Raw genomic sequence first — 115,343 nt, forward strand, 5'->3', positions numbered from 1 at the left:
TGGGGAAGAAAGGTTCAAGACGCGCCATCTGCGCATCCGTCAGCCAGAAAAGATCAGACATGGTCACCACTCGATTTTCAAACCGTGAATCACGCAGACAAACGGAAATCAATGGGTCCTGACCCTAAGAAACGTATCACCGTTATCCATTTGAACTAAGAGAGCAAGGAATGTTCGGGTCGTTCCATCACCAAGTGTCACCGTGATGTTGGCGCCTGTCGTCATGTCTGGAGCGGTAGTAACTGTTCCAGCTCCAAGATCATATGATGCTGGTTCACCCGGTAGACCAAGTTCACTATCGCCATAGCCGCCGTTGCTATTCGTATCCGTTTGATTCATGGCTACAATCTGCAAAATAGAGCCATCAATTGGGGTCGTTGGAAATACGCCGAGGTTTTCGGCGTCCCGATCAGATTCATTGGTATCGGAATCTGCGTAATTTCCGATGAAAAGATAGTTTTCCATAGTTAAATCTTTCTTCTGACCCGCCTGCTCTAAACAGTACGGTGCATTCAAAAATGAATGCCGCCTCCTCCAGCCGTAGCGCCTTATTTGGTCTCACGACATTCTCTGTTCGCTCATAAAAGTAGCGCAACTTTGTATTGCGGGCAGAGACAGTTCCAACAAGGAATAGCCTGCAAAAACCACGCTTTGGGATACTGATTGCAAAATGTGACGCAGAGAGGGGCGCCGGTAGTGCCTTGAAGGTTTTCATACCGCTGTAATCCGGCCCCGATCGCACATGGGTCGGCGTTAAGATTGTCACTCAGACCGCCAATTGCGCTGCATAACCCGCCCACAAGTCGAAAACATCGTTTCTCGCGTGGGGGTATACTTTGGCGGATAGGCGGAGTGGCAAAATCACAAGCTCGTCAACAACTTGGTGCGGCTACTTCAGGAACGGTTGGCCACGCAGTGAGAGAGGCTGCGCTGGACGCCGCGTATTCTCCAAACACGGAGACTGCAAAGGAAGCCGAAATCTACGGGTTGGTGAATTGTATCGGCAGGCTTTCAAAAGCTTAATTTCGCTCTTCCAAGCATCATCGGGATCCCTCCACGACATCAACACTCGCCAGCGGCTAAGTATCTGCTGGCGATGTTAACCGCCTCGCCCAACTCGCCCTCTAAGGGTTTACTGAAGACCTCAGATGGTTCAGACAGAGCAAGGACTGCTAGTCCGTGAGCGGGTCGTGGCGCTGCTGAGAGAGATTGCTGAGGCGGATGGTCAGTAGTGTCCATGACTGAGCGCTTACCGCCTCCGTGGCTTCAGGACAGGTCAAAAGATTGGGAAGTAATCCGAAATGCAGGATAGGTACGCAGGCGATATCGGCGACTTCATCAAGCTTGGCCTACTCAGAGCATTGTCGCCTGATAGGAAGCTAGGAGTGGTTTGGTATCGCTTTCCTGATGAAAGTCACAACGGTGATGGACGTCACATCGGATATCTGGATCAGGCTGATAGATATGCTGAGCTTGATCCGTCACTCTTTGATCATCTTAAAAGAGTTGTGGCCACCGAACGGTCGATAGCCTCTCTTCTCCCTGCTCTTGATGGTGCTGTTTCGTTTGATGACAGCATTGATCAGTCGCACCTGTATCATGGCCTCAGACGTCAGGGGAGGGCTGACTGGATGTCCAGAGCGTTGCTTGCGGTGGCTGACTGCGACCTTGTGTTTGCGGACCCGGATAATGGCATAGTTGACGATGATGAACGTCGGAAGGGGCGGGCAAAGTTCGGCAAGCACATTCCCTTGAGAGAGGCCAGAGCTCTAGCAGAGGGGCGCTGCGCAGTGATCTATCATCATAATACGAGGCGTAAGGGCGGGCATGATGCTGAAGTCGAGCACTGGTTGGCTGAGATACAAAGCCCAACTCTAGCAGTCCGAGCCAAAGCCTACAGCCCTCGGACGTTCTTTATAGTCAATCCAGATGAAGAGGTGAAAGCGCGTACGGAAGAGTTCTGTAAGCGCTGGCGGTGCCTTCAGGTCCATCTTCATCGGTAGGGCATCAAAGACAGGCAAAAGTGCCCCAGTAAGTGCCCCAGTTTTTGAGTTGGTTCAGGAAAGCCGATGCGTTTCATCGAGACGCAAGGCTTCCTACCACCCCAGCCATAAATCCAGACATCAGTGTTTATTGGCTTCAGCGGATCTCCCAGCGTCAAAAATGCCCCTGCTTTCGGCTCCGTCTGAGTAAAGTCAGCAAGGTAGGCGTAGTAACTATTGCCACAGTCTACTGGCTATCCAAGCTGCGCTGAACTAAAGCGTGGTTAGCCCGACCTTAAGGGAAGCTCCCTTATGTTGCTGGTACGGCGAAACACATTGACCATTTGCCCAAAAATGGTTGGATAGTTTGCAGCTCGTTGGCGTGGAAGAGTGGTTACTATGAAATCAAGCTTTTTCAGTTCTTGGAAAGACATTCTGGAAATCCAGAACGCGTTTCTCAAACAGGCGCAGTCCAACCTACCTGTGGAAGACCTGCTAAAGAGCCTCACGGATCGGCTGGACGCGCTCCATGATCGTCACGCAGTAAGTGTGATGCTCAAAGGAGAGGGGGAAACGCTGATTTTTGCGGCAGGCTCTCGCCTGAGCAGCGACTATATTGATCAGATCAATCCACTACCGTACGGACCAAATGTAGGATCCTGTGGCACCGCCGCGTTCGAGAAGAAGCAAGTCATTGTCGATAATATGCTCACCCATCCGCTTTGGGCAGATTTTCGACACCTACAACCTGCGTGTGGTTACATGGCCTGCTGGTCACAACCCATGCTTTCCAAAGACAACAGCTTACTTGGTACTTTCGCGGTGTATTTCAAAGAACCCCGAGCACCAAGCGAAATGGAAACCGATATCATTGAATCGCTTGGCAATACTGTGGGCTTCATTTTGGAGCGCAAAAAGTACGAAGACACTTTGAAAACCACAAATGCTTCTCTTGCCAAGAAGGTTGCGGTCCGAACCGCCGAGCTTAAGTTACAAAAGGAAAAAGCCGAAGAAGCGAACACACTGAAAACGCGATTTTTGGCTGCAATGAGCCATGAACTCAGAACGCCACTCAACGGAATTATTGGCGCAGGACACCTGCTTTCAAATTCAAAATTGAACAAGGAACAGCGTGAACTCAACGAGATGTCTGTCAATTCTGCACAGCTCTTGTTGACACTGGTGAATGACCTATTGGATCTCTCCACAATCGAAAGTGGTGAATTCAAACTGAACTTGGAACCGGGAAATCTGCGCCACAACCTGGAAGAAATCTGCGCACTTTTTCATGTTTCCGGCAAGGCGCAACAAGTCCCGATCAACCTGTCGATTTCAGAAAACGTTTCAGCCAAGTACGCGCTTGACTACATGCGTATTAAGCAAATTATCTTCAATCTAGTCGGTAACGCCGTGAAATTCACATCCGATGGCAGTGTGGAAGTCCGTGTGAGCGAGACACCTGCGGACACTACGCCTACTTCGCTTCGGTTTGAGGTCGAGGATAACGGCATCGGGATTTCCAAAGACCATCACCAGACGATTTTTCAGCTGTTTAGACAAGCAGATGCTTCAACCACACGCAAGTATGGCGGCACAGGACTGGGCCTCGCAATCTGTAAGAAGCTCATTGAAGGCATGGGAGGTCAAATCGGCGTTGAAAGCCAATTGGGAGAAGGCGCCCGATTTTGGTTTGAAATTCCTGCAACCACTTGCAATGCCAGTGAGCAAGAAAACGCATCGAATACGCTTGAGGTGGCTGGCATCACCGCCACCGCGCGGAGACAGGTGCTTTTGGTCGAGGACTCCGCTGTGAACCGCACCATTGCAACCAAGTTTCTTGAAACTTTGAATTGCGAAGTGGACACAGCCCAAAATGGCAAAGAGAGCTTGGACCTCATAGAAGGTAAAACCTACGATCTGGTGTTCATGGACTGCATGATGCCTGAAATGGATGGCTATGCTGCCACCAAGATCATTCGAGAACGCGAAAAGACAAGCTCAGCCCCGACAGCCTTACCGATCGTGGCCCTCACTGCGAATGCAATGCATGGCGACGAAGAAAAGTGTTTGAGCGCAGGTATGACAGACTATCTGACGAAGCCGTTTGATGCCAAATCGCTCGAGGCAATGTTAAGCAAGCACATATAGCCGAGTCTCCAACCTAGCTTTGATGAACATAAATCAAGGAGGTCTATGCGCATTGATGGCCATTGTGAAACGGCCAATACCCAAAGCTGCCTGAGCCTGATGGAGCACGATATCCACACGGCTACAAATGCTTCCCCTGCCTACTGAAACACGCAACTTCCAGACAGGTGCTGTTTCTTTGGTGATTTTCGTCAGACTACCGACAATCATTGAACATGTCGGGACACCCCTCCCGAAAGGGCATGCTCAGGTAATACGTTTATATGCTAGTTTTCTGGTTGCTCAGCGGCGCGTATAGACAAGCTCTTTTGCCAATGGCCGATGGTGTCGATTAGCAATTGTTTACGAACGGGCTTGGATAAGAAATCATCCATTCCCGCTGCACGGCAGGCTTCTGCGTCAACGCTTTGCGCGTTGGCTGTCAACGCGATAATTGCTGCTTCTGACACCCCATTGGATCTCTCATATTGGCGGATCAAACGCGTTGCCTCCAAGCCATTCATGACCGGCATCGACATGTCCATCAGGATAATCTCAAATGATAACTCTTTGAATAACTCGACCGCCTCAAGACCATTTTCGGCGCAATGAATCTCTGCCCCTGTGCCTTCAAGCATTTTTCGTACGACCAATCGATTAGTTGCGTTATCTTCCGCCAACAAAACGCGGCTTGGTATTACTTCTCCGTCCCCTTCAGGCACGGCACGATGCCCAGGGCTCTTGGTGACGTTACTCTGGCGCATGATGGCATCCACCAGAGCTCCTGCCATCTTGGCCGACCTCGCAGGCTTCATCAGATAACCAGAGAAACCAATATCCTGCAGGTCTTCAATCGGTATTTCCGGGCGGCTAGACGAGTAAAGAATGGCGGGCGGCACCCAATCCCCATGTACTTCCCTTAACGTTTGCTGCAACTCGATCCCCGACATACCCGGCATATTCATGTCCAAAATCATGACATCAAAGCGATCAATATTGCCTACACTCTTCAAAAAGGCCGTCGGGCTGTCAAACACCGTCGCCAGCGCCCCCCATGTCGACAACCTGCGACTAAGAACCAACCTGTTGATTTCCAAATCATCAACGACGGCAATCATTTTCCCCTCAAGCACTGCAAAGTCCGGTGCCACGCTTGGTTCCGGGACCTCTTCAGGCAATTGCAAACTCAAACTGACTGTAAAGGTCGATCCCCGTCCAAGTTGGGAGTGTGCACGGATCTCCCCTCCCATTTTTCGAGCGAGGCTGCGAGAAATCGCCAAGCCCAAACCCGTCCCTTCGGTTTCTCGCGTCGATGCGCTATCCACCTGTTCAAAAGCTGAGAACACCGTGGAGAGTTGTTCTTCCGGGATCCCAATGCCAGTGTCAGTAACCGATATACTCAACGCTCCTGGGGTGTCGGTGCTATGCGCAACCGTCACGCCCACATCCCCGCTTTGCGTGAATTTCACGGCATTACCCATCAGATTCAACAAAATCTGCCGGACTCGACTTTCGTCGCCAACAAAAAACTCAGGCAACTCCAAAGGATAGTCGATCCAAAGTTCGATGAGTCCCTCTTTCGCCTGAGTTTGCAGTAAAATGGTCACGTCATGAATAAGGCTGCGGAGCGAAAACACATCCGCTTTCAGGGGCAGCTTATCTGCAGAGAGCTTCGAAAAATCCAAAATGTCGTTGATGATATGCAGCAATGCAGAGGCAGAACCTTCGATGGTCTCTGCAAACAACCTCTGTTCGTCCGTCAATTGCGTCTCATTCAGCAACTCGGCCATACCCAGGATACCATTCATGGGTGTTCTGATTTCGTGACTCATATTGGCCAGAAATCGCTCTTTCGCCTGCGCAGCTTCAAGCGCATCATTTCTCGCCTCACGCGCGTCCCGTGCAGCACTCTCTGCCTGTTGTTTGGCTTCGCTTAAGGTCTCCGCCTGCTCCTGGAGCCTTTGCTGCTGTTGGCGAAACTCCGTGATGTCAGATCGCAGCCCAACAAGGTTATCATTCTCTGTAATGACATCCTGGATCAGCAAAAATCGGTTGCCAGGCAATTCCCTTTCAATTGGCCGTGCCTGTCGGCTCTGACGATTGAGGCGCTCTGCAAGCCAGTCCGCTTCCCGCCCGTGCGCCTCCGGATACTGACCATTCTCAAGCCCGTACCGCATAATACTTTCCCAAGTCACCCCTCTATGGATCGCGGGCGCAGAATGAGCATAGAGCTCTTTGAATTTACTGTTGAAAACGACAAGCTTGTCATCAGGGTCAAGCATGACAAAGCCTTGTGGGAGCGCCTCGACCGCCTCCTCTAGCTGATGCCTTGCCCGCTCCGCCCCCTCACGTGCGGCTTCCAACTCTGCATGGTTGGTGAGGATGCCGGTGATGTCACGCTGAAAACCAACACAAAACCTACTAGGCAATGTCGCGCCCATGACAGGTCGCACTTCAAGATCAACCCAAATCATTGAGCCGTCTTTGCATTTGTACTGAATGTGCCGATGAAAATTTCGAGCGCTTTCCAACGCATTCTGCATAGGCTGTGTCACGTCGACAATATGAGTGTCACAAATCAGAGCAAGTGGCGATTGACCAATCAGAGAATCCCGAGTCTGACCGCTCAACTGCACCAAAGCGTCATTGCACCATACAATCGTTAGATCGCACCAAGAACCATCACAAGTTTCTGCAATATAAATGGCATCCCGCGAAAGCTCGGAAACTTGGGAAACAACACTCTGCAAATCCAACGCCTGTACCCTTCAATTGTTTCTGGCAGATGCAAAAAAACTCAAAGTCAGCCTCTCAAACGGATGCAGGATCAGTGTAGCTACAAAAGTATAAAAAATGACAACCACCCAAGGTTTCAGCTAAATTTCGTACCCCTATGGCAGAGTTTGCAGCAAAGCAGCATGTCTTGGCTCTTAGTAAGATCAGAAACGTGCATCGCTTGCAATCACCCTACCCTCTGAAAAGAAATAACAATTTCGAGAAAACATGAGCGCGGGTGACAACCACACATTCTTAGTGCGCCCCTCTACCCATTGATTGCAGGATCACCCCACAACTTCGCCAACAAACATCACGACCAGCCCCGATACAATTAACGCAGTTCCGATCAGGCGCGTCACACTCAGAGGCTCTCCAAGAAAAGCGAAGCTCAATACAGCCACAAAGATGAAGCTCAGCGCCACAAAAGGATACGCCACCGACAGATCAAGTGCCTTGAGGGCAAAGAGCCAGAAAACCGTGCCCAGCGCATAGAGGCTCAAGCCCGCCAAAACATATGGTGAAAAAACGAGGGACGCCGCCTTGCCCCAAAAAGACATTTGCGGTGCAAACGAAATTTGCGACACGCCAAGTTTGAAAAGCGTCTGGGCGACAGCAGAAAGCGCAACGCTGAATGTCATCAATAGCAGCAGCCAGAGGTTCATAGGAGCACCGTGTCTAAGTGAAGATATTTTGCCAGAAAAATGGCAACAACAACCATAAGCAGCACAATCCTGCTGATGGGATCTTTCACGGCGAATGCAACTGGATCATCTCCAACCTTGCCGCGTGCGGCATATAGCCAACTGCGATTGAGCCAGAACATCAGCAAGGGAATGCTCAACCAAAGCAAATCGGGCGCACCATAGGCTCCCGCGACCTGCACGCTGCCAATGTATTGCGCAAGTGTCAGCAAACACAGCCCGGCATTTACGATGCCAAAACTGAACATCAACATGTCCTCCCCCCCCCAGTAGTTTCGAGAGGGGAGTTTTTCACCGTCTTCGGCAACGTCCAGAACCTCGATGAACCGCTTCATATAGGCCAAGCTGACAAAGAAGAAGAAACAGAAAGTCACCAGCCATGGGCTTACGGAGATTCCGGTCGCAGCGGCCCCTGCCCCCACGCGCAGCGTGTAAAGGAACGCGAGGGTTAGAACATCAACGGTCGAATAGGCCTTCAGATACAGCGTGTAGCCTGTCGTCATCACCAAATAGAGCAATAGCATCAAAGCAAAACCACTGCTGACCCCGAACGCGCCAATCGCAAAAGCCACAACGAGCAACAAAACAGCCGTCACCACGCCCGTGATAGGGGGCACTCTGCCAGCGGCAAAGGGACGATTGCACTTTCTGGGATGCTGTCGATCCGCAACAAGGTCAGAGAGATCATTGAGCAGATAGACCGCAGAAGCCACAAAAGAGAAGGCGAAAAATGCGAGCAGCGCGGCGATTGTTGCAGCAGCATCCGCATAGGCATGCGCAAAAAGCAATGGAAGAAAGATCAACAGGTTTTTGGCCCATTGATGCGGGCGCATCGCCCGCGTCAAATCCGCAAATGAGCGTGTCTGATCGATGAACAAAGATATCTTGTGCCGCCACCGCTGCTTCCAGATGTTTGCCATTTTCCCAGAAGCAATGATACCGACCCGATCCGCAGCATCCCAGATTGGGACATCCGCCTGACTGTCACCGATGTATTCAAACCCACGCCCCTGACAGTCCTGCACAATGGCTTTGAGCTTTCTCTCACCTTTCAGGTTCACTCCGTCCTCAGACGCCAAAACGCGATCAAAGATCCCCAGGTGTGCGGCCACAGCCTCTGCAGTGACCTTGTCAGCGGCAGTGGCTAGAACAACAGCCCTCCCCTGTGCACGCACATCTTCGATATACTGCAGCATGTCCTCGCAATAGGGAAGTAAATCAGCGCGGAACGCGGCATGTTGGCTAGCCGCCGATTTGATCGCAGGAATATCCCGTTTCAAAGCCGCACGGAGCAACGTCCCAACGCCACGCCCGTTAAACACACAATCTAGAATTTGCTCCTGCGCTGTATCTGTCGGCGTCACCGTGCCATCCAAATCAACATAGAGAATAAGATCGTCCAACAAAGTGTCAGAAGCTGCTTTCACGGCAAGAGCGTCTTCCGTCGCAACATCACTCGAATTTTTCTCAATCATTGCCTAATCTTCACCATAGTTGCTTGAAATACCGCAACCCGCGTTCCGCCGGAAATAAGCTCACTCTCTATGACACCATTATTTTGACAAGCATATGCAAAGATTTCTACTGCTCCTACTTTTCTTAGCCGCATTTTTGCCAAGGGCACTTGGCGCAGACGTGGGATACTTTTTCGGCGATGAACGAATAAACGACGCAGCCAAGGTGCTGACAGGCCAACTTGTGCCCGGTCAACACTTCTATCCCCCGCTTCTGAATTATTTGAATGCAATCGCATTTGCCGCAATGTATGTGATCGGCTTGCCGCTCGGCTGGTGGGAAGGCCTCTCCGATTTCCGCGCCCAGTATTTCTCTGACCCCACAGTATTTTACGTCACTGCACGGCTGGTTGTTGCGGCCCTCGGCGCAACCCTCGCCCCCATTGCCTATCTGCTTGCGCGGCGTTTTGGGCTCAGCACGCTTCATTCCGTGAGTGTTGGCGCGATCGCCGCCCTCTTCCCGCTTGCCGTTCACTTGTCGCATTTTGCCAAAGGCGACATTCCCTTGGGTGCGGCAACAGCCCTTTGCTTTCTCGCAGTGGCGTATCGTGTGACGCCCGGAAACGGTCAAAAAGAATGGCAGCAAGACGCTGCGGTGGGGCTGAGCTTCGCGCTCGCCATGAGCTTTAAACAATCCGCGATTTTCGGACTCCTGCCATTGTCCATCGGTATGTTCGTTTTGCTTTTCCAGCGCCAAAGCAGCAAAATCGCACTCAAGTCTTACGGACGCGCGGTCTTAATATTCGTCCCGGCTTGGAGCATTCTGAATATTGGAATCCTTCTGGATTTTCAGAGATTTTTGGAATTTCAAGGTATTCAATCGGCCATGTCGATCAGCCAGAAAGGCGGTACTTGGGCCGGGATATCACAGATGCTCGGCACGCTGCTTGCGCCGCAATATGGCATTGGTTGGATCCTCGGCATTGCGGCCATACTGGGAGGAATATTAGTACGCCTTGAAGCCTGTCAGATCAAAGACAAACCTCTGTGGCGCATCCTCTGGATATCCTCCGCTATTGGGGCCGTCACGATTGCCGCATTGACCGGCACACGCCAACCGACGCAGCTCTTCCTCGCACCATTCGGAGAACTCCTGATATTGGGGGCCATTCTTTTGGCCGGGTTTGCGCAATCCGCCACGCGGCAAGCGGCCCTCCTTGGCAAGGTCAGTCTGGCGGCTACTTTACTCGTTTTCGCAATCTATATGGTGCACCCAATCGCCCAAGCCATGCGCACACCTCTCGCGGATACCATCGATGTTTATTTGGCTCAAACCCATGCTGACGACCGCGTGGTCACAATGATGCGCACAAAAGCCAAACAATCACCCGCCGCGCGTGACTGGGAAGATGCGCGCCTGCATCGCCTTGCCGCAAAGTACAACGTCGCGCTCCCAGAAGTTGCGCCGGAATCCCGCGCCGCAGGTACTTCGGAGCAAGCCATGTTTTGGGTGCCGCTGCCGCAAGCCATGTATGGCCTCGAAGATGTGACAGAAGGGGAAGAAACCTACTCCGTTCAGGCGCACACTTGGCCCCTCCAGCCTGAAGAGTGGCAATTGCAATACTGGACACAACAGGGCTTCACCGTGTTTGTCCTCAGCGATGTCGCCTATCATCTGGCACAACGCCCGTCAGAGGTGGTGAGCCAGTTCTTTGAAGAGATTATCACGTCTTGTCAGATAGAGCGCAGTTTTTCCCCCGCCAAACCCATGTACCTGGAATATCTGACCGAGATCTATGTTTGCACCTAACCGGCCGCGCCTGATGGGCGTGTCGTGAGATGCAAACCAATATATCTATAGCGTTTCGGGCTTAACTTTAGACACGAATACCCTGCTGTGCCCACGGTATTCTCGAAACATTTTTGTCGCGATATGAGACAGGTAAAACCCAAACGCTTTAGAGCTCAAAATCGTCGAGATTGTCCAAAGCCGTTTTCAGCGCGGCGCTCCACCCGTGACGTATTTTTAAGAAAAACGGATCATCTTCTTCAATCCGGCCTTCCCGCCCCTTCCGGAGGCTATCTGTCTCGTAGAGATGAAAGTCAAACGGCGCGCCCACTGTGAGGTTTGCCTTCAGCGTACTGTCAAAACTCACCAGAAGGAGCTTCATGGCCTCGTCAAACTTCATTTGACGGTCATAAGCGCGCACCAGTATGGGGCGACCATATTTCATTTCACCGATCTGAAAAAAGGCTGTGTCCTGCCCCGCTTCGATGAAGTTCCCTTCGGGATAGATCAGGAACAGACGTGGCGGACCGCCCGCGATCTGGCCACCTAAAATGATCGTGGCGTTAAACGCACTGTCGGCCCGCTGCCCCTCATCCCCCTGTCGTGCAATGACTTCACGCAATGTCTCTGCCACAAGCCGCGCCGCCTGAAACATGGAGGGCGCTTCAAGCAGGGTGGGCGCACGCTCATCCGGGGCCTTGGTGCGTTCATCCAGCAGGCTGATCACAGACTGGGTGGTCGCAAGGTTGCCAGCCGTCATCACAGTCAGCACCCGATCTCCCGGCGTCTCCCAAGTGGTCATCTTGGTGAACGTCGAAATATTATCGAGACCCGCGTTTGTGCGCGTGTCCGACATGAAGGCGATGCCTTGATCCAGCATCATGCCAACACAATACGTCATGGGAGTCCCTTACTGCTGTGCCACTTCGATCTGGACAGCCAGCGCTTCGCCTGCGCCACCAATCCGCGTCCCAGTTACAGGTGCAGCCCCTTCATAGTCCAGCCCCGTAGCCACGCGCACATAGCGCGTATCAGGCGAAATCCCATTGGCAGGGTCAAAACCAACCCAGCCCAATCCCTCCACATGCACCTCCGCCCAAGCATGCATGGCATCCTGCTCTGTACGATCATCCAACATCAGATACCCGGAGACATATCGGGCGGGCAGCCCCATATGGCGCGCCGCCGACAGAAACACATGCGCATGATCCTGACAAACCCCGGCCCCATGTGACAGCGCATCCTCCGCAGCCCAGCCGGGATCGGAAACGCCGACCTCATATTTCACCGCCTGATGCACCGCCCCCATAAGCCCATGCAGCCGGTCAAGCTCCCCGGAGCCGGTCACCTCCCGGATCAAAGCCTTAACGCCCGCGCCCGGCTGCGTGCGCGCGGTTTGGCGCAGGTAGAGCCAAAGCGGCGCAGGCCCCGTATGACGCCCAACCACACCGTGATTTTCTGAAAGTTCCACATCCCCTTCACTGGTCACGACTAGTTCGGTGGCCTCCCGGTGAAAGCTCAGCAGTTCGACAATATTGTGATGGTGATCCTCAAACTGCACCTCTTTCTGGCCACCTTCGATCTTTGTGGACCAGTTCAGCACCCATTGCTGATGTCCCGTCTTGGGCGTTTTGCGCAATTGCTGAAGACCATAGGCCACAGGCGCATCAAAGTGATAGCGGGTGGAATGACGAATTTTCAGGCGCATGTCTTACTCATAGAACCGATAGTCATGTTCGATCTGCTGCCCCAGATCAGCCAGCAGCGTGAGCACCTTCTGAATGAACTCATGCAGACCGAAGTCAAAGACCGCATCAATATCATGTGACAGATAGGTGCGTTCCAGATGCCCAACCTTGGCCATAGATGGCATCCGGCTCCCATAAGACGAGGCCAGATATCCCAGATTGTCACGCAGTTTCCGGGTACAAAACGCAAGGCTGCGCGGCATACGCTTGTCCAGTATCAGAAATTGCGAAATATCACGCGGATCAGCAATTGGGCCGTATTCCATGCGAAACCCGCCCCGCCCGGAAACCGCCGACAGGATTGTTTCCCACTGCACATTGTCCACGGTAGAGCCCACAGCACTCAGTGATGGCAGCAGCACGTAATACTTCACATCAAGAATACGCGCCGTGTTGTCCGCCCGTTCCAGAAAGGTGCCGATGCGCGCAAAATCATAAATGTCGTTGCGCATCATCGTGCCATGGGTTGCTCCGCGCACCAGAGCCGTGCCTTGACGGATCGCCCCCAAAGTCGCGGGAAGATCGCGCTCGCTCACTTTGCGCTGTGTGAGAGACTGCGCTCGCATATAAACGCCGTTGAGCGCCTCCCAGACCTCTTCTGTCAGCGCAGCCCGTACCATACGCGCATTTTGTCGCGCGGCCGAAATATCGGACATCACCGAGGCCGGATTGTCCTTGTCACGCAACATCCAGTTGATTGCTGCATCTTTGGTCAATCGCTCGTGCGCCGCATCATACCCGTCGGCCATGCCGCCGGTTTGCAGGATTGACCGCCATTCTTCATCAGAACTGCCCAACCGGGTCAAAGCGATCCTCTGCCCGGTCTCAATCAGACGCGCTGCATTCTCTGCCCGTTCCAGATAGCGAAACATCCAGTAGAGGCCATTTGCCGTTTTGCCCAGCATCACGCCTCCAATACCCAAGTGTCTTTGGTACCGCCGCCCTGCGATGAATTCACCACAAGCGAACCTTTCTTCAGCGCCACACGGGTTAAGCCCCCCGGTGTGATTTGCACCCCATCCGGACTGACCAGAACGAAGGGGCGTAAATCCACATGGCGGGGTGCCAGACCAGAGCGCGCAAAAATCGGTACTGTCGACAGGCTCAAAGTCGGTTGTGCAATGTAGTTGCCTGGGCGCGCCTTGAGTTTCTTACGGAACGCAGCAATCTCACGCTTGGTGGCCGTGGGGCCAATCAGCATCCCGTAGCCGCCAGACCCATGCACCTCTTTGACCACCAGCTCTTCCAAATTATCGAGCACATAGGCCAAGCTGTCAGGCTCCGCACAGCGCCAGGTCGGCACATTTTCAAGCAGCGGGCGTTCACCCGTGTAGAACTCAACGATTTCGGGCATATAGCTATATATCGCCTTATCATCCGCAATGCCTGTACCCGGCGCATTGGCGATGGTGATCCGCCCCGCACGGTACACATCCATGATCCCCGGCACACCCAGCTGGCTTTCAGGATTGAAATTGAGCGGATCAAGAAACTCGTCGTCCACCCGCCGATAGAGCACATCAATTGGCTGGTACCCTTGGGTGGTGCGCATCGCGACCCGGCCATCCACCACGCGCAGGTCGTGCCCCTCAACAAGCTCAACCCCCATCTCATCAGCCAGAAAAGCATGCTCAAAATAGGCTGAATTAAATATTCCCGGCGTCAGAACCCCAACGGTTGGTTTGCGCCCCAGCACACTGGGAGCGCAGGCCTGCAAAGACCGCAGCAGCTGTGCCGGATATTGCTGTACAGGCTGCACGCGGTTCTTGGAGAACAGCTCCGGAAACATCTGCAACATGGTTTCGCGGTTTTCTAACATATAGCTCACACCAGACGGCGTGCGCGCATTGTCTTCCAACACATAGAATTGATCCGGCCCGGTCCGCACCAGATCAATACCAACGATATGCGTGTAAATGTTGCCCGGTGGCGTCAACCCGATCATACAGGGTTCAAATGCGCTGTTCTTAGCGATCATCTCCTGCGGAATGCGGCCAGCCTTTATGATTTCCTGCCCATGATAAATGTCATGCAGGAAAGCATTGATGGCGCGCACACGCTGCTCAATTCCTCGGCTCAGCCGCACCCACTCCGCGCCCGAAATAATGCGGGGAATGATATCAAAGGGAATAAGCCGCTCTTCCGCTTCCGCGCGCCCGTAGACATTGAAGGTGATGCCTGTGAGACGGAAAAGCTCTTCTGCCTCACGTTGCTTCGCTCGCAATCGTTTGGGATCTTCGTCCGCGATCCATTGATCAAATTGTTGATAAGGGCCACGCACCGTCTGATCGTGACCAAGCATTTCGTCAAAAATAGTGTCATTGCTCATGCCCTCAGTTTTGAGACGGCACTCAGAAGGTCTATGACCTTGCTCATTTTGTCGACGCCTTGACAGGATCGGTGCCTGACCTGCCCCTTTTTTACGCAGCTTGGCGTTGCAAATGGGCAAGTGTTAAAAACCGCTTAACGCGAATAGCCGCGTTTTCCATCGCGCCCTCCGCACCAGCACCACCTGTTCTTTCCTCTCCCGCACGGCATATTTTTAATTGACAGAATTTTTCACCCTTTCTATGACGCCCCCACTCTTCCCTTGAGGAAGCCGCAATGGAGTGTGCGCGGATGAAATGGCTTCATTTCCGAAAAGCAGGACAGATTGAACCCGCCTGACAGCGGGTCGCACGCTCACACGCTTTCTTCCCTTTTTTGACATCTTAAATCTCGCATGAGGCTTGTTCCGGTGACACAAGAACAGTCTATCTCCGCATCCGTGTACGGCATTGACCGCTGGGGCAAAGGTCTGGTGACCACGCTGCCAAACGGTGACGTTGCGCTCTGCGACCCAGCGCATCCCTGCACCGCGCCCTTCAGCCTGCCCACGATCCTGCAAGATCTGCAACAACGCGGCATTGCAAGCCCGATGGTCCTGCGCATCAAGAGCTTTCTGGAAGCCGAAATCCAGACCCTGAATGAAAGCTTTGCACGGGCCATTGCAAGCACCGGATATCAGGCCCCCTACCGCGGCGTGTTTCCGATCAAAGTGAACCAGCAGGCACAGGTGGTGGACCGCATCGTCGAATATGGCCGTCAGTACGACTATGGGCTGGAAGCAGGCTCCAAACCCGAACTGGTGATTGCTCTGGCGCATCGTCTGGCCAAAGACGCGCTGATCGTCTGCAACGGCGTCAAAGATGCTGAGTTCATCCGCCTTGCCATCCTGTCGCGCCGTATTGGCTTCAACACTGTGATCGTGCTGGAAAGCCCCAAAGAGGCCGAAATCGTCATCGATGTGGCCCGCGAATTGGGGATGGAGCCGCTGCTGGGCGTACGCGTCAAACTCACCAACCAAATCAGCGGTAAATGGCAAAGCAGCTCTGGGGACCGTTCTGCCTTTGGCATGAACACCGATCAGCTGATCCGCGTGGTCGACCGGCTGCGCGACGCGGGGCTGGTGCATTGTCTGAAACTCCAGCACTCCCATCTGGGCAGTCAGGTGCCTGACGTGAACGACGTGCGCCGCGCCGCAACCGAGGCCTGCCGCTATTTTACCGAACTTACCGCACAGGGCGTGCCTCTCACCCATCTGGATCTAGGGGGCGGTCTTGGCGTGGACTACACCGGCGAAAAACGCGCCTCTGAAAACTCCATCAACTACTCTATCGCTGAATATGCCACAGCTGTGGTGGAAACCGTGGCGTACGCCATGGATGAAGCCAAAGTGGCCCATCCGGTACTGGTGACAGAAAGCGGCCGCGCAGTCTCGGCCACCTCTTCCATGCTGATCTTTGATGTCCTGGAAAGCACGCTCTATGACGCGCCAGATGCCCCAGATGTTCAGCCAGACGATCACCATCTGGTCTCAGATCTGGCCGCCGTCTCCGGCTATTTGGTTGCTGATCGCGTGCAGGAATGCTGGAACGACGCGCGATTTTATCGTGATGAACTACGGGCCCTGTTCCGTCGCGGCCATGTCGACCTGCGCCAGATGGCGCGGGCCGAACGTATCTATCTTAATCTGATGGCCCGCATCAAAGACATCGCTCGCAGCTCAGAGGCCAATGGCGATCTCGACAAGGAACTGCAGAAAATTGCCGATGTCTACCACTGCAACTTCTCTGTGTTTCAATCCTTGCCAGATGTCTGGGCCATTGATCAGCTGCACCCGATTGTACCCCTGCAAATGCTTGATCAGGTACCTGATCGCCGCGCGGTTCTCTCCGACATCACCTGTGACAGCGATGGCAAACTTGATCAGTTCATTCTGGACGGCGAAATTGCCCCCTCTCTGCCGGTGCATTCGCTGCCAGAAAATCAGCCCTATTATCTCGGGGTGTTTTTTGTCGGCGCCTATCAGGAAACACTGGGCGATCTGCATAACCTCTTTGGCGACACCAATGTGGTGACCATCGAGCTGCGCGCGGATGGCGGGTTTGACCTCCTGCATGAACAGGAAGGCGACACCATCGCCGAAGTGCTGTCTTATGTGGAATATGACCCCGCCGACTGCCTCGCCGCCTTCCGCAAAATGGTGGATGAGGCCATCTCACAGGGCCATCTCGCCAGCAGTGCACGCAAAACCCTCATCAGCGCTTACCGCGACTCGATGAATGGCTATACTTACTTCGAATAACCCTCTTCAGTCAGGAGACGATCATGGGAAAGACACTTGTAGTCGGAGCGGGCGGCGTCAGCCACGCGGCGGTCCACAAAATGGCCATGAATGCCGAGATCTTCACGGAGATCACACTGGCCAGCCGCACCAAATCCAAATGCGATGCCATCGCTGCCAGCGTCAAGGAACGCGTTGGCGTAGAGATCAAGACCGCGCAGCTGGATGCCATGGATGTGTCCGCAACCGTGGCGCTGATCAAAGAGACCGGCGCGGAAATTCTTGTGAACCTCGCGCTGCCTTATCAGGATCTGAAACTGATGGACGCCTGCCTTGAGGCAGGGTGCCACTATCTTGATACGGCAAATTATGAGCCCGAGGATGAGGCGAAGTTTGAATATCACTGGCAGTGGGCCTATCAGGACAAATTCAAAGAGGCCGGCCTGACAGCCATTCTGGGCTCCGGCTTTGATCCGGGCGTGACATCTGTCTTTGCCACATGGCTGAAGAAGCACAAGCTTGACACCATCCGTCAGATCGACGTGCTGGATGCCAATGGCGGCTCCAACGATCAGGCCTTTGCCACCAACTTCAACCCAGAAATCAACCTGCGCGAAGTCTTGCAGGAAGCCCGTCATTGGGAAGGCGGCGACTGGCAGACCACACCCGCCATGACACATAAAGTCGAATTCGACTTCCCCGGCATTGGCCCCAAAAACATGTACCTCATGTATCATGAGGAGCTGGAAAGCCTCTCCACCCACTTCCCAGAAATTGAGCGCGCCCGCTTCTGGATGACCTTTGGCGATGCCTATATCATGCACGCAAAAGTGCTCGAAAACGTGGGCATGACCCGCATTGATCCGGTGATGCACAACGGTCAGGAAATCATCCCGATCCAGTTCCTGAAAACCCTGCTGCCCGATCCCGGCGATCTGGGGGAACAGACCAAAGGCAAAGCCTGCATCGGCGACATCGCCACAGGTCAGGCCAAAGATGGCTCCGGTGAGAAAACCTACTACATCTACAACATCTGCGACCATGAGGAATGCTTTGCCGAGGTCGGCTCACAGGCCGTATCCTACACCACCGGCGTGCCTGCCATGATCGGTGCGGCGCAGGTTCTGAAAGGCAATTGGGTGAAACCCGGCGTCTGGAATATGGAGCAACTGGATCCCGATAATTTCATGGACATGCTCAATGACCACGGCCTGCCTTGGCAGGTGCATGAACTCGACGGTCCCGTCAGCTTCTAAACCTACGGCCTTCATTTGGCCAAAAATATCCCGGGGGTCCGGGGGCAGCGCCCCCGGCTCTCCTCTTTCGGAGCCTCCAATGTCTGACATGATGCAAACTCAAGCGGGAGACGCCGGTGCCTTTCGCCATTTTGATCTCAGCCGCGTGCCCTCCCCCTGTTTTGTGGTGGACGCTGCCGCTATCGAACAAAACCTGCGTATACTAAAATCCGTTTCGGATCAGTCGGGGGCCCATATCCTGTCGGCTCTGAAAGCCTTCTCCATGTTCTCACTGGCCCCTCTGGTGCGCCAATATCTTGGCGGCACCTGCGCCAGTGGTGTGTTTGAAGCCCGCCTAGGACGCGAGGAATATGGCGGAGAGGTCGCCACCTTTTGTGCCGGCTACAAAGACAGCGACATTGACGAAATTCTGGCGCTGTCTGATCACATCATTTTCAACAGCCCCGCCCAGAAAGACCGTTTCCTTACCAAAGCCAAAGCCGCAAACGTCTCCGTCGGGCTGCGTATCAACCCGGAACATTCTGAGGGCGAAATCCCCAAATATGATCCCTGTGCCCCCTGCTCCCGTCTCGGCACACCGGTGCGCCACCTCACCCCCGAAGTTCTCGAAGGTGTGGATGGTCTGCACATGCACACTTTGTGTGAACAGGGCTTTGACCCGCTGGCGCGCACATGGGCGGCAGTGGAGCCCAAACTGCGCCCCTATCTTGCAAATCTCAAATGGCTCAACTTCGGCGGCGGCCACCACATCACGCGGGCGGATTATGACCGCGAGGCTCTGATATCCTTCATCCAAGAGATCCGCAGCACCTATGATGTGGAGGTCTATCTGGAGCCAGGCGAAGCGGTGGCGCTGGATGCGGGCATTCTGGTCGGCGAAATCCTCGATCTGCCCCGTAACGGCGTGAATCTGGCGATCACCGATATCTCCGCCACCTGCCACATGCCAGATGTGATCGAAGCGCCTTATCGCCCTGCCCTGCTGGATGAGGCAGGCGCGGGGCACAGCTATCGCCTCGGCGGCCCCTCCTGCCTCGCAGGCGACGTGATTGGCGACTATACATGGGAGGCACCACTTGCGATCGGGCAGCGCTTTGCCTTCCTCGATCAGGCGCATTATTCCATGGTGAAAACCAACACTTTCAACGGTGTACCCCTGCCCGCCATCGCGCTGTGGAACAGCGAAACCGACGCGCTCACCTTGGTGCGCGAATTTGACTACACCGATTTTAAGGAGCGCCTGTCATGAGCGTTTTTCTGGACAGTGAACTGACCGAGGCTGAGCGCAGCGAAGAGGCGCATTTTCACATTCTGCCAATGCCGCTGGAACGCACTGTTTCCTATGGGGCTGGCACAGGCGCAGGCCCTGCGGCCATTCTTGCAGCCTCCAATGAATTGGAACGGCTCTGCAACGGGACAGAACCCTGTGCACAGGGCATTTATACTCACCCCGCACTCCCCTGTGAGGGGCCACTGCCCGATGTCATGGAACACCTTGCCAGCAAAACCGAAGCCATCGTGAAGGCCGGAAAAATCCCCGTCACTTTGGGCGGGGAACATTCCCTCAGCTATGGTGCGGTGATGGGCGTCGCACGCGCCTTGGGACAACCCATCGGGATTGTGCAGATTGACGCTCATGCCGATCTGCGCATTGCCTATCAGAATGAAAAACACTCCCACGCCTCTGTCATGCATCTGCTGGCCGAAGAAGGGGTACGGCTGGCCCAATTCGGGGTGCGAGCGCTTTGCGCTCAGGAAGCAGAAAGCCGCGCCCGCAATGCCGTCTTTCATGTCGATGCCGAAGAGCTGGTCACCGGCAATATCCATGCGATTGATCTGCCAGAGGATTTCCCGGAGCTGATCTATGTGAGCTTTGATGTGGACGGGCTGGACCCAAGCCAGATGCCCGCCACAGGCACGCCAGTGCCCGGCGGGTTGAGCTATTATCAGGCGCTGCATCTGGTGGAACACGCCCTCAAAGGGCGACGCTGCGTTGGCATGGATGTGGTGGAGCTGGCCCCCAACGGAGATGAAACCTGGGATTTCACCGCCGCACAGATTGTCTATCGACTGATGGCGGCGACTCTGTCCTGATGGCGTTGGCCCTCATAGGGCCAGCAAGGCACCCGTGGCTTTGTGATCACTTGGTGATACCCCAAACTTACGGGAGTATTCCCGACTGAACTGTGTGGGGCTTTCATAGCCCACATCATAGGCGGCGGCCGCCACCGAACGCTGGCCAGCCGCCAGAAGACGCCGCGCCTCCATCAGGCGCAGCTCCTTTTGGTACTGTAGCGGTGTGGTGGATGTCACCGCCTTAAAATGCTCGTGAAAGGCCGAAAGGCTCATCCCGGATTCCGCGGCCAAATCGGCCACAGGAATCTGGCATGTGTAATTTGCGCGGATGTAGGCAATGGTCTTGGAGATTCGGCTCGCGGCACTTTCATGGCGCAACAATTGCCGCAGCATACACCCATGGCGCGCACGCAAGAGCCTGAAATGAATTTCCTTCATCACCAAAGGAGCCAACGCCCGTGCCTCCACAGGATCCTGTGACAGTTGATACAGCCGCATCACGGCATCGACCAACGCAGCGTCCCCCTTTTCCACGCGCATGGAGTGTAAGTCTTTCGCAGGCGCGCCAATCCCGCCGATCTCATCATAGAGGCTCCGCGCCAGCGCCAAATCCAATTTAAGGGCAAGCGCCACATAAGGCGCCTGCGCGCTTGCCTGTATCACAGCGGACTCCACGTGCACCGCGTGGCTCACCAAAAGTGTATCTCCTGCAGAATACCGCAACACGCGCCCGCCAATCTGTGCCTCTTTGGTGCCCTGAAGCACCAGACACATCACCGGCTCATAAAACCCTGCTTTGCACGCACTCACCTCAGGATCCGCAAAGGCAAACAACCCATCCACGCCCGTCTGACAACCAACGCCCAAAGCGTCTTCTGAAGCGACCAGATCAAAAACACTCTGCACAATATCTTTGGCAATCATCAGCGTCTCCTTTGCCCCAGAAATATAGGCCCCCAAGGCAAGAAGAGAATAGTCAAATCCCGGCACCCCGGAGGAATAGGCAGATCATTTGGAGAAAAAGGCAAGGGGCCCAGGCATCTCTGTGCTATTTTTAACAGGCAACAGGGCGGCAATTGCCGTGCACAGGAAACAGAAATCATCGCTCATTGCTGCCGGGTATACCGCGTTCAGCCAAAACGGAAGCGCATGATAAGGGGAGATTTTCACATCCGTTGCCCACAGCGCGCCGTATCCTCGAAGAGACTCCGTTGTGCATACAGGGCACCGACGGGATCTCGGACACTTTTTGCCGCCCGACATGCCGCCTGATCTTTGAGTCAAATCAAAGTTCAAGGAAGACCAACTAAAAACTGAGCCAGAGGGAGACCTGATAGCTATGGCAATCTCACTGAAATTGAACGGCAAGACCCATGAGGTCGAGGCCGAACCGGGCACCCCGCTGCTGTGGGTGATCCGCGATGAGCTGAAACTGACCGGCACCAAGTTTGGCTGCGGCGTGGCCTCCTGCGGCGCCTGCACCGTGCATCTGAACGGCGCGCCTGTGCGCTCCTGCCAGACCTACATCGAAGATGTGGAAGACGCCGAAATCACCACCATCGAAAAGATGGAAGAAGACAACGTTGGCGCGGCTGTGCAGCAGGCATGGCTGGAGCTTGACGTTGTGCAATGCGGCTACTGCCAGTCCGGCCAGATCATGAACGCCGTGGGCCTTCTGCGTGAAAACGCCAAGCCCACCGCCGAAGAAATCGACGACTACATGTATGGCAACGCCTGCCGCTGTGCCACCTATCAACGCATCCGCGCCGGTGTGCAGCGTGCAGCCGAAATTCTGGAGGCATAAGACAATGACTGTTAATCTTTCTCGTCGCGGCTTTCTGAAGTCCGCCGCCGCTGCCGCAGGTGCCGCGCTTTATATCGGGGCCAACGCCAAAGGCGTTATGGCCGCTTCTAGCTCTGCGGACGCAGCGCTCAACCCATTTGTAAAAATCGGCGCAGATGGCCGCGCAATCGCACTCATCAAACATGTCGAATTTGGCCAAGGCCCGGCCACCGGTCTGACTACTCTGATCGCCGAAGAGCTTGGCGTGACCATGGATCAGATCACCTATGAATTCGCGCCCTCTGATCCGCAGGTCTATAACAACCTGTTCTTTGGCCCCTTTCAGGGCACCGGCGGCTCCACCGCCATGGCCAATTCGTGGATGCAGTACCGCACTGCCGGTGCCGCTGCGCGCGAAATGCTGATCTACGCCGCCGCCAAAGAATGGGGGGTGGATGCCGCCTCTCTGGACATCGTGGATGGCATAGTGACTGGTGCCGGCAAGTCCGCCTCCATAGGCGATTTTGTGGCCACTGCTGCAGAGATGGACGTACCAACAGAGCCACGCCTGCGCGACGCCTCTGAGTGGAAGCTCATCGGCAATGACGCCACCCGCCGTCTGGACAGCCCGATCAAGGTCAACGGTCAGGCCAAATTCGCAATGGATGTGCATTTGGACAACCAGATGGTTGTGATGATCAAACGCACCCCGCAAAGAGGCGGTGTTGTCGCCAGCTTTGATGATAGTGCAGCCAAAGACGTCAAAGGCTTCATCATGGCACAGGCTCTGCCCACCAAACACGGTGTCGCGGTCTATGCCGAAAACACCTGGGCAGCCATGCAAGCCCGCAACGCCATCGAGGTGGAGTGGGACAATTCCGCCGCCGAGAGCCGCTCCTCTGCGGAAATCAAAGACGAGATCATGGCGGCGCTGGATGCGGAACCAACCTACAACGTCAACAAAGCAGATCGTGCGGCTGTGAAGGCGGCGGTCGATGGTGCCGCAACGGTGCTGGAAAAAACTTTCTACTTCCCGCTTCTGGCACATGCGCCAATGGAACCGCTGAACTGCACCATCGAGCAGACCGCTGAGGGCAAAATCGTGCTGCATGACGGTGCGCAGATGCCAACGGGCCCACATATGGCCTACCAGCAGATCTTTGAACTTCCCGCCGACAAAATCGAGATCAACAGCATGCTGGCCGGTGGTTCCTTTGGCCGTCGCGCAACCCCTGATGCCGACTACCAGGTCGAAGCTGGCCTGGCCTTCATCATGACCGATCGCTCCCGCCCCGTGAAACTGGTCTGGGACCGCGAAGACGACATCCGCAGCGGCTACTACCGTCCGGCTGTAGGCCACAAAGTGCGGGTCGGTCTGGATGAAAACGGCACAATCATTGGCTGGGATCATCAGGTCGCCGGCCAGTCGATCATGAAAGGCACCGCTTTTGAGGCGATGGCTGTACATGAGGGCATCGACCACTCCACAGTCGAGGGCATTGCCGACAGCCCTTACACGATCCCAGGCCAATCACTGGGTCTCACTGACACAAAGAAGGCAACCAGCGTTCTGTGGTGGCGCTCTGTCGGCCACACCCATACGGCTTATGTGATGGAAGTGATGATGGATCTGGCAGCGAAAGCCGCCGGTCAGGATCCGGTCGACTTCCGCCTGTCCTATCTAACCGGCGGTGGCGAGGCAGACCGCAAAGCCGCTGTGCTGAAACTGGCTGCGGAAAAAGCGGGCTGGGGTAACGCGCCCGCCGGTCACACCCAAGGCATCGCCGTGCACAAATCCTTCGGCTCCTACGTGGCAGAAGTGGTGGAAATTTCGGGCAACAACGACGACGGCATCGTGATTGAGAAAGTCACCGCTGCTGTGGATTGCGGCATCGCCGTCAACCCGGACACCGTGCGTGCGCAGATCGAAGGCGGCATCGGCTACGGCATCGGCCACGCCATGCGCGACCAGATCACGCTGGACGGTGGTGCGGTGGAGCAATCCAACTTCCCGGATTACGAGCCCCTGCGGATTTCCGACATCAAAGCGATTGAGACCCACATCATCGCCTCGGCCGAAGCCCCCACCGGCATTGGTGAGCCCGGCACGCCGCCATCCGCACCAGCGCTGGCCAACGCGATTGCGGCACTCACCGATGACAGCCAGTTGATCGCAGAGCTGCCGATGGCAGAAGCTGGCGTTTACTTCGCATAAAGCTTTGCCGCACCCGGAAGTTTCTACGGGTGCGGCACATCTTCTCCGTCCCTTTCACGCCCACTTCAACTCACGCGAACCACCTTTCGCAACGTGCATCCCAATCCATAGATTTGTGAATAGTTTTGCCAACCTCGCCAAATTCGCGAGTTGTCTGGTGCCTCGAACTGACATAAACAATATACAGTCGAGCGCAAAAACTATTTCCAAATCAACAACAAACATATGGGTTCGTGGGTCGCATGTCCGAAAACACTCTGGTGGCACAAACCATCTGCACCCGCGAAGGCCACGACTTCGCAAAGATCTTCAAATTTCAATTTGTCCTGAGCAAAACGCCTCCTAAAACATCCGAGAGCTGGCGCGCCTACAAAGTGTCCGACTGGACATTGCAGGCCTGCCCGTCGCTGCGCGTCACCCCCGTCCTCGACAGCGTCGGTGACCTTGTTGGCTGGTTTCTCGGGATCGGCATCACGGCCGCAGGCGACGCAATCACCCAAAGCCTCCCCCTGCCTGCGCAACAGAACGCCGACGATTTTTTTGACAAGGCGCAGGATGTCATTCACGGCATCGCCGGGCGGTTCGCAATCATTTTGGCAACATCTGACAAACAGCGCATGTACTTTGATGCCGCGCTGGATCAGTCCGTGGTTTATAATGCAGACGCCGGACTTATCGCCTCTTCAGCCACTCTGGCAGCTTTCGGCGAGCCGCAGACCAATCCGTTGTTTGATCGCGATGCCATTCTCAATGGGCACAACTACTATGCCTTTGAACACACCAGCGATCCACGCGTAGAACGCGCTTTCCCAAATCATTACCTTGATCTGAAAACCTTCGCGCTCCCCCGTGTCTGGCCCTTGGCAGAAACGCCTTTTGACATTATGCGCGCCCGGCGCAACGGGCTAATCTCCCGGATGGAGCGGCGCCTGCGGCAGATCATGCATGGGCTGTTGCGCAATTTTGACTGCTGTCTGCCCATCTCTGGCGGCCATGACAGCCGCTTGTTGCTGAGTTACGGCAAAGGCGAGTTACACAACCTCAGCACAGCCTTTTCCCACGCCACCAATCACAACACGCTTGTTGACAGTTTGATTGCCGCCAACATCTGCAAAATCTTTGATGTCCCGCATCAGGTGATCAACGTCTTTGGCGAAGAGCACAAAAAGCAATTGGAGCGCCGCAAAAACATGCGCCGCTTCAATGAATTTGCCCTCCGCACCGGCTTTGAGGGGGGCACACGCGACCGGCGCGCAGGCCTGGCAAATGCACTTGCTCCGAAACATGAGGTGCTGATCCGCGGCAATCTCGTCGGCATTCTCAGCGCGCAGCAATACGGTCGCCACTTGCTGGATGCGCCATTCAATCTCAACTTCGCCCTCGCCCGCCTGCGCATTCAGGACAACTGGTCAGAAGAAGATCTCAACCGATGGAGCGCAAGATATCTGCGCTGGCTCAACACCCTGCCCAAAGCGGCGCATAGCCGCACCTATGACCTTGCCTTCCTCGAATTAGTACAGCCACACGCTTTGGGCGCTTTGCTGAATGGCTCCACCAATGCCTATCACGTCAATCCGTTCAATGATCGCACGCTCCTGCACGGCTCCATGCGCCTACGTCCGCGCTATCGCCTGTCCCGCAAAGCCATCGACACCATGCAACAAAACGCAGCACCGGAACTGTCTGTGGTGCCCTTCACGTCAGACACCAAACATGTCGTGATGAAAGCGCTTGGGAAATCCCCGCCGTGGGAAGATCTGAAAGACCTCGACATATTGCAGCAGAGTTAGCCACCACCTGCGCCCCAAATGGCACAACAAGCCACGAAAGACCGCCATGAGCACCGATCAAAAACCGATTTTTATCCACATCGGCACGCAAAAAACCGGCTCCACCTCCATTCAGGCCTTCCTTTGGGGCAAGCATAAAGAATTGCATGCCAATGGTGTGCACTATGTCAAAGCCGGCCGCAAACGCGCGGCCCACAATCACCTTGCGATTGTTGAGCGCAACGGTGATGTGACCCCTCTGATGGAAAACCTCGTGGCCGAAATCGAGGCGCACCCGGACCACACCCATGTCATTTCCTCTGAGATGTTCTTTCGCAGTTCCGTCTCCGAGATGTTGGCGCAATACCTGCCGACTGAGATGAAGCCTCGGGTGCGGCTGATTGCCTATCTGCGCCGTCAGGACAAATTTCTTGAGTCCATGTTCAAACAGGCGCTCAAAAACGGGCGCTTCCGGGGCACCCCTCAAGCCTATTGGGCCAAACGTGGCAATGCAGTGCGCTACAGTGAGGTTCTGGATAAGTTTGCCAGCGACTTTGGCAAAGAGGCTTTGATCGTGCGCCCCTTTGAACGCGGTGCCTTTCCTGAGGGCGACATTGTCAAAGACTTTGCACAGCACATTGGCGTAGATGCCGACATGACCAACATGCCGGATCAGGCCCCCTCCAATCTGACCCTCTCACATGAGGTTTCTCATCTTCTCGGCATGCTCAATCGCACCACCGATGTGAACACCCGTGTCCTGATCCGAGAAATTTCGCGGCATAACACGCGCGGAGCCGTACGCTCCAGTGATTGTTATCTGCCCTCCGAGCGGCGCGAAATCATGCAGACCTGTGCCAATGACAACGCCTATGTGCACCAAACCTACTGCCCAGAGTTGCCGCAGCTTTTTGACGTCAGCGATCTAGCCGATGACGTCGCCGACGTGCCCGCTACGGATGCCGAACGCCTGCAACACCTGCAGGAAGGGATCTATGCCGTGCTGCGCGCGATTGGAAAAACCCACAAGACCACGCCGCGCTGACAACGCGCACGCGACCTTTGCCTGCTGATGGAGAAAATCTGATGGCCGATCAAACAACAGGCACAACACTCGCCTTCCACTGCATCGTGGAAGGTGCGGTACAGGGTGTGGGATACCGCAACTGGGCGCGCAAAACCGCTCTTGCACTTGGGATTGGCGGCTGGGTCCGCAACAGCTCCAACCATGTCGAATTGATGTACGCAGCCTCTGCCCAACAGGCAGAAGACTTTGCTCTTGCACTCGCGTCTGGCCCGCGTGGCGCGGAAGTGACGGCTGTCAAACCCCGCAATGTCCGCCCACGCCGCTTTCGCACGTTCAAAATACTGGACAGCAAACACGCGCAGCCGCCTGTTGCCACGCCTCAGACATCTGCACCGCTCGCAAAACCCACGCCAGATCTTCACTATGATCCGGCCTATCGCGCCTTGTGCCAAAAACTCTACGACGCGCTGCCATCTGACCTGAAAACCCACAATCGGGGGCAGTCCATTCCAAAAGATTGGGGATTCAGTCAATTTGAAACCGCCGCTGCAGATGCGGGCTGCGTCGTCAGTCGCATCGATGCAGGCGCGCCCCGGCAATATCTGATGGAACACGCCGCGGGCCGCCTTGGCATGAGCAGCACCCGGCTCAGCACAGCCTCATATCTGGACACGCTGGTGGCCAATGACAAAACGCTGACCATGGCCGTTTTGCAGCAGGCAGGTCTGCCAACCCCCCAGAGCCATGTGGCTGATAACATCGATACAGCCTTGGCCCGCCTCTCCACGGCCAAGGGACCGCTGGTGCTCAAACCCAGTCATGGCTCCAACTCCGAAGGTGTCACCACAAACGTGACCACCCAACCCGCCCTGCACAGCGCGTTTTCTAAAGCGCAGGCTGCCGCACCGGATGGCCGTGTGGTTATCGAAGACTATGTCCGTGGTGTGGATTTGCGCATGCTGCTGGCAGGAGATCATTTCGTCGTTGCCTACCTGCGCCTGCCAGCCAATGTGATTGGCAACGGCACAGACACCATTGCGCAGCTGATGGCCGCAAAGAACGCAGACCGCGCAACGTTGCCCGGTATCGGGGCAGAGAATCCGATACCTCAAAATAGACTGACAGACGATCTGCTCGCTGCGCAGGACTTCACATATGAAAGCGTGCCGCCCAGTGGTCACTTCGTGCAACTTGGCCTGCGTCCCAACACCTCAGATGGGGCAGATCAGATCACCGTCACCGACCTGCTGCACCCGACCATCAAAGAGGCCTGCGCAGACGCCACCAAAATCTTGGGGTCTGAAAGCCTCTGGGGATTTGACGTGCTGTCCGAAGATTATACGCAACCTGTGGGCACAACACGCACGGTGTTCTGTGAGGCCAACAACCGTCCCTTTGGCGGCGTATTCCGCCATGCCACGCACGGTGCTTACGTGAACTTTTTTGAGCCTGTGATGGCCAAATTGTCTCCACCTCCAACCACACAGGCGTGGACAACTGCCCAATGGTATCTGCAGATCTCCGGGCCTCTCTCCAACAGCGAAACAGACGCGCTCAAATCACTAAATTTGGCTGATGCCATGTTGTCTGATGGCACGGTAGCATTGGGAGATATGACGCGCGATCAGGCGCTCAAACTCTACTTCAAGGCCAGTCGACATCCCACACTGCTGGGGCGTTTGGCCCTGCACAATAACGCCGTCCCTGACGTAGTAGTCCCAAGTGACGACATTATCGGTCCGTCGGAAGCGTCTGCCCCGATCGAAGTGGCAGAAACACTCACCGAAGCCATTGCCCAAGCCTACAACAACACGCAGGGGACAGCCGCAGCTGCTTGGCGCGACAACGTGCTGCGCTTCCATCACGATGACCGATTGACCCTATGGGACACTCAGGCCCCAACCAGCCTCGCCGCTTACCTGTTCCGCCCGGCCCGACAGATGTCGCTACGCACTGTTTTGGGCAGCGCCGGCCTGCCAATGACAGAAATACATGTGATCCCGTCAGCCAATGCACTGCTGCAATTGCAAAATTCACCTCCTGTCGCCGGGCAATTGCATCTGTCACGCAAATGGCACAAACGCACGACAGTTGCGGTGTCGTCAGATACAAACTTTGCAAGGCTTGCCACGCGCATCCCTGCAAACTGTTATCCACTGCGGCTCGATGCCTGGGAAACTGAGGATCACCTTAACGTGATCATGCTGGGCCAAACGCCAATCGCTGCTGGCCTGCACACCGCACAGGGTCTGCACAGTTTGCCAGAGATCCCATCAACACTGGCCCGATTGTCTGCGCAAATCGCAACGGCCATTCCTGGCTTTGGCCGCGCACGCCTTACGTTCCGACAATCCCAGAACGCAAGTTCATACTGGCGATTACAAGCCATTAGCAGCGACTTGACCCATTCAGATTTTGCAGCACCTGCCTCGGGACCGGCCATCGACATTGCCGCGCACATCGCGGCATCCCTGACCGAGACAGGAAGCAAGCAGCTTCCCGCGGCACAAAGCTGAGACATAAACACCGCCGCATGCAATCGCGACAATTGTCGCGGTTTTGCCAAAGCAACATGGCAATTTTCAGAGTCCGTCAACTTCTTTTCCTTACTCGAATAGGCACTAAAGTGATGGAGTCGAACATTGGACCAACGCGTATCTGCCGAAACCGCCGAAGATATTTTTGCCCTGATCAGAACAACCTCTTCTGAAGATGAAACCGGTCCAGTGGCGGAACTCCTGCGAAACGGGGATATCTCTGAATTGATGATTTCCGTCGCCACAGGTGATTTTGACGCCGTCAGAGACACCGCGCGTGTCGGCAGCGGCGTCAATTTTCAAGGCGCCTACGGCACCAGCCCCCTGCTCTTTGCCGCCGCGCTGGAACGCGCAGATGTGTTCAACTTCCTGCTCGAAAATGGCGCGCGCATCGACCTGAACATCGCCCCAGAAGCCTCTGCTGTCACATGGGCAGCGCGCTACGGCACAGTTGAGACCATGGCGATGGTGATACGGGCGGCTTTGCAAAAAGAAGAGCGCACCCATCAGATTTTCTTTCAAGCGCTTGAGGGCGCTGTACGCGCTGACAACCCAGCCCAGAAACTGGATCGTTTGGTCGGCTTTGGCTTCAATTTCGCCCTGCCCAACACGCAAAAACTGACGCCGATGCATGTTGCCGCACGTGCTGGCAATGTGGACGCGATCACCAAACTCGCAGCTTTTGGCCTCGATATAGAAGCCCCCGGTGATAGCGCCACTACGCCAATGCATCTGGCCGTCATGGCGGGACATATGCATGCGGTGGAGGCACTTTTGGCAGCCGGCGCGGATCTGGAAACACCGGATAGCCGTGGCGAGACGCCGCTGTTTTACGTCTCCTCGCGGGATGGCGGACAGGTATTTGACCATCTGGTGAAACTCGGTTCGAAAGCGGACACGCGACGCAAAGACGGGGGTACCATCCTACACAAAGCCGCTGCCTTGGGCGATGTGCGTCTCTTTGATCGCCTTGTGGCTTTGGGTATTGGCCTCGAGGATCAAGACAACAAGGGCAACACCGCCCTGCATGCCGCCTCTGCCGCAAGTCAGCTGGTCGCCATGCGCAAACTACACGGCATGGGGGCCAACATTGAGGCCCTTAACGGACGTGGCGAAACCCCAATCTTCCTCACCATCAATGCCGACAATCCGGCCGCTTTCCGTGCCCTTGAAAAACTGGGGGCCGATCTGGCCAAACATCGCACCTATGGTGCCTCTCTCCTGCACGATGCCGCCCGTTGGGGCCGCATGGAAATCCTGCAAACTCTGCTGGAAAACGGCGGCAATGTGGATTGCGTCAATGATTTTGACGAAACACCCATGCACTTCGCGGCCAAATTCGGCCACACCGATGTGATCAAAAAACTGCATGAATTTGGTGCCAATCTGGAGAAAGAAAACAAACAGGGCGAAACCCCGATCAACTCCACCATGGAGGCTCTGGGCCGGAAATCCTTTGCCACGCTCTCCCAGCTTGGCGCCAATACCAAGACGCTCAACCGTTTTGGCGAAGGCCTGATCCATTCTTCTGCGCGTTGCTCCGATCTGGAAATCTTTGAGAAGGTGATTGAGGAAGGCGTTGATGTAAACGCAACCTCCGAAATTGGTGAAGGGGCTTTCCACTACGCGGCACGCTCCCCCATTGCCGCAAAGAAGTTCGAAATCCTCTCCCTGCTTGGCGCTGAAATCGAGGCCGAAGATGATCGCGGCCGTACCGCGATGCACTCCGCTTGCGAAGCCAAGAACATGCCCGGCATTCTCGCGCTTTATGACATGGGGCTCAGCCCCGAAGCCAAAGACCGCGCAGGCGTGACCCCACTGCATCTTGCTGCCGCATCCAGCCGGGCCGATGGCGCACAAAGCTTCAAGACACTTGTTAAAATGGGTGCCGAGGTCAATGAAATGGATAGCGCCGGGCTCACGCCACTGCATTACGCTGCCATGTCCGGACACGCCTCCCACATCCGTGCGCTTGTGAAACTGGGTGCAAAAATCAACGCCACCGATCCAGACGGAAACACAGCGCTGCATCTTGCCGCCAAGGCCGAAAAGAAAGAGGCCATGGCGGAACTTTGTGATCTGGGCGCAGAGCGCGATGCCCGCAACAAAGACAACCACAATGCGCTGCATGTGGCTGCCATGGGAAAAACCCGCCGCATGGCCTCCATTGAAACGCTGCTCTCCAAGGGCTGTGACATCAACTGGCGCACCGGACTGGGCGAGACCGTCGCGCATCTCATCGCTGAAGATAATGATCTGAAACCGGTTGTTTTGATCCGCCACATGGAAGAACTGGCCGATTTGGGCGTGGATTTCTTCTTTCGCAACCGCAAAGGCCTCGGCGCCCTGCAGATCGCGCAGGAACATGTGGAAAGCCACGGCGCGGAATGGGAACGAAAAAAGATTGCTCAGCTACGCAAAAAACGGGGGCGCAACAGCAAGTAACCCACTTTCAAAATCTGTATATGACAGACCGGGCGTCACGATCGTGGCGCCCTTATTTGTATCAGCTTCCAGCAGCCGGAAGTTGAATTCTCCCAAAAACTCACGAACCACTCACGCTGAGCGACCTTGCGTTAACTTTTTCTTACGCTTGTATTTCAAGCCAAACTTAGAACGACAAAACCACGTTCAAATATCTGTTTTTATACGCAATAACCCAGCTCCAACCAAACGCACTGGTCACCTTAGAAACACTCAAGATCACCCAGATGAACGCCCAAGAGACAAATCCTAGGGCAATTCATACTTCTGACCCGCGCGTGATTCGCCTATCTTGGATGACATTGAAACGCACAGCTCCCACGCAATTTCTTTCGGGAGCGCAGTTACAAAAATTAAAAATTTAAGGAGCTGAGATGGCTAAGAAACCAGCCTCAGGACCGTCGGAGGAGTCTGCGGACGCCACCGACGGCACCGATCGCAATACGACCGCCGCATCGCCCCCTCCGGAGATACAGCTTACTTGGGCGAAAATCATTTCAAACGCCGCGCAGGATCCTGACTATGCTCAACGCGCTTTTGCGGATTTGGCCACTGCCTTTGCCGAATGTGGCGTGGCGGAGCTTGCTGACCTCGATCCGGAGCAGGACCTCGTGCCTGCCCTCTCGGACGCGCAACGCATGGTGAGCGGCGCTTTGAGCCTCAAAGCACAGGAACAGGCCGCCTCGGGCCTGCCCCCACAGGGCTACACACAAGGCTACAGCTGGGCGTGTTTTGCCTCCGCCCCACCTGCGCCGGATGCCCCCCCTGCCGAGACACCGGACACCGACAATTCTGACCAAAGCAATTCTGAAGGAGGAGAGACTGTGAACATGGATACATCAGCAACAAATGCCCCCATGATGGGCGGCTGCGTCGGCACATTCGGCACAGCTGGATCGCTCGGCACCGTGGGAGGCACCGCAGGCTCTGCTGCCACTGTCGGCTCTTATGGCAGCGCCGGAATGGTAGATCCTGAACGGCCCGCCGCTTCGCTTGTGACCCAACCCACCATGGCCACCAATTTCTCACAGGCCAGCAAACCCACCGTTGGCACAATCCGCCCGACAGAAGCCTGCGTCATGAGCCAACCTTGCACGCCAACCCAGCCCTGCGTGCCCACGCAACCGACACAGCCCACAGTGGCCACAATCAAAACGCAACCCACTGTTGCGAGCATCAAAACCCAACCCACGGTCGCCTCGATCAAGACGCAACCCACCGTGGCTTCGATCAAACCCACCACCGGTTCCATCCTGAGCCAACCGGCTCCGGTCTCCTCCACACGCCTCTCAGGGGCAAGCTACGCGGATCCCATGATGGGCGGATGCTGGGGCAGCGCAGGCACAATCGGCAGCGCGGGCACATTTGGCGGCTGTGCCGGGACAGTGGGCACTGGTGGCTGTTACGGCTGTGCCGGAGGAGATGAGGCCAAATTGACGCCGATGGACCCCTGCATGGCGTCACTCATGACCCAGCAAACCACCGCCTCCATCAAGCCAACGGTTTTGACACAGCCCCCGCGTCTGACTCAACCGGCCACAGAACTCACGCAGGCCACGATCAAACCCACCGTCGCCAGCCTCAAAACGGTCGGCTCCGTCCTCAGCCAACCCGCGCCGCTCTCCGCCGACCCCATGACGGGTGGCTGCAACGGCACCTTTGGCACGGTCGGCTGTCTGGGCTCTGTTGGCGGCACAGCGGGCAGCGCAGGCACGGTTGGCACCTACGGCTCAGCCGGCATTGTGAATGAGCTACAACCCTTGGAGCGTAGCAAAATCGCTACGCTGACGCCCTGCGTCAGTCCCTGTCAGATGACGCAACAGACCACAGCCACCATACATGGCAGCTTTGCCAAAGCACCTATGGCGGATCTGAGGTCCACCCGTCTCTCTGGTGCCTCAATGGGCTCCTTTGCCACCTATTGTGGTTGTGTCGCTGATGGCGCAGCAGCACAGGATCCCATGATGGGCGGATGCTGGGGCAGCGCAGGCACCATCGGCAGCGCAGGTTCCTTTGGCGGATGTGCTGGCACCGTTGGCACCGCAGCATGCTACGGCAGCGCCGGTGACAGCGTGGTGATGGAAACCGCAACCCTGCGCAATCCAACCCTCACACCTGTGATGCCAAAGGCCTCCCTTTCCACACTGCGCCCCCGTCAAATGACCCCATTGCGTGGCGAATTTGAGGACTTCGGCAGCTATTGGGATTTCGAAGGCATGGCCGCCAGCTATGGCTGTATGGCTTCGGCCTGCGCCGCCTCCATGGCTCAGCCTCTAAGCGGTGAATTCTACGACGACTGACACTCCCGGCAGGCGGTCCCCCATACCGCCATAGCCCCCGCATCGCCCGCCTGTCCCGCGGGCGATGCACCCTATGATTTCAAGCCAATGCCATTTGAATATTCGACGAGGTCTCCCATGCTGTTTCGCCCTATCTTAAAGGAAAACTATCAAGCCTATGCTGTTTATGGCGAAGGCCATGTGCTTCTGTCAGATGCGGACAGCTTCGCGTTGGAAGGTCACATTCTCAGCCACCTCTTGCCGCTGCTGAATGGCGAAAACAGCCGCGATGACATCGTCGCTCTGCTCAGTGCCATCGCCAGCGCCGAAGAAGTCTATGCGGCGCTGGATTATCTCACACACGCAGGCCACCTTCGCGAGGCCGATCCAGATGCCACAGCAGATGAGGCGCTCTTCTGGTCTTCCTTGGGGATCAACAGTCAGGCCGCCCGCGCCCAGCTGGCACAATGCCCTGTCACCGTTCTGGCACCAAATGCGCAGGAACAGGCCACGGCACTGGCGTGGGCCCAATCCGCTGGTCTGAGCATTGATCAGGAAAACGGCTGTATCAAACTTGTGATCGTCGAAGACTATCTGGACGAAAACCTGCGCGCTCTGAATGCCGAACTGACAGCATCGGGTGATCCCTGGCTGCTGGTGCGCCCATGGGGTCTGACACCGCTGGTTGGTCCGTTGTTCATTCCCGGCACCACCGGGTGTTGGGAATGTCTGGAAACACGCCTGCTTGAAAACCGTGATGTCGAAGTCATGTTGGCCGGGCGAATGGCCATCAAAGGCGCGCCTCCGCGCCCTGTTGTGCAGTCTGATGCCTTTTATGCGCAGGCACTGGCCACCGCGACAACACAGCTCATGCGCTACATCGTGGCCGGAGCCAATCCCGAGATCACGGGCGTGATCAACCAATTAATGCCCCTTACTCTGGAGCGCAAACAACACAGCCTGCTGCACCGTCCCCAATGCGCCTGTTGCGGCGATCCCCAAAAGGGGTTGATTGGTGGCGCACCCAAGGATTTTGAGGTCCGCCAATCCGCGCAGGGCGTCGAAAACGGCGAGCGCAGCATGACCGCCGCAGAAACCTACGCGCGATACGCCGCGCATGTCAGCCCGCTGACCGGCGTCATAAAGGATCTGACGCCCTCTCCCTACAACGGTGTCACCCCTCTGCGCACCTACTCGGCAGGAAATAATCTTGCGGTCAAACCAGCGGGCCTCTGGGGGCTTAAGCAAAACCTGCGCTCTGTGTCCTCTGGCAAGGGGCGCACCGATACACAGGCCCGCACCTCTGCCCTCTGTGAGGCGCTTGAGCGCTATTCCGGCAAGTTCCGTGGCGAAGAAATCCGCATTCCCGCATCACTGGACATGCTGGGTGACAGCGCTCTGCATCCCAATGAACTGATGCTCTATTCCGATCAGCAATACGCCGATCGCGAGGCATGGAACGCGCGCGGCAGCCAGTTTCAGATCGTGCCTGAAAATCAAACCCATGACGAGATCGTGGAATGGACACCGGTCTGGTCAATCACCCAAAAGCGGATGAAATACCTCCCCACCTCCATGCTGTTCTATTCTTACCCAGCACCGGACAACCGCTTCACCTCTTGGGCAGACAGCAACGGTGCCGCCGCGGGCTCCAGCTATGAAGACGCCTGCCTGCAAGGTCTCATGGAGTTGGTGGAACGCGATTCCGTGGCCATCTGGTGGTACAATCGCCTCGCCATGCCCGAGGTGGACCTCACAGGGCTAGATGATGCGTTCGTCGCCGAAAACCGCGCCTTTTATGCAGAGCATAAGCGTGAGTTCCACGTGCTGGACATCACCACCGATCTGGGCATCCCGTCTTTTGTGGCCATCAATCGCCGTACCGGCGGCCCGACAGAAGACATCGTTATGGGCTTTGGCGCCCATCTGGATGCGCGCGTGGGCATCATGCGGGCCATCACCGAGATGAACCAGTTTATGCCAGCGGTGCTTTCGGTCGGAGTTGACGGCCGCACTCACTACGCCTTTGACGATCCCGACAGCCTCAACTGGTGGCAAACCGCCACCTATGACAACCAGCCCTACCTTGTGCCTGAAGGCCCTGCGCGCAAGCTGACCGATTATGCCCCTCTACCAGACGGCGACATCACCCACACACTGCGCACGGCCATCCAGCGTGTGGAAGAGGCTGGGCATGAAGTACTGGTGATTGATCAGACCCGCGCCGACATTGGCCTTCCCGTGGTGCGGGTCTTTGCACCGGGCCTGCGCCACTTCTGGGCCCGCTATGCGCCGGGGCGGCTATACGATGTGCCGGTCAAAATGGGGCGTCTGGATGCGCCGTTGCGCGAAGACCAGCTCAACCCAATTGCCATGTTCCTCTGAGGAGAGCCGCCATGATGCATGTCTGGATTGACCCCGGTCACGACACCGAAAGCGCGGCCCTGCTCGAAGCTGCACTGGCCCCCCTGCGTGTGCACGCCCCAAGCACCTGCGCACAGCTCCTAGAGTGCCTCAACACATCCAGCGGAACCAGCATCGCGGATCTGCAGGCCATCACCGCCACAGCAATGGACGGCGGAGAAACCATGGCATCGGATGTGTTGCTCAGCCTGTTGCAAAGCCTTGGCGCTATAGGCTCGCTACGCTTTGGCTCCGCCGACAGGGCAGAGGCCGTGCTCACCCTATGGTCCATGCAGCCTGACCTTCTGCCCACGATGGATCTGACGATTGAGGAAACTCTCACCTACCGTCTGTCACGCTTTGCAACCCTGCGGCGCGAAGGGAGTCGCCTGATCATCGAACGACCGCTCTCCGGCTATCGTGCCGCAATCCGCACCGATACAGTGACAGGGGCCAAACTGATTGCCCTGTTCACCGAAGGCACCACCGTCGCTGGACTGGCCCAAGGGCGCATCCCAACCGCCCAGCGCGCGCCAATCTGTGCCATGCTGGCACAGGCTGGCATCATTGCACCGCAGGACGAAAACGGCCTCCTGCCCGAAGACAAAGATGACACCCTGCGCCAGTGGCAACCGCAGGATCTGGCCTTTCACGCCCATTCCCGCATGGGGTTTGCCAATGATCCCATCGGCGCGACTTTCTCTTTCAAAGACGAAATCTACGCACAGCCCGCGCTGCATCCGGAACCTGACAACCTCGGCAGAGTGCCGCTCCTTGCGCCAGAGCTGAGCATGCTTGCCGCGACGGATATCTCGCTGACGCAGGCCGTGGAGCGCCGCAGTTCCCGCCGCCCGCAACTGCGACGCGCACTCACTCTGGCAGAGCTGGGCATTTTCCTGTTTCGCACCGCCCGCATCCGCTCCCATTTTGAAACCGATATCGGCAGTTTCACCTCCCGCCCCTATCCGTCCGGTGGGGGGGCTTATGAATCTGAAATCTACATCACCGCACAAAACATCGCTGGGCTGCGTCCCGGCTTTTACTACTATGCCGCAGCCACGCACGAGCTACTGCTCCTGCGAGAATGGGATGACGATTGCGCAAGCCTCGCACAAGACGCGCTCACCGCAATGGCCATGACATCTGCCCCCGATGCCGTGCTCACCTTTGGCAGCCGGTTTCAACGCATGCAGTGGAAATACGCGGGCATGGCCTATGCCACGCAACTCAAGACCACCGGCGCGGCCTATATGGCCTTCTATCTCGCGGCCACCGCGATGGGTCTGTCCCCCTGCGGCCTCGGGCTGGGCAATGCCGCCACCTTCGCCCGCCTGACAGGGCAAGATCCCCATTTCGAAGGCTCCATTGGCGAGTTCGCCTTATCCGGTCCGGGAGACGCCTGATGCCCAACACCCCAAACAGCCCCTCTTATGCTCTGTTTGCTCTGCGCAATCAGACGGTTGAAATCTCCTCAGGTGATCTCAGCGCCATTGCCCTGCAACTGCGCGATGTGTTGCGCGACTACTATGTCCATCTGCCGCAAAAAACCGCCTCCATGGCCATCAACCCTCTGCGCGAACTTGAACTTCTCGCGGATGATGCGGCGGCTTATCCCTCCACTGCGGCCTATTTGCAGCGTCTGGCCCGTATTTTCCTGAAGCTGCGGGATCGCCACACCTCCATCCGCCTGCCCGCCCCCTGGAACGCCATGATCGCCTATCTGCCCTTTGTGGCAGAAAGCTGCTATGAGGCCGGACGACGCAAGCTGATCGTGACAAAACTGGTGGAAGCGCCAGACGATCCGCATTTCACCGTCGGGGTGGAACTCACCCATTGGAACGGCACCCCCATTCAGCGTTTTGTCGAAACCCTGTCTTGGCAAACCAATGGCTCAAACCCTTGGGCACGGATCGCATTGGCGCTGCGCGCTCTTACCCTACGGCCTCTGGCATTTGCGCCCCCTCCAGACGAAGACTGGGTCACGCTGACTTATGTGGACGCCACCGGCGCCCAACGACAGGCCACATTTCTGTGGCAGATGACATTCAAACCAGATGCAACCGCGGGCGCGGGCACCCGTGAGAGCGGGAATGTGCCCCTTTTGGGATTGGATGAGGGAACCGAAGTGGTCAACCAAACCCTGAAATCCCTGTTCTGTGATCCCGGGCAAAACCGCCTGCGCGGCCGTGGCCTGACCGTAAGCGGCTCTGGCATGCGTTTTGATGAACTGCAGGGCGCAACCGGTGCCGCCCCCGGCGTGCGCCCCTCCGTGATGACCCTGCCCGATGGCAAGAGCTTTGGCGTTCTACGGATTTTTTCATTTGGCACCCGCAATATACGCGGCTTTGTCGAAGAGATCGCCGCCCTGCTCCTGCAGATGCCGCAAACCGGGCTGATTGTGGACGTGCGCGCCAATCCGGGCGGCACCATCCCCGCAGGAGAAGCCCTCCTGCGCCTGCTCACCCCAAACCCCGTAGACTTCAGCCGGAATGCCTTTCTCGCCACCCCCGCCACACGCCGTCTCAGCAGTGGCGCCGCCTTCTTTCAACGCTGGCAGCGATCGCTGGATATGGTGCTGGAAACAGGTGCCACCTTTTCGCAGGGCTTTCCGCTGGTGGAAGATAGTCATTGGCAGGGGTTGGAGGGCACCTACAAAGGCCCGGTGGTGTTGATCACCGATGCCTTGAGTTATTCCACAACAGACTATTTTGCTGCGGGCTTTGAAGACAACAAGATCGGCAAAATCATAGGCTTGGATCCCACCACTGGCGCAGGTGGGGCCAATGTCTGGAACCTTGGACAAATCTCACGCTTTTCTCAGGAAGGCGGTGCCGCCCCCCTGCCCCCAATGCCAGCAGGCATAGAAGCCAACATCGCCGTGCGCCGCGCCCTGCGTGTGGGGCCAAACCATGGCCTGCCCCTCGAAGGTCTGGGGGCCAATCCTGATATCCTACACCACACCACGCGGCGTGACGTGGTCGCCGGCAATCAGGATCTCCTGCTGCGCGCCGCCGATGTGCTTCAAGGCGCGATCTGAGCCTCCCGCAGATTGAACGCAAAGGCGGTTGCCTCTATCACAAGAGCCAACCGTCATTTGAAGGAGAGCGCCATGCCGGACTATGTCGTGCCCCCCGCCGCCCCCGTTGCCCTGCCTGTTGTGGGGAGTGACGCCCTTTTTGCGGTGCGGCGCGTCTATTGTATCGGGCGCAACTACGCAGATCACGCCCGTGAAATGGGGCATGATCCAGACCGCGAACCGCCCTTTTTCTTTCAGAAAAACCCCAACAATCTCTCACCCGCCGCTACGTTCCCCTATCCGTCTCAAAGCAATGATGTGCATCACGAGGCGGAAATGGCCATTGCGCTGCATTCTGGCGGCACCAATATTTCGACCGAGAACGCGCTGTCGCATGTGTATGGCTATGCCGCCGCGCTCGACATGACACGCCGCGACCTGCAAGCCACCGCCAAGGCGCAGGGGCGCCCGTGGGAAATTGGCAAAGCATTTGAGCACTCCGCCCCCATTGGCCCCATTCATCCTGTCGAGAAGACCGGCCATCTCAACACAGGCCCCATCCGCCTTTTGCTCAACGGCACCATCAAGCAGGAGGGCAATCTCAATCAGATGATCTGGAAAGTGCCCGAAATGATCGCTTTTCTCTCTACGTACTTCACATTGGCAGCAGGCGATGTGATTTTGTCGGGCACCCCTGCGGGCGTCGGCCCAGTAACCAAGGGCGATGTCATGACCCTTTCGATAGCGGAGCTCACGCCTCTTACCGTGACCGTCACCTGACCCGCAGCTCCTGCTGAAAAACTGCGCATCCGGTCTCCCAACCCCAATTGAATCACTCGCAGTCGTTGCGCGTCGCGCGACCGGTGCTAGGCTCCGCAGAAGACCACGCGCGCCACGACCGAGAGACCACCATGATTATCAATCGCACTGCCAGCCAAACGGACCTTGTGCAGATTCTGAACTGGGCCAGAGACGAAGGCTGGAACCCCGGCCTGCAAGACGCTGAGGCCTTTTGGCAGGCCGACCCTGAAGGTTTCTTTGTCGCCACAGATGGTACTGAGCTTCTGGCGGCAATTTCCGTCGTAAACCACTCTGCCGATTTTGCCTTTCTTGGCCTCTACATCACCCAGCCCTCCCATCGGGGTCAGGGCGTGGGATACGCTCTGTGGCAACACGCGCTTCAACATGCTGGATCTCGCACCATTGGCCTTGATGGTGTGCCAGATCAACAAGCCAACTATGCAGCCTCCGGGTTTGACCTCTTCAGTGCGACCACACGGTTCACCGGTTCCATTCCCCCCACGCGTCACCCCCAGATCCGCATGGCCACCGCACGAGATCAACCTGCCCTGATCGCGATGGAAGCCGCGGTCTCCGGCACAGCGAAGCCCGCCTATCTGAACGCCTGGTTCACAGAGGCCGACAGCCGCAAAACCCTAATCCTGTCAGAGCGCGGCACCATCACCGGCTGTTGTACCGTGCGCCAATGCGCATCCGGAGCAAAAATCGGCCCGCTTCTGGCGCAGTCAGCCGATGATGCCCGCAGCCTGCTATCGCACGCGGCAAGCCTGTTTGGTGAAGTCATCACGCTGGATGTGCCCGACACTTCCGCTGCGCTCAAAACGCTTTGCACAACGCTGGATCTCACGCCCGGCTTTGCCACGGCGCGCATGTATCGCGGCCCCGCCCCCCGTGTAAACAAGGAAACCTCCACTGAATTTTTCGCAGTAACCTCATTGGAACTTGGCTAAGTTCAACGCGATTCAGACATAGCTTGCCTGTGTATTTTCTTAGAGTCAGGACCCATTGATTTCCACTTGGCTGCTTGACGGACGGTTCGAAAATCGAGTGGTGACCATGTCTGATCTTTTTTGGTTGACGGATGCGCAGATGGCGTGTCTTGAGCCTTTGTTACCCAAGTCCCACGGCAAACCACGCGTTGATGATCGACGTGTGTTGAGCGGCATTATCTTCATTAATCGCAATGGGTTGAAATGGCGCGATGCCCCTTCGCCGTATGGTCCACACAAGACACTGAATAACCGTTGGAAGCGTCTCCTCTCACACAATCTGCGAATGTGTTGCCAGGCAACGGGAGCGACAATGGCGAATGACGTCTGATAGGTCGCACCAAGGGCGGCATGAACACCAAGTTGCACGCCATCTGCGACAGCCGGGGATGTCCGCTCGACCTGTTCATCACCGCGGGTCAGGTCAGCGACTACATTGCCGCCTGGGCACTGCTGAACGGACTGTCGGATGTCGATTGGCTGCTCAGGGATCGTGGCTATGACGCCGATTGGTTCCGGAAAGCATTGAAAAATAAAGGCATACGCGCTTGCATACCTGGCCGGAAGCAGCGGAAGAAACCGGTTAACTACGACAGGCGTCGTTACAAACGGCGCGACCGGATCGAGATCATGTTCGGCAGGTTGAAGGATTGGCGGCGTGTGACAACTCGCTATGACAAGTGCCCGAAGGTCTTCCTGTTAGCAATCGCCCTCGCAGCGCTCGTTATCTATTGGCTATAATTCCTGAGCCGGGCCCAAGGTGTCCAGTTGTGCATACACAAGAATGGCGCTGTTGGCGTCAGTTAACTTCCAAAACCTGGCGCGTTCTGCAAATGGTATGGCGGGCTGCGCCATAAACTTCTTCGACTGTTGGCGCTATGTTTGTTGCTGACACCGAGGAAGACCAAGGTGCCAACGCCAGACCGTATCAAGACACCAGACACCTTCTGGGACGCGCTCGATAGCCTGTCGATTAGTCGTGCGTCGCTCCTGCGCGAGGCGAACCTGCCACCCACAGCCTTTTCGTATGACGCCCGTATGAACACCAAGCGGCCGTTTGCGATGTGGGAGGCGCTGCAGACCTTGGGTGGGCGCGACATTGGCCTGGCGGTGACACGCGCCATGCACGGGCCGACCTTGCCGCCGTCGTTTCTGGTGGCCTATCATGCCAAAAACGTTGGAGAGGCTTTGCACCGTGTCGCCCACTTCAAGGCGCTCTGCGCGCCCGAGGAGTGTCAGGTGGCCGTTGAGGGGGGCAGCTGTGTCGTGTCTACAGCCTGGACCTATGCCGAACAGGTGGAACCAGACGCGCTAACCGATGCCACTTTCACGTTCCTTGTGAACATGGTGCGCACCGGGACCGAGCAGAAAATCGTCCCGAAGCTGATCGAGTTACGACGCGAACAGAGCGAGGAACTGGAGGCCTGGTTGGATTGCCCGATAACGTGGAATGCGCCGCGCGCGCCTGGTGTTTCATGAAGTTGATCTGCGGGCGCCATTCAGCAGCTATAACAGTGAGCTTCTGGCCATGTTGGACGCTGCTCTTGATGCAGATCTGAGCAAGGCCGAAAACAACACCTCTCTAACGGATCAGGTGCGCTGGCACTTGCGCCGAGCGTTGACGGCAGGTCGTCCAGAGTTGCGTAGCATCGCGCGCGCGATGGCGATCAGCGAGCGGTCCTTGCAGCGCCACCTCAAGGATGAGGGGCACAGTTTCAAGTCGCTTTTGTCTGAGATACGGCACCAACTTGCTTGTCAGTATTTGAGGGAGCCAAATCTCGACATCAGCGAGATTGCGTATCTTCTCGGGTATGAGGGTCAAGGGTCCTTCTACCGGGCGTTTCAAAAATGGGAGAACCGGACCCCGGCAGAATGGCATGCCCCCCCGACCCTGAACTCAAAAATGTCTTAGCGCCTATCAACTTTAAAGCCTTCCAAACGGGTCCGGCACACCGGTTCCGATCAATGAAACACGTCAAATCCCGGAGAAACGACATGACTGCACAGCCAACGGAAGAGCAACTTGTAACAATAAAGGCGGTCACTCGTGGCCTCGTCGCCATCAACGGTGAACGCACCCAATCCTGGAAACACCGAAGGATTATGGTTTGGCCTTCGAAGACATCACCTTCCTGGCTGAAGACAGCGTAAAACTGGCCGCATGGTTCATCCCGGCCGAAGGATCCGACAAACTCATCATCTGCAATCATCCAGCTACCCTGAACCGGTATGGTTTTCCCGGGCACTTGAAACCATGGAGTGACTTTCAAGACATCAAGGTGAAGTTCGGCAAGATCCACAAAGCTCTGCACGACGCGAGCTATAACGTTCTCGCTTATGACATGCGAAACCATGGAGAAAGCGATGGCATTGCAGACAAAGCGTGGGGTCAAGGATTCCACGACGAATTCAAAGACGTTCTGGCAGCCTTTGACTACGTCAAGTCGCGGGACAATCTGAAAACCATGAAAATCGGACTCTTCAATCCATGCGCGGGCGGCGGTGCGGCGATGCATGCCATGACCGAGCGCCCAGAAGATTTCGAAGACGTAAAAGCGTTTGTCTGCGCACAGCCAGCGTCAATCAATATCATGTCGAAAGTTGCGTTGGACGCCATGGGGTTGGACTCTTTCCAAGAGGCACTTGCCGAAGAGGTCAGAGGTTTAGCCCTCACCGAGATGACCCCGCACCTGCACGCCGGAAACATCACAATACCTACGTATATCGTTCAAAACCGGGACGATGTATGGACAATCCCAGACGATGTACAGGAAACCTATGATCTGATCCCGGGGAAAGAGAAGAAACTGCACTGGCTAGAAGACGGCGATACGCAGCGCTTCATTGGCTACAACTTCTTTGGCGAACATCCTGAAACTATGATCGAATGGTTCGACCGGCACATTAAGTGAACTTGGGCTAAGGACCCCTAAATTGAATGGAGTGTATTCAAGGCGAGCGCGGCGCAGCTGCCGCTCGCTCCTCAGTCAAGCTCTATGCCAACGACCAATTCAGGGGAACAACCAAAAGAGGCGCCCGAGCAACTGGGGCAGGAGCCTCTTTTGCCCAGCCCTGAAGCTGTTCACGCACAGCGCAACGAAAGTCGCCTCTTCGCCCTACCAGCATCAAAGTGCATACGAACCCGCCATACCTTATGGCGGATCAATCGTACTGATAGTCGCTCTATGGGAACAGGCGGGCACGTCTCTATGTCTTGCTTATGCTACCGTTTCTTGTTTCTGGATCGGCTATCTGGTGCCGGTCTCCGTTTCGGACAGCTCCCAAAGCTGGGCAGCCTGAACCGGGTCCAGCACGCTCATCTCCAACTTGCTTTCGCCAACCGGACCAACCATCTCGGCGCGTTTGGTCGGGCCGTAGTATGCGGCGGGTTTAAGGTTCTCTTCAGTCGCACACAACACTTCGGGCCATGCGCCGCGTTCAGCGGATTGCGCCAGCGGCGACAGCAAAGCGAACAGGATCTTGGTCATCCGGTTCGCTTCTTCTTTGGACAGCGTCGTACGCGCCGCGCCGGGGTGGCGGACATGCACCGAAATCGGAAGGCCCGCCGCCAACGCCCGTCGCTCAAGCTCATAAGCGAACATCATCTGCACGAATTTCGAATGGCAATAAGTGATATGCGGGTTGTAGTTGTCGTCAAAGTTCATGTCTTCGAACTGCACCCGCTTCAGCCCCATCTTATGGCCATTGCTGCCAACGACAACGATGCGCGCATGGCTGTCAACCAGCCGGTCAAACAGCAACCGTGTCAGCAGGAAGTGGCCATAGTGGTTCGTGTCCAACTGGCTTTCGAACTAATCCTTGGTAAACAGCCGCGTGGCGACCTGGGCGATAGCGGCATTTTCAATCAGCACGTCGATCTGCGGCACTTCGGCCAACACCTGATCGGCCGCCGTGCGTACCGATGCAAGATCGGCCAGATCCATCTGGATGAAACGCACATCGACTGTGGTGCCGAATTCTTGCTTCAACCTGGCGATTGCAGCCTCTGACTTCGGTACGCTTCGGTTCGGCATGATGACGCTTGCGCCCTTGGAAAGAAGAATCCGGGTCGCCTCGTATCCTGCACCCGCGTTGGCATCGGTAATGACGATGCTCTTGCCGCTCAGATCGCCCACCCGTTCAGGGGTCCAGCCCTTGGGGCCGAAAGGGTTTGGATGGGTCATTGGGGGTATCCTTGTAATTTTTTCAGAAACTTGGGCTGCCCAATGCATTCCCAAACAGAATGCTGGTCATGACGCTGACGAACGCCAATCCCATGAATATGGCAACCATCGAACCAGTGTGCGAAGTCTGAGCCCTGCTTAGGCGCAGCATCACGTAGCCGATAAAGACGTTCGTCAGCCCCCAAAGGACGTTGACGAGAGGTGAAGACAATTCCACTCCCGGTGGTGTGGCAAATGGGGATGGAAAGGCATTTCCCATGACCCCAGCCACAAAATGTGGCACTGCATTTCCAAAGAAGAAACCGGCGGCAAAAGCGGCCAGATAGTGATACCATTTCATCGGTGTTGCTTACCTTCTGCTAAGCGTCTTTGCGGTGACAACGGGTTCGTCAGCCAGAAAAATCTCCATGGTGCTGTCTTGCGCCCGTTTCTCGACGGCACCGGACAGCATGAAGCTGGCTCCAAGCTTTTTCAGAGCATCGGCATAGGCCTGATCCACGGCCGGGATGATCTCATCCATGTCTATTGGCGGGGCAGCATCGATGTTTGCCACAATGCCATCCAGCCTGAGCTGTCCGCCTGAATCAGAGAGGAACACGCTGTGCCATGACCGCTCGCCGTACTGATAGCGGCGGCAGAAAACGCGATCATCTACGGTCACAAACATCAAGCGGATGAAGCGGTGCGTATATCCTGCACGGATTTCATGAACACGGGTCTGATTGACCAGGTTGGTCAACTCGGATTGTGTTTGCGGTTGTTCCATTGGACCTTTCAAGGTGCGCAATAATGGGTGGATGGCGGTTCCGATGATTAGTTTTGGAATGCCACTCACCAGGTTCCACAGAGATGCCTTTGCCATCTTCCAGGCCTTTCTCTTAGCACTCGAACCTGGCGACAATTGCCGCCAAATCCTGAGTGTCTTGGCTCTTCAACCTTGTTTGTTGAAGAATTCCGCCGCAGCGTCGCAGGACGCTTTCACGGCTTCTGGCTTCCAATAGAAGTCAACGTGGCTGAATTCATCGAAAGCGCGAACTTCTGGGCTGTTTGTCAGCCGATCGATGAAATTGGTTGAACAGATTGCTGTCGCCGCGTTCGGCCCGTAGATCACCATCGTCGGTTGGGTGATCTTGTCTGCGTAATGCTCACCAATCGAAATCAAAGACTGCATGGACTGGTCGCCGATGTGTTCATTGGTGAAGTTCTTGACCTTTCCAGGGCCTGCAACACCATCCTTGCCATAGGAGTTGTAGGTGTCGTTCGACATTGGAATACCCAACGCATTGAATTCTTCCCGCGTCATGCTGTCGTCCAAGACGTTTGGCCAGGAGTAATCCGCTGCGCCGGTTTCATACATTTTTTGCCTGGAGGCATTTGCTGCAGCGATCACTTGATCGGCAATGCCACGATCACCCCATTGGAAAGCGTCAGCTGCCATCATGCCGGAAACCGTGACGATCTTCTTGATCCGATGATCTGTCACTGATGCAGAGGCAATAATGGAACCACCCTGACACACGCCGAGACCATAGATCTCATCGACGAACGGAAGTGTCCCCAGATAGGAAACAGCATCCCAGGTGTTTTCGATCAGCCGGAACATGTATCGACTCTTCTTGTATTCCCCCGGCAAAGCTGGAGAGTCGCCCATACCCAAGTAGTCAAAGCCCAAATAAATGAATCCACGGCCTGCCATCTCAGGTCCGTGGGTCGCAGGAATTTGGCCTCTTACCTGCGGAAAAGGGCTCGCCCGACCACAGCCTTATAAGACTTATTGGGATCAAAGTCGTCCGGGAGATACAGCTCGCCAACCAAATCTACGCCGAAGGATTTGAAGGTGATGGTTTTTTCCCGGATGTGAGTTCCATGCTATTTCTCCTGGAAGGTTGGCTTTCAGTTCCGTCGAAGTTGTGGGCTGACCAATGCGATAATCGTGGAGCCCATTCAGCGTCTTTCAATTCGCTGTTTGTGGAAAATGGGGAGATGGGCAGAGGCCAGCGATTGACCTCAACCCTATCGATTTATGCGTTGAAGAACTCTGCAACCGCGTCGGTCGAGGCTTTGACAGCCTCCGGCTTGTAGTAGAAATCCACGTGGCTGAACTCGTCAAAGGCCAGCTCTTTGTGCTCGTTGGTCAGCTTCTCGACGAATGCGGTTGAACAAATCGCGGTGAAGGCCGACTTGCTGTAAATGGTCAGTGAAGGTTGCACGATCTTGTCAGCATAGTGCTCACCGATAGAGATCAGCGATTGCATGCCCTGGTCACCGATGTGCGCGTTGGTGAAGGTCGGAACCGCTACTGGGCCTTTCACCCCGTCACGACCATAGTAGTCATAGGTTTCTTCGGCCATCGGGTTCACGCCGGAGCCAACGAATTCTTCGCGGGACTGGCTGTCGTCCAGGCCAATCGTGTTCACGTAGTCCGGCTCGCCGGTTTCGTACATTTTCTGCATCGAGGCGTTGGCAGCCGCGATCTGCTGGTTGACCATGTCGCGGTCGGTCCACTGGAACGGATCCGCTGCCATCATGCCCGAAACCATGGCGATTTTTTTGATCCGATGATCGGTGACGGCGGCAGAGGCTATGATCGAACCGCCTTGGCACACGCCCAACCCATGGATTTCTTCGACAAAAGGCAGGGTACCAAGGTAGGATACGGCGTCCCAAGTGTTCTCAATCAGGCGGAACATGTAGCGCGACTTCATATGCTCGCCCGGAAGCGCTGGGGAGGACCCCATGCCCATGTAGTCAAAGCCAAGGTAGATGAAACCGCGTGCTGCCATTTCCGGGCCGTAGGTTGCCGGGATCTGGTCCTTGACCTGCGGGAACGGACTGGCGCCAACAATGGCCTTGTATTTCTTGGCTGGATCAAAGTCCTCGGGCAGATACAGATCGCCCACAAGATCGAGGCCAAAGGATTTGAAAGTTACGGGGTTTGTGCCGGGCTTGAAGGACATGTCTGTGTCTCCTGCATTAATGGGAAGTGATGTTTGTGTTGCGTTTGCACCCAGCCCAACAAAGGACATGAGGGAGGCAAATGAGGCGGTTTTCATGAAGCTGCGTCGGGAGAAGGTGATCATGGTGCGCGTCCGCTTTCTCTTGCTTGGCGTTTTGAGTTGCTAAAGTAAATCTTTGTGTTTACTTATGGCGCAGGGGTGTCTTTTGTAAACACATCTTTTTACTTTTTAAGGCGAAAACCGTGAAACGTACTGAAAAGAAACGAAAAGATATTATCGATGCTGCGATCGATGAGTTCCGCGAACAGGGGTTTCTGGGGGCCAAGACCACGTCCATCGCTAAAAAAGCGAACGTATCGAGTCGCACGCTCTACAACCATTTTGAGAGCAAAGAGGCGCTGTTTGAGGCAATTTCGGAGATCATGGTCGCACAAAACCGCCGCATGGCGCCGGTCCCTTATGACCCAGATCGTGATTTTGTAGCGCAGTTGAAAGAAGCGCTCTGGCGTTATGTGGCGATTATCACAGATGAGACCGCCCTTGGCCTGAACCGGATGGTGATTTCAGAGCTGATCCGCGACCTCGACCGCTCTCGCGCGTTTTTTAGCGAAAGCGAAACACATGATTACCCCATCACGCTACTTATCAGCGAGGCGATGAACGTAGGTGTGATCCGCAAAGCCGACCCAGCCCTTGCGACCAACCAACTTCTGGCGCTGGTCAAAAACTTTTATTTCTGGCCGGAGTTTTTCCTCGGCGAAAACCCAACCCCCAAAGAAGTGCTCGACGATTGTGTTGCGATGTTCCTATCACACTACAAAGTGTGTGACTGAACAAAGGTGAAAACTAAGCGCAATAGCAGTCGTTACTGGAAAAAATGGAGACCATAGTGTCATCGGCAGACAAAATCGCCCAAGTGCGTAACTATTTCGACCTCTTAACGGCCTCGGACATTGACGGCATAATTTTGCTTTTTAACCCGAACGCATATGTAGTTTCACCGTTTCTTGGAAAGATGAACGTATCGGACTTCTTCAGGAAATTGGGCAGTGCATCCGCTTCCAGCAAGCTCACAGTGTTTGATGTTCTTCTTGGAGAAAACCAAGACAGTGCCGCCGCACATTTTGAGTACGACTGGACCCTGAAGAACGGCGATCAAATTGTCTTTCAGGGCATCGACTACTTTAAGTTTTCCGAAAGTGGTAAGTTTGCGTCTTTATCGATTTTTTATGACACCCATCCCGTGCGCGATGAGGTGGGCGACAAGTACGCATCGGCTTGAACCAACGGCGGTGCTGGCGGCGACAGAAAGTAAATTATAGCGAGGACAACATGATTATCCGTTGGTGGCGAGCAGTGGCAGGAACTGATGACGTCTTGGAGCAATATGCTGATCATCTAAAACGAACGACGTTCGTTGAAATGGCACAGCTTCCAGGACATTTAGGGGCTGCCCTTGCGGTCAAAGTGAATGGCCAACATAACGAACTTGTGGTCACGAGCCTTTGGTCTGACCTCGCCTCCGCGAGGCATTTCGAAAAAGGCGATTTTGATGATGCCGTGGTCAAGCCAAGCACGCAAAAACTCCTCAAATCGTTCGATCTGAAGGTCGAGTATTTCGAAACCATTGTGTCGACGGGGTGTCTGGCTGACGGCAACTGAAGGTCGGAACTGCTCCGTCAGCTTTCATGCGCGCAGCAGACATTCACTTGAACCGTGGCGAACGTCTGCTCTCCAAACAAAGCAGACTTTTGCGAGTGCAAATTTTGCTAACGCGGCATCCCTTCGCGCATGCGGCAGGTCTTTTATTACAGTACGGCGCATATCGTCATTGCAGTCGTTCGCGGCAATCTGATCTGACGCCTCGGCGCGAACAAAATAGTCACTGCGTTAACACAGAAATTCTCACCCAAGATACAAGCATGGGCGGCACCGCTATCTTGTCGTTGCAGCAAGGGGCGCGATTGCGCGCTATTAGCTAGTGTTAATCTGCGTTGAACCAAAACCTAACACTCAACGCAGTACAGTCCAACACGTAGAAACGGGATGACTTGTCCAATACAAAACAAAAAATGAACCAGAACGGAATCACTTCTTCTGCGATACTCTGTAACCGCTCTAGTCATCCATGCGATTTGATCTTCAAACCGATTGTAAAACCTCAGCTATTTATGCTGCCGATCAATAAACAATCTCACGGCCTCATTGTTGTTAGATGCGCCGAGCTTACTTCGTGCATTTTTCGTATATAGACGAACAGAGGACTCTTTTAGGCCAAGCTCGTCCGCGATTTGCTTTGGGCGCAGTCCTCTCGATAACATTTCCAGCGTCTGTATTTCGCGCGGGCTCAACGGGCGCACCACATCTTGGTGGACCTCCCCCTTCCTCCAGGTCTCAAACCGTGCGTTTGCAACAAGGCAAAGCGTTCGGAGATCATCTGCCAATGGCATTACGCATCTTTCGAAATCATACCGCTTCATGGCATTCCCCAAGATGAATCCGCCATGCCTGCCTGATCCCTTCAAAGCGGTTGGGATTCCAATGCCGGCGTGCCAGTCAAATGCGCTTGCAGCTTGGATATAGTTGCGTGTGTAGTCATCAATATAGTGATCGTTCAGGTCCAGATATTCAGCTCCGACTTTTGTTGGCTCAAATGTTGCGCAGCAAAATGAAACAAATGGTTCAATGAATTCAGGGTCTTTTGCTAATTCACGCGGCCATGAATTGGGCAAGCTTGACCTGACGTTCCAATGGGGCGGGCTGCCATCGTCTCTTGTCGCATAGATGACTTTGTCGAGCTTAAAGCGCGAAAGAGTGTCCAGCATGCGCGCCCAGGCAACATCAGGAGTTTTGGCTGTTTCGATGCTGTAAGCACATTCAAGAATTGTCCGATCCATAGCTCAAAATTGATATATCAATTTCGATATATTGCCAACAACAAGCTCGCCAAGGGATGGTGCGTGAAGCAAAATCGTTTCGAGTACTGTTGATGAACAAATTCAAAAGCGCCCTCAGGGAACATGTCACACGTCGTGATATTCTTTTAGGTTCAAGCGCCTTTCTGTTGATACCACATGTGGCGTGGGCTGAACGTACGGCTGTGGTTGATCTGCGTCTCGCAGATAATTTGGTCGGGTTTTATGGTGCCAAAATTCGCATGTTTTTGGCCGAAAACCTTGAGATTACTTCAAGCCATGAAATCGCAAGACCACAGTTCCATTTTGTCCGAGTAACAAGCGGGAAAGTGGCCGCGCTCTTCAGCTCTCCGCACGTCGAGAAGGTCGTATTTCCGGGCGAGATGTTTTTCCCAGGTGAAATGTTTCTGCCAAAGGCTGCGTTCTTTGATGGATTGGAAATCTCAAAAGTCAAAAAAGGCGGCAAGGTCAGCGGTCTGCAAAAAGAGAGGCTTTCCACAGTTGCGCTCAAAGCTTTTGGCGAGAGGAGTGGAGTGATGATTGTGACGTCTTGGGATGACATGGCTCCTAGTGACGCGTCCTCTACCCTGTATCTTTATAATAGCTAGGACCGTTCCATGCAGATGAAACGCTTCGTTGCACCAGCTTTGGTTGCGAGCTTCCTCGCAACTCCGCTGTTCGCACAAGAAAAGACAATGCTGGTGCTTGACGCCTCTGGATCGATGTGGGGGCAAATTGAAGGCACAGCAAAGATTACGATTGCCCAAGGCACAATCGACACCCTTCTGAGTGATTTGGATACCGGGCGTAATCTAGGGCTAATGGCTTATGGCCACCGCCGCAAAGGAGATTGCGCTGACATCGAGGTATTGGTGGAAACTGGTCCAGATACCGTCGGCGACATCGCTTCTCAGGTGGCTCGCATTGCACCGAAAGGCAAAACACCTATGGCCGCAGCTATAGCTCAGGCTGCGACTTCGATGCGCCACGTAGAAGACAAAGCCACGGTGATTTTGATCTCTGATGGAATTGAAACCTGCGCGCCTGATGTTTGTGCGGTTGCCTCTGCGCTGGCAAAAAGCGGGGTCGATTTTACAGCCCATGTGATCGGTTTTGATATCAAAGACCCAGAGGCAGATGCGCAACTCGCCTGCATTGCGGCTGAAACGGGAGGCCAATATCTGAGCGCGACCGATGCCGACAGTCTGTCGACTGCGTTAGAAGCCGTGGCCGCAAATGCCCCGGAGACAACGCCAGAGCCAGAAGTTGATATCCGTATCGAAGCGCAGAAACAGGCCAATATTGGCGAAGTGATCCCTGTCAGCTGGTCGGGGTATGATACGGGTACGACAGGCTACGAACTCATCGTGCGAGATCAACAGGGCCGAAAAATCAACGGAACAATCATTTCACAGGCTGCGCCGCTTGATCTGGAAATGCCTGCTGTCGTCGGTCGCTATGAAATCGCGCTGCAGCGCGTCTCCGGGCAAGTCATCCTTGCAGCTGCGCCGATCGACGTTGTCGAGACTCCTGTGACGCTGACGCCACCTGACGTGGTTCTTGCAGGCAGCACAATTGAGGTTGCATGGACGGGACCTGGGTATCGAACAGACCGGATTGGTATCGGATTATCGGGCGAGCGTCCCAAGAAGAATGTGATGCTGAACAACAAGCCTTCACCTGCATTGCTCGACATTCCGACAGACGCTGGGGACTATGTGATCACCTATGCGCTCAGCCAAGATCAGAAAGTTTTGGCTGAAGTGCCGATCACTGTCACAATGCCGCAGGCAACGCTTACTGCACCTGCTGTGGGCACTGCAGGCGACACAATAGTTGTCGATTTTACAGGCCCCGAAAACCGCAATGATTTTATCGGCATCGTTCCTGTAGGTGACGGCGACAAATCGAAGGGGCGGCATACTTACCGTCTGCGCAACGGCGGCCCTGCCAAACTGATCCTGCCGGACGAGGCTGGCATCTACGACATCCACTATTTCCTGGCGGGGGACAATGTCCGCATCGCCACCACTCAAATCACAATCGAAGAAGATCAGTGATGCACCCAAACGCGGTTGCGCTGGTTGTCCTTTCAGCTCTGCTCTCAGGCTGCATGAATGAAAAAATTGCCGAAGAAAGCTTGCTCAGCTGTGAGGACATGTTCGGGCCTGATCACGCAAACTGTGCGCCCTATGATCCGAATGAAGGAACGTAAAATGCAAAACATCCTAAAAAATGGCGCCACAAGCGCACTCATTGGCCTGACCGCCTTCGTCTCACCGGCCTGGGCTGAACGGGCAATTCGTCTCAGCATTCCTGTCCGTGTTGACGGCGACCTTTCCAAGGTTACAGATGGCATTTGGTTGTATTGCTTAAGCTATGTCTGGGATGATTCAGCTTATCAAGCCGAATGGACTGCACAGATTAGCGCGCCGGGCGCGACATTTGCGCCAAACGCTGATGACGGAACATTTCTAACGACCTTCGAATTTGTTCCTTCTGAATTGGGCGCGGATATCCATACTCGCTTTGAGGGTACATACACCATTGACATCAATTGTAAGCTACAAAGAGGAGCGGTCATTCCTGCGGAACAGTTGAAACCTGGAGATATCGAACGCACATCGCGTAGTGATAAATCGGGCTATCCGAGCGCACCCGCAGGTCCTGGCAGCTGCGGCAATATTTTTGCCACGGTTCTCATGCCAGACTACCGTATGCAACTGCCCCCGAAACTTGAAGCCTGTTTGTGAGCCTGCGCAATATGCTCGCCTTGTTGCCCAGAACACTCGCGGTGGCGGCCTTGGTATCCGTGGGATTGACCGGAGCGGGCGGCGCGAATGACAGCCTTGGCGCGCAGCCAGAAACTGATCCCAATGGTGAGATCGAAGTACCGGCTATCCCCTTTGCTGTCTCGGCACCCACTCTCATCATCTCAGTTGAGGGGCCGTTGGAAATTCAAGCCCCGCCTTTGGTCCTTGCCGTAGAGGGCCCGCTTGAGATCGACGCTCCGCCTTTGGTTCTAGCGGTGGAAGGGCCGCTTGAGATCAATGCGCCCGATCTGGTGCTGGCGGTGGAGGGGCCATTGACAATTGATGCCCCTGCATTGGCCATCACGGTTTTTGAGCCATTTGTCGTGACCGCACCTGCCTTGCCCCTCATCGTGGAGGACGATCAAGACACAGACCGCATCGCCCCGCACCTTTGTGTCGGGTCATATACAATGTTTATGGGACAGGTCGTTGGTAACTCAATCAGCCATGTTATGCCCATTGGCACCAAAGAGGTGGCCCGCGCAACAGTGAGCTCAGAAAGCTGCGGGGCATCTTTGACGCTTGCTGCGCAGGGGCAGAAAATCCTGCTCGCCCGGCAGCATGGTGGCGACAATAGATATGAAGGCGAACTGCACCTCCCAGACGGGGCCAAACGAAAACTCAGCCTCACCTGTGGGCAGAACCTCACGCTCTTTGGCGGGATCGTTGCGCGCGATGATCGTCTGCAGGTCCGTCGCCAGATGTGGTTGCAGCTAGATCATGTGAACGAGGCCACTTTGGCCGCCTGCGCAGAGCGACAATGAAACGCTCGCGCGCGGTGTCGCAGCTAGAAACAGGACATACTTATCAGAGATGGAAGCGAAAATGACCTTAAGAAACGTGTTTATCGCATTTTTTGGCGGGGTATTGGCAACGCCGGTTTTGGCGGACACCTATAGATCCTCGTTAGACTATTTTTGCCAAGATCAAGGTTACGAGGGCACGGCATGTATCTGCGCCCAAGAAGCGTTTTTTGCAAAGGCAACCGAGCTTGGTCTGAGTGACGATGCCGCACAAATGGCGGCGCTTATGGTTGGTCAGCCGCGTATGGATCCACTTGTATTTACGTCCAGATTGCAGGAAATGGACCGCAGCCTGATGGTGGATGCAATCCCGGCGACATCTCAACTTGTGATCCACGCAGAGCAAAGCTGTCGTGCTGTCCAAGACCCTCAATTCATCTCGATTGATGGCAATAGAAGTCCTAAGGAACGCTTCTTGCAGGCCTGTGGCTTCATGACCGGCGGTGAGGCCGAAGAGATGGCTATTTGCGATTGCCAAGCTGACGCCTACGCCAGCCGGTTCGACGACGAGACGTTTCATTTGATTACTGAACTGACCGAAATAGAAGCCTCTGGCGAGGCTGGTGCACAGGATCCAATGGAGTATTTGCTCACAGAAAAACGCGGTTTGTCATCTGATGAGGCCAACCAATTTCTTGGCAAACACCGCGCCACAATGATGCTAATCGTGCCGATCAGCTTTGAGTGCGCCAGTGCTGAGTTGGGTGCTGAGGTCGGTAATCTCCTCGGAGCTATGGATCATGGAAACTAGAGCGCGAACCAATCAAGCTACGAAAAAGCGAGCAAACGAGAGATGAAAATCGTAACAACCCTCCCCTTTCTGGCAGCTCTGCTGCTGCCAACGGCCAGTGTGAGCCAGCCAGCATCAATCAGTGAGTTTGTCGGCCTGTCCAAAGCAGATTTCTTGGCGGAAATGGAAACCATCCACGAAACTGCTTGGCCCGACCTCGCTGTTATGTTTACGCGGCTTGATCCAGCATTTGAGGATATGCTTCCACCTTATGATGATTGGGATGCGCAGACCAAAGAGCTTGCGGGTTGCGTCTACGACACAATGGCCGAAACCGGTGCCCTTGATAAGCTTGCAGAATATACTCTGCTGCAAACCGAATATGCTCGTTTTCTTTCTGAAAACCCTGAGCTCGATTTCTCAAACATGGGTGAAAATGAGGAGGTACAGGAACGATTTGGGACGCCTTCGACTGAATATATTCAAGCCTCTTCGTCCTGTGGCCTATTGGATCATCAAGGACTACAAATGCAGGAAACTGGGCTAATGGAGGCTTTGTTTAGACATATGCAATGACCCTCCAAATTCAGCTTGAACTTGAAACGCTCTCCGCAGATTTCACAGAAGAGCGTGCTGTCATTTGCCAGAGTTTCACCTCTGAAGCCGCGCGTGTGATGCGTATAATTCCCAGAATCGCTATTGTCGGATTTGTTTTGCTACCAACCCCTAAATTGCTGGAGGCCAACGGCTGGTTTACCTCCGCACAGCAGGGTCGGGATTTGCGCGGTTGCAGTAAATTCTGCGCTGCCTGCAAATACAGCGAAAATTACGAATTCACGGTATGGGCTCGGCACCGAACAACGCCGCATGAGGGACCGGCACGCGCATTGAAATGGCGAACGGCAGGACCGTTCACCAAGATTGCTCAGATATCGGTACGCTCAGCGATGCTCAGGGCATCTTCGAGTTCGACGCCAAGGTAGCGCACTGTACTGTCGACCTTTGTGTGACCAAGCACCAGTTGGACCGCGCGGAGGTTTCCTGTCTTGCGGTAAATCTCCGCAGCCTTTGTACGGCGAAGCGAATGCGTGCCGTAACCACTTGGTTCAAGGCCGATTGCCGTTACCCAATCGCGGACAAGCCGACCATACTGGCGGGTGGAGATGTGCGGCCGGTCATGGAACCGGCTCGGAAACATAAACCGGCAGGCAAACATCTCGGGCGATTTGATCCACGCCAGGACGGTATCGCGTGTGTTTTCAGTCAATTCAAATTGCACCGGCCGCCTAGTCTTGCTCTGGATCACCGAAACGTGCTCTCGGACGCGATCGTCTTTTACAAGGTCAGAAACGGCCAATCTGACAAGATCACAGCCGCGCAACTTACTGTCGATAGCGACGTTGAACAAAGCCAGATCACGCAGATAACCCGCCAGTTCGAGCCTTGTCCGGATCGCCCAGACTTGTGTGGGTAGTAAAGGCCGTTTTTGACCGATGATCCGCCCTTTGCTCCAGGCTCTGCGTTTCGGGGTTGTAGCGGGAAGTTGGACTCTTGGCATGATTTGCCCTCCGATCCTCCCTCCAAGCCCATTCACCAGCACCGCGCTGGCAGTAGGTTTGTAACATCCTCGCCAACTGCAGCGTTCAGAACGCCTACGGATAGAGCCGTTACTGCAAGTGCAATCAACCGCTTCGAGCCCAAAGTGCATGATGCTGCGCCATGCATGAACGTCTGCTCCATCGCAGCACGGCCAAAAACGTAACAAAATCAAACTCAGTTTTGCCAGGAGGTTAGTGGCAATGATCCGGTCTGAGTAGCATTGGCGGAGTAACGGCCCTTGAAAATATGTCTTGCAACACCCTATCTACTAGATGAGTGAGAACACTCTGAAGCGCCACCAAAAGCGAAAGCGGCGTGGAAAGGCTCCTCTTCGCGGCGGAACGTAGAGGGGAGTTGTCCTGGGCATCATAGCCTCAGAACTTGACCGATGAAGGATTAGAACGGGTCCGAATGGGGTAACCCACCGAGATCAACGCAAAAGAAGAAGAAAAACAGCGCTCGACCGTTGAAGCCAGCCTTAGCTGTGCTGCCTATTATGTGTCCGTCCACAGAACAGCGCACGTCAACCCTTACGAGGGGTTGGACGTGTGTTGATGACGTCCACTCCTCATTTCGGAGAGTAGAATGGGCATCATCGCTGACGTTTTGACTATCATTGCATCACTTTTCGCAATTTGGACGCTTTGGAAAACACGCGACAAGAACCGCTCCGATGAGTGAGTTTTGACACCGATCAATTGCCAATTCGAGGGCCAGTTTCGCATTGATTTGCGGCACTGGCCCCGATGCAGCTTCGCTCCGTTTAAACAAGCTTTCCTTCGAATATCCGAGCCGATCCAAGGTCTTCTGCGTGGTAAGTGGTTTGCCAAAACTCAACCGTTTTTTTCCCGGCGCAAACCACCGTTTTTGACTGTTCACTTTAATCCAAAGTAGCCATTTGCGAAGACGCGGCGAAAGTCAGGAAAGTCCTGCGACTTGTGAATTGCCCAACTCATCCTCGCTGCACGGCGCCCGAATGACTGGTTTTCCTGCCCCGTAGCAGCGCCCGCAATCGCGCAGATGCAGCGATTGTCTTGCTGCGAGCGCGCGCAGCAAGAAAATGTAATGACTGCCATGGGCTCGAAGCTGCCGTTAGCTGCGTGGCGCACTAACGACCTCTTTCAAAGTTGAACACCCCTTCAACATTCTCTTCTGCGGTGGGACTATTCATCTTCGTTCGGGAGCAACCATTCCAGCATACCGCTCTTCTTCAGGCGATGCACAGATGCGACCTGAATGATGGCTTGTTCAATCAACTTTTCGTCACCAGTAGCGTAGGCTTCATCTATGATCTTTTTTTGCAAAGCGTGATTTTGTGCCAACTCTACATCTGAAAAGTTCTGGGTCATTACTTGTACCTTTCTTGGTTAGACGGCGATCGGCTTCCGAACATGCCGTGGAACGACCCGTTGCCAATCCAGGCCTTCAAAAAGAGCCTCAAATTGCGAACGATTGATGGTGATGACCCCGTCTGTCAGTCGTGGCCAAACGAAACCGGCTCCTTCGATCCGTTTGTAGGTCATGACAAGACCAGTGCCGTCCCAAACAATTATTTTCATCCTGTCAGCGCGTTTGGCACGAAAGATAAAGATCGCACCGCTGAATGGATCCAGTTCGAATTCGTTCATGACGATGGCAGCTAGTCCGTCCACCCCTTTGCGGAAATCGACTGGCTTAGAAGCCAGGTAGAGTTTGAAATTTCCAGACGGTGAAATCATGAGAGCGCGTGGATCACAGAAACGAGGTCCGATACCGGATAGGAAGCAGGCAAGGTAATCTCTAGCTGCTTCCCGCGTAGAACGATTTCCGAAAGACTGTCAGGTACGCTCGGATCTTCTTGGACAATGACTTCGGAGAACATTCGTTCTTCTTTTATCTTCGCTTTGACGCGTCCCCCCCGACGAACGTCACCACGCCATTTGTAAACGAGGGATTGCGAGACGTTGCAGGTCTTCATGACTTCGCCGACGCTCAGTTCGCCACGATCCATTTTGTCATTGATGAAGCGTTTGAAGCTAGGCGGCCAGACGCGGCGGCCACCAGCGTGGATTTCGATGGTAAATCCGTAAACTTCGAATGATCTCGCTTCCAGCGCCATGGTTCCACCTCTACTGCGTTTTGCAGTAGTATCTCACGATGACACCTAAAGCGTCAGACGCTATTTAGGGGGTCAGATGCAACGCTTACGTTGCATTCATATCGCGCCATAAACATAGAGACGCACTCATCCAGCGTGTCGTCTGAAAGCGTGCTCTTTCCTGACCCGTTGAAACCATAAATGAGATTAAAATGGCGGAACGAAGGGATGTCTTCTCCGGCGAGCTTGTCAGCCAGAACGCCAACACCTTTCAGCTTCTTTATCTCTGAAATTGTAACAATTTTTCTCGATCTCCCCAGCTGTTTTAGCCGGTAACTGCCTTTCTCGCTTGAGGGCATCAAAGCTACCTATGGCTGAAAGCAACCTCGCAGCACACGCAAATTAAACCAAGGCTTTTGAGACTGCTCCCGCCCGAAGGCAGTGCCGCCGGGCATGAACCGCGGCACTAAGCAACGCACGTTGCGTTCCCCGTAAACAAAGCCACCGCTGATTTCCCAGCGGTGGCAAACTCATAGTGGTCAGAATTAGATTCTCAACTGGTCAAATTGCGGACTGATGCGAGCTTTCACAACACCACAAAAAAGGCATCGCAAAGGTCATCCGCACTTGGAATACCCACAACTCGGGCAAGTCATACAGCCTTCAACCATCTGCAAGCCAAACTCCCCGCAGCTGGGGCAGGCCTTGCCACGCGGCGCTTCGCCCACGGCCATCACCTCGGCCTTTGGATCAGATTTCAATCCCATACCCTCGCCTTCAATGAAGCCAATCGCAATCATATGGCGCTCCAACACGCCGCCGATGGCCGCCAAAATAGAAGGGATGTACTTACCCTCCATCCAGGCCCCGCCACGAGGATCAAACACCGCTTTCAGCTCTTCCACCACAAAGGACACATCGCCCCCGCGCCGGAAAACAGCGGAAATCATCCGTGTCAGCGCCAGCGTCCACGCGTAATGCTCCATATTCTTGGAGTTGATGAACACTTCAAAAGGGCGGCGGTGCCCATTGATCACCACATCGTTCACCGTCAGATAAATCGCATGCTCGCTATCAGGCCATTTGAGCTTGTATGTGGCCCCTTCAAGGCTCTGCGGACGCTGGAGCGGCTCCGACATGTAAATCACTTCGGCCGCATCGTCGCCGCCCCGTACCTGCTCTGGCGCTTCCGCCGGGGGTTTCTCATCTGCAACACTCAGCACAGAACCCGTCACATCATTGGGCCGATAGGTTGTGCAGCCCTTACAGCCACTGTCCCAGGCCTGCATGTAGACATCCTTGAACGCATCAAAGCTGATGTCTTCGGGGCAGTTGATCGTCTTGGAAATAGAGCTGTCGATCCATTTTTGCGCCGCCGCCTGCATGCGCACATGAGCTGCGGGTTCAAGCGTCTGCGCATTCACAAAATACTCCGGCAGCGCTGTATCGCCAAACTTATCCCGCCACAGCTGCACGGCATAATCCACCACCTCTTCTTCAGTGCGAGATCCGTCCTTCTGCAAAACCTTGCGCGTGTAGGCATAAGCAAACACCGGCTCGATGCCAGAGCTGACATTGCCCGCATACAGGCTGATGGTGCCCGTGGGGGCAATGGAGGTCAGCAAAGCATTGCGGATGCCATGTTCCGCGATCGCTTCTTTCACGTCCTCATCCAGATCCTGAACCATGCCCCCCGCAAGGTATTTTTCCTTGTCAAAGAGCGGGAAAGCCCCTTTCTCCTTGGCCAAATCCACTGACGCCAGATAGGCGGCGCGGGCGATCGCTTTCATCCAGGCTTCGGTCTGACGCGCCGCTTCCTCGGTGCCATATTTCAGGCCCAGCATCAACAAAGCATCCGCAAGCCCCGTCACACCCAGACCAATGCGACGCTTGGCTTGGGCTTCCTGCGCCTGCTGCTCCAGCGGAAACTTGGAGGCATCCACCACATTGTCCATCATACGCACGGCGGTCGCCACCAACTCGGTCAGCGCCGCCTCATTGAGCTCTGCATTCGCCTCAAACGGATCCCTCACCAGACGGGCAAGATTGATCGACCCCAGAAGGCAGGCACCATAAGGTGGCAAGGGTTGTTCGCCACAGGGATTGGTGGCAGCGATCTCTTCCACATAGCTCAGGTTGTTGCGCTGGTTGATGCGGTCAATGAAGATCACGCCGGGTTCGGCATAATCATAGGTGCTCTGCATGATCTTGTTCCAAAGATCCCGCGCCTGCACCGTGTGATACACGCGGTCTTTAAACACCAGCTCCCAGGGGCCATCTGCTTTCACGGCCTCCATAAAGGCATCCGTCACCAGCACGGACATATTGAACATCCGCAGACGCGCCGGATCGGATTTTGCGGTGATGAAGGCTTCGATATCAGGGTGGTCACAGCGCATGGTGGCCATCATCGCGCCACGGCGGCTGCCTGCGCTCATGATGGTGCGGCACATGGCGTCCCACACATCCATGAACGACAGCGGGCCAGATGCATCCGCTGCAACCCCTTTCACATCTGCGCCACGTGGACGGATGGTGGAAAAATCATAGCCAATGCCCCCTCCCTGCTGCATGGTCAGCGCCGCTTCCTTGAGCATGTCAAAAATGCCGGACATGCTGTCTGGCACCGTGCCCATCACAAAGCAGTTGAACAAAGTCACCTGACGCGCGGTGCCTGCACCGGCGGTGATGCGGCCGGCTGGCAGATACTTAAAGTCCTCCAGCGCAGCGTAAAATTTATCTTCCCATTGATCGGGGTCTTTCTCCACGCGAGCCAGATCGCGCGCGATCCGCCGCCAGCTGTCCTCCACCGACAAATCAATCGGTGTGCCATCCGCCTCCTTGAAACGATACTTCATATCCCAGATTTGTTCTGCAATTGGGGCGGCGAAACGACTCATCGCTGGCTTCCTTGATTGGCTTGATGTGTGTTGGAGGTGGTGTAAGATAGTATAAACACCACAAAGCCATAGGCACAACAGGCAAACACACCATTTAGGGGTTGAGCACAAACTCAACACCATATACGGTGTGATTATCGCATAAAACTGTGGAAAAACTGTGGGTAAAACCGTCCATCTCGTCAAACTCTCCGTCGGAACAGAAAGCCCGGAAACACTCGCCGCCTGGCAAGAAGCCAACTTGGCGCGCTTCCCCGATGGCCTGCCCCGCCACGTGACCCGCATGTGGCCCAAACGGGAAGCTGAAATCCTGAACGGCGGCTCGATCTACTGGGTCATAAAAGGGTCCATTCAGTGCAGACAGCCTATCTTACGTCTGGATGAGGTCTTTGGATCAGATGGCGTACGCCGCTGCGCAATTGTGCTCAAGCCGCAGATCTACCTCACGCAGGCCGCTCTCAAACGCCCGTTTCAGGGATGGCGGTACCTGAAGCCAGAAGATGCACCCGCGGATCTGCCCGAAGGACGGGCCAGCGATGATGTCCTCCCAGAAGAGCTCAACCGCGCCTTGGCCGAAATCGGCGTGTTGTGAGACACCCGCAATATCTCTCACAGTCACACACTGCGCCTTATCCCGCGCCGATATCCTGCGGGGCCACGGACACGGATTTGATCACCGCATAACAACAGGTGCCCTCCACAAGCCCAAGCGCTGTGGCAGAGCGTCGGGTGACGCGCGCCAATATGCGTCCCGCCGCTGTCTTAAGCGCCACAATCGCCCCCGGCCCGCCCCCAGACCGCACAGAGCACACCTGCCCTGCCACAATATTGAGCGCCGACAAACCTGTGGGCACCTCGCGTGACAGGATCACATCCTGCGCCGCAACCCGCACACGCACCGGCTTTCCAACATCCTGTGCCAGCTTTGGCAACAACAGCGCCACCCCATTGGCGTTAAGCTCCGTCAGCCCGTCTGCGTGATGGCACGCCACCTTGGCATCAAGCACCGCGCCAACCTCTCGCGGCCCCAGAGGCGTAAAGCTTGGATCAGACAGCAAATCTGCCGCCGTGCCCACGCGCTCCACCTTCCCGTTTGTGAGCGCCACAACCGTTGTCGCAAGACGCGCCACTTCCGCCATGGAGTGGGTCACATACAGAATGGGCAGGGAAAACTCATCTCTCAGCCGCTCAAAATACGGCAGGATTTCCGCCTTGCGCGGCGCATCCAACGCGGCCAACGGCTCATCCGCAAGGATCAGCCGCGGCCGCGCCAACAGAGCCCGTGCAATGGCCACACGCTGCTTCTCTCCCCCAGAAAGATCTGCCGGACGACGGGCCAGCACAGTACCAATCCCCAAGAGGTCCACAACCTGCTCAAAGCTCGCAATCTCAGGCCGCCCCCGCGCCACCCTATGGCCGTAAAGCAAGTTCTGCCGCACCGTCATATGCGGGAACAGACGGCCTTCCTGAAACACATAGCCAAGCGCGCGCTTATGGGCCGGCACCCAAAGCCCCGCAGCCGTGTCGCTCAAGACTTGCCCATCCACCTCAATACGCCCCTGACACGCCCGGTTGAGACCAGCCACCGCATTGATCACGCTGGTTTTGCCTGATCCCGAACGCCCAAACAATACCGTCAGCCCTTTAGGCACATCAAAAGCGACATCGAGATCGAACCCGGAATACTGCTGCTGAATGTGTACTGATATGCTCATGCCTGCCCCACTCGGGCGGCAATGCGCCGCGCCAGAACTTCAGACAGCACCAGCGCCCCTGCCGCGATGACAATGCTCACCACAACAAGACGCATCGCTGCGGCCTCACCACCCGGCACCTGCAAGAACGCATAGATCGCACTGGGCAACGTGCGGGTCTGCCCTGGAATGTTGCTCACAAAGGTGATTGTGGCCCCAAATTCCCCCATCGCCTTGGCAAAGGCCAGCACTAATCCTGCCAAAAGCCCCGGCAACATCAGAGGCAGGGTGATGGTGGCAAACACCCGCAACCGCGACGCTCCCAGGGTGGCGGCGGCCTCTTCAAGTTTCGGGTCAATGGCCTCAATCGAAAGGCGAATGGCCCGCACCAAAAGCGGAAACGCCATCACCGCCGCCGCCAAGGCCGCTCCGGTCCAGCGAAAGGCAAACACAATACCAACCTCTTTCAGAGCCGCGCCAATCATGCCTTGCGTCCCAAAGGTCACCAACAACAGATAGCCGGTCGCCACCGGCGGCAGCACAAGAGGCAGATGCACCAGCACATTGAGCACCTGCTTGCCCGGAAACTCCAGCCGCGCCAGCACAAAGGCCACAAAAATACCAGGGAGCGCAGCGCCGATCATGGCCCAAAAGGCCACCTTCAAGGACAAGAGCACAACCGCCCATTCCTCAGGCCCCAACCAGCCGATCATGGCGCGCGCCTCAAAAGGCGAAACCCATGCTGCGCAAAAGCCGCCTGTGTGGCCTCTCCTTCCCAAAAGCGCATAAAGGCCCGCACTTCCGGCCGATCCTGCCCCCGCACAATGGCAGCTGGGTAAACTATGTCATCATGCAGCTCCTCAGGAAAAACTGCGGCAATCTGCACACGGCCCTCAGCGGCGGCATCCGTCACATAAACCACCGCGGCGCGCGCCTCTCCCAATGCCACAAGCGCCAGCGCCGCACGTACATTGTCCACCTGCGCCACCTGTGGTGCCAGCTCTGGCCACAGGCCCAGCGCCTCAAAAGCTTGCCGCCCATAGATCCCGGCAGGCACAGCCTCCACCAGCGCCATCGCCATGCGCCCATCCCCCAGAAATTCCGCCAGATCCTGCGCAGGCAAATCTGCCGCCGACACATCTTGATCCGTCGGCACCACGAGCGCCAAACGGTTGCCAAACAGCGTTTTTTCGCTCTCCGCTAGCAGCGCTCCCTGCGCGATCAGATGCTCCATCCATGCGATATTGGCCGACACAAACACATCCGCTGGTGCGCCATATGTGATTTGGCGTGCCAATGTTGAGGATCCGGCAAAAGACAGGACAACATCATGCCCTGTCTGCGCTTCAAACTGCGCGGCGACCGCTTCCAGCGGTTCTTTCAAGCTCGCAGCGGCAAAAACAGTCACCTGCCCCGCCAACACGCAGGACGGTAGCACAGCCAAACAACCTGCCCAAAATGCAGATCCCATCTGGATAAACCGCTGTGCAAATCTCATGGAATGCTCTGGCAACCTCGCGTCTTTTCATAGGGATACCGAAAGCCCCCACAAGTGTGCAAGCGCTTTGGCGGCGCTGACGGGGTTGTGACGCGGGCGCATAAAACGCCTGCAAGGCTTGGCAAATGCGCACTGCAATCAAGGCGACACCTGCGTCTTTGAGGCCTGTCGAGCCATTTCCTGCAACTGCGGTAAGGCCGCTGATTTAAAATATTGCGACAACAACACATAGTCCTCTACCCGCACTGCGCTCTCCGCGTCGTTTTGCTGCGGTGCGCCCTGCACTTGCAGATCATTTTCCAGCTCGGCCAGAATCTGATCCACCAATGTGCTGTGATACATCACCCCTGCTGCGGTTTGTGTTGGCGCGCTTGCCCCCAGCTGGGTTTGCGACCGCGCGGGTGTCCCCCCAATCGGCGCAGGCGTCAAAGTTTCAGGGCGCAGCTTCGCCTCCTGTTCGGCCCGCAGGGCAAACTGCTGCGCCGCCTCTTGCGACATACCATAGCGTTGCATCAGGAAAGGCACCGTCTCCGCCTGCGCCCTACGGACCGCCCCTTCAGTTGTGGCAACCAACGGCTCGGGCACGGCGAAGCCCTCGGCCACGCCCTGCGCGGCTCCCTCGCTCGGCCACCCCATCGGTAAAGCTGCCTGCGGACTCTGCGACGCGCCACCACTTACGACAGAGGGCGCGGCCACCGGTGCACGCAGGTTTTCAATCTGTGTCTGCATCGCGGCAATAGCGGCACTCAACTGCGCCAGCGTCGCAGTATTCTCCGCCTCACCTACAGGCCAGGCAGAAGGCCGCGTCATGGGGTCCATCGGCACGCGTGTATCCTCCTGAGAGCGCTCAAAATCGTCTGTGCTGCTCTGAAGGCCCTGCTGCAATATGATGTGTTTGAGCGTTTCGATCTCTGCGCGCAGAGCCTCGGCTTGACCAAGCTCCGAGGGCGTTCCCATCGGCCCTGCATGCGCGGTGGCGGGCACTGGCGGCAAACCCGCTGGTGCCGCAACAGGCGCAGGCGCAAATGCAGCACCGGCAACAATCGGCGCCGCCGTGGTGGCCGGGGCCCGCGCCACCGGAGCACCAGCAAGATTGGACAGATACTCAGGGGCGAGAACCTGCGGCTGCGGCATCGGGGAGTTCCAACTGGCGGCTTGTGTCATGGTATTGGCCGCCCCGGCCCCTTCGGCATTGGGCACCGGCCACCCTCTCGGTAAAACAGAATAGTCCTGCCGCGCAGCAATCCAGCGCAGATAGGCCGTGACCGCGGAAAATCCCTTGAGCGATACCCGCCCGACTTCGACCCCACCACGCCGGGTGACCAGATCGCCTCCCGCCCCCAAAAGCAGCTCCAACTGCACATCAAGAGGCTGCAAAATACGCTCTGGCACCTGTATCTCCGACACACCTTCCATCACGTAAAACGTATCTCCCGCCAGCGCATCTTCCAGCTTCAGCTGCAACTGCCCGCGTTCGGTCAGGAAAACTTCCATGCCGCTCTTGCGGGCGGCACAGGCATAGGTGCGTGGACGGCAAATCACCTCAAACACATCTGTGTCCAGACGTGGCGTTGGCGCAAAACGGGCATAGCCATCCGGATCAAACCGAAAATACACCCCCTCCACCAGACCTTCCTGAAAACTGGGCCAGCCAAAGGAGCCGCGCAAGGCCTGTCGCGCCTCACGCGCCCCAATGGCAAAGGGAATCGAGGTGTCCAAAATGGCATTTTCAGAGGCAAAGGCCTCTGGCCCGCCCCCCGTGGCATCCGGTGCCTGCCCGCCCGCAGGCAGCCCCCAGACCAACAGGAAGCCCATCAAAGTCATTCGCACGTGCTTGGGATATCTCATCAGAAATCAGCCTTCTCTTGTACGGAGTGACGCAGCGCAGGCAGCCAGTCCTCTTTTTGCGGTGGGTCGGGGTAATTGCGCAGCAGACGAATGTCCTGATCGCGAAAGGCGGTGTACCAGACTTCGGTATCGCCAATGTAAGGTGTCAGGATGGTGCCCTGCACCTTATGCAGCAAGGCGGTCAAAATAATGCCGTTGTTATTGGCGGTGAAAATCTCAACCCGGCCCTGCCCCCGCTCATAAAGCCCTTCAAACATGCCATTTTCAGGATCATAGAGTTCAATCATCGCCTCATAGAGCACATCGGTATATTCCGTGTCCCACAGCGCCCAAAGGCCCAGCGCCGCCTTGCCCGAGACAGCCGCATGATCGGGCACATAGTCCCCCCGTGGCGTGACCGTATTCCAGGGGTAGCCGTCTGAGAAAATCGTATCGTAGGTGAAATAGGGCGGCCCCTTCACATTGTGCTCTGAGCGCGCGGTCATAAAACCCGTCTGACGCCAGCGGTTCTCCTGCACCTGATAGATCCGGTCCGCAAACTCCGCCCGCCAGCCATCCGTGTGCACCCAGGCCGGGCTGCTGTCATCATGGGGCATGTCAAAGCCAAGCTCGAGCCCATCTTGAAGGTAGCTTTCCGTGACCACGTAGTTCTGAGAGTGAAACACCCGCGGGTCACGCCCATCATAGGGCACTTGCACCCCATAGATTGACGCCGTCAGAAAGGGTTCTGCACGATGGGCCAGACGCGGCTGAAACCCCCAGAGCGCAAAGCCCTTTGCGGCATATTCCTCATAACCCAGCCGCCCTTCCTGTGCATAAACGGTTTCATCTGTTTCGGAATCCACATAGGCTCCAAACATCAACCCTTCTGCATCCAGCACATTGCGGAAATCCCATTTCAACAGAACAGAGTCGATCGTGTTGGCGAGATAAGGATAGCGGTTCTTGCAGATCCGCATCCAGACCAGAAATCGGCCGATATCCAGCGCAGAAAACCCAATCTCTCCGGGCTTATTGGTGTAATCCACCTTGGCGCCGGTCTGAGTGTGATACACTTTGTTGGGCAGCTCTTTGCGAAACAACTCCAACCCTTTGATGGTCGTCAAAAGCTGCGTGATGCGCCGGTCGAACTCCGGCTTTTCAATCAGGCACAATTCATAAGCCGCCACCAATCCGGCAATATAAGACGCTGTATCCCAAAGCGTGGTTGACGGATAATTACCGACCGAATTGGCAAGGCCGGTATTGGGCTGCGTATAGGTCTCGAAATAATGCCAGGCCACCCGCGCCGCGCGCAATTCCCGCTCATTTAAAAACCCCCGTCTGGCGCGATATTTCCGAATATACCCATTGTATTTATCATAGCCATGAACCGCCCCCTGCGCGCGCGGCAATGTCTCAAAAAAATCCTCAGGCATGTCACACATGCGCGGGGGTTTCACATGCCGTTCCTCCCCAAACACCATACTGGTTGTTACGCTGGGCAGATTGCCACGCATCAAGGCAGGAATATCATCCAGCGCGCCGCCTGCGATGATGGGAATGATCTCTTCTTCCTGCGCGAGAAAAATCTTACGCGCCGAAATCCCCACGCCATAGCTCGCCCCCCCAAGCGATAGCACCGCCATGCAGAAAACGACAATCCCCCACCACGGAGACCGTTTGCGCAACCCATCATCACTCTTCATAAAACACACTCCAAACGGAACACATTTATGAAAATCCAAATACGTTAAAAAAATACAACCAGCAAAAAAAGTCCAAAAAACAAAATAAGAACAAAATGATAAGAAATAATTGAAGATCAAGTAATTGTTAACTCATGGACCGTATCGTTGAGAATGTGTTTTGAGGTGTTTTGGTTATGTCTGATGTGTCGTCCCAACCGGGTGCTGGCCAGCCTGTGTCGTCCGGTTTGAAGACCACGCGCGCAACATCGCGTACAACGTCCGCTGCTGCGCAATCCGCGGAAAAATCTGCCACAGTGATGGCCACGGCGTACCGGGATCGCGCTACGCCAGCCTGGGCGGCCTTTATCTCGGTGCTGTTTTCCATGGGCGCTGGTGTCTGCCTATTGGCAACCGCTGTTTTTATTGCGTTTTTCTATGATCAAGTGGCTCTAAATCAGCAGAGCATCCTGGCCCCCCTGCTTTTTGCGGGCGCGCTTGTGCCCATCATAGGCATTCTGATTTTTGATGTTGGCCATGCACGTGCCCTCGCAGGGTATCGCTACATGCGGCTACGTCATGCGGCACTTGGGCGCGCAGTGGTAGGGCTTCTGGCGGGAACGGTGCTGGCCATGCTTGATCTGCGGCTCGTCCTCCCTTTTGTGCTGGGCGGGGCACTGGCTTGGGGGCTGAGCCGGCTGGCGGATCGGGGCCTGCCCGGGGAGCCGCTTTGGGCCTTTGTGCCGCAGGAGGCTGTCTCCTTTCTGTCTGGCCGCGATCAGCGTGCGGTGGATATGGCCAATGCTGCGCGCGGCGAAAGCCCGCTGTTCACCGCACTATGCCGCGCCCTGGGCCTCAGCACGCTGATCGGGGCGCTTGCACTGGCAAGCTGGCTGACCGCACAGGATGTGCTGGATCTTTCAGCTGTGGCTACCGTCGCACTGATCACCGCCTGGTCCGTGCAGGCTTTCATCGCCGTCTTCCGCCAAAATACGCGACACGACCCGGAAAACACGCATCGCGCCGTTGAGGTTGTTTCACTGCCCGCTCCCTATGTATCCGAGGACGCAGAGACAGACACCGCCCTGATTGTCAGTCATCTATCGGTGCGCGCCCCAGATGGCCGCCTCTTGCTGACGGATGTCTCTTTTCAGGCCGAGCCGGGTGCCATTATCGGCATCTGCGGCGACAGTTTTTCAGCAAAATCCCTACTGATGCGGGCCCTGCATGCCCCCCATGATATGACAGGGCTGTCTGTGCGCGGCCATGTGGCGCTGCATGGCACCCCCCTGTGGGAGCGGCACGCGCATGAGCGCCAGCTGAGCAGCGTCTTTGTGCCACCAGAGCTCCTGTCCGTGCCCGGTGGCGGCGCGAATAATCTCACATGTTTTGCAGACGAGGCGCAGGTGACGCGGGCACGACGCGTGCTGCAATCCCTTGTGTTTACCGCAGATACCGTCAATCGCATCGAAACCACGACGGATGTCACCCATCTGTCGCGCACAGAGCAAAAGGCACTGTCACTGGCCCGCGCCCTGGCACTGCGGCCACAGCTTTATCTCTTTGACCGCCCCGAAGATGGCGCCAATGAAACTCTGATGACGGCCCTGAGCGATCGTATCCGGGCCGAATCCCGCCTTGGCCACATCAGCCTGATCATCACCGAAAACCGGCGTCTTCTGGAGGCCTGTGATCACCTTCTGATGATGCAGAATGGCCGCGTCATCGAATTTGCCCCAACCGCCGAAATCCGCGCCCGGCAATCTTCCGGCTGGAACCGATTTGTCTGCCCCCGCGATCTGGATCAGGAGGAGGCGCTGGATGGTTGGGTCTGCAGCCAGTTCCGTCGCGACGGAGATGAGGCCAACCGCCGCGCGGTCTGTATGGTGGCCAATGAAATGCTCAGTGTCGCTTGTCAAACCGCGCCGGGCCCAGAATATGCCGCCGATCAATTGTCATTTGAGTTCAAACACTTCGCGGGTCACTGTCAATTGAAGATGATCGACACCCGCCTCGCCCTGTCCTCGGGCGCAATGCAAAAGGCGCGCGCGGCGGCACAAACATCTGTGGAAGGGGAACGGCTCTCTCCTCTCGCCAAAATCACGCGAGATTGTCTCGAGGTGGAGACCGGAGCCACACAGGGTGACGGCCATCTTCTGGTGACCATCAAAACCTATGACCCACGCCTGTTGAGTGGGCGCAAGGTGGATAGCGATGCAACACCCCAAGCTTGATATGCGCGCGCCCCGCTTCATAATGCTGCGCCCTTTGGTCTGGCTGATCTGGTCCCTGCTGCTCTGTGCCCTTCTCGCACTCAGCGCCTGGGCCTTCGCCCGCCACATCCCGGTGACCCAGAGCCAGCATCATATCGGCCAATTCGAGAGCACCGCAGAGGTCAGTCCGGTGGTCTTACCCGCAGGGGTTTCACTTGCCGCCATGATGGTCGCGGAGGGAGCGGAGGTGACACAGGGGCAGAAGCTTGCCCGTTTTGATCAGCCCCGCCTGCGCGCCGCCATCTCAGAAACCGAAGCCGAACTGGCCCGCAACACGCGGCACCGTGCCTGCCTCCTGCTGGGTGAGGGCACCCTCAGATCCCCAACGGAACCGAACCGAACGCCCCCTCTCGAAGATCTGCGCACAGAGGCGTTGCAGGCCGAATGCCTCAATCTGCACCATCGCCATCGCCTGAAGCAGGAGCGACTGATGCACCGGCGCGACAGCCTGCGCCGGGAAAGCGCCCTGGCCGTAGAGGAGCTTCTGATGCGCGCCAAGGCCACGCAGGAGCCGGTGCGGCAAATCCTGAAACTGCGCGCCGCGCTGGAGCGCGAAACGCTGGAGAACCTGATCCGCGATCTCGAATTTGCTCTGGCATCGCTCCAGGAGGATCATCACGAAATCATCTTGCAGGAGGTGCAGCAGTTGGAAAGCCGCGCCGACCTTCTCGAACAACGCCTGCAAACCCTGACCTCTCAGAATGAAAGCCCCTGGCTGCGCGCCCCCCAGAACGGTCAACTGGTCCGCCTGCGTGATCTGACCGGCTCAGAGCCCCGTAATCTTGACCTTGTGCTGGCGCAGGTGCTGCAAAGTGGCGAAACCCGCTACGAAGCCCATGTGGATCTGCCCCGCGCGCAGGCGGAGCTTTTGCCCATTGGCACGACACTCTCCATGCAGCTTGCGGGCCTCCCTCCGGCACAGCGTCAACTTGAAGGCCAGGTGATTGACCGCTCAGAAGCCGTAGCTCAAACACCCGGAAGCATGCGCCTCACTCTGCGTTTTGCCACAACCGAGTTGCCCCCCATGACACAGGAGGCACTGGCCAGCTTGCCGGCCGGCACACGTTCCACCCTGACGGTGGCACTCCCCCCGCAACGCCTGTCCGACATACTCCGCACCGTGGCCGCCCCCATTTTCACCGCTTTCTAAAGAGATGCTCTGGCGTTCACGCCCCTGCGCAAAATCGCTCGGGCCTTCAGAAGCATAAAAGGGCGCAGAAACCGCGCCCTTTCTTTGTCTCACATCTCTCTATGCGCCCCTCACGCCGTCCTGTGACACCTATTGCAACAACGGGCCTCGATGTTTGTAGTGCAGCGCTTCCAGCACAACCGCATTGGTGTTCAGCGTCAGAGCTGCATTGATCCGCCCATCCACCTCATAGCGCCCCGCCAGCCAACCCTCAGGCGTGGCCAGATCCCGCAACGCCGCCCGCAATTGCTGCGTATATGCACTGCCATAGAGCGCATCCCAGCCCACCGCCGCCTTCAGACTGATGCTGCGCAACTGTGGATAATGTGCGCCCGCCTCACTCAAAACCGCCCAGTCGCGGCCATTGCCAAACACCGTGCCATAGAGAAAATGAGGGGCCTGATCGATGTGGTCTTCACTCACGCTGGTCAACTGTCTGGTGGCCCGAAACCGGGCTTCCTGAGCCTGATAGAGCCGCCCAGCCAAGACCGCAGCCTCCGCAGTCAACCCCATCTCGAACGCCTGCATCAGATAGGGGTCACTGGCCACCGGAGTGATCGCGCCAAAGCTGCGCGCGCGCCGCCGATCGGTACCCACTTGCACCCCCTGTATCTCCTGCCAGGCCAAAATCGGGCGTGCCGTGCTGGCATACAGCGAATCCAGCCCCCACAAGGCAGCCGCACGTGCACCATACTGCTCATAGCCAATCCGGCCTTCCTGCAGATACTCCGTCTCTCCCGCGTGGCGTGTCGCCCCCCAAAGCTGCCCTTCCGCCGTCATCGCCGCAAGATCCCAGCTCGCCAGAAGCTGACGCACACGTGGCCCAAACTGCGGCGCGCGCATTTCCAGCGCACGTAAGGCCATCAACAAACGGGCCACATCCAGCGCAGACCAGCCAATCCCCTCCGGCACAGGAGTGTTTTCATAGTCCACCATGGCCAGACTGCGCGTGTCATAGGCTTTGTTGGGCAATCGTCCCTCAAAAAGCGGCAGACGCTCCAGCCCGGCCAGCAGAGCAGCGCTCCGCGTCTCAAAGGTTTCACTCGTGATCAAACCAAGCCCTTGGGCAGCCACCAAAGCCATCAGATAAGAGCCCTGATCCCAAATGGTCGCGCTGGCATAGCCTGAGACAGCATCCACAAAGCCGGTCTCAGCGCGGTAATGCGCCGCAAAATAGGCCCAGGCCACGCGCGCATCCTGCCAATCCTGCGCAGTCAGCCCACGCGCGGGCTGTACCACAGGCATCTGCGCCGCCTGACCGCTGTCCGGAAAGGCCACCAGCCGGGTCTGACGCATCACATGCCCCCAGTCATCAGCGCCCACAGCCACACCAGCGGTGGCAAGAACCCCAATCATAAAGGCCACACTCACACGGTTACGACGGCGTGGGGCATCCCTAAATCGACGATCGACGGGCATGAAACACCTCCTTCTCAGATCGCATAGGTCTGGGCGGAAAGGACAACGCCGCCTCTATGTCGCCCGCATCCGACGACAGCACAGCGCCTTGAGACAATGCTGCGAGCGGCAGGCGTGCGACCAAAATCATGTTGCACATCAGCCAGAACAGGTTGACCACCAGCAACGGTGGGCTGAACCCCGGATCCCCACTCCACGTGCGCCAGATCCCTATCGCCGCTGCAGCGCTCATTGCCGCTATAACCAGCAGATGTGGCACAACGTGGCGACGTCCTGCGCCGCTCATGGGCAATTTGGGCGTCGGCGCAAATCCCGGCCGTTGTCCGCTTAGAACACAGTAAAGCGCACGCATATGCACCGGCAACACCGCCACCGAAAGCACCCGCCCCGCGCCCAGCCCATGGCCCTTGCACCCCCAGAGCATGGCCAATTCCCCCGCCAGAACTGCGGGCAAGAAATGCACAAAAAAGTCAACTGTATAGGCCTTCACCGGAGTCACACCTGTGATCAATGAAACCATCGGTGCCAACAACAGGATCGGCGCCCAAAGCAAACTGATGTAAGACCAGAAGGTCGCGCCATAGTGCAGCTTCTGCTGCCAGCTCAAGCCCCTGCGCCATAGCGGGTTGTCCCGCAACGCAATGTCAAAACTGCCTCCGGCATATTTCAAGCGCTGCCCTGCCCAGGCCTCAAGGCTCATCGGCGACAGCATCCGCGATTCCACTTGCGGATGATAGACGCTGCGCCAGCCTGCCGTAGATTCCTCATGAAGCAAAATCGAAGTATAAAGATCTTCTGAGACATGAAATTTATAAGGTTCCAGCGGCACCGCCCGGAGCTGATCTTGCACAGTCAGCCCCGCAGGCGCGCGCGCCACCTCCAGCCTGCCTACCGCGCAAGCCTTACGTTTGAGCGCCGCGTCAAACACCGCCTCCCGCCTATGTATGGATCCCGCCCCACAACAGAACGCCGCCCCATTGCGATTGCGCCGCCGCTGGATCACATCAAAGAAAATCGCCGGATCACTCATGAACGGATCGCTGCCAACGTACGTCCGCCCGGTGATCCATGTCATCGCCGCCCCTCCCCGGCGCGCCAGAGCACCCTTCGGAGAAAACCGCAGATGCTGAGCGAGCCAGGCGGCCCAGGGCTGCCCTTCTGGCAGATCGTAAAACCAATGCGGCGTCTGAACCCAGGCCACTTGAGGGTCACAAAAATAGCCCAGCGTATTGTTCAGAAAACTTGGAAACAGCCGCGTATCCGCATCACAGATCACCACAAAATCGCCGGATGTCTGCAACAACCCGTTGCGCAGATTGCCCGCTTTGAAGCCCTCATTTGTGTCGCGCGCGAAATAGCCGATATTTTCACGCGCCGCCAAATCTGCCATCTGGGCGCGGTTGCCATCATCCAGAAGCCAGATGCGCATGCGCACCCCCTCTGGCACCTGTACGGCTTTGGCCTCCTGCACCGAAGGCGCCACCACTTCTGGTGGCTCGTCATAGGTGGTGATGAAGACATCCACCGCAATGGGCCCCGCCGCCCCGTCCAATCCCGCCGCCTCACGCGTCTTGGGGGGGGGCCGCTGAGGTGTGTCGCCTTCCTCCCAGATATCAAACGTAAACAGCAGCGCGCCAAGATAAAACAACGTCTCCGCCCCGGCCACCAATGCTGAAAACAGCAGTGCATCAGGGTTCAAGGAGGTGGTCCAGCGCCAATGGAGATACAGCGCGCCGCTGGCAGCACTGACCCCGGCCAATCCATGCCACAGGCGTCTTTGCACAGGCGTCATAGGGGAATTGAACCGGGGCCTCCGGTTCTCAAAGGCCTTGAAGTAGGGCGTTTTCATGGACTGAAACTTTCTCAACGGTGTCAGACAACGGCATTGATTTTATGGTTCACCGCGAAGGCGTATTGACCTCCCGATGCGCTTGGATCAACGCATCGGCCACCCGCATGATCGCATCTGCTTCCGTGCCCTGATGATCCTTGGCCGTATTGCTCGTGGAGTAAGACCACACGCCCGCCGCCACTTTGATGCGCAGATCCCGCACCAAAAGCACGTCCTGCGCCAGGCTGGCAAAAACCGAATAGGTGTAATCACAAAGGTCCTCAGGATCGGAAAAGGAAAAATAGATGTTGAGCACCGGCTGCCCCGGCAGCCGCGACAGCTCGTCTTTACTGACCACGCGCAAACCCGCCGCCGAAAGCTTGCTGACAAACTCTCCCTGCAACTGACGACCGAAGTCCGCGCCGAAACCTGGCGGCGCCTTAAGTCCAGTGATATCCAGATGCAGCGCCTCAATCCCGCGCAGCACCTCGCCTTTCACCGATTTGGGCAAGGCCAGCGGATCAAATCCCAGCATCCGGCGCGCGGCATCCGGCTGACAGACCTGCGGCGCGCCTGCTTGATCTTTGGGCACATCGCTCTCAGGGCCCGGCCCCTCCTGCAAACCAAACAGGCGAAAAATATAGCCTGTGTTGTTGGTGATCAGGGGCCTGCTGGAATAGCTGCGCAACTCCTGACAGGTCGCACCTGCGGGGCAATGCGTGCCAAAATAGCGCACGCGTTCCCACAAGATCCAAAACCGATCACGGGTCAGATGGGGCAACGCTGCAGCCGCGCGCCCTGCCTGTGTCCCTGGCACCTCCGCTGTCTGCGCCAACAGTGGTCGGGCGGGCACAGCCAACAGACATGCCAGCAGCACCGCAACCAGCCCCTGCCCTATGCGCGCCAGCCTCATTGCGCCACCCTCCACGCCGGTGTGACCTCCCGATTATGCGCCGCAATGGGCCGATCGCCGCACCAACTCACGCCCTCCATCGGCTCTTGCGGCTGTTCACTGCCATCCGCAAAGCGATGATCCACGGCCCAATCCCCACTGACAATCATGTCATCCACCCAACTGCCCGGCGCCACAGCGGTTTGTTCCATCACGATGGAGCGCCGCACCAAAGCACGGCTTGAGACATGTGCCCCTGCGCCAATCACCGTAGGGCCTTCGAGCTTGGCCCCCGCTTCCACCACCGCATCCGCGCCAATGAAACAGGGGCCGACAATCACAGCCCGGGGAGCCACAACCGCCCCCGGGGCCGCCCAGACATGACGCCGGATTTCGCGCCCCTGCGGCGTGATCTGCGGCAGCAATCCCCGCAAGGCCCGTGAATTGGCCAGAAAGTAATCGCGCGGGCAGCCAATATCGCACCAGTCAAATGCCCCCTGATAAGCCTGTATGCGCCCCCCCGCCGCCAAAATGGCTGGCAGGAGATCATGCGCAATGTCCTGCTGCGACCCATAGGCCAGATGACGCAGCGCGCGTGGATGAAAGATGTAGATCCCGGTGCTGGCAAGGCGGGACGGTGCCTGCTCTGGCGTCGGTTTTTCCACAAACCCGGTCACACGCGCCTGCGCATCAATCTCAAGGATGCCGTAGTTTTGCACCGCATCACGCGGCACCTGCTGTACTGCAAGGGTCACATCCGCACCGCTGCGCCGATGCAGGGAGGCCATCTCCGCAAGATCAACGGTGCTGATCGCATCCCCGCACATGACGACAAAATCCTCATCAAAAGCTGACAGTTGCATCTGCATGGCCAGCAACGTGCTCGCGGAGCCCAAAGGCGCGGCCTGCCAGTGTGGCCCTAGGTAGCGCCCTTCATTGAAAAACTGCACCGGCCGCAGCCCCGCACTGCTCAGGCGTGCATGAAACTGCGGTCCGAGGTGGCCGGGATTGATCAGCACATCCCGCAGTCCAAATCCCGCCAGATGTGCCATCACATGCTCCAGCACCGGACGCCCCATCAGATCCAGCAATGGTTTGGGCGTCTGCGCACTTAGCGGTGCCATACGCCGGCCTGCCCCGGCCACAAGCACCACAGCTTTCATCCCGGCAAGCCGCCGCGCCCGAAACGCAGGGGCCGCAAGTGCCGCGGCGCGCGTTTCAAACACGGTCAGAAGCCGTGACAGCGCACAACGGTCAATTTCGCGAGCCACCGCCGGACAGGCCCCAAAAAAGCCAATCACCACCTCGCGCGGTGCGGCGCTCTGAAACTCGACAAGCCCTGCGAGCCCAGACCGGGTGATCCGACGCACCGCGCTCAAATCCACAAGGAAGGCGCTACGACCCCGCTGCACAGCTTGCACCTGCGCCCGTCGCAGCGTGCCAAAATCCGCAGAGGTCAATCGGCTGCAGGCCAGTTTGATGACGGTGATCCGCCCGTGATCATCGCTCATGGTGAGCATTGCACACTCCTTTTCAGATATCTTGCGGCTTCAGACGGCGACCCATGCCAGGCAGCGGCCCAAGCCCCACCGTCCAGGCGGTGCCGCGCCACCCTGCCAAGCCCCAGACAGCCAAACCGGTCATCGGCAGCGTCCAAAGCAGTTCCAGAACCATCAGCGCTGTTGGCGAAAGCGTGCTGTCACGCAGGGCAATCTCCGCCAGATCCAGAAACATCGGATGGCAGAGATAAAGCCCAAAAGTGTAGCGCGCCAAACGGCTGCTCCAACAGGGCCAGCTGCGATCTGCGCGGCTCAAACACAGGAGCAAGAGCACGGCCGGCATCATATAGTCTGCCCAATAGGCGGCCGGATCTGTCAGATCCCATCGCCCCTGCATCACAACCTGCACCGTCGCCAAGAGCTTGACCGCAAACAACGCTGCGGCCAACAGCGCCAGCGGCGCAAACCACTCTGCACGCACCTGCGCGCTGCTGCGCTCCCAAAGCCCCAAAACCGCGCCCGCCAGAAACCCATAGCCTGCATAGGTCAGAATTTTCACCGCGCGCATCACATATGGCAGCGCATCGCCGCCCCACAAAAGAGGGTAAATTTCACCCTCCAAGGCACTCTTTAAAAACAAAAAAGCCAAAATCAAAAAACCCCAAACGGGCTGTTTGCGCGCGCTTTGGTAGGCCGGATACATCAGCACCAAACCAAAGAGCGTTGGGATAAAATGCATATGGTATTTCACATCCCCCAGAAGCAGGAATCCCAGCCAGCCCTGCACGGAGCTCACCCTCTCCCATTGCGCCGCGCCATAGCCAAACGCCTGCGCCTTGATCAGCCCAAACCCCGCATAAAACACCGTCCAGAACACGAAAGGCACCAACAGGCGCCGCGCCTGATCCCGCATCACCACGCCATAGCTGCGCCGATGCCGCGCCTGCGCCATCAACAAAAGCAGCAAAGACACTATCAGGAACAGCTCCGTACGGGCCGTATAAAGCACCGTACGCAACAGCATCGGCACAACGCGCTCCGCAGCCGTCGCCTCAGGGAAGGGCTGCCCCTGCGCATCTGCGGTCACATGCAGACCAATCATGGAAATTCCGGCAAACAGGCGCAGCGTGTCAATCCACGCATGCCGCCCCGCCAGAGGACCTTCTGCAACCATGCAGACCACCAACACCAAACGAACAATACCAGAACATGATGGCAACCAATCTTCAACAAATGGTAAAGAAATTTGATGAGGGTTCCGAAGTGCGATTTAGAAAAAATAAACCCCTCGCCCATAGCCTTTTTAGGGTGAGGAGTTTTGTTATGCGGTTTTTTGGTTTTCGCCCCATCGCACTGGGGCTGTGTGGTCTGCTCTCTACGCCCGGCGCTTGGGCGCTATCACCCGATGAAATCTGTAGCCAGATGCAGGCCGCCTATGGCGTTCCTGCGGAAAATTGCCCCCTGCTCACCTCAGAGCCGGTGCCAGCGGCGCAAACGCCCGCTGCCAGCGCCCTGCCTGATGATATTGAGGAAAGTCATATTTTCTTTCCCTCCGGTGGGGCCCGGCTGGATGACACCGCCAAAGTCAAACTGGCCACAGTGGCCGCCGTATTGGAAAGCGCGCCCATGCGTACGGCCTGTCTGCGGCTGACCGGGCATTCAGACACGATTGGCAGCGCGCAGACCAATCAGGCGCTTGCGCTCCGACGCGCAGAGGCTGTTGCCGAGGCGCTCAAGATCGGCCTCACCGATAAGAGCCGCATTCTCGACGTGCGCTCTTTGGGCGAAACACTGCCTTTGCCAGATATCCCCTCCAATTCCCGCCGCAACCGCCGTGTCACAATCGAAGCCAAGACCTGCCCTTAAAGCACCTTGCGTTTTATGTGAGCCAATCAGATCGCCTTTTGCGTTTGACCGCATGAGAAAGGCCGAGAATAAGTGTTTCAGGTCAAAGGCTCACCGCTCTAGCCTCCTGCCCCCAGTTTCCCGATGAAGTCAGCCCCCAGCGCGCCATACGGTTCGCTGCGCGGCTCTTCGACCCAATCGTTAACCACTTAACCCTTTTTCGCTTGCCCCGCTCCCATTTAAATCCACTCCTAGATCATGGTTAACAGAAGGTTAAACGTGATATCGGGTGGGGACCTGAGACATGGGAAAATCACACGCAAACCGCAGCGCGCGCTGTGGGCTCTTTGCAGCTATCTACTTGGCATTCGCAACAACTGCTCCCGCAGAGTCGGGTACCGTGCTGGCACAGCGACCAACACTTCTGGAAACATTTAAGAAGCCCATTACACCAGACTGGCACAGGCACTGGGCCATCGCGCATTACAGGTTTTCTCATCCGTTTTTTGACACGGACTGGTCGCGCGACAACCTACATATCGACAAAGGACTGCACCTGACGCTCACTCCGCAAGACAACGCCGACAACCGTTTTCTCGGGGCCTCACTACGTCGCAAGGAGCGCACCCATTTTGGCCGCTATGAGGTCAGCATCCGCCCGGCCAAAGGCGCCGGACTGGTCACAGGTTTTTTCACCTACACCGGGCCGCATTATGGCACCCGCCACGATGAAATCGACATCGAATTTCTCGGTCAGGACACCACCCGCCTCAACATCGCGTGGTTTGTCGATGGCAAACTCTATGATCGCAAAGTGGATCTGGGCTTTGACGCGGCCCAAACGCTGCGCAGCTATGCCTTTGACTGGTTGCCCGACCGCCTGCGCTGGTATGTGGATGGCACGCTGCTGTTTGAGGTGACCGAGGAAGAAGCCCCTCTGCCCAAAGAGCCGGGGTTTCTTTTCGCCAATCTCTGGGCCGCCGATACCCCGCTGACGCACTGGGCTGGCACGGCCCAGACGGGCACCCATGCCAAAGCCTTTGTGGGCCACATGTCCTTCACACCTGCCAAAATCCCTGGTGCATCCCAACCTCAGAGCGGGCCAGACACCCACCCCGGCTCATAGGTATCCCCCTATCCTATTGTGCGTCCGCTTGCGGAGGAAACAGCGCGCTCGGTGTCACGGCCGCGCCCATATCGGCACCTGCCCATCCGGTGGCGGCAAGCGCCATCGCCGACAAAAACGTCAACGCACAAAAGACCTGAATGCGCTTACTCATGAGCCGCTCCAATCTGCGGCACCCGACGCGCCGCACACAGAGGACAATAGACAAAGCTCTCAGACATCTCACAGCCTCCCTTCTGGAGCACAAAAAACCGGGGCACCCAAGCGCCCCGGACACATCAGCTTTACGCAGACCGCTGGAAGCTGATGTCCTCATCATTCTCGGTCATCGCCTCAACCGCCGAAGACGGGCGGAAGCCTGCCACCAGTTCGGCCAACTCGCTGGCAGCCTCCTGAAGCGCACGCCCCTGCGCGCTGGAGCGGTCCACCAACGCTGCGTTTTGCTGCGTCACGCGGTCCAGATCCATCACACCAGAGTTGATCTCGGTGATCGCGGTTGCCTGATCACGGGAGCTTTCGGCAATCTGCACAGCCAGCGTGCTTACGTCCTGAATCTTTGTGATGATTTCCTCAATCGCCTTACCAGCCTGATCCACAAGATCCACGCCCACTTCCACCTGATCAGCGGAAGTATCGATCAATTCCTTGATCTCATGGGCGCTGGTCGCAGAGCGCAGCGCCAGTGAGCGCACCTCAGAGGCCACAACCGCAAACCCACGACCACTGTCGCCCGCCCGCGCGGCTTCCACACCTGCGTTGAGCGCAAGCAGGTTGGTCTGGAAGGAAATATCCTCAATCACCCGGTTGATCTCGCTGATCTTACCCGCACTGTCCTTGATATCCTGCATCGCATCCACGGCGCTCTTGACGATTTCCCCGCCGCGCAGCGCTTCGGACTTGGTGGCATCCACCGTGTTCTCAACAGATTTGGTCTGATCAGAGGCGCTCTGCACGCTATCGGTGATCTGGCTGATCGCGGCAGCGGTTTCCTCAAGCGTGGCCGCCTGATTTTCGGTGCGTTTCGCCAGGTTCTGCGTGCCTTCCGCCATAGAACCGGTCTCATCCTCGATCTGCGAAATCGTGCCGAGCACCCGGCCAATCACATCATCAAGCGCCTCTGCGGTCTTGTTGAAATCGGCCCGCAGCATCTCATAATCGTCTCCAAATGCGGTTGTTATGCGATGGCTCAACTGACCCTGTGCCAATTGGTTCAGACCATCTGCCAGTTCACCAACCACTTCGGATTGCGCCCGTGCGGTCTCTTGGGATTGCTCTTCCAGTGCCTTATTGGCCTTGATGGTCTGTACAAACTCCGTCACCGCACGTGCCAGTCGGCCCAGCTGATCTTTGCGCGTATCACTTGGCACCTCGCTCGCGGTATCCCCTTCACGCAGCGCATCAATGCGCTCAATGATGCCGCCCAGAGGCCGGGTCACACTCGCCGCGATGATGTAAACGATGAAGGCCATGACCAGAACCATCGCCACCCCCACAATCAGGGATTGCAGATACAGCTGGTTCACAGCCGTCGCCACACGGGTCAGATCGAAGCCAATCACCATCTCCCCAACAACCGTGCCGTCGCTGTGATTGACCGGGAATTTGATGAACTCCACATCCCCGACAGACAGCCGTGCGCTGGCCTCTTCCATCGCCAGAATTTCTGCGATCTGCGCGTCCCAGGCCGTGGCATCATCGCCTTTCACAACCACTTCGGCAAAAGCGTCCCCATCCACGAATACTTTCGCAAACAGCGCGTCTTCCATCTCCACAATGCCGGCAATGGCGCCATTGGCCCCATCGGTGTTGAAATCCCAGACAGCCGCCGCCACCGGAGGCGCCATAAAGGTCTGCGCCATCTCCAGCTCACTTTCAAACGCATGCTGATAGGTGGTAGTTTGAAGATTCATCCACCACACGGTGGAGCTGGCAAAGAACACAACGATACATCCGACAATCGGCAGCAGCAGCCGCCCCATGATCGAAAAACCCAAAAAACGGTCCAGCAGACGCGTTAGAAAGTTCACAATAAAGGCCATCGCCCAGTTCCGCAGTGCGGCCCCCAATTAGGCACCTGAGTGGAGGTGCTGTTGTCATCTCGGTCAGGAGGCCATCCAAGAAACGCCACGCGGCCTGCCCCAAAATCGGAACGCCGCCACGCGTGTCTCAGGCGCAATGCACCAAAGACAGCCCAGTCCTGCGAAGGTGAGCCTAGGAAAGTTGCGTTAATTGTTGCTTACAGCGAAAGCGCCGTTCACTGCGCGCCACGAAAAAAACTTAACTTGTTGTCCAAGCGCCATTTTTTCTGATCTCAGTGGAGCTGATCGCGCGCATGGGCATATTGGCAAAGCCCCAGACAGGCGCCGCTTTGCGACTCAGCAGCCGGTTCTGAGCGGGGTGCAGACGGGCCTTGTGAAACACCTGCGCCGCCTTGGCATGACGCGCCTCAAGCCGGTCTCCGGGGCGCGCCAGAACCCCCACCGGCACCCGCACCATGATCTCCTGCCAGTCGCGCCAGCGATGAAACTGCGCCAGATTGTCCGCGCCCATCAGCCAGACAAACTGCACCTGCGGCAAGCTCTTTTGCAGCGCCGCAAGGGTCTCTGCCGTATACCGCGTGCCAGCCTGCGCCTCAAAATCGCTGACATGCACGCGGGGGTGATCCATGATCGCCCGCGCCGCCGCCATCCGTCGCGACAATGCCGCCGGGCCGCGCGCCTTAAGAGGATTGCCGGGGCTCACCAGCCACCAGACCCGATCCAGCCCAAACCGCTTCATCGCCTCCCGCGTCAGATGCACATGGCCCGCGTGAGGCGGATCAAACGATCCTCCCAACAGGCCAATCGTCTGACCCCGCGCAACATATGGCAATCCGTAAGGCACGAGGTTTAGTGGGCTTTTGTGAGGGGAAGGTCAATGCTTCCTATCCCAAAACAAAGCTCTGGCAGTACCCCGCTAGCCAACAGGGCCTTGCGCAGCAAGATCCCGAGAGATGAGCCGCCCCCAACACCAAACGCATCGCAAATTCCTTCCACGTGGTCGCGCAGGTCATTGCCCTTTCGCCCGCGCTTGACTAGTCTTTCTAGTATTGAACAGTACAGCCAAACGTCCCAACACTTCAGGCAAACAGATTTGAAGCCATCAAAAAAATTCTGGAGAAATTTCTTTCTTGTGGCAGCCGTTGTCGCGCAGTCCTCGAACTTCGTATTATTGAAGTTCGGCATTAAAACAGGCATGACATGGGAACCCATCGCACTAGGTGCGTCACTGCTATGTCTGGTCGTTGTTTTAGATCAGGCGCAAAGCAAGTGACACACACGCACTCAAAGCGTGTGAGTCCATTGGAGCAATGCTGACATCCGAAACACCAACCTCCATTGCCCCCGCCCGCGCCCTCCGCTATCACACGCTCTAACGTGATTTTGGCGAACGGAGTCGGCTCCCATGGCATCTTATCAATATGTCTACCACATGCAGGGTGTGTCCAAGACCTACCCCGGTGGTAAAAAATGTTTTGAAAACATCCACCTGTCCTTCCTTCCGGGCGTGAAAATCGGTGTGGTCGGCGTCAACGGCGCTGGTAAATCCACCCTGATGAAGATCATGGCCGGTCTGGACAAAGACTTCACGGGCGAGGCGTGGTCTGCCGAGGGGGCCAAAGTGGGCTACCTGCCACAGGAGCCGCAGCTGGATGAAAGCCTCTCCGTGCGTGAAAACGTCATGCTGGGTGTGAAGGAAAAGAAAGACAAGGTTGATCGGTTCAACGCCATCGCCATCGAAATGGCGGAGAACTACACCGACGAGCTGATGGAAGAGATGACCGTCCTTCAGGACGCCATCGACAGCGAAAACCTCTGGGATCTCGACAGCCAGGTCGACATCTCCATGGAGGCTCTGCGCTGCCCGCCCGATGATGCCAATATCGCCGATCTCTCCGGCGGTGAAAAACGCCGTGTCGCGCTCTGCAAACTGCTGCTGGAAGCGCCCGACATGCTTCTGCTCGACGAACCGACCAACCACCTGGATGCGGAAACCATCGCCTGGCTGCAACAGCACCTGATCGATTACAAAGGCACCATCCTCTGCGTCACCCACGACCGCTACTTCCTCGATGACATCACCGGTTGGATCCTCGAGCTCGACCGCGGCCGCGGCATTCCGTATGAGGGCAACTATTCTGCTTGGCTGGAGCAAAAGGCCAAACGTCTGGAGCAGGAAGCCCGCGAAGACAAATCCAAGCAGAAAACGCTGGAGCGCGAGCTTGAGTGGATGCGTCAGGGCCAGAAAGCCCGTCAGGCCAAGTCCAAAGCGCGTATCGCCGCCTATAACGATCTGGCCAGCCAGTCTGAGCGCGAGAAAATCACCCGCGCACAGATCGTCATTCCAAACGGACCTCGCTTGGGCTCCAAGGTGATCGAAGTCAACGGGCTGTCTAAGCACTTTGGCGACAAGCAGCTGATCGAAAACCTCGAATTCTCCCTGCCGCCCGGCGGGATTGTCGGCGTGATCGGTCCCAACGGCGCCGGTAAATCCACGCTGTTTAAGATGCTCACCGGCCAAGAACAGCCTGATGAGGGCACCGTGGAATACGGCGACACCGTGAAGCTCAGCTATGTGGACCAGTCCCGCGATGATCTGAACGACAAAGACACCGTCTGGGAAGCCATCTCCGGCGGCGCCGAGATCATCGAGCTTGGTGATGCGCAAGTGAACTCCCGCGCCTATTGTTCGTCCTTTAATTTCAAAGGTGGCGATCAACAGAAACCGCTGAACCTGCTGTCAGGTGGTGAGCGCAACCGCGTACACATGGCGCGTCTCTTGAAGGAAGGCGGCAACGTGCTGCTGCTCGACGAACCCACCAACGATCTGGACGTGGAAACTCTCCGCGCGCTGGAAGACGCGCTGGTGGATTTCGCAGGCTGCGCCGTGGTCATCTCCCACGACCGTTTCTTCCTTGACCGGATCTGTACCCACATCCTCGCCTTTGAAGGCGACGCCCATGTGGAATGGTTCGAAGGCAACTTTGAAGACTACGAAGAAGACAAAAAACGCCGTCTGGGCCCGGATGCGCTTGAGCCAAAACGCCTCAAGCACAAGAAATTTACTCGGTAAATGTTTGGCGTCGCCAAATCACTTACAGCGCGTGGCAGGGTTTTGGCGCAGCCAGAACCCGTACGCGCCCCGGTGAGACGGCCCACAAACAGCTGAATGTCGAAACAAAAAACACCCACGCTCCCTCGGCGCGGGTGTTTTCTTTTGACCAACTTAAGTTTCTCCACTCCAAAGCCCGCAAAGCGGGCTTACGCGCTTTGCCTTCGCTCACTCTAACCACCTTGCACTTAGTTTCCCATTGGCACAGCACCGACAGGAAAGTTTTAGTAAGCCACTATTCTCATACGACTGGACCGAATAGCTGCATTGCAGCTTGCGTATTGTTGTGAAAATATCCGTCAGAAAAAATACGTAGTATTTCCACCCTGATTTGGTCGCTTTGCCAGTTCGGAATCGCATCTGCCAATTCCGAACTAATTGATGTAAGTAAATTCTTCGCAGCTCGTCTCTGTTCCGGGCCGGGTTCCTCAGGGATTTCCGCGACATTGTCCAAGTTTAGATTGAGATAAAAAACACCTGTCTTTTCACGCAATGTCTGCTCAACCAAGGCGCGATTTTGCGAAAGGTACTGAGCCACACCTACCTCGGGCGTCCAAGGCAGATACCTCAATTGGGCTTCGCAATTTTGAAAACGTAATTGCGTCTGAAGATCGTTATTGTCAACTGCATACTGCAGGGTTTCCGTCTTTGCATCCAAATCAAGAAACGCACAAACCTTGGTTTGAGCTGGAACTATTCCTCCACCTGTGTTCAGAAGGTTTATTACATTGAGTATGCCTCCGCCCTCTAAATAATGGACTGTGGGAGCGTAGGCAGCTTGGTTGCCAAATTTCCGAGAGATTACGCATCTTATCAGAGCCTCGGTAATCTCACGTGCTACGCCATCTTCCACGTATATTAACGTATCGGGCGCTCGCTCGTCCCCGAAGCCCAAATGCCCAAGTGCATAAGTTGGGTAACACCGGCTAATTACTTCTGTTCTATCATTCTCTTTCTGCAAAAGAGTAAGGTGACCTCTTCCAAAATACTTTATGAGTGTTGCTGAGTGCGTTGAAACAAGAATTGTCAAGTTCTTCTCGGCAGACGTTCTCTTTAAATACTCAACGAACTTGATTTGTGCCTTGGGGTGCAGAGCCATTTCAAGCTCGTCTATTAGAATAAGGGAATTATTGGGACAATTCATAATTGAACGAATTAGTTTCAAAACACAGAGCTCGCCCAATCCAAAGTTTTTCTCTGTGTGGTATTTAGTCGGGTTGCTGGCGATCCGTAGCAAGAAGGCCTTATTTCCGGCGCCGGTGGTTAAGTTTACTTCTTTTAAGCTGGAAAACTTTTGAGTATCAAAAATCGTATTGAGAGCAGCAACTAATGCTGCGTCTGGGTTCCGAATCCTCGCAGGTGTGAAATCTTGCGCGCTAGGTGTTATTCTTTCGGCTGTTGCTCCCGCAAAAACTACTGACGCATAACCAAAATCATTCAACACATTTGCATTTCTCCTAGGCAACGGCGTCCAGCGCTCACCGCGGTAGCCATAAGCAACACTTCTACCGTTGATTTCATAAGTAATTTTGGCGTTTCCATGGTCATCCAGCTGATGGCTTTCTGACGATGAAGGAAAGTGAACAGGAAACGCTTGCCCGAACCCAATTCGTCGTAGACAAGCTAGCAGCGTCGTTTTTCCAGAACCATTGGAACCAGACAACAAGTGGACACCAGGATTTGGAATGGAATACTCCATCCGAACAGTTCCTTTGAGATTTTCAATGAGTATTGAACCTGGCATTTGCGCTCCTCTAACTTGCAAAAAACTCTAAGTTGAATTTTTACCCGCCACAACACCTGCGCGACCAGCAACAAACATCACACCCCCGCCATCGCGCTGTAACACCTCTTAAAACCACCGCCTCGCGCCCCCATCCTCGCTAAGCCACCACTCACGAGGACCACTCCATGCGTCATCTGCTTCCTGCCCTCATCGCCGCCATCCTCATGGCCATCTTCATCGCGCTGGACACAGGTCGCAGCCTCGGCGCACATCCATGGTGGAGCCAGAAAACCCTCCTCATCGGCGCGCCAATCGGCCTGTTGCTCGCCACGCTTGCAGGCTTCAAGCTGCGCCCGATGCCACTCACGATTGCCACAATGCTTGGGGCCATTCTTGCCTTTGCCACCGCCAAATACGGCCAGACCCAGTTCGCAGCCTCCTATGCCGAGGATCAACTGGCAGGACAGCTCTGGTATCTAGGTTGGGTTGCCACGGGCGCACTGACAGCGGCAGGGCTGACCTCCGCGGCACAATGGGTATTGACGCGGGGATAGCGGGCACCACATCTGATGCAGGCGCAACAGCTCGCACACCTCACACGCTCCGGTGCATGGTATTTGCATGGTTAACCCCACGTGAACTCGGCACAAACCCACGCTCCCGCCGCATAGGCGCCATATTGCTGCCCCATTTCAAAGCCCATAGTGATCTTGACGCATTTGGGGTACACTAAGGCTACTCGCCTCAGCCCCCCGCCAGAAGGCATATGGAAAGGCGCATCATGGCTCTCATTCTGATCTTTGCTGGTAGCATGGCCGGGCTTCTCATCGGAGCCTTCCAGATGATGTTTCAGGATGCCTCCGTCTGGGCCTTGCTCACAACCTATTTGAGTTTCTCTCTGGCCTTTCCCGCCGTAGCGCTCACCTTGGCAATGGCCCTGGGCACGCTGCGTCCCAGCCATGATGAGACCGACCTCTTTAACGGCCATCAAGCCTGATCCACTCGCCTGCATATGCGCGCGACTGGCAATGCAGCAGCCATTCACCACCGTCGCAAATAAAGCGCGGCGCGCTCTATGGATCCTCCTCGGCCTCCCGCAACCACGTCATCACATCGGCCTCATGGCGGATCTCTTCGGCAATTTTCATCTGCGCCCATGTGGCCAGCAGACGGTTGATCCGCGCCTGATACCCCTTGCCCATCGCCCGGTAGAACTGCGCCACGGAGCGATCGAGATAGAGCGTCACTTTCTCTTTGGGCTCGCTGACCTCCAGATCCTGCTCAAGATGATGCCACGCCTCAGGAACCGCCTCGCGCACAGCAGCCCCCACCCAGGCCTGCGAGGTCAGCACCAACAGGTTGCGCGCCAAACCCTCGCGCGCGGCCCGCTTTGTTTTGCTGTCTCGTAATATCTTCTGACGCCCGCCAAAGGGCAATGATGGCTCTGCCATGACAATCCTCCTGTCATGAAGCCTGCCGCAAAACCCTTGCGCAATCCCAATCAGGGCGCACGCCCGCCGTTGCGCGGCCACGCCGAAGACGCCGGGGGCGACTTCCTGCACCTACCCTTGCGGCCAGGGAGCATCTTCCTGTGGTACCGGGCGCGGGTTGCCATCCTCGTCAATGGCAACATAAGTGAAAATCGCCTCTGTCACCTTCTCTGAAATCCCGCGCCGATGGCGCACGGCCCAGGCTTCGATCTTGATCGCCATCGAGCTGCGCCCAACCCGCGCGACAGAGGCCCACACACATAAGATATTGCCCACCTGCACAGGGCGGATAAACTTCATCGCATCCACTGCGACAGTGGTCACACGCCCTTTGGCCCGCTGTGCCGCCACGATGCCACTTGCGATGTCCATCTGGCTTAACACCCAGCCGCCAAAAATATCGCCATTGATGTTCACATCCGATGGCATTGCCACCACACGCAGGGTCGCTTCCCCATCTGGTTGTTGCTCTTCGCTCATGCCAGGTCCTCTCTTTGCCCCTACGATAGCGACAAAGCCCACGGGACAAAAGCAAGCTGACGTTGCGACACACTCCACACGGCAGGCAAAGCGCCGCCGCTCTCCGGCGGTGTCAGACCGAAGCCTTGATCCACTTCACAATCGCTGTTTTCGGCAGTGCTCCGGACTGTCTGGCCCGCTCTTTGCCATTGGTGAAAGCCGCCATCGTGGGAATCCCGCGAATACGGTATTTGCTGCCCGCATTGCGGTGCGCCTCTGTATTGAGCTTCACCAGCCGCACCGCCCCTTTGAAATCCTGCGCGGCCGCCTGATACTGCGGCGCCATCTGACGACAAGGCCCGCACCAAGGTGCCCAGAAATCCACCACCAAAGGCACATCATCATTGCGCACGGCTTTTTCAAACGTGGCCAGATCGACCTCCGCCACTTTGCCGCTCATCAATCCAGTGCCACAGGTGCCACATTTTGGGCCCGCGCCCAGTTTGTCATAAGGCACCCGGTTGATTTGCCCGCACTTAAAGCAGGTCAGTTTTTTACCGCTCATGGTTGCCTCCATCGTAACCTTGCGAACCGGACATAAGATGCCACTCTAAGGTTTGAAAGCCCCTCCAACGCAAAAGGCCGGGGCATCCCCCGGCCTCTTCAGTCTATAAGGTCTCAACGCTTACTTCAGCGCTTTGTCAGTGATCGCATGAGTCCATGCGCCTTCCGGAGTGGCGGTGATCACCGGATCGGACCCACCCGACATCAGGCTTGCCACCGTGCGCTCATAATCCGCCACATCCAGCGCGCCGTTGGAGCCAGCGGTCAGCTTGGCAATCTCGCCCATCATACGCACCTGATGCTCTTCGGTCTGCGCCCCGGTCTCGTCATACTCCAGCACGATCATCGCCGCGTCTTCCGGGTTCTCTTCGGCCCACTTCCAGCCCTTCATGGATGCACGCACAAAGCGCACCATCTTGTCCTCAAAGGCCGGATCGGCAAGGTTTTCTTCCAGCGCATAAAGCCCGTCTTCCAGCGTCGCCACACCCTGATCTTCATATTTGAAGGTGATCAGATCATCCGGTGTCAGACCCGCATCAATCACCTGCCAGTACTCATTGTAAGTCATGGTGGACACACAGGCCGCCTGACCGTTCAGGATCGGATCCACGTTGAAGCCCTGCTTGAGCACCTCAACACCGGCGTCCCCGCCATCGGTGCTCAGCTCAAGCTGCGACATCCAGCTCAGGAAGGGGAATTCATTGCCAAAGAACCACACGCCCAGCGTCTTACCGGCAAAATCATCGGTACTAGCCACACCCGCATCCTTGCGGCAGGTCAGCATCATGCCCGACGATTTAAACGGCTGCGCAATGTTCACCATCGGCAGACCCTTTTCACGCGCTGCCAGCGCCGCAGGCATCCACTCCACGGTCACATCCGCACCGCCACCGGCCAGCACCTGTGTCGGCGCAATGTCGGGGCCACCCGGCTTGATGGTCACATTCAGGTCTTCATCCGAGTAAAAACCGTTCTCCAGCGCCACGTAGTAGCCCGCGAACTGCGATTGGGTCACCCACTTCAGCTGAAGCGTCACATCATCTGCGGCCAAGGCGGCGGAGCCCAAAAGGGAAAGCGCCGCGGCCGTTAAAGAAGTCGTCGAGAGTTTCATGAAAGTTTCTCCTTGTTGAATATTACTTGGGTTGTTGTTCAACCTCTTTGTGATGGGTGCCAGAAGGTCACCCGTTTTTCGATCCAGGCCACCACCCCGTAAAAGGCGCTGCCCACAAGCGCTGAGACAAAAATCTCAGCCCAGACCAAATCTATCGACAGGCTGCCGACGCCGGTTGAGATGCGAAACCCCATGCCCCGCGTGGGCGACCCAAAATATTCAGCGACAATCGCGCCTATCAAAGCAAGGGTCGTGGCAATCTTCAACCCGTTGAAAATGAAAGGCAGCGCCGCCGGAATGCGCAGTTTCAGCAGCGTCTGAAAATAGCCCGCCGCATAGGTGCGCATCAGATCCCGCTGCATCGCGTCCGTGGCGCGCAGCCCCTGCACCGTGTTCACCAGAATGGGAAAGAACACCATCACCACCACCACGGCGGCTTTGGAATGCCAGTCAAACCCAAACCAGTTCACCAAAATTGGCGCGACCCCGACAATCGGCAGCGCGGCGACAAAATTGCCAATCGGCAGCAACCCCCGGGTCAGAAACGCGCTGCGGTCAATCAACAGCGCCGCAACAAAGGCCGCCGCCGCCCCCATCAGAAAGCCACGCAACGCGCCTTTCAGCACCGTTTGCACAAAATCCACCCACAAGAGGTCGGTAGATTGAGCAAACACCACCATCACCTGAGTGGGAGGCGGCAGGATCACCTGACTGACCCCAAAGCCGCGCACAAGGCATTCCCAGATCACCAGAATGGTGATCCCAAACAGCACCGGCACCGAAATGCGCGCCACCATCGTGCTTGCATAAGCCGAGTTCGCCAGCCACACATTGGTGCGCCAGGCTGCCGCCCAAAACACCAGCATTGCAACAATCCAGATCATCCGTGGAACCCCATCTTGCGCAGTGTCACCCGCTGAGTGATGTCAATCAATGTGACCAGAAGACCTGCCAGAATGGCCGCACAGATCAGCGCAGACCAGATCGCCAGCGGCGTGCCAAACTGATCACCGATCAGGATCCGCGCACCCAACCCGCTGATTGCCCCTGTTGGCAGCTCGCCCACAATCGTACCCACCAGTGCAGCGGCGATGCCGACCTTCAGCGCGGTGAAAAGATAAGGCACGCTCGCCGGCAGTCTCAGCTTCAGAAAGCTCTGCACCCCACTGGTGTTATAGGTTTTTAACAGGTCCAGCTGCTCGCCCGTCGGGGAGCGCAGGCCTTTCACCATCGACACAAGCACCGGGAAGAAACACAGATAGGCCGAGATGATCGCTTTCGGCACCCCGCGCCCCTCAATGCCCACCTGATTGGACACCACAATGATCATAGGGGCCAGCGCCACAATCGGCACGGTCTGGCTGATGATCGCCCAGGGCATCACACTCATGTCAAACACACGGCTATAAACAATCGCCACCGCGCCCAGAATGCCAACGGTGGTGCCAAGCACAAAGCCCCAGAGCGTCGACTGCAACGTGACCCAGGCGTGATAGATCAGCGAGCGTTTGGACCATGTCCGCCCCTTGGCCACCATCGCCCCCGTGGTCTTCCACAACTCCTCGCCCACCTGCGCCGGTGTCGGCAGCCGTGGCCGTTTGAGATCATAGCCAGCCGCCACCAGCGATGGGTTGTCCAGCATCAGCTTGAAAACCGACACATCGCGGCGTTCCACCGAGCCTTCCGGCACCACCACTGCACCGCCCCGTTCGGCAATATCCAGCGCCGGGCGCACGTTCATCGGCGCCACCGCCAACCACCAAATGCCCACAATCGCGGCCAGAACGGTTAAAATCGGGAGTAGATTTCTCATCGCTGCCACTCCATCCGCACTTCGCGCACGGTTTCCGGTGGCTCCGCGTCATTGCGGCTCACTTCGACAAAGCCCTCACGTTTGTAAAACTTCTGCGCACTCAAGTTCGGCTCATGGGTGGTCAGCCAGACAAAATCTCGGCCCTCTTTGGCCTTATCCATCAGGGCCTTACCAAGCCCCTGCCCGCTCTTCCGGCAATAGAGCCCGCCAACCCGGTTCACCTTAGGATCAAAGGACAGGTAGCCCTCAATTGGGTCTCCCACGACCCACATCTCCCGCGCAGGCATTGCCTCACGGATCATGTCGGCAATCTCCTCCGGCCCATAGATCGACGGCATCCAATCTGTAGCCGCCTCCCAGTCAGAGACAATCCGCGCCATCGCAGGCGCATCTGCGACCTGCGCGCGCCTGATATCACCTCTGTTCATAAAGCACCTCCCGCCCCGGACCTGATCCGGGGCCTCATGCCGATCTGCGCCCAGAGGTCCCGGGCCAAGCCCGGGACATGTGTTTCCCGCCGCTCAGTCATTTTCATGCCCCGCCCGCAGCCCATCCCGCACCCGATGGGAAATCTCGATAAACTCAGGGCTGTCACGAATATCCAGCGGCCGCTCTTTGGGCAGCGTGCTCTCGATCACATCGTGAATACGCCCCGGACGCGGGCTCATCACCACAATCTTGGTCGAGAGGTACACCGCCTCAGGAATGGAGTGGGTCACAAAACCAATGGTCTTATTGGTGCGCGCCCACAGCTCCAGAAGCTGCTCATTGAGGTGATCGCGCACGATCTCATCCAGCGCGCCAAACGGCTCATCCATCAAAAGAATATCGGCATGAAACGCCAGCGCGCGCGCAATGCTGGCCCGCTGCTGCATCCCGCCAGACAGCTGCCAGGGGAACTTCTTCTCAAAGCCCTCCAGATGCACCAGCTCCAGCACTTCTTTGACCGCCGCATCCTGCTCTGCCTTGGAAATCCCCATAATCTCCAGCGGCAGACGAATGTTGCCGCCAATGGTGCGCCACGGGTAAAGCCCCGCATGCTGGAACACATAGCCATAAGCGCGGCTCTTGCGCGCTTCTTCAGGGCTCACCCCGTTGACGGTGATCTCCCCCGCCGTGGGCTGTTCCAGATCGGCCATACAGCGCAGAAACGTGGTCTTGCCACAGCCCGACGGCCCAATAAAAGAAACAAAGTCCCCCTTGTTGATATCAAGGTTCACATCCTTGAGCGCATGCACCGGACCATCGTTGGTCTCAAAGGTCAGGCTCAGGTTCTTGGCGCTGATCACAGTTGACACACCGCTCTCCCCCTCTGTCATAGTCATATCATTATTGCCTTTTTCAGGAGCACGCCCTCATGACGTCGTCTATGCCCCCCAAATGCCAAAAGCTGCGCCCAGACGGCACTTATGCCGGCAAACAGGGGTTCAGCTATTTTGAGGGCATTGCCCGCGAAATCACCGGTGCTCAGGGCATCTGCATGCACATCCTGCGCATCCCGCCCGGCGGTCGCGCCAAAGCCCATCTGCATGAAAGCCATGAAACGGCGATCTATGTGATGGAGGGCTCTGCCGTGATGTATTGGGGCGCGGCATAGGAACACTTTATGGAAACCGATCCCGGTGATCTGGTCTACATCCCGGCGGGCGTGCCCCATCTGCCGATCAACACCGGCGACGTTGACGCGGTTGCCATCATCGCCCGCACCGACCCGCACGAACAGGAAAGCGTGAAGCTCCTGCCCGAGCTTGAACATCTGCTCCCAGCCTGAAGCCTGACGCCCAAAATCCACTCCCAGCCCCCGTCCGCGGGTGGGGGTCAAAGCCCCCGCCCATGGGGGACGGTTGGGGGCTGCCCGGCCAAACGCCGGGCCAATTGAACTTATCAAGACTGTCATTGTGCCACCTCGACGGTATTGTCTGGCTGCTCTATTGCAAACCAAAGCCAACCACCCAAAACACCTGCAATACTGTGCACGGCAATCAATTGCAGTGGATGTGACCACACCGACATCGGCGGCATCATGGCTGGGTGCAGCACTGGAATAAGCGCCAGACTGATGCCTAGTCCGGTGCCAACAGAGGCCCGTTCCGGATGGGTTGCAAAGCGACCAACAATGGATCGTATGAGCAACCCAACTGGTACAGACAGAACAGACAGCAAGCCAAATATCAGAAAACCGCCCACCCATCCGGCCAGTTGATCAATCAGTCCAACAAACCCCGCATCCACAAAACCCATCCCAGCCATGATCCCCGCAGAAGCGGCGAAAACAGCACAGACATGAGCAAGTATGGCGCGTGGCAGGTTCATCATACCCCCGTCGCTGGAATGCCGGTCCGCTCCACAGGGCGTGGTGCCGTCAGTTCTTTCCATGTGGACAGTGCCTTATTCACCGTGGTGTTGGCCTCACGTGCTACAAACTGGCCATGACCTTCCTGCGTGCGGATCTCCCCGTCATGCACCGCCACCTGACCGCGTGTCAGGGTAAAGCGGGGAAGACCTTTGACCTCATGGCCCTCAAAGACGTTGTAATCAATTGCACTCTGCTGACTGCTTGCGGAAATTGTCTTGGTCTTCTTTGGATCCCAGACCACCAGATCCGCATCTGCGCCCACCAGAACCGCGCCTTTTTTCGGATAACAGTTCAGGATCTTGGCAATATTGGTCGAGGTCACCGCCACAAACTCATTGGGCGTCAGACGGCCAGTTTCCACGCCGTGCGTCCAGAGCATCGGCATCCGGTCTTCAAGCCCGCCGGTGCCATTGGGGATCTTGGAGAAATCCCCCACGCCATAACGCTTCTGTTCGGTGGTAAAGGCACAGTGATCTGTCGCCACCACAGAAAGCGTGCCCCCCTGAAGCCCGGCCCAAAGGCTCTCCTGATGGCGCGCATCCCGGAAAGGCGGGCTCATAACACGGCGTGCGGCATGATCCCAGTCGTCCACAAAATACTCACGCTCATCCAGCGTCAGATGTTGGATCAGCGGCTCGCCCCATACGCGTTTGCCCTGCATCCGCGCGCGCCGGATCGCCTCATGCGCCTCTTCACAGGATGTGTGCACCACATAAAGCGGCACGCCCGCCATATCGGCAATCATGATCGCGCGGTTGGTGGCCTCACCTTCCACCTGAGAGGGCCGCGAATAGGCATGGCCTTCCGGCCCCACATTGCCTTCCGCCAGCAGTTTGGCGGTCATCTCCGCCACCACATCACCGTTTTCCGCATGCACCATGGCAATGCCGCCCAGCTCTGAGAGGCGATTAAACGAGGCAAACAGCTCATCGTCATTCACCATCAACGCGCCTTTATAAGCGAGGAAGTGCTTAAACGTGTTGATGCCGCGCTGCTCAATCACGGTTTTCATATCGTTGAAAACCTGCTCCCCCCACCAGGTCACCGCCATGTGGAAAGAATAGTCACAGTTCGCCCGCGTGGATTTATTGTCCCAACGTTTGATCGCATCCATCAGGCTCTCGCCCTGATTGGGCAGACAGAAGTCCACCACCATGGTGGTGCCGCCTGCGAGACCCGCGCGCGTGCCGCTCTCAAAATCATCGCTCGAGTATGTGCCCATAAACGGCATTTCCAAATGCACATGCGGATCAATCCCGCCCGGCATCACGTAACAACCGGTCGCATCCAGCTCCTCGTCGCCTTTGAGGCCTTTGCCAATCTCAATGATCTGCCCGTTCTCAATCAGCACATCCGCCTCATAGGTCAGATCTGCGGTCACCACGGTGCCGTTTTTGATAACCTTTGTGGTCATAACTTAACTCCCTGAATGCGCGCCCCGCCCCGGACGTGATCCGGGGCCTCGCCCGCAATCACGCCGGAACAAGCGCTGTTATGTCCTGCCAATTTGGATTGGCATCTGTAATCAGTTTGACTTTCCAGTCCCGCCGCCAACGCTTGATCGCTCGTTCGCGCCGCAGAGACGGTTCGAAGGATGCGTGTTCTTCGAACCAGACCAGTGTTTTGATGTTGTATTTTTTGGTATGCGCCGACAGCCCCGCCCGATGCGCCTGCAGGCGCAGCCGAAGATCGGTTGTGCGCCCAACGTAGAGCGCGCCCCCCGGTCTGGAGGCCAGGATGTAAACGAAGTGGGACATCCCCAACCCTCGCGCCATCGTGGTTACCAAATCGTAAACGCTGCCCCGCCCCCGCGACAAGGCCAGGCCCTACCTGAGGCCGCCAGACGTCCCGGGTCAGGCCCGGGACGGGGGGTGCCAATGGCAAGCTCACTCCACAACTTCCGCTGTCTCAAGCACCGCGTGCAGCATAACATCCGTGCCGGCCGAGGCCCATTCTTTGGAAATCTCTTCCGCCTCATTGTGGCTCAACCCGTCCACACAAGGACACATGATCATCGCCGTTGGCGCCACATCATTGATCCAGCAGGCGTCATGGCCCGCGCCAGACACGATATCCATGTGGCTATAGCCCAGACGCTCTGCCGCCGTGCGCACCGCGCTGACACAGCCTTCGTCAAAGGCAGGCGGATCAAATTGGCCGACGATCTCCCACTCCAGACCCACTTCAATCTCTTCGCAAAGCTTGGGCGCTTTCTCGGCAAACTCCGCCAGCATCGCGTCAATCACCTCTTGCAGGTGGCTACGGAAATCGATGGTGAAGACCACCTTGCCCGGAATGATATTGCGTGAGTTGGGATAGACATCCACATGGCCAATTGCACCCACCGCATTGGGCTGATGCTTCATGGCAATCTCATGCACCAGCTCTGTGATACGCGCCAAACCCCGGCCCGCATTCTTGCGCATAGGCATCGGCGTAGATCCGGTGTGGCTTTCTTTGCCCGTCACGGTGCACTCAATCCAGCGCAGCCCCTGACCATGGGTGACAACCCCAATGTCCTTACCTTCCGCTTCCAGAATAGGCCCCTGCTCGATGTGCAACTCAAACATCGCATGCATCTTGCGCGCGCCCACCTCTTCGTCGCCTACCCAGCCGATGCGCTTAAGCTCATCGCCAAATGTCTTGCCCTCCGCATCCACACGCCCGTAGGCCCAATCCTGCGTATGCCGCCCTGTGAAGACGCCAGAAGCCAACATCGCAGGCGCATAGCGTGTGCCTTCTTCGTTGGTCCAGTTGGTAACGACAATCGGGTGTTTGGTCTTAATGCCCAGATCATTCATCGAGCGCACAACTTCCAACCCGCCCAGCACGCCTAGCACACCGTCATATTTGCCGCCTGTGGGCTGCGTGTCCAAATGGCTGCCCATATAGACTGGCAGCGCGTCAGGGTCCTCACCGGCACGGGTGGCAAACATATTGCCCATCGTGTCCACGCCCATGGTCATGCCCGCGGCCTCACACCAGGCCTGAAACAGCGCACGGCCCTCTGCATCTTCATCAGTCAGGGTCTGGCGATTGTTGCCACCGGCAATACCGGGGCCAATCTTGGCCATTTCCATCAGGCTGTCCCACAGCCGATCTCCGTTCACCTTCAGGTTCTCACCCGGTGCTGCCATTGTCTCACACTCCCTTGTTCTGGCCGGGGCTGCCGCGACGCCACGCTCACGCGCGGATCGGTCCCTTGCTGGTGGGGCTCTTGCTTTCGCAGGCATCCTGACCGTATGGTCAATTTCAGAGCAACACAGCCTGACCAACCGGTCAAGAAATTTCTCAAGGTCTTTTTGATGCCCAAAGCCCGCCCCTCAAACAGCAAGAAACTGCGCCGTCAGGAGGCAGAGTCGCTCATTTTATCAGCAGCCGAAAAAGTCTTTGCGGAGGCAGGCTTTGGCGGCGCCACCATGCAATTGATCGCCGACGTCGCCGGTCTGCCCAAGGCCAACCTGCATTATTACTTTCCCACCAAAGAGTTACTCTATCGGCAGGTGGTTCAGAACATCTTCGAAATCTGGCTTCAGGCCGCCGATGTTTTTGATCAGGCTGAGGGCCCCGAGGAAGGCATTGGTGCCTATATCGACGCCAAAATGGAAATTTCCCGCCGTCACCCAAACGGGTCCAAAGTCTGGGCCAGTGAAGTGATGCACGGCGCTCCGGTCATTCAGGACTATCTGGAGACAACGCTCACCGACTGGACCAACGGGCGCATCACGGTCATCGAACGCTGGATTTCCGAGGGACGCATGGCCCCCATCGACCCGCGCCATCTGCTGTATATGCTCTGGGCCACCACCCAGCATTACGCCGATTTTGGCCATCAGATTGAGACCCTCAATGGCAGCGCCCCCCTGTCCGATACGCAATGGGAAGCCGCCAAAAACAACATCAAAACCATCATCTTGCGCGGCATTGGCGCCCTGCCAACCGCGTGAAAACCTGACCTCAGGCCCTATGGACCTGCGCTGCTGCCTTCTTTAGCCTAAGCAGAGCAACGCAGAACGGAACGCAGATCATGTCTCAGGCCCCGGCACGCAAGCCAAGCCGCATTCAACAACGCAATCGCAAGCGCATCCTTGAAGCCGCACTGGAAGTCTTTTCCAGCCAAGGGTTTCGGGGGGCCACGCTTGATCTGATCGCCGAGGAGGCCGGGCTCTCCAAGCCCAACATCCTCTATTATTTCAGTGGCAAAGAAGACATTCACACAACCCTGCTCAATCAATTGATGGAAACCTGGCTCGACCCGCTCGAAGATATGGATCCCAACGGCGACCCGATTGAGGAGATCATGTCCTATGTCCACCGCAAGCTGGAAATGAGCCGTGAATTCCCACGTGAAAGCCGCCTCTTCGCCAACGAAATCCTCCAAGGCGCCCCGCGCATGGCCCCCCATCTGGAAAGTGATCTCAAACCGCTGGTGGATCGCAAAACCGCCGTGATCCGCCAATGGATCACCGAAGGCAAATTGGCCGATGTAGATCCGCGCCACCTGATTTTTTCGATCTGGGCCACCACCCAGCACTATGCAGATTTTGCCGTGCAGGTGCGCACTTTGATGCCAGAGGCCAGCAGCCCAACAGAGGGCGCCGATGCCTATCTGGACATGTTGTTCCGCAAACTCCTCACGCGCTGATCCAGCCGTTCCTGAGCCAGATATCTGGCTCAGATCCTTTGTTGTTGTACCAGATCGGAAACATGAAGGGGCCCTGAGCCCACTGCGGCAAAGAAGCGACACCTTTCCCCCACCTGCCATTTTCCTTTTGGGCGGCTGCCGAAATTGGCTAAGCTGCCTAAAAAATAAATAAACTAAAAATAAAATTGTAGGCAGGCAAATGAGTACGAAACCGCTTCTGTTTCAGATCGGGCACAACAAATGTGCCACGAGCGCCCTTTTCTTTCTATTCCTTCGCTCCCATCACATGGCGCTGCACAGCGGTGGGCGTTACTGGAAACGCCATCACAAAGGCTTTCTGGGCATGCGCAGCCCACAGGAGCGCATTCACGACAACATTCTGAATGGCCACGCCCCACTTGAGGGGCTGGAACGCTTCACCGCGTTTTTTGACATGGAATACAAGCGTGGCTCCGATGTGGTGGAGAATTTCAAACGCTACACCACCTTTGCCCGCCACTACCCCAACGCCAAATTCCTGATGAACACCCGTGACAAGGACGATTGGCTGCGCAGCCGGGTGCGCCATGCCAACGGGCAGTACCTCAAACAGGAAATGGCCCGCAAAAACCTGTCCTCTGATGAGGTTGTGGCCGCTTGGTCCTCTGATTTTGACCGCCACCTGCGCAAGGTCCGTAGCTTTTTTAAAGGGGAGGCGGATCGTCTTTTGGTCTTCAACACCGACAAGGACGATATTCAGAAACTGGTGGATTTCGCTGCGCCGGAGTTTCCGCTCGACACAAGCCACTGGGCAGAGGTGCGCAGCACCGACCGGATTGTCGAGAAAAAAGGCTGGCAGGACGACGGCGCAGATTTGCAGATTGCCATGGGCGACGCCGCCTGACACGGGTCCCCCCCCAAACACATCCAATAGAAAACGGCCGGGACATTCCCGGCCGCTCTTATTTCCAAAACACGCATAATCACTCCGCCGCAGTCGACGCCGGATTGTTCGGATGCGCGGTCCAATTGCCATATTCGGCGGCAACCGGCGTCCCTGTGCGCTCATCCATCTCGCCCGCATCCAACGTGCGCATGGTGATACAATTCTCCACCGGGCAGACATTGACGCAAAGATTACAGGCCACGCATTCATCATCCTTCACGGTGAACACACGGTCCTCCGACATCTCAATCGCCTGATGGCTCGTGTCCTCACAGGCCGCATAGCAGCGTCCGCATTTGATGCAATCATCCTGATTGATCACAGCCTTTGTGACGTGATTGAGGTTCAGATACTGCCAGTCGGTGACATTCGGCGTCGCCATACCAACAAAATCCGCCGTAGAAGCATAGCCCTTCTCATCCATCCATTGGGACAGACCAGAGATCATCTCCTGCACAATCTTAAAGCCATAGGTCATCGCCGCCGTACAGACCTGCACGTTGCCTGCGCCCAGCGCCATGAACTCCGCCGCATCGCGCCATGTGGTCACGCCACCAATGCCGGAAATCGGCAGCTTTGCCGTTTCCGGGTTGCGCGCGATCTCCGCCACCATATTGAGCGCAATCGGCTTCACCGCCGGGCCGCAATAGCCGCCATGGGTGCCTTTGCCGTCAATCATCGGCTCCGGGCTCATCGCATCCAGGTTGACCGAGGTGATCGAATTGATCGTGTTGATCAGGCTCACCGCATCCGCCCCACCGCGCAGCGCGGCTTCGGCTGGGTAGAGAATATTGGTGATGTTGGGCGTCAGCTTCACAATCACCGGCAGGTCGGTGGCGGCCTTGCACCAGCGCGACACCATCTCGATATACTCCGGCACCTGCCCCACAGCAGAGCCCATGCCACGCTCGGCCATCCCATGCGGGCAACCAAAGTTCAGCTCAAACCCGTCACAACCGGTTTCCGCAATCATCGGCAGAATGCGCTTCCAGGCGTCCTCCTCGCACGGCACCATCACGCTCGCGATCAGCGCGTGATCGGGATAATCCCGCTTCACTCGCGCCATTTCCTCAAGGTTCACCTCCAGCGGACGGTCGGTGATCAGCTCAATATTGTTGAGCCCCAGCAGGCGGCGGTCTGCGCCGTGAATGGCTCCGTACCGCGGCCCGTTCACATTCACCACCGGCGGGCCTTCCGCCCCCAGCGTCTTCCAGACAACGCCACCCCAGCCCTCATCAAAGGCGCGGCGCACGTTGTATTCCTTATCCGTTGGCGGCGCAGAGGCGAGCCAGAACGGGTTTGGGGATTTGATCCCGACAAAATCACTTTCGAGATTGGCCATATCGCTTATCTCCTTTTTGGTTGGTTCCCCCGCGCCCCGGACCTGATCCGGGGCCTCTGGCCATCACGCACCCGGCGCGAGGTCCCGGGTCTAGCCCGGGACGGGAATCTATGCTGTCAACCGGCACTCAAAGCCGCATGAATATCCTCAGCCGCATCTCGGCCTTCGGCGACAGCGGTCACGGTCAGATCATCGCCACCCGTGGCGCAGTCACCCCCGGCCCAGATGCCCTCCACAGAGGTCCGGCCGGTCTCATCTACTTTGATCTTGCCCCGCTCGAGCGTGGGCAAGCCGTCGCCTTCCAGCGTCTGACCAATCGCCTTGAACACCTGATCCGCCGCCAGACGCACGCTTTGGCCGGTCGGCTTCAGATCATTGTCGGTGTACTCAAATTCGATCTCGCGCACCGCGCCATTGCCGATCACCGCTTTGGGCGAGGCATTGGTGATGATCCGCACGCCTTTGGAGGCCGCCAGATCCTGCTCAAACTCCGAGGCGTTCATCCGGTCTTTGCCACGGCGATAAACAAGGCTCACGTTCAGCGCGCCCAGCAGCTTGGCTTGCACAGCGGCATCCACCGCCGTCATACCACCGCCAATCACCACAACATCGCGCCCGATTTCCAGCTGGCTAAGATCCTCGGCCTGACGCAGCTCCGCGATGAAATCCACCGCATCCTCCACGCCGTCCTTGTCTTCGCCCGCAACTCCCAGCGCGTTCACACCGCCCAGACCAATGCCCAGGAACACCGCATCAAACGCCGCCGTCAGGCCATCCAGCGACAGCCCGTCGCCCAGCTTCTTGCCGGTCTCGATGTTGATGCCGCCGATCTTCAGCAGCCAATCCACCTCGCGCTCGGCAAAACTGTCGACAGACTTATAGGCCGCGATACCAAATTCATTCAGCCCGCCCGCCTTGGCGCGCGCATCATACACCGTCACGTCATGACCATGCAGCGCCAACCGATGCGCCGCAGACAGACCCGCCGGCCCCGCCCCCACAACGGCGACCGTCTTTCCAGTCGAGGCCGCCCGCACAAACGGATGCGCCCCACGCTCCACCAGCACATCAGTGGCATAGCGCTGCAACCGGCCAATCTCCACCGGCGCCCCCTCTGCTGTCTCACGCACACAGACCTGCTCGCAAAGTGTCTCCGTTGGACACACCCGTGCGCACATCCCGCCTAGAATATTCTGACTGAAAATGGTCTTCGCCGCCGCTTCCGGCGTGCCTGTGGCGATCTGGCGAATGAACAGAGGAATATCAATGTCTGTAGGACAGGCCGTCATACAGGGCGCATCATGGCAGAAGTAACAGCGATCCGCCGCCACCAGCGCCTCATGATCATCATAGCGAGGGTGCAAATCCCCGAAATTTTCTGACAGTTCCGCTGAGCTCAATCGCCCCGCCTGAATGCCGTCGCTAAAGGGTGTGTTGGACATGAAACCTCCCCATACACCTTGTTGGCTACAGGCATCAGGCTGGCACAGGCCCCGTCACCGATCAATAAATTTTTTTACCATACGGTCAAAGTCTGGATTTTACTGAATTTTGCTTCGGGTTCTCTCGCACTGTGACCAATTTTTGATCACCCCATGCCCGCCAATTGTCAGGCGCAACCGTCCGCTCCCGGCGCGCGGCAGGCGCACATCCGCCCTGCCCCGGCAGGGTTTGTGTGAATATTCTGCAAAAAATGCCCGAAATGGTCGCTTTGAGCAAAAAGCGGCCTTGTTTTCTGCGGCGTATCTCCTCAGATGTGGGGTGCGCAGTTTCTAATGTCGACCCTCTGCTCCTAACCGGCTCAGCTTTTCGATCAAGATACCCGCCGGGCTGTCGCATGACGCGGACAGCACTAAATTATGGAGACAGACGATGGCTACAGGCACCGTCAAATGGTTTAACACCACCAAAGGTTTCGGCTTCATTGCCCCAGAAGATGGCGGCAAGGACGTTTTTGTTCACATTTCCGCAGTAGAGCGCTCCGGCCTGACCGGCCTCGCGGACAACCAGAAAGTCAGCTACGAGCTGCAAGCTGGCCGTGACGGCCGCGAAAGCGCCGTAGATCTGGCGCTGCTGTGATCTGATCACACTCATTCGGAAAAGGCGCTGCATCTGCGGCGCCTTTTTTTATGGCACATGATTTTATGGCGCAGAGCACGACAGGCCCCTCTGCCTCTGATCAATAACCAACGACAACCACAGCGGCCATAATCAGCATCATCAACGTGATTGGCCCCCACAAGCGACGCTCCGCACGCGAGGGTGTGATCCAATTCGCAATACAAGACAACGCTTGAATACCGAGGGCGACCCAGCCCGACCAGGCAGGCCAACCAGGCCACCATCCCGCCTGTGACGTGATCGCGAAAGCCATGCCAAACAAAATGCAGATAGACACCCCCGCAAAGACTCGTCCGCTGGTGGGCAATGCGCCCTTCACGTGCCCTCCCTGCGTGATCTCCCCCCAACGCGCGCCACAGATCAGCGCGACCTGAAAGCCGATCACACACAGACACGCAAAGGCATACAGAGAGGACACAAAAGCAAGCAACATCTTGTAGAGGACTGCCTCTAAGGAACCAACGACGGTCCACCTTTAACAAGAAAAAGGCGCCACCTGAAGGTGACGCCTTTTTTCTTTTCCTCTCAGAGGAAAGATGGTCGGGACGGCAAGATTCGAACTTGCGACCCCCTGTACCCAAAAAAGTTTCATGATTAAGTAGCATTCAGCCTCATTCAGACCAAATGACTGTTTTTCAACATATTTTCAAGTCATTCGATGATTGATTAAGTACCATTTGGCCCCATATAGTAACAATAAGTGGATGCTAAATGGATGCTAAAACTCGTTCGGAGGATCACAGATGACCCAACTTTTATTGAAGGCCGACGTGGTTCGCGACTTGCCCTTAGCTGCTAAAGGGCAGGACTTCTATCTCGACACTCACACCAAGGGTCTGGGCGTTCGCGTCGGCACGCGCAAGAAGGCGTACTTCTTTGACGGGCGTGTCGGAGCCAAGAAACGCCGTGTCACGCTGGGAGACACTGACGCCCTGACACTGAACGAGGCCCGCAAGCTGGCCAAGAAGACCGCCTTCGAGATGCTGAATGGCGTTGACCGCAACAAAGAGAAGGCCAAGGAAAGGGCCGCTACGCTCACGTTAGGGGCCGCACTGGACCTCTACGAGCAAGCCCACGACTTGAAGGACAAGACCGCAGCCGAGAACCGTCGCTTGATTACCGCCGATTTCTCCGACTGGATGGACAAGGACGTGAAGGGGATCAGCCCCAGCATGGTAGAACGTCGTTTCAATGAAATCTCCGAACGCAGCCCGAGCATCGCGAACAACGCCTGTTACGTGCTTCGTGCGGTCTTGAACCATGCTCGTATCGCCACCAAAACAGACGCGGGCGAATACACCCTGCCCCTCAATCCATGCCAGCGATTGACCGACTTGAAACTCTGGCACAAACCTAACGCCAGAACAGGACGCCTGACCGAGAAGCAGTTTCCTGCGTTCTTTCAGGCGTTGGCAGACGCCAAGAACCCCAAGTTCGCGGATTACATGGAGATACTGGTCAGAACAGGTCTACGCAGAACTGAGGCGTCATCGCTCGCTTGGAGCGACGTGAATTTGATCGCAAAAACTTTTACCATAACTGCCGAGAAATCCAAATCCGGCACCCCCCTCACGCTGCCAATGTCTGCGCAAACCGAAGCCATTTTCAAACGTCGCATGGAAGCTGAACCGAACGCCGAACACGTGTTTGGAGATGCCAAGCGGTATGACCCTCGCAAGAGCCTGAACGCGCTACGTAAGGCCGTAGGGATCGACCTTTCATACCATGACTGCCGTAGAACCGCTCTGAGCATCGCTGAACAGCAAGAAGTGCCCTATGGCATTCTCAAGAAAATGTCGAACCACAGCGCCGGAAATGACGTCACGCTCAAGCACTACACCAACGCCGTGGAGCACGAGGCATTGCGGCCATATGTTCAGCGTGTTTCCGATCAAATCGACCGTTTGGGCGGGATCGACAACATGCACCTCAAGATCGCGGATCAGATCAACCGCCTGAATTCGGTTTGCGATGCTCTGGCAGATTTTGATCAATTCAAATTTGAAATCAGAAACTTGCAGGACGTTGTTAAGAGACTGGAACAACGGAACCAACCGCAATAACGCGACTGAACCAGACGGGTGGTGCATACTTTGCACCACCTTCAATCTTAATCATTGCCATCCAACCGCAATGGCATAAATTTGCATTCAGACGGACGAATACCAAGGAGGGTGGCCGTAACTGTCTCCGCTTTTCTGCGGTGAAGTCGGGACAGGAAACGCCGTTCGCAGCAACCGCGCACTAGCGCAGCGAAACCCTTTTCTTGGAGGTCCACATCATGGCCCTGACACTAAACACCAAACCGAACCCGAGTGCTCGGACTGCTCCATCTATCACGCCATATCTGACGCCTAAACAGGTTGCCACGATGACAGGCGGCGCGCTGACAGAAGGTCAGCTTAAGCAAGACCGCATGGAAGCCGAAGCCAATGGCACCCCGCCCAAAATTCCGTACTACCGGATCAGCTACCGCAAGGTGCACTACAAACCCGATGACGTGAGGGCTTATCTCGAAACGCTGCGGGTGGAGTAATACATGGAGGATTTTAAGCTCAACCGCCAACCAGATTGGCCCGAAAAAATGGGTTCACCTTACGCTTTCAACGTTGGTTATGAACCGAATAAAGGGCTGCTCGCAGCAGCCCTGACCCCTCGAACTAAACAGGGACGAGCCAATCTAGCGGCCCGACTTGTTCTGGTCGTTCTGCTGTTTAAGTTGAACAAGTCCCGGCAGAGGCTCAAGTACAAATCCGATCCACGGTTCGGAAATTATCGTTACGTTTGGTTCCACATGCACGAGCTCGAAGCTTGGGCCGGACTTAACAAGCATCAGGCCGAGCGAGGCATGAAAGCGCTCATTGATGGAGGGATAGTGTATGCAACCCGCGCCAACAAAAATCAGCCGCGTTCTTACCGCCTAACTGATGCAGCTTTCATGATGGCACACGCTTTCCAATATCCACACCACAGACTGACTTGGACGGAGCATCACGTTTACTCAATGCTCGACACCCCTAAGGGTGGGGGGCAGCTAAATGCAACACTTGCGAAGAATGAACTGAATAATATGAGCGCTGAGCTTGCCGATCGCTATCGGTTACACTTCGCACAGCGGATCGCGGAATGGAAACCCCACCTCGATCAGTGGCACAGCACCCCCCACCCCAGCGGTAGGCGACAAGACCCCTATGAATGCGGCTTTATAGATGTGGTGCGGTCTGACTGTGGCGATATATTCGAAAAGCTGGATAAGCTCATCGAAGAGGCTACCCCAATCACTATGGAGGCCCTTTATTCGTAGAGTAGCCACTACGCATATTTGCGGGGTGTACACTATGCATATTTGCGGCACCTAACCGCATATTTGCGGATATTCACTATGCATATTTGCAGGGTTCTGAGACCTTAACTAAGAGACCTTAACAGAGACAGAAATACTGAAACCATGCGCACCATCTACGAAGGTGCACGTTGGGGATACTCCCCCTTCCTTCGTTAACAAGGAGAGTAATGTAAAGAAACGCACGCGGGCGCGAGGCGATTGCACACCGCCCCGCCACCCCTGCCTCGCCGAACGAAACCGATTGGCAAACGTTTGCGCAGACGCACAAGAAACATACTTTTTGTGCATTGATGCACAAAAGCAAAACTGCTATGATCATCCTCGAACGGCACTGGCGTGTAGTTCACCATTCGTTGCCCCCGTCTGTTGTGCTTTGGATCAGTGCAACGCCAGACACCGACATATAATCCTTGTGTTCATTCTGGCAGGCGGGCGGCACCACTCCACCAACTCTGCGCAATCAAACTAAGGGAACCCTGCCCACCCTAGGGGAACCCACGCATGTATCGGAGGGGACCGGGGCTAGCGCGTCACTCTAAATTAGAAACCAAAGACATACTTCAAAACGTCGTAACCAGCTGCCAGCGCGAATGAAGCCAAAACCATGCCAACAACCGCCCGATGAAGCATTGCTCCGACACGAGATCCTTTGAAGTACTCCATTGGAGGAAAAAGCCACCGAAAGTACTGAAACAAAAAGCGTCCAGCTAGCAAACTCAGCAACAAAAAATAGATCGATGCAAAAATGTTGAGAAATAAATCTTGCTCAGCAAGCCACTTGCTTAGCGGTGTCGGCCACTTTGCGTAGGCAAGCATTAGCAAGGGAAGAAAAGCTAGGTACGTAAAGTAATCGTAAGCACCAGAACCGTGGATAACCGGTCGCAAGGCCCTTCTCTTCTTGAAGAAGCTTTCAAGCCGATTGGCCGTCGAGATTACCCAGTCTTCATCCTTGCCATACACGTTGATCACGCTCCGGTTTTCGGTAGGGTTCGAGGGGAGAGTAATCAAGTCCATCGTCAACGGGGGGCGGTCAAAGGCGATGAACACGTCCACGCAATTGAGGGGACTAGTGCCAAGTTGTTTTTTTGCGAACGAGCCGTTGGAAATGTAGAAAGTCTCCAAATCGTCCGGATAGTCTCCACGGGACTTATCAGGGATTCCCACAGCTGTGATCTCATCACCGGAACGTACAAGAATTGTGTGCTCAACACGCATTTGTTCTTCCAGAAAGACCTTGGCCTGTTCTGCGCTTTCAAATCTGGCCAGATCGATACTTGCAAACTCAAGTTTCCGCGCCCGATCATTCGCGCTTTCGATTAGCTCACAAAATTCGGCCAAATCGTCAGCTGACAGTACCAAGTTAGTTGGGTGCAGAGTCCTCGCATATACGTGACTTTTGGGGTCAATGTTAACGGCATTTCCCGCATTTGTGATTGCATTTTCATCTGACTCAGCCTGCGAACCCGCCACTACCTCCAACAATTCTTGATCTATTTCAGCCACTTACAACCGCCCCACGAACACTATTGACGTCGAGTTCGCAGTAGGCCACGTTAGACGCCAGATTTCAACCTGAACCAAAGCAAAGGAGTGCACCGGTTCCCCGATAGAGGGATCAGTGCGCTATGACTTTGCGTCTGGCGAAAACAAAGAAGACCCAGCCCGCTCTGGCGGACCCTGTAGAGCTTCTTGCTATCTGGGCCGCGCTTACTTTCCTCATCCCTGCGGGGATCAGCAAAGGCAAACCCTTCCAGCTTCACGAGTTCCAAAAGGAATTCCTTAGAGCCTACCTAAGCCGCGACGTTGACGGCCCAACGTTTCGAACGCTGATCTACTCCACACCCCGTAAGCTAGGTAAGTCCACATTGCTTGGCTTGCTGCTGCTTGCACATATGTGCCCTGACAGCCCTCTCTACGTACCCGGATTTGTTGGGGCCATCGCAGCGCCTACCGAAAAACACGCAGGCTACATCGGCGCTGCCATGTTCGATCTGCTGGAAACTGCAGGGCGAGAAAACGAAATCACGCGCCGTGCAGACCCCCGCCCCGGTAAGATCGAAATTGCTGACTGTGTGTGCTTTCTCTCCACTGGTTCGATCAAACAGGGGCACGGCCTCGACCTTGATCTAGCCTTGATCGATGAATGCGGCTTGATTGAAAAAAACCAAGGTGAACTGATCACAGCGTTCTTTGATGCATTGGCGACCAAAGACGGCCAATTGATCCTAACCGGCACTCGTGGGGACAGCCCTTCCTACAATGACCTGATCGACCATCCTGACAAGCGGACGCACGTAACGCTTTTCGCCGCCGCCAAAACTGACGATCCCGGCGACCCAAAAACATGGGCCAAGGCAAACCCGGCACTTGGACAGATTAAATCAGCACGTTTCATGGAAGACGCCTTCACCAAGGCGCAGGCGGGGGGCAGCACCACAGAATTTGAGGTGTGGCACCTCAACAAACCGCTATCCCCTACCCGCCAGTTACTCCTTGACTATCACGTTCTCTCCAAAACCTATCGTGACACCCCCCAAACCATTCCAGGCGAACCCGTTCATGTGGGCGTTGACTTGGGAGGGGCCGCATCCATGACCGCCGCCGTGATCGCGTACGAGCAATCAGGAGTGGTTCGCGTGCTCGGAGCATTTCCCGGCGCAGACATGGACCTAATCACCCGGAGCAAACGAGATCAGGTGGGTGATCTCTGGCACCGCGCAGCATTGGCAGGTGACTTGATCGAAACCAGCGGCAGCGTTTCGGACCTAAACGAATTCTTGCCCGCCGTGGTGAATATGGTGGGCAATCATCCCGTGGCCTCTGTCTCGTGCGACCGGTACCGCGAAGCCGAATTTAGAACAGCCTTGGCCCGTCAACAGATCGCATGGCCCGTAATCTTTCGCGGCACCGGCCCCCGCGATGGAGATCAGGATATTCGCGCCACCCGTCGCTTATTCCTTGCCGGGGCCGTCCAGATGAAACGCAGTATTTTGTTGGAAGGGTCACTTGGGGAGGCTGACGTCAAGGTTTCCACCACCGGTGCCTGCCAACTCGACAAATCGCATAACACGGCACGGATCGACGTCTGTCAGGCGCTGGTGCTGGCTTGCTCTGCCGTGGTGCGGGCCAAGGATACCCCCCCGACCGAATACACAGTGGAGGTGATCTAATGGTTATGAAAACTCTGCCACCACTGACCAAGCCCTATCAGAACATCCATACGCACGATTGGCGGCACAAACTACGCCAGACCGTTGCGCAACGGGCGTCCTTTAGATGCGAACACTGCCACGTGTTCCTTGGGATGCATGGCCATGTGGACCACCGCGTTTCTCGCCGTGAGTTGGAAGCCGAAGGCGGGAACCCTTGGGATGCCGCCAACCTGCAATATCTCTGCACGTCCTGCCACAGCGTCAAAACCAACAAAGAGCGCTGGGATTGGGCCGGACGACGTGAAGGGCCGAAACCTTGGAAACGATCAAAAGTTCAAGGGCGGAACCTCATGCTGGCAATGGCAGGGGTGAAGCCGATGACCTGACAGCCTTTGCCCGACAAACCTCCCGAAACCGATGCAAACCAAAGGAATCCGACATGCTTAAATCGCATGAAATCCAACTGGCGCAGTCAAAGCGCCGCGAGAAAATGGCCGAAATCCAAAAGGCCGAAACCATCTCCGAAGAAGGCCGCACCGAACTGCGTAGCCTGACCGAAGCATACGAAGGGGCCGAAGTCGAATACCGCGCCGCCCTGATTGTGGAAGGTGAGGAACGCGACAAGATCAAGGAACCGGACAAGGCCGAAACCGACTTTGACCGCGAGTGTCGCCAATTCAGCCTGTCAGGGCTGGCCGCATCTGTGACCGAAGGCAAGCCGCTGGAAGGCCGCGAACTGGAAGTGAGCCAAGAACTGGAACAGCGCAACGGACCATCCCAAAAGGGTGGCGTTCAAGTGCCGTGGGCCGTGTTCGGTCTGGAAGAACGTGCAGACGCCGTGACCGATGCCAGTGCGGGCACCAGCCAAGAACTGGCCAGCCGCCCCGTCATGAACCACCTGCAACGGTTTTTCGAAGCGTCGGCAGCGGCGAAATTCGGGATCAAGGCTATTCAGGTGACAGGCGTTCCCGCTTTCCCTGAGATCACCGGGGGCGGTTCTATGTCGTGGGTGGCCGAAGGTGCGGGCAGCGATGCCAGCGCAATCACCACCACCAGCAAAACGCCAACGATCAAGACCGCCAATGCGCGGTATGTGGTCACGCGCCAAGCTGCCAAACAGAACCCCGCCATTGAGGCCATCTTGCGCCGTGATCTGGCCGAAGTCATGCGCGAGGGGATCGACCTTGCCGCCTTCCAAGGCACGGGTGCCAATGATCAGCCCACGGGCCTTGAAAACGCTCTGACGGGTGGCCGTGCTATCGACGTGTCAGACGTGGCCAGCTTCACCGACCTGCACCTGTACGCGACCCAGCTTTGGGAAAGCGCCAAACTCTCGGACAATGCCGGGATCAAGTTTGCGGGTGCCCCGATTGTGCGTCAAACGCTGGTGGACAGCCTGATCACGGGCACCGCCGTAAGCGAATATGACCGCTTCAAATCGGCTGGTTTCTCGGGCCTCTGGTCGCAACAGGTTTCCGGCCAAGGGGCGCGTGATGGCACCGACAAGGGCGCATCCAACGTCTACCTGTCGGCAGGTGGCAGTCATGCGTTCATGCCCACATGGGGCAGCGTGGAACTGGTGATCGACCCCTACAGCGAAAGCAAAACGGGCAAGATCGCAATCACAGCGTTTGCCTTTGTCGATCTGCTGTTCCAGCGCCTGAGCACTCACTTCCTGAAACTGGAAAACGTGCAGGACCGCGCCTAATGACTGACAGCCGCACCATATGGGCCGCTAACCTTGAGGTGCGGCAACAGGGAAAGTCACCCGTGATCGCGGGCAGCTTTCCCTACAACACATGGGCCGTACTCTCTGACAGGGGCACGGTTCGCAAAGAAGAAATCGAACCGGGGGCGTTTGACTTCACGCTCCAAGATGCCACGCGGGAAATCAATCTCTTGTTCGGGCACAGCTTCGACAAGCCGCTGGCAAGCCGCAAGGCGGGCAGTCTGGTGCTCAAGGACACCCCCGAGGCCCTGACCTTCGAAGCCACCATATCCCCCGAATTGGAGGCCGTGAGCCATGTACGAGACGCACTTAGCATGGTGGGGGCTGGTCTGGTTACTGGTGTATCTCCGGGTTTCCGGGTGCCGCCCAAGGTCGTTGTGCCGGATGCAGAAAGGCTTGAACCGGAACCGGGCAATCCCGGTGTGATGATCCGCAAGCTCTCTGCACTGGTTCTCTTTGAACTCTCTTTAGTGACGCGCCCCGCTTATGAGCAATCCCACGCCGAACTTAGGGCATTGGAGCGGGCACAACTTCACCAACCAACACAAAGGATTTTCTTACCATGATCGAAGTCTTGGAAACCGAATTCACTTATGGCGATGCCCCTGCCAATATCTCAGCGTCTGACGTGGCCCTAGAAGCAGGTGTATCTGAAGTAGACGCCGCCACCATGATCGTGGCGTCATGGATACAGGCCGAGACCTTTTGCAATCGGGCCTTCCGCCCCATTACCTCTGGCAAAGTGGTGATTAAGGTTGCTCAAGAGCAAGCTTGGCAATGGCCTCGCTACCCATACCCTGACGATCTAGTCATCGAGGTGCACAGCAAGGGTTCGTGGGTATCTCACAGCGAAACCTATGTCGCAGTAGCTGGTCTTGTCGAACTCGTACCGTGGACGCTCTACCGACTAACCCAAAGCGGCACAGTGACGCCACCTCCCCCCAACGACACCGTTGTGCAGGCCGTCAAAAACCTTGCCCTCTACCAGCTGGTACAGATGCCCCAGCGTCGGGAATTCAAAAGTCAAACAGCGGGCGATACAAGCCTGACACGGGAAGAAATCAAGGGCCTATTCTATGCCTCTGGAGCGGGTGCACTGCTGGCCAGCGAAGTGCGCCAATGATCTGGCCCTTTAAAAAGAAGCTGGAACAGCGCAGCGGCTTTTCCGGCGTGACGCAGACCTATATCGATGCGCGCCGAAAAAACCTGCAATCGGATGGCTCTGCCGCCCTGTCGGCAACCGTGGCCACCTGTGTGGGCATGTGGGCGCGTGGGTTTACCATGATCACTCCAGCCCCTGCCGATCTGCTGACCCCGGATGTGATGGGGGCGATTGGCCTTGACCTGTGTCTGCGTGGGGAAAGCGTCTGGCATATTCGGATCGAACATGGCGAACCTGTTCTGGTGCCAGTGGCTTATTGGGATGAACTCGGACAAGGCCGCTATCATCTGCACATTGCCCGCGTGAACACCACCGAAACCGTAAAAGCGTTGGAACCCGAGGTTCTGAAACTCAAGATCAACAGCGACCCGTCGCAACCGTGGAAAGGCCGTAGCCCGTTTGCGCTCATGGGCCTGTCGCCCACGCTCATGGCAGAAGTGGAGGCGGCAATCTCGGGGGCCATGCCGATGGCGGGTAAGGGTCTGCTGCCGATGTCAGCCAATATCCCTCAAGAGGAACAGGGCAAGGTACTGTCAGGTTTGCGCACCGGATCGCTGGCGACTGTGATGTCAAAACAGGATTTTGGCCACCAGACAGGCGGAGATCGTTCGGAACTGCGTCGGGTGGAACTGACCCCCGATCTGCAAAAGATGGACCTGAACCCCACGACTG

At 56.5% G+C, this 115,343-nt stretch carries 104 protein-coding genes and 1 pseudogene (1 of these 105 running past the window's edge); 55 read left to right on the forward strand and 50 right to left on the reverse strand.

Going from position 1 to position 115,343, the window contains the following annotated elements:
• Window positions 1-108: 108 nt before the first annotated feature.
• Window positions 109-465, reverse strand: coding sequence for a hypothetical protein (locus tag J7382_RS11440; RefSeq protein WP_209069163.1), 357 nt, complete (start codon window positions 463-465; stop codon window positions 109-111).
• 836 nt (window positions 466-1,301) lie between these two features.
• Here J7382_RS11440 and J7382_RS11445 point away from each other — a divergent pair.
• Both J7382_RS11445 and J7382_RS11450 read left to right on the forward strand, forming a co-directional pair.
• Window positions 1,302-2,003 (forward strand): hypothetical protein, encoded by a 702-nt coding sequence (locus J7382_RS11445; RefSeq protein ID WP_209069164.1) that lies wholly within the window; start codon window positions 1,302-1,304, stop codon window positions 2,001-2,003.
• A gap of 378 nt (window positions 2,004-2,381) precedes the next feature.
• Complete coding sequence (locus J7382_RS11450) at window positions 2,382-4,130, forward strand: ATP-binding protein (protein WP_209069165.1); 1,749 nt, start codon at window positions 2,382-2,384, stop codon at window positions 4,128-4,130.
• A gap of 266 nt (window positions 4,131-4,396) precedes the next feature.
• On the opposite strand, the gene J7382_RS11455 is transcribed toward J7382_RS11450, so the two are convergent.
• The 3 genes from J7382_RS11455 to J7382_RS11465 form a co-directional block, all read right to left on the reverse strand.
• The gene (locus tag J7382_RS11455) at window positions 4,397-6,865 is read right to left on the reverse strand and encodes a response regulator (RefSeq protein WP_209069166.1); all 2,469 of its coding nucleotides are present in this window, start codon (window positions 6,863-6,865) and stop codon (window positions 4,397-4,399) included.
• Window positions 6,866-7,171: 306 nt separating this feature from the next.
• Complete coding sequence (locus J7382_RS11460) at window positions 7,172-7,549, reverse strand: EamA family transporter (RefSeq protein ID WP_209069167.1); 378 nt, start codon at window positions 7,547-7,549, stop codon at window positions 7,172-7,174.
• Window positions 7,546-9,063: a UbiA family prenyltransferase gene (locus tag J7382_RS11465; RefSeq protein ID WP_209069168.1), complete on the reverse strand. Its 1,518-nt coding sequence runs from the start codon at window positions 9,061-9,063 to the stop codon at window positions 7,546-7,548. Before J7382_RS11465 ends, J7382_RS11460 begins: the two co-directional genes overlap by 4 nt.
• Before the next feature lie 160 nt (window positions 9,064-9,223).
• Between J7382_RS11465 and J7382_RS11470 the strand changes: the two genes are divergently transcribed.
• Window positions 9,224-10,852, forward strand: coding sequence for a phospholipid carrier-dependent glycosyltransferase (locus tag J7382_RS11470; protein ID WP_209069169.1), 1,629 nt, complete (start codon window positions 9,224-9,226; stop codon window positions 10,850-10,852).
• Between the two features lie 148 nt (window positions 10,853-11,000).
• Here the strand turns inward: J7382_RS11470 and J7382_RS11475 are convergent, their stop codons facing one another.
• Genes J7382_RS11475 through J7382_RS11490 form a run of 4 tightly spaced genes read right to left on the reverse strand, consistent with a single transcriptional unit; the run spans window position 11,001 to window position 14,908 of the window.
• Window positions 11,001-11,732, reverse strand: coding sequence for a peptidase (locus tag J7382_RS11475; RefSeq protein WP_209069170.1), 732 nt, complete (start codon window positions 11,730-11,732; stop codon window positions 11,001-11,003).
• A gap of 9 nt (window positions 11,733-11,741) precedes the next feature.
• Entirely contained in the window at window positions 11,742-12,539 is a 798-nt protein-coding gene (locus tag J7382_RS11480; protein WP_209069171.1) for a transglutaminase family protein, read from the reverse strand.
• Between the two features lie 3 nt (window positions 12,540-12,542).
• The gene (locus tag J7382_RS11485) at window positions 12,543-13,484 is read right to left on the reverse strand and encodes an alpha-E domain-containing protein (RefSeq protein ID WP_209069172.1); all 942 of its coding nucleotides are present in this window, start codon (window positions 13,482-13,484) and stop codon (window positions 12,543-12,545) included.
• Complete coding sequence (locus J7382_RS11490) at window positions 13,484-14,908, reverse strand: circularly permuted type 2 ATP-grasp protein (RefSeq protein WP_209069173.1); 1,425 nt, start codon at window positions 14,906-14,908, stop codon at window positions 13,484-13,486. Before J7382_RS11490 ends, J7382_RS11485 begins: the two co-directional genes overlap by 1 nt.
• Before the next feature lie 393 nt (window positions 14,909-15,301).
• Between J7382_RS11490 and speA the strand changes: the two genes are divergently transcribed.
• From speA to speB, 4 genes are all read left to right on the forward strand, one after another.
• Entirely contained in the window at window positions 15,302-17,206 is a 1,905-nt protein-coding gene (speA, locus tag J7382_RS11495) for a biosynthetic arginine decarboxylase (protein ID WP_209069174.1), read from the forward strand.
• 23 nt (window positions 17,207-17,229) lie between these two features.
• Complete coding sequence (locus J7382_RS11500; protein ID WP_209069175.1) at window positions 17,230-18,441, forward strand: saccharopine dehydrogenase family protein; 1,212 nt, start codon at window positions 17,230-17,232, stop codon at window positions 18,439-18,441.
• 79 nt (window positions 18,442-18,520) lie between these two features.
• Window positions 18,521-19,690 (forward strand): carboxynorspermidine decarboxylase, encoded by a 1,170-nt coding sequence (gene nspC, locus J7382_RS11505; protein ID WP_209069176.1) that lies wholly within the window; start codon window positions 18,521-18,523, stop codon window positions 19,688-19,690.
• Window positions 19,687-20,535, forward strand: a complete 849-nt coding sequence (gene speB / locus J7382_RS11510) for an agmatinase (protein ID WP_209069177.1) — start codon at window positions 19,687-19,689, stop codon at window positions 20,533-20,535. The genes nspC and speB overlap by 4 nt, the downstream gene beginning before the upstream one ends.
• 12 nt (window positions 20,536-20,547) lie before the next feature.
• Here the strand turns inward: speB and J7382_RS11515 are convergent, their stop codons facing one another.
• Window positions 20,548-21,441: an AraC family transcriptional regulator gene (locus J7382_RS11515; protein ID WP_209069178.1), complete on the reverse strand. Its 894-nt coding sequence runs from the start codon at window positions 21,439-21,441 to the stop codon at window positions 20,548-20,550.
• A 415-nt stretch (window positions 21,442-21,856) separates the two neighbouring features.
• Between J7382_RS11515 and J7382_RS11520 the strand changes: the two genes are divergently transcribed.
• From J7382_RS11520 to J7382_RS11595, 16 genes and pseudogenes are all read left to right on the forward strand, one after another.
• Window positions 21,857-22,321 (forward strand): (2Fe-2S)-binding protein, encoded by a 465-nt coding sequence (locus J7382_RS11520; protein WP_209069179.1) that lies wholly within the window; start codon window positions 21,857-21,859, stop codon window positions 22,319-22,321.
• Window positions 22,322-22,325: 4 nt separating this feature from the next.
• Window positions 22,326-24,515, forward strand: a complete 2,190-nt coding sequence (locus J7382_RS11525; protein WP_209069180.1) for a molybdopterin cofactor-binding domain-containing protein — start codon at window positions 22,326-22,328, stop codon at window positions 24,513-24,515.
• Window positions 24,516-24,757: 242 nt separating this feature from the next.
• On the forward strand, window positions 24,758-26,305 hold the full coding sequence (locus J7382_RS11530) for a hypothetical protein (protein WP_209069181.1): 1,548 nt from the start codon (window positions 24,758-24,760) through the stop codon (window positions 26,303-26,305).
• A gap of 46 nt (window positions 26,306-26,351) precedes the next feature.
• Window positions 26,352-27,329 carry a hypothetical protein gene (locus tag J7382_RS11535; RefSeq protein WP_209069182.1) on the forward strand — a complete coding sequence of 326 codons (978 nt, stop codon included), beginning with the start codon at window positions 26,352-26,354 and terminating at the stop codon, window positions 27,327-27,329.
• A gap of 41 nt (window positions 27,330-27,370) precedes the next feature.
• A complete protein-coding gene (locus tag J7382_RS11540; protein ID WP_209069183.1) occupies window positions 27,371-29,827 on the forward strand; it encodes an acylphosphatase in 2,457 nt (818 codons plus the stop codon).
• A 126-nt stretch (window positions 29,828-29,953) separates the two neighbouring features.
• The gene (locus J7382_RS11545; RefSeq protein ID WP_209069184.1) at window positions 29,954-32,293 is read left to right on the forward strand and encodes an ankyrin repeat domain-containing protein; all 2,340 of its coding nucleotides are present in this window, start codon (window positions 29,954-29,956) and stop codon (window positions 32,291-32,293) included.
• A 413-nt stretch (window positions 32,294-32,706) separates the two neighbouring features.
• Window positions 32,707-34,632, forward strand: a complete 1,926-nt coding sequence (locus tag J7382_RS11550) for a thiocillin family RiPP (protein ID WP_209069185.1) — start codon at window positions 32,707-32,709, stop codon at window positions 34,630-34,632.
• Window positions 34,633-34,749: 117 nt separating this feature from the next.
• Window positions 34,750-36,996 (forward strand): TOMM precursor leader peptide-binding protein, encoded by a 2,247-nt coding sequence (locus tag J7382_RS11555; protein WP_209069186.1) that lies wholly within the window; start codon window positions 34,750-34,752, stop codon window positions 36,994-36,996.
• Between the two features lie 11 nt (window positions 36,997-37,007).
• Window positions 37,008-38,417 carry a SagB family peptide dehydrogenase gene (locus J7382_RS11560; RefSeq protein ID WP_209069187.1) on the forward strand — a complete coding sequence of 470 codons (1,410 nt, stop codon included), beginning with the start codon at window positions 37,008-37,010 and terminating at the stop codon, window positions 38,415-38,417.
• Window positions 38,417-40,051 (forward strand): S41 family peptidase, encoded by a 1,635-nt coding sequence (locus tag J7382_RS11565; protein ID WP_209069188.1) that lies wholly within the window; start codon window positions 38,417-38,419, stop codon window positions 40,049-40,051. The genes J7382_RS11560 and J7382_RS11565 overlap by 1 nt, the downstream gene beginning before the upstream one ends.
• Before the next feature lie 72 nt (window positions 40,052-40,123).
• Complete coding sequence (locus J7382_RS11570) at window positions 40,124-40,810, forward strand: fumarylacetoacetate hydrolase family protein (RefSeq protein WP_209069189.1); 687 nt, start codon at window positions 40,124-40,126, stop codon at window positions 40,808-40,810.
• 131 nt (window positions 40,811-40,941) lie between these two features.
• Window positions 40,942-41,781, forward strand: coding sequence for a GNAT family N-acetyltransferase (locus J7382_RS11575; RefSeq protein WP_209069190.1), 840 nt, complete (start codon window positions 40,942-40,944; stop codon window positions 41,779-41,781).
• Between the two features lie 106 nt (window positions 41,782-41,887).
• Window positions 41,888-42,561, forward strand: a pseudogene (locus J7382_RS11580) (IS5 family transposase).
• Window positions 42,562-42,729: 168 nt separating this feature from the next.
• The gene (locus tag J7382_RS11585) at window positions 42,730-43,299 is read left to right on the forward strand and encodes an AraC family transcriptional regulator ligand-binding domain-containing protein (RefSeq protein WP_209069191.1); all 570 of its coding nucleotides are present in this window, start codon (window positions 42,730-42,732) and stop codon (window positions 43,297-43,299) included.
• On the forward strand, window positions 43,271-43,732 hold the full coding sequence (locus tag J7382_RS11590) for a helix-turn-helix transcriptional regulator (RefSeq protein WP_209069192.1): 462 nt from the start codon (window positions 43,271-43,273) through the stop codon (window positions 43,730-43,732). The genes J7382_RS11585 and J7382_RS11590 overlap by 29 nt, the downstream gene beginning before the upstream one ends.
• A gap of 196 nt (window positions 43,733-43,928) precedes the next feature.
• A complete protein-coding gene (locus J7382_RS11595) occupies window positions 43,929-44,732 on the forward strand; it encodes an alpha/beta hydrolase (RefSeq protein WP_209069193.1) in 804 nt (267 codons plus the stop codon).
• Window positions 44,733-45,068: 336 nt separating this feature from the next.
• Here J7382_RS11595 and J7382_RS11600 read toward each other — a convergent pair whose 3' ends face one another.
• The 6 genes from J7382_RS11600 to J7382_RS11625 all read right to left on the reverse strand — a co-directional run bounded on the left by J7382_RS11600 (window position 45,069) and on the right by J7382_RS11625 (window position 48,961).
• Window positions 45,069-45,620 (reverse strand): hypothetical protein, encoded by a 552-nt coding sequence (locus J7382_RS11600; RefSeq protein WP_209069194.1) that lies wholly within the window; start codon window positions 45,618-45,620, stop codon window positions 45,069-45,071.
• 12 nt (window positions 45,621-45,632) lie between these two features.
• The gene (locus J7382_RS11605; protein WP_209069195.1) at window positions 45,633-46,004 is read right to left on the reverse strand and encodes an SDR family NAD(P)-dependent oxidoreductase; all 372 of its coding nucleotides are present in this window, start codon (window positions 46,002-46,004) and stop codon (window positions 45,633-45,635) included.
• Window positions 46,005-46,026: 22 nt separating this feature from the next.
• Window positions 46,027-46,344 carry a hypothetical protein gene (locus tag J7382_RS11610; protein ID WP_209069196.1) on the reverse strand — a complete coding sequence of 106 codons (318 nt, stop codon included), beginning with the start codon at window positions 46,342-46,344 and terminating at the stop codon, window positions 46,027-46,029.
• A 9-nt stretch (window positions 46,345-46,353) separates the two neighbouring features.
• Window positions 46,354-46,866 carry a hypothetical protein gene (locus tag J7382_RS11615; RefSeq protein WP_209069197.1) on the reverse strand — a complete coding sequence of 171 codons (513 nt, stop codon included), beginning with the start codon at window positions 46,864-46,866 and terminating at the stop codon, window positions 46,354-46,356.
• A 69-nt stretch (window positions 46,867-46,935) separates the two neighbouring features.
• Window positions 46,936-47,607 (reverse strand): hypothetical protein, encoded by a 672-nt coding sequence (locus J7382_RS11620; protein WP_209069198.1) that lies wholly within the window; start codon window positions 47,605-47,607, stop codon window positions 46,936-46,938.
• A 418-nt stretch (window positions 47,608-48,025) separates the two neighbouring features.
• On the reverse strand, window positions 48,026-48,961 hold the full coding sequence (locus J7382_RS11625) for a hypothetical protein (protein WP_209069199.1): 936 nt from the start codon (window positions 48,959-48,961) through the stop codon (window positions 48,026-48,028).
• 242 nt (window positions 48,962-49,203) lie between these two features.
• Here J7382_RS11625 and J7382_RS11630 point away from each other — a divergent pair, with 242 nt between their 5' ends.
• Genes J7382_RS11630 through J7382_RS11640 form a run of 3 tightly spaced genes read left to right on the forward strand, consistent with a single transcriptional unit; the run spans window position 49,204 to window position 50,623 of the window.
• Window positions 49,204-49,794, forward strand: a complete 591-nt coding sequence (locus J7382_RS11630; RefSeq protein ID WP_209069200.1) for a TetR/AcrR family transcriptional regulator — start codon at window positions 49,204-49,206, stop codon at window positions 49,792-49,794.
• A gap of 56 nt (window positions 49,795-49,850) precedes the next feature.
• A complete protein-coding gene (locus J7382_RS11635; RefSeq protein ID WP_209069201.1) occupies window positions 49,851-50,243 on the forward strand; it encodes a nuclear transport factor 2 family protein in 393 nt (130 codons plus the stop codon).
• A gap of 50 nt (window positions 50,244-50,293) precedes the next feature.
• Complete coding sequence (locus J7382_RS11640) at window positions 50,294-50,623, forward strand: hypothetical protein (RefSeq protein WP_209069202.1); 330 nt, start codon at window positions 50,294-50,296, stop codon at window positions 50,621-50,623.
• A 503-nt stretch (window positions 50,624-51,126) separates the two neighbouring features.
• On the opposite strand, the gene J7382_RS11645 is transcribed toward J7382_RS11640, so the two are convergent.
• On the reverse strand, window positions 51,127-51,858 hold the full coding sequence (locus J7382_RS11645; protein ID WP_209069203.1) for a LuxR family transcriptional regulator: 732 nt from the start codon (window positions 51,856-51,858) through the stop codon (window positions 51,127-51,129).
• 92 nt (window positions 51,859-51,950) lie between these two features.
• Between J7382_RS11645 and J7382_RS11650 the strand changes: the two genes are divergently transcribed.
• From J7382_RS11650 to J7382_RS11675, 6 genes are all read left to right on the forward strand, one after another.
• Window positions 51,951-52,484, forward strand: a complete 534-nt coding sequence (locus J7382_RS11650; RefSeq protein WP_209069204.1) for a hypothetical protein — start codon at window positions 51,951-51,953, stop codon at window positions 52,482-52,484.
• Between the two features lie 9 nt (window positions 52,485-52,493).
• Entirely contained in the window at window positions 52,494-53,936 is a 1,443-nt protein-coding gene (locus tag J7382_RS11655; RefSeq protein WP_209069205.1) for a VWA domain-containing protein, read from the forward strand.
• A gap of 156 nt (window positions 53,937-54,092) precedes the next feature.
• Entirely contained in the window at window positions 54,093-54,629 is a 537-nt protein-coding gene (locus J7382_RS11660; protein WP_209069206.1) for a hypothetical protein, read from the forward strand.
• Window positions 54,626-55,453, forward strand: a complete 828-nt coding sequence (locus J7382_RS11665) for a hypothetical protein (protein WP_209069207.1) — start codon at window positions 54,626-54,628, stop codon at window positions 55,451-55,453. Before J7382_RS11660 ends, J7382_RS11665 begins: the two co-directional genes overlap by 4 nt.
• Before the next feature lie 49 nt (window positions 55,454-55,502).
• On the forward strand, window positions 55,503-56,243 hold the full coding sequence (locus tag J7382_RS11670) for a hypothetical protein (RefSeq protein WP_209069208.1): 741 nt from the start codon (window positions 55,503-55,505) through the stop codon (window positions 56,241-56,243).
• Window positions 56,244-56,285: 42 nt separating this feature from the next.
• Window positions 56,286-56,798, forward strand: coding sequence for a hypothetical protein (locus J7382_RS11675; protein WP_209069209.1), 513 nt, complete (start codon window positions 56,286-56,288; stop codon window positions 56,796-56,798).
• 349 nt (window positions 56,799-57,147) lie between these two features.
• Here the strand turns inward: J7382_RS11675 and J7382_RS11680 are convergent, their stop codons facing one another.
• From J7382_RS11680 to J7382_RS11700, 5 genes are all read right to left on the reverse strand, one after another.
• The gene (locus J7382_RS11680) at window positions 57,148-57,780 is read right to left on the reverse strand and encodes a tyrosine-type recombinase/integrase (protein ID WP_209069210.1); all 633 of its coding nucleotides are present in this window, start codon (window positions 57,778-57,780) and stop codon (window positions 57,148-57,150) included.
• Between the two features lie 1,204 nt (window positions 57,781-58,984).
• Window positions 58,985-59,170: a hypothetical protein gene (locus J7382_RS11685; protein WP_209069211.1), complete on the reverse strand. Its 186-nt coding sequence runs from the start codon at window positions 59,168-59,170 to the stop codon at window positions 58,985-58,987.
• Window positions 59,171-59,188: 18 nt separating this feature from the next.
• A complete protein-coding gene (tnpB, locus tag J7382_RS11690) occupies window positions 59,189-59,539 on the reverse strand; it encodes an IS66 family insertion sequence element accessory protein TnpB (protein ID WP_209069212.1) in 351 nt (116 codons plus the stop codon).
• Window positions 59,536-59,919 (reverse strand): hypothetical protein, encoded by a 384-nt coding sequence (locus tag J7382_RS11695; protein WP_209069213.1) that lies wholly within the window; start codon window positions 59,917-59,919, stop codon window positions 59,536-59,538. The genes tnpB and J7382_RS11695 overlap by 4 nt, the downstream gene beginning before the upstream one ends.
• Before the next feature lie 596 nt (window positions 59,920-60,515).
• The gene (locus tag J7382_RS11700) at window positions 60,516-62,798 is read right to left on the reverse strand and encodes an adenosylcobalamin-dependent ribonucleoside-diphosphate reductase (protein ID WP_209069214.1); all 2,283 of its coding nucleotides are present in this window, start codon (window positions 62,796-62,798) and stop codon (window positions 60,516-60,518) included.
• Between the two features lie 160 nt (window positions 62,799-62,958).
• On the opposite strand from J7382_RS11700, the gene J7382_RS11705 reads away from it, so the two are divergent.
• A complete protein-coding gene (locus tag J7382_RS11705; RefSeq protein WP_209069215.1) occupies window positions 62,959-63,390 on the forward strand; it encodes a DUF1489 domain-containing protein in 432 nt (143 codons plus the stop codon).
• Window positions 63,391-63,427: 37 nt separating this feature from the next.
• On the opposite strand, the gene modC is transcribed toward J7382_RS11705, so the two are convergent.
• The 5 genes from modC to J7382_RS11730 all read right to left on the reverse strand — a co-directional run bounded on the left by modC (window position 63,428) and on the right by J7382_RS11730 (window position 69,526).
• The gene (modC, locus tag J7382_RS11710; RefSeq protein WP_209069216.1) at window positions 63,428-64,513 is read right to left on the reverse strand and encodes a molybdenum ABC transporter ATP-binding protein; all 1,086 of its coding nucleotides are present in this window, start codon (window positions 64,511-64,513) and stop codon (window positions 63,428-63,430) included.
• Window positions 64,510-65,202: a molybdate ABC transporter permease subunit gene (gene modB / locus J7382_RS11715; RefSeq protein WP_209069470.1), complete on the reverse strand. Its 693-nt coding sequence runs from the start codon at window positions 65,200-65,202 to the stop codon at window positions 64,510-64,512. Before modB ends, modC begins: the two co-directional genes overlap by 4 nt.
• Entirely contained in the window at window positions 65,202-65,990 is a 789-nt protein-coding gene (gene modA, locus J7382_RS11720) for a molybdate ABC transporter substrate-binding protein (protein WP_209069217.1), read from the reverse strand. The genes modB and modA overlap by 1 nt, the downstream gene beginning before the upstream one ends.
• Window positions 65,991-66,128: 138 nt before the next feature.
• A complete protein-coding gene (locus J7382_RS11725; protein WP_209069218.1) occupies window positions 66,129-67,820 on the reverse strand; it encodes a hypothetical protein in 1,692 nt (563 codons plus the stop codon).
• 17 nt (window positions 67,821-67,837) lie between these two features.
• Window positions 67,838-69,526, reverse strand: a complete 1,689-nt coding sequence (locus J7382_RS11730; RefSeq protein WP_209069219.1) for a DUF3131 domain-containing protein — start codon at window positions 69,524-69,526, stop codon at window positions 67,838-67,840.
• A gap of 176 nt (window positions 69,527-69,702) precedes the next feature.
• Between J7382_RS11730 and J7382_RS11735 the strand changes: the two genes are divergently transcribed.
• Window positions 69,703-71,739, forward strand: a complete 2,037-nt coding sequence (locus J7382_RS11735; protein WP_209069220.1) for an ATP-binding cassette domain-containing protein — start codon at window positions 69,703-69,705, stop codon at window positions 71,737-71,739.
• On the forward strand, window positions 71,720-72,928 hold the full coding sequence (locus tag J7382_RS11740; protein WP_209069221.1) for a biotin/lipoyl-binding protein: 1,209 nt from the start codon (window positions 71,720-71,722) through the stop codon (window positions 72,926-72,928). Before J7382_RS11735 ends, J7382_RS11740 begins: the two co-directional genes overlap by 20 nt.
• Window positions 72,929-73,057: 129 nt before the next feature.
• Here the strand turns inward: J7382_RS11740 and J7382_RS11745 are convergent, their stop codons facing one another.
• From J7382_RS11745 to J7382_RS11765, 5 genes are read right to left on the reverse strand one after another with little or no spacing between them, the layout of a single operon-like run.
• Window positions 73,058-74,386 (reverse strand): DUF3131 domain-containing protein, encoded by a 1,329-nt coding sequence (locus J7382_RS11745; RefSeq protein WP_209069222.1) that lies wholly within the window; start codon window positions 74,384-74,386, stop codon window positions 73,058-73,060.
• Complete coding sequence (locus J7382_RS11750; RefSeq protein ID WP_209069223.1) at window positions 74,364-76,235, reverse strand: cellulose synthase catalytic subunit; 1,872 nt, start codon at window positions 76,233-76,235, stop codon at window positions 74,364-74,366. The genes J7382_RS11745 and J7382_RS11750 overlap by 23 nt, the downstream gene beginning before the upstream one ends.
• Window positions 76,236-76,284: 49 nt before the next feature.
• Window positions 76,285-77,130: a hypothetical protein gene (locus J7382_RS11755; protein WP_209069224.1), complete on the reverse strand. Its 846-nt coding sequence runs from the start codon at window positions 77,128-77,130 to the stop codon at window positions 76,285-76,287.
• Window positions 77,127-78,629 carry a sugar phosphate nucleotidyltransferase gene (locus J7382_RS11760; RefSeq protein ID WP_209069225.1) on the reverse strand — a complete coding sequence of 501 codons (1,503 nt, stop codon included), beginning with the start codon at window positions 78,627-78,629 and terminating at the stop codon, window positions 77,127-77,129. The genes J7382_RS11755 and J7382_RS11760 overlap by 4 nt, the downstream gene beginning before the upstream one ends.
• Before the next feature lie 13 nt (window positions 78,630-78,642).
• Window positions 78,643-79,782 carry an acyltransferase gene (locus J7382_RS11765; RefSeq protein WP_209069226.1) on the reverse strand — a complete coding sequence of 380 codons (1,140 nt, stop codon included), beginning with the start codon at window positions 79,780-79,782 and terminating at the stop codon, window positions 78,643-78,645.
• A gap of 149 nt (window positions 79,783-79,931) precedes the next feature.
• On the opposite strand from J7382_RS11765, the gene J7382_RS11770 reads away from it, so the two are divergent.
• Window positions 79,932-80,474 (forward strand): OmpA family protein, encoded by a 543-nt coding sequence (locus tag J7382_RS11770; RefSeq protein WP_209069227.1) that lies wholly within the window; start codon window positions 79,932-79,934, stop codon window positions 80,472-80,474.
• Window positions 80,475-80,757: 283 nt separating this feature from the next.
• Complete coding sequence (locus J7382_RS11775; RefSeq protein WP_209069228.1) at window positions 80,758-81,579, forward strand: family 16 glycosylhydrolase; 822 nt, start codon at window positions 80,758-80,760, stop codon at window positions 81,577-81,579.
• A 13-nt stretch (window positions 81,580-81,592) separates the two neighbouring features.
• On the opposite strand, the gene J7382_RS11780 is transcribed toward J7382_RS11775, so the two are convergent.
• The 3 genes from J7382_RS11780 to J7382_RS11790 all read right to left on the reverse strand — a co-directional run bounded on the left by J7382_RS11780 (window position 81,593) and on the right by J7382_RS11790 (window position 84,462).
• Complete coding sequence (locus J7382_RS11780; RefSeq protein ID WP_209069229.1) at window positions 81,593-81,733, reverse strand: hypothetical protein; 141 nt, start codon at window positions 81,731-81,733, stop codon at window positions 81,593-81,595.
• A gap of 130 nt (window positions 81,734-81,863) precedes the next feature.
• Complete coding sequence (locus tag J7382_RS11785) at window positions 81,864-83,618, reverse strand: methyl-accepting chemotaxis protein (protein WP_209069230.1); 1,755 nt, start codon at window positions 83,616-83,618, stop codon at window positions 81,864-81,866.
• Window positions 83,619-83,856: 238 nt separating this feature from the next.
• Entirely contained in the window at window positions 83,857-84,462 is a 606-nt protein-coding gene (locus J7382_RS11790; RefSeq protein WP_209069231.1) for a nicotinate-nucleotide adenylyltransferase, read from the reverse strand.
• Between the two features lie 561 nt (window positions 84,463-85,023).
• On the opposite strand from J7382_RS11790, the gene ettA reads away from it, so the two are divergent.
• Window positions 85,024-86,691, forward strand: a complete 1,668-nt coding sequence (ettA, locus tag J7382_RS11795) for an energy-dependent translational throttle protein EttA (RefSeq protein WP_209061092.1) — start codon at window positions 85,024-85,026, stop codon at window positions 86,689-86,691.
• Between the two features lie 280 nt (window positions 86,692-86,971).
• Here the strand turns inward: ettA and J7382_RS11800 are convergent, their stop codons facing one another.
• Window positions 86,972-88,474, reverse strand: coding sequence for an AAA family ATPase (locus tag J7382_RS11800; RefSeq protein ID WP_209069232.1), 1,503 nt, complete (start codon window positions 88,472-88,474; stop codon window positions 86,972-86,974).
• A gap of 167 nt (window positions 88,475-88,641) precedes the next feature.
• Between J7382_RS11800 and J7382_RS11805 the strand changes: the two genes are divergently transcribed.
• Together J7382_RS11805 and J7382_RS11810 are read left to right on the forward strand one after the other, a co-directional pair.
• The gene (locus J7382_RS11805) at window positions 88,642-89,010 is read left to right on the forward strand and encodes a hypothetical protein (RefSeq protein ID WP_209069233.1); all 369 of its coding nucleotides are present in this window, start codon (window positions 88,642-88,644) and stop codon (window positions 89,008-89,010) included.
• A gap of 227 nt (window positions 89,011-89,237) precedes the next feature.
• On the forward strand, window positions 89,238-89,453 hold the full coding sequence (locus tag J7382_RS11810; RefSeq protein ID WP_209069234.1) for a hypothetical protein: 216 nt from the start codon (window positions 89,238-89,240) through the stop codon (window positions 89,451-89,453).
• Between the two features lie 76 nt (window positions 89,454-89,529).
• On the opposite strand, the gene J7382_RS11815 is transcribed toward J7382_RS11810, so the two are convergent.
• The 8 genes from J7382_RS11815 to J7382_RS11850 all read right to left on the reverse strand — a co-directional run bounded on the left by J7382_RS11815 (window position 89,530) and on the right by J7382_RS11850 (window position 95,212).
• Entirely contained in the window at window positions 89,530-89,907 is a 378-nt protein-coding gene (locus J7382_RS11815) for a BrnA antitoxin family protein (RefSeq protein WP_209069235.1), read from the reverse strand.
• Window positions 89,908-90,018: 111 nt separating this feature from the next.
• A complete protein-coding gene (locus J7382_RS11820) occupies window positions 90,019-90,426 on the reverse strand; it encodes an acyl-CoA thioesterase (protein WP_209069236.1) in 408 nt (135 codons plus the stop codon).
• Between the two features lie 112 nt (window positions 90,427-90,538).
• On the reverse strand, window positions 90,539-90,970 hold the full coding sequence (gene trxC / locus J7382_RS11825; RefSeq protein WP_058241583.1) for a thioredoxin TrxC: 432 nt from the start codon (window positions 90,968-90,970) through the stop codon (window positions 90,539-90,541).
• A gap of 120 nt (window positions 90,971-91,090) precedes the next feature.
• Complete coding sequence (locus J7382_RS11830; RefSeq protein ID WP_209069237.1) at window positions 91,091-92,080, reverse strand: ABC transporter substrate-binding protein; 990 nt, start codon at window positions 92,078-92,080, stop codon at window positions 91,091-91,093.
• Between the two features lie 38 nt (window positions 92,081-92,118).
• On the reverse strand, window positions 92,119-92,964 hold the full coding sequence (locus J7382_RS11835; protein ID WP_209069238.1) for an ABC transporter permease: 846 nt from the start codon (window positions 92,962-92,964) through the stop codon (window positions 92,119-92,121).
• On the reverse strand, window positions 92,961-93,893 hold the full coding sequence (locus J7382_RS11840) for an ABC transporter permease subunit (RefSeq protein ID WP_209069239.1): 933 nt from the start codon (window positions 93,891-93,893) through the stop codon (window positions 92,961-92,963). The genes J7382_RS11835 and J7382_RS11840 overlap by 4 nt, the downstream gene beginning before the upstream one ends.
• Window positions 93,890-94,321, reverse strand: coding sequence for a GNAT family N-acetyltransferase (locus J7382_RS11845; RefSeq protein ID WP_209069240.1), 432 nt, complete (start codon window positions 94,319-94,321; stop codon window positions 93,890-93,892). The genes J7382_RS11840 and J7382_RS11845 overlap by 4 nt, the downstream gene beginning before the upstream one ends.
• Window positions 94,322-94,414: 93 nt before the next feature.
• Window positions 94,415-95,212 carry an ABC transporter ATP-binding protein gene (locus tag J7382_RS11850; protein ID WP_209069471.1) on the reverse strand — a complete coding sequence of 266 codons (798 nt, stop codon included), beginning with the start codon at window positions 95,210-95,212 and terminating at the stop codon, window positions 94,415-94,417.
• A 38-nt stretch (window positions 95,213-95,250) separates the two neighbouring features.
• On the opposite strand from J7382_RS11850, the gene J7382_RS19960 reads away from it, so the two are divergent.
• Both J7382_RS19960 and J7382_RS19965 read left to right on the forward strand, forming a co-directional pair.
• Entirely contained in the window at window positions 95,251-95,490 is a 240-nt protein-coding gene (locus tag J7382_RS19960) for a hypothetical protein (protein WP_247744979.1), read from the forward strand.
• A gap of 9 nt (window positions 95,491-95,499) precedes the next feature.
• Window positions 95,500-95,664 carry a cupin domain-containing protein gene (locus tag J7382_RS19965; RefSeq protein WP_247744980.1) on the forward strand — a complete coding sequence of 55 codons (165 nt, stop codon included), beginning with the start codon at window positions 95,500-95,502 and terminating at the stop codon, window positions 95,662-95,664.
• Between the two features lie 122 nt (window positions 95,665-95,786).
• On the opposite strand, the gene J7382_RS11860 is transcribed toward J7382_RS19965, so the two are convergent.
• The 4 genes from J7382_RS11860 to J7382_RS11875 form a co-directional block, all read right to left on the reverse strand.
• Complete coding sequence (locus J7382_RS11860; RefSeq protein ID WP_209069241.1) at window positions 95,787-96,206, reverse strand: hypothetical protein; 420 nt, start codon at window positions 96,204-96,206, stop codon at window positions 95,787-95,789.
• On the reverse strand, window positions 96,206-97,663 hold the full coding sequence (gene hydA, locus J7382_RS11865) for a dihydropyrimidinase (RefSeq protein ID WP_209069242.1): 1,458 nt from the start codon (window positions 97,661-97,663) through the stop codon (window positions 96,206-96,208). The genes J7382_RS11860 and hydA overlap by 1 nt, the downstream gene beginning before the upstream one ends.
• A 58-nt stretch (window positions 97,664-97,721) precedes the next feature.
• The gene (locus J7382_RS11870) at window positions 97,722-98,006 is read right to left on the reverse strand and encodes a GIY-YIG nuclease family protein (RefSeq protein ID WP_209069243.1); all 285 of its coding nucleotides are present in this window, start codon (window positions 98,004-98,006) and stop codon (window positions 97,722-97,724) included.
• 129 nt (window positions 98,007-98,135) lie between these two features.
• Window positions 98,136-99,386, reverse strand: coding sequence for a Zn-dependent hydrolase (locus J7382_RS11875; protein ID WP_209069244.1), 1,251 nt, complete (start codon window positions 99,384-99,386; stop codon window positions 98,136-98,138).
• A gap of 168 nt (window positions 99,387-99,554) precedes the next feature.
• Between J7382_RS11875 and J7382_RS11880 the strand changes: the two genes are divergently transcribed.
• The 3 genes from J7382_RS11880 to J7382_RS11890 all read left to right on the forward strand — a co-directional run bounded on the left by J7382_RS11880 (window position 99,555) and on the right by J7382_RS11890 (window position 101,777).
• A complete protein-coding gene (locus J7382_RS11880) occupies window positions 99,555-100,196 on the forward strand; it encodes a TetR/AcrR family transcriptional regulator (RefSeq protein ID WP_209069245.1) in 642 nt (213 codons plus the stop codon).
• Between the two features lie 80 nt (window positions 100,197-100,276).
• Window positions 100,277-100,894 (forward strand): TetR family transcriptional regulator C-terminal domain-containing protein, encoded by a 618-nt coding sequence (locus J7382_RS11885; RefSeq protein WP_058241515.1) that lies wholly within the window; start codon window positions 100,277-100,279, stop codon window positions 100,892-100,894.
• A gap of 199 nt (window positions 100,895-101,093) precedes the next feature.
• Window positions 101,094-101,777 (forward strand): hypothetical protein, encoded by a 684-nt coding sequence (locus J7382_RS11890; protein WP_209069246.1) that lies wholly within the window; start codon window positions 101,094-101,096, stop codon window positions 101,775-101,777.
• Between the two features lie 79 nt (window positions 101,778-101,856).
• On the opposite strand, the gene preA is transcribed toward J7382_RS11890, so the two are convergent.
• Complete coding sequence (preA, locus tag J7382_RS11895) at window positions 101,857-103,161, reverse strand: NAD-dependent dihydropyrimidine dehydrogenase subunit PreA (RefSeq protein ID WP_209069247.1); 1,305 nt, start codon at window positions 103,159-103,161, stop codon at window positions 101,857-101,859.
• 116 nt (window positions 103,162-103,277) lie between these two features.
• Window positions 103,278-104,603, reverse strand: a complete 1,326-nt coding sequence (locus tag J7382_RS11900; protein ID WP_209069248.1) for an NAD(P)-dependent oxidoreductase — start codon at window positions 104,601-104,603, stop codon at window positions 103,278-103,280.
• A 430-nt stretch (window positions 104,604-105,033) separates the two neighbouring features.
• Here J7382_RS11900 and J7382_RS11905 point away from each other — a divergent pair, with 430 nt between their 5' ends.
• From J7382_RS11905 to J7382_RS11920, 4 genes are all read left to right on the forward strand, one after another.
• Window positions 105,034-105,240, forward strand: coding sequence for a cold-shock protein (locus J7382_RS11905; RefSeq protein WP_058241511.1), 207 nt, complete (start codon window positions 105,034-105,036; stop codon window positions 105,238-105,240).
• A gap of 785 nt (window positions 105,241-106,025) precedes the next feature.
• Window positions 106,026-107,345 (forward strand): tyrosine-type recombinase/integrase, encoded by a 1,320-nt coding sequence (locus tag J7382_RS11910; protein ID WP_209069249.1) that lies wholly within the window; start codon window positions 106,026-106,028, stop codon window positions 107,343-107,345.
• 218 nt (window positions 107,346-107,563) lie between these two features.
• A complete protein-coding gene (locus J7382_RS11915; protein ID WP_209069250.1) occupies window positions 107,564-107,818 on the forward strand; it encodes a hypothetical protein in 255 nt (84 codons plus the stop codon).
• Between the two features lie 3 nt (window positions 107,819-107,821).
• On the forward strand, window positions 107,822-108,586 hold the full coding sequence (locus tag J7382_RS11920; protein WP_209069251.1) for a hypothetical protein: 765 nt from the start codon (window positions 107,822-107,824) through the stop codon (window positions 108,584-108,586).
• Between the two features lie 582 nt (window positions 108,587-109,168).
• On the opposite strand, the gene J7382_RS11925 is transcribed toward J7382_RS11920, so the two are convergent.
• Window positions 109,169-110,131 carry a hypothetical protein gene (locus J7382_RS11925; RefSeq protein ID WP_209069252.1) on the reverse strand — a complete coding sequence of 321 codons (963 nt, stop codon included), beginning with the start codon at window positions 110,129-110,131 and terminating at the stop codon, window positions 109,169-109,171.
• 122 nt (window positions 110,132-110,253) lie between these two features.
• Here J7382_RS11925 and J7382_RS11930 point away from each other — a divergent pair, with 122 nt between their 5' ends.
• The 6 genes in view from J7382_RS11930 to J7382_RS11955 are tightly spaced (at most 53 nt apart) and all read left to right on the forward strand, a layout consistent with a single transcriptional unit that may run on beyond the window.
• A complete protein-coding gene (locus tag J7382_RS11930; RefSeq protein ID WP_209069253.1) occupies window positions 110,254-111,798 on the forward strand; it encodes a terminase TerL endonuclease subunit in 1,545 nt (514 codons plus the stop codon).
• The gene (locus tag J7382_RS11935) at window positions 111,798-112,166 is read left to right on the forward strand and encodes an HNH endonuclease signature motif containing protein (RefSeq protein WP_209069254.1); all 369 of its coding nucleotides are present in this window, start codon (window positions 111,798-111,800) and stop codon (window positions 112,164-112,166) included. The genes J7382_RS11930 and J7382_RS11935 overlap by 1 nt, the downstream gene beginning before the upstream one ends.
• 53 nt (window positions 112,167-112,219) lie before the next feature.
• Window positions 112,220-113,488, forward strand: coding sequence for a phage major capsid protein (locus tag J7382_RS11940; RefSeq protein ID WP_209069255.1), 1,269 nt, complete (start codon window positions 112,220-112,222; stop codon window positions 113,486-113,488).
• Window positions 113,488-114,075, forward strand: a complete 588-nt coding sequence (locus J7382_RS11945) for an HK97 family phage prohead protease (protein WP_209069256.1) — start codon at window positions 113,488-113,490, stop codon at window positions 114,073-114,075. Before J7382_RS11940 ends, J7382_RS11945 begins: the two co-directional genes overlap by 1 nt.
• On the forward strand, window positions 114,072-114,632 hold the full coding sequence (locus J7382_RS11950) for a hypothetical protein (RefSeq protein ID WP_209069257.1): 561 nt from the start codon (window positions 114,072-114,074) through the stop codon (window positions 114,630-114,632). The genes J7382_RS11945 and J7382_RS11950 overlap by 4 nt, the downstream gene beginning before the upstream one ends.
• On the forward strand, window positions 114,629-115,343 hold the 5' portion of the coding sequence (locus tag J7382_RS11955; protein WP_209069258.1) for a hypothetical protein. The gene runs 356 nt beyond the window's last position; only the first 715 of its 1,071 coding nucleotides appear in the window; the start codon lies at window positions 114,629-114,631; its stop codon lies off the right edge, out of view. The genes J7382_RS11950 and J7382_RS11955 overlap by 4 nt, the downstream gene beginning before the upstream one ends.

The sequence above is a fragment of the Shimia sp. R11_0 genome, assembly GCF_017744035.1.
In the GTDB taxonomy this organism is placed as follows: Bacteria; Pseudomonadota; Alphaproteobacteria; order Rhodobacterales; family Rhodobacteraceae; genus Shimia; species Shimia marina.

Excerpts from the sequence above, each read along its gene's own strand:
- J7382_RS11845 (WP_209069240.1), bottom strand. The coding sequence starts at position 94,321 with ATGAACAGAGGTGATATCAGGCGCGCGCAGGTCGCAGATGCGCCTGCG.
- J7382_RS11485 (WP_209069172.1), bottom strand. The coding sequence starts at position 13,484 with ATGCTGGGCAAAACGGCAAATGGCCTCTACTGGATGTTTCGCTATCTG.
- J7382_RS11515 (WP_209069178.1), bottom strand. The coding sequence starts at position 21,441 with ATGATTGCCAAAGATATTGTGCAGAGTGTTTTTGATCTGGTCGCTTCA.
- speB (WP_209069177.1), top strand. The coding sequence starts at position 19,687 with ATGAGCGTTTTTCTGGACAGTGAACTGACCGAGGCTGAGCGCAGCGAA.
- hydA (WP_209069242.1), bottom strand. The coding sequence starts at position 97,663 with ATGACCACAAAGGTTATCAAAAACGGCACCGTGGTGACCGCAGATCTG.
- modC (WP_209069216.1), bottom strand. The coding sequence starts at position 64,513 with ATGAGCATATCAGTACACATTCAGCAGCAGTATTCCGGGTTCGATCTC.
- J7382_RS11850 (WP_209069471.1), bottom strand. The coding sequence starts at position 95,212 with ATGACAGAGGGGGAGAGCGGTGTGTCAACTGTGATCAGCGCCAAGAAC.
- J7382_RS11875 (WP_209069244.1), bottom strand. The coding sequence starts at position 99,386 with ATGGCAGCACCGGGTGAGAACCTGAAGGTGAACGGAGATCGGCTGTGG.
- J7382_RS11680 (WP_209069210.1), bottom strand. The coding sequence starts at position 57,780 with ATGCCAAGAGTCCAACTTCCCGCTACAACCCCGAAACGCAGAGCCTGG.
- J7382_RS11950 (WP_209069257.1), top strand. The coding sequence starts at position 114,072 with ATGATCGAAGTCTTGGAAACCGAATTCACTTATGGCGATGCCCCTGCC.
- J7382_RS11940 (WP_209069255.1), top strand. The coding sequence starts at position 112,220 with ATGCTTAAATCGCATGAAATCCAACTGGCGCAGTCAAAGCGCCGCGAG.
- J7382_RS11765 (WP_209069226.1), bottom strand. The coding sequence starts at position 79,782 with ATGGTTGCAGAAGGTCCTCTGGCGGGGCGGCATGCGTGGATTGACACG.
- J7382_RS11465 (WP_209069168.1), bottom strand. The coding sequence starts at position 9,063 with ATGATTGAGAAAAATTCGAGTGATGTTGCGACGGAAGACGCTCTTGCC.
- modA (WP_209069217.1), bottom strand. The coding sequence starts at position 65,990 with ATGAGATTTGCACAGCGGTTTATCCAGATGGGATCTGCATTTTGGGCA.
- trxC (WP_058241583.1), bottom strand. The coding sequence starts at position 90,970 with ATGAGCGGTAAAAAACTGACCTGCTTTAAGTGCGGGCAAATCAACCGG.
- J7382_RS11700 (WP_209069214.1), bottom strand. The coding sequence starts at position 62,798 with ATGAGTCGTTTCGCCGCCCCAATTGCAGAACAAATCTGGGATATGAAG.
- J7382_RS11605 (WP_209069195.1), bottom strand. The coding sequence starts at position 46,004 with ATGACCCATCCAAACCCTTTCGGCCCCAAGGGCTGGACCCCTGAACGG.
- speA (WP_209069174.1), top strand. The coding sequence starts at position 15,302 with ATGAGGCTTGTTCCGGTGACACAAGAACAGTCTATCTCCGCATCCGTG.
- J7382_RS11450 (WP_209069165.1), top strand. The coding sequence starts at position 2,382 with ATGAAATCAAGCTTTTTCAGTTCTTGGAAAGACATTCTGGAAATCCAG.
- J7382_RS11555 (WP_209069186.1), top strand. The coding sequence starts at position 34,750 with ATGCTGTTTCGCCCTATCTTAAAGGAAAACTATCAAGCCTATGCTGTT.
- J7382_RS11905 (WP_058241511.1), top strand. The coding sequence starts at position 105,034 with ATGGCTACAGGCACCGTCAAATGGTTTAACACCACCAAAGGTTTCGGC.
- J7382_RS11535 (WP_209069182.1), top strand. The coding sequence starts at position 26,352 with ATGAGCACCGATCAAAAACCGATTTTTATCCACATCGGCACGCAAAAA.
- J7382_RS11915 (WP_209069250.1), top strand. The coding sequence starts at position 107,564 with ATGGCCCTGACACTAAACACCAAACCGAACCCGAGTGCTCGGACTGCT.
- J7382_RS11550 (WP_209069185.1), top strand. The coding sequence starts at position 32,707 with ATGGCTAAGAAACCAGCCTCAGGACCGTCGGAGGAGTCTGCGGACGCC.
- J7382_RS11920 (WP_209069251.1), top strand. The coding sequence starts at position 107,822 with ATGGAGGATTTTAAGCTCAACCGCCAACCAGATTGGCCCGAAAAAATG.
- J7382_RS11590 (WP_209069192.1), top strand. The coding sequence starts at position 43,271 with ATGCGCCGCGCGCGCCTGGTGTTTCATGAAGTTGATCTGCGGGCGCCA.
- J7382_RS11540 (WP_209069183.1), top strand. The coding sequence starts at position 27,371 with ATGGCCGATCAAACAACAGGCACAACACTCGCCTTCCACTGCATCGTG.
- J7382_RS11730 (WP_209069219.1), bottom strand. The coding sequence starts at position 69,526 with ATGAAGAGTGATGATGGGTTGCGCAAACGGTCTCCGTGGTGGGGGATT.
- J7382_RS11655 (WP_209069205.1), top strand. The coding sequence starts at position 52,494 with ATGCAGATGAAACGCTTCGTTGCACCAGCTTTGGTTGCGAGCTTCCTC.
- J7382_RS11565 (WP_209069188.1), top strand. The coding sequence starts at position 38,417 with ATGCCCAACACCCCAAACAGCCCCTCTTATGCTCTGTTTGCTCTGCGC.
- J7382_RS11945 (WP_209069256.1), top strand. The coding sequence starts at position 113,488 with ATGACTGACAGCCGCACCATATGGGCCGCTAACCTTGAGGTGCGGCAA.
- J7382_RS11780 (WP_209069229.1), bottom strand. The coding sequence starts at position 81,733 with ATGAGTAAGCGCATTCAGGTCTTTTGTGCGTTGACGTTTTTGTCGGCG.
- J7382_RS11490 (WP_209069173.1), bottom strand. The coding sequence starts at position 14,908 with ATGAGCAATGACACTATTTTTGACGAAATGCTTGGTCACGATCAGACG.
- J7382_RS11930 (WP_209069253.1), top strand. The coding sequence starts at position 110,254 with ATGACTTTGCGTCTGGCGAAAACAAAGAAGACCCAGCCCGCTCTGGCG.
- J7382_RS11900 (WP_209069248.1), bottom strand. The coding sequence starts at position 104,603 with ATGTCCAACACACCCTTTAGCGACGGCATTCAGGCGGGGCGATTGAGC.
- J7382_RS11770 (WP_209069227.1), top strand. The coding sequence starts at position 79,932 with ATGCGGTTTTTTGGTTTTCGCCCCATCGCACTGGGGCTGTGTGGTCTG.
- J7382_RS11475 (WP_209069170.1), bottom strand. The coding sequence starts at position 11,732 with ATGACGTATTGTGTTGGCATGATGCTGGATCAAGGCATCGCCTTCATG.
- J7382_RS11935 (WP_209069254.1), top strand. The coding sequence starts at position 111,798 with ATGGTTATGAAAACTCTGCCACCACTGACCAAGCCCTATCAGAACATC.
- J7382_RS11645 (WP_209069203.1), bottom strand. The coding sequence starts at position 51,858 with ATGGATCGGACAATTCTTGAATGTGCTTACAGCATCGAAACAGCCAAA.
- J7382_RS11575 (WP_209069190.1), top strand. The coding sequence starts at position 40,942 with ATGATTATCAATCGCACTGCCAGCCAAACGGACCTTGTGCAGATTCTG.
- J7382_RS11560 (WP_209069187.1), top strand. The coding sequence starts at position 37,008 with ATGATGCATGTCTGGATTGACCCCGGTCACGACACCGAAAGCGCGGCC.
- J7382_RS11735 (WP_209069220.1), top strand. The coding sequence starts at position 69,703 with ATGTCTGATGTGTCGTCCCAACCGGGTGCTGGCCAGCCTGTGTCGTCC.
- J7382_RS11440 (WP_209069163.1), bottom strand. The coding sequence starts at position 465 with ATGGAAAACTATCTTTTCATCGGAAATTACGCAGATTCCGATACCAAT.
- J7382_RS11810 (WP_209069234.1), top strand. The coding sequence starts at position 89,238 with ATGGCTCTCATTCTGATCTTTGCTGGTAGCATGGCCGGGCTTCTCATC.
- J7382_RS11530 (WP_209069181.1), top strand. The coding sequence starts at position 24,758 with ATGTCCGAAAACACTCTGGTGGCACAAACCATCTGCACCCGCGAAGGC.
- nspC (WP_209069176.1), top strand. The coding sequence starts at position 18,521 with ATGTCTGACATGATGCAAACTCAAGCGGGAGACGCCGGTGCCTTTCGC.
- J7382_RS11460 (WP_209069167.1), bottom strand. The coding sequence starts at position 7,549 with ATGAACCTCTGGCTGCTGCTATTGATGACATTCAGCGTTGCGCTTTCT.
- J7382_RS11615 (WP_209069197.1), bottom strand. The coding sequence starts at position 46,866 with ATGGCAAAGGCATCTCTGTGGAACCTGGTGAGTGGCATTCCAAAACTA.
- J7382_RS11830 (WP_209069237.1), bottom strand. The coding sequence starts at position 92,080 with ATGAAACTCTCGACGACTTCTTTAACGGCCGCGGCGCTTTCCCTTTTG.
- J7382_RS11870 (WP_209069243.1), bottom strand. The coding sequence starts at position 98,006 with ATGTCCCACTTCGTTTACATCCTGGCCTCCAGACCGGGGGGCGCGCTC.
- J7382_RS11750 (WP_209069223.1), bottom strand. The coding sequence starts at position 76,235 with ATGAAAACGCCCTACTTCAAGGCCTTTGAGAACCGGAGGCCCCGGTTC.
- J7382_RS11800 (WP_209069232.1), bottom strand. The coding sequence starts at position 88,474 with ATGCCAGGTTCAATACTCATTGAAAATCTCAAAGGAACTGTTCGGATG.
- J7382_RS11625 (WP_209069199.1), bottom strand. The coding sequence starts at position 48,961 with ATGTCCTTCAAGCCCGGCACAAACCCCGTAACTTTCAAATCCTTTGGC.
- J7382_RS11745 (WP_209069222.1), bottom strand. The coding sequence starts at position 74,386 with ATGCCCGTCGATCGTCGATTTAGGGATGCCCCACGCCGTCGTAACCGT.
- preA (WP_209069247.1), bottom strand. The coding sequence starts at position 103,161 with ATGGCCAATCTCGAAAGTGATTTTGTCGGGATCAAATCCCCAAACCCG.
- J7382_RS19960 (WP_247744979.1), top strand. The coding sequence starts at position 95,251 with ATGACGTCGTCTATGCCCCCCAAATGCCAAAAGCTGCGCCCAGACGGC.
- J7382_RS11885 (WP_058241515.1), top strand. The coding sequence starts at position 100,277 with ATGTCTCAGGCCCCGGCACGCAAGCCAAGCCGCATTCAACAACGCAAT.
- J7382_RS11520 (WP_209069179.1), top strand. The coding sequence starts at position 21,857 with ATGGCAATCTCACTGAAATTGAACGGCAAGACCCATGAGGTCGAGGCC.
- J7382_RS11820 (WP_209069236.1), bottom strand. The coding sequence starts at position 90,426 with ATGAGCGAAGAGCAACAACCAGATGGGGAAGCGACCCTGCGTGTGGTG.
- J7382_RS11740 (WP_209069221.1), top strand. The coding sequence starts at position 71,720 with ATGCAACACCCCAAGCTTGATATGCGCGCGCCCCGCTTCATAATGCTG.
- J7382_RS11890 (WP_209069246.1), top strand. The coding sequence starts at position 101,094 with ATGAGTACGAAACCGCTTCTGTTTCAGATCGGGCACAACAAATGTGCC.
- J7382_RS11445 (WP_209069164.1), top strand. The coding sequence starts at position 1,302 with ATGCAGGATAGGTACGCAGGCGATATCGGCGACTTCATCAAGCTTGGC.
- J7382_RS11835 (WP_209069238.1), bottom strand. The coding sequence starts at position 92,964 with ATGATCTGGATTGTTGCAATGCTGGTGTTTTGGGCGGCAGCCTGGCGC.
- J7382_RS11760 (WP_209069225.1), bottom strand. The coding sequence starts at position 78,629 with ATGCTCACCATGAGCGATGATCACGGGCGGATCACCGTCATCAAACTG.
- tnpB (WP_209069212.1), bottom strand. The coding sequence starts at position 59,539 with ATGATTTCACCGTCTGGAAATTTCAAACTCTACCTGGCTTCTAAGCCA.
- J7382_RS11660 (WP_209069206.1), top strand. The coding sequence starts at position 54,093 with ATGCAAAACATCCTAAAAAATGGCGCCACAAGCGCACTCATTGGCCTG.
- J7382_RS11570 (WP_209069189.1), top strand. The coding sequence starts at position 40,124 with ATGCCGGACTATGTCGTGCCCCCCGCCGCCCCCGTTGCCCTGCCTGTT.
- ettA (WP_209061092.1), top strand. The coding sequence starts at position 85,024 with ATGGCATCTTATCAATATGTCTACCACATGCAGGGTGTGTCCAAGACC.
- J7382_RS11775 (WP_209069228.1), top strand. The coding sequence starts at position 80,758 with ATGGGAAAATCACACGCAAACCGCAGCGCGCGCTGTGGGCTCTTTGCA.
- J7382_RS11755 (WP_209069224.1), bottom strand. The coding sequence starts at position 77,130 with ATGAGGCTGGCGCGCATAGGGCAGGGGCTGGTTGCGGTGCTGCTGGCA.
- J7382_RS11620 (WP_209069198.1), bottom strand. The coding sequence starts at position 47,607 with ATGTTCCGGCTGATCGAAAACACCTGGGATGCTGTTTCCTATCTGGGG.
- J7382_RS11500 (WP_209069175.1), top strand. The coding sequence starts at position 17,230 with ATGGGAAAGACACTTGTAGTCGGAGCGGGCGGCGTCAGCCACGCGGCG.
- J7382_RS11610 (WP_209069196.1), bottom strand. The coding sequence starts at position 46,344 with ATGAAATGGTATCACTATCTGGCCGCTTTTGCCGCCGGTTTCTTCTTT.
- J7382_RS11525 (WP_209069180.1), top strand. The coding sequence starts at position 22,326 with ATGACTGTTAATCTTTCTCGTCGCGGCTTTCTGAAGTCCGCCGCCGCT.
- J7382_RS11805 (WP_209069233.1), top strand. The coding sequence starts at position 88,642 with ATGCGTCATCTGCTTCCTGCCCTCATCGCCGCCATCCTCATGGCCATC.
- J7382_RS11640 (WP_209069202.1), top strand. The coding sequence starts at position 50,294 with ATGATTATCCGTTGGTGGCGAGCAGTGGCAGGAACTGATGACGTCTTG.
- J7382_RS11685 (WP_209069211.1), bottom strand. The coding sequence starts at position 59,170 with ATGACCCAGAACTTTTCAGATGTAGAGTTGGCACAAAATCACGCTTTG.
- J7382_RS19965 (WP_247744980.1), top strand. The coding sequence starts at position 95,500 with ATGGAAACCGATCCCGGTGATCTGGTCTACATCCCGGCGGGCGTGCCC.
- J7382_RS11695 (WP_209069213.1), bottom strand. The coding sequence starts at position 59,919 with ATGGCGCTGGAAGCGAGATCATTCGAAGTTTACGGATTTACCATCGAA.
- J7382_RS11815 (WP_209069235.1), bottom strand. The coding sequence starts at position 89,907 with ATGGCAGAGCCATCATTGCCCTTTGGCGGGCGTCAGAAGATATTACGA.
- J7382_RS11480 (WP_209069171.1), bottom strand. The coding sequence starts at position 12,539 with ATGCGCCTGAAAATTCGTCATTCCACCCGCTATCACTTTGATGCGCCT.
- J7382_RS11910 (WP_209069249.1), top strand. The coding sequence starts at position 106,026 with ATGACCCAACTTTTATTGAAGGCCGACGTGGTTCGCGACTTGCCCTTA.
- J7382_RS11840 (WP_209069239.1), bottom strand. The coding sequence starts at position 93,893 with ATGAGAAATCTACTCCCGATTTTAACCGTTCTGGCCGCGATTGTGGGC.
- J7382_RS11880 (WP_209069245.1), top strand. The coding sequence starts at position 99,555 with ATGCCCAAAGCCCGCCCCTCAAACAGCAAGAAACTGCGCCGTCAGGAG.
- J7382_RS11650 (WP_209069204.1), top strand. The coding sequence starts at position 51,951 with ATGAACAAATTCAAAAGCGCCCTCAGGGAACATGTCACACGTCGTGAT.
- J7382_RS11675 (WP_209069209.1), top strand. The coding sequence starts at position 56,286 with ATGAAAATCGTAACAACCCTCCCCTTTCTGGCAGCTCTGCTGCTGCCA.
- J7382_RS11785 (WP_209069230.1), bottom strand. The coding sequence starts at position 83,618 with ATGGCCTTTATTGTGAACTTTCTAACGCGTCTGCTGGACCGTTTTTTG.
- J7382_RS11860 (WP_209069241.1), bottom strand. The coding sequence starts at position 96,206 with ATGAACCTGCCACGCGCCATACTTGCTCATGTCTGTGCTGTTTTCGCC.
- J7382_RS11670 (WP_209069208.1), top strand. The coding sequence starts at position 55,503 with ATGGAAGCGAAAATGACCTTAAGAAACGTGTTTATCGCATTTTTTGGC.